Origin of the sequence: Ruegeria jejuensis (genome assembly GCF_041537905.1) — a bacterium.
In the GTDB taxonomy this organism is placed as follows: Bacteria; Pseudomonadota; Alphaproteobacteria; order Rhodobacterales; family Rhodobacteraceae; genus Ruegeria_C.
This window is the reverse complement of sequence record NZ_JBGRUO010000005.1, coordinates 57,672-171,294: the sequence shown is the minus strand read 5'-3', so window position 1 is coordinate 171,294 and position 113,623 is coordinate 57,672. Positions and strand designations below refer to the sequence as shown.

The following is a 113,623-nucleotide window of genomic DNA, read 5'->3' as shown; positions in this document are numbered from 1 at the left end:
GCGAATTTCTGTCAGAGGTGTTCAACGACAATCGGTACCAGCATCGCCAGATGCTGCGCGGGGTCTATTTCACCTCGGGCACGCAGGAAGGCACCCCGATCGACCGGCTGATGCTGGGCATGGCACGCACCTTCGGGATCGGACGGCAAGCCATCGGGTCGGGCACCGGTACGGGGCGGTCCTATTTCCTGACCCGGCTGTTTGATCAGGTGATCTTTCGAGAGGCGGGTCTGGTCAGCGCCGATGACAAGGTCGAAAAGCGCTATAAGATCACCAAATGGGTGTCGATTGCCGCGACGATCATCGCCGCGCTTGGCATTGGAGGGCTGCTGGTGCGGTCCTTCCTGGGCAATTCCGAGCTGATCGCTGATGCGCAGGATCATGTCAGCGCCTATCAGGCCGCCGCCGCGACCCTGCCACCCAGCCCGGTGGGCGACACCGATCTCGTGCCGGTGGTCGATGCGCTCAATAACCTGCGTGACATGCCCGCCAACCCGGTGCTGTCCGACCCCAGCCCGGACCCGAAACTGACCTATGGCCTCTATCAGGGCGAAGTGATCGGCACGCAAGCCTCGCAAACCTATCGCGCTGCATTGAACCAGCGCTTTCTGCCGCGCCTGCTGCTGCGGCTGGAAGAGCAGATGGCCGCCAATATAAACAACGCCGATGTGCTTTATGAAGCGCTCAAGGTCTATCTGATGCTGGGCCTGCAAGGGCCGATGAACCAGGATCTGGTCAAGCAGTGGATGAATCTCGACTGGTCCGTGTCCTTCCCCGATGGCGGCAGGGCAGAGTTCCGGCAGGACCTGAACGACCATCTCGACGCGCTGTTGACCCAGCCAATGCAGGAAATTGCCCTGAACGGCCCGCTGGTCGAGCAGGTACAGGGCATCCTGTCGGAAATGCCGCTGGCCCAGCGGGTCTATAACGGCATCATCGCCAGCCAGGCCGCGCAGGCCTTACCGCAATGGCGTATCACCGATGCCGGAGGCCCAGCGGTCAGCCGGGTTCTGGTCCGCTCTTCTGGGCGGCCGCTGAATGACGGAATCGAGGGCATTTTCACCTATGACGGCTTCAACAACGTCTTCCTTGGCGAGGCATTGGGCGTCGCCCGGCGCGTGCAGGGCGAAAGCTGGGTGCTGGGCCCGCGCGGCGAGGCCGAGCAGACCGAACAGGCGCTAGCGGCGCTCAGCCGCGATGTGCTGGATCTCTACTACAACGACTATATCGCGCGCTACGATCAGGTGCTGGGCGATGTCGATATCATCCCGATGGAAAGCCTCAGCCATGCGGTCGAGGTGACTAACGTTCTCTCGGGGCCGACCTCGCCCATCGTCAACATCCTGAACGCCATCTCTGACGAGACCAAACTGGCCGAGGATCGCTCGGTTCTGGGCAATTCCGAGGTCAGCGAAGGGCTGGGCACGGTCGCAGGGATCGAATTGCAGGCCAACACCTCTGTGCAGACCCGTATCCTGTTGGAAGCGCTGGCAAAATCCGCGTCCGCTCAGGGTGGCCCACCGCCTGCGCCACCGGGCACCTATGTGCAAGACCGGTTCGAATGGCTGCACAACCTGACTGCGAAGCCCGAGGGCCAGCCCTCGCAGCTTGATCAGTTGATGGGCAGCCTGACCGAGGTCTATCAAGAGCTGAACAAGATGTCGTTCAGCGGCGTGTCAGGCGGAGAAACCGGCGCGGCGCTGCAACGGTTCCAGCAAGAAGCCGGCCGTGTCGACGGACCGATGGAACGCTGGGCCACGCAGGTCATCACCGGGTCGAGCGGCATCACCAGCGACAGTACCCGTGCCTCGATCAATGCGCGCTGGCAGGCCGATGTGCTGCCCTTCTGTACTCAGGTGCTGGATAACCGCTATCCGTTCAGCCGCCGGTCACGCGCTGATGTGGCGATGGGCGATTTTGCCAAGCTGTTCGGCCCCAGCGGGTTGATCGACAGCTTCTTTACCCAGACCCTGGCCAAACATGTGGATATGCGCACGCGGCCCTGGTCATGGAAAACTGGCGTGAACCAGACCGATCTGGGTATCAGCCCGGCCGTGCTGCAACAGATGCAATATGCCGCCGAGATCAAGGAGGCGTTCTTTGCCAACGGGCCCGAGCCGCAGATCCAGTTCCAGATCATGCCCGAGGCGCTGGACCCCAAGGCCAAGAGCGTGAAGCTGGAGATCGACGGTCAGACACTGGAGTTCCGCCATCGCGGCGGGTTGCCATCCCCGATGGCGATCAGTTGGCCCGGCCCGGTCGGTCTGGCGCGGGTCAGTTTTGAGCCGACCAAGCGCAATATCGAAAGCGTGCTGGCCCGCGATGGCCCCTGGGCCTGGTTCCGCCTGCTGGACGCGGCAGAAGTGCGCCGCACCAACGTGTCGGACCGCAAGAAAGTGATCTTCAACGTTGGAGGACGCATTGCGATCTTCCAGCTGCAATCCGGCTCGGTCCTCAACCCCTTTGCGCTGCCGGCGCTCAGCAAGTTCAGCTGCCCGAAATCGTTCTGATGGATCACCCTGGTTTCGGCGCGTTTGGCAAAATGCCATCGGTGGGCGATTTCTTTCGTCTGAATGTACGGGCATCGTTTGTGCAGGTCTGGGACGACTGGATTCAGCGTGGAATGCTGGACGCGCAAAGAGCGACTGGCGTTGCGTGGGACGGTCTCTATATGTCCGCGCCGATCTGGCGGTTTTGCCTTTCCCCGGGTCTGGCGGGATCACAAAAGATGTTAGGCGTTCTAATGCCCTCGGTCGATCGGGTCGGACGGCGGTTCCCACTGACGCTGGTCACTCCCGCCTGGGCCGAAGGCTCGGTCATTCTTGACCATTTTCGAGAGACCGAACTTTTCGAGAGACTAGAAGACCTCGCTCTTTCGGCACTTGACGACGACATGACCAAAGACAGGCTGGCAGAGTTGTTGAACGATCTGGCACCACCACAACACCGCTGCGATGCACCTGTCAGAAAAGCAGCCACCACGCTGGTTCTGACCCAGCACGAGGGAGCTGGCGACCTACTGCCCGAACTGGCCGCAGGGCTGGTGACCGGTGAGTACCGCGCTCCCAGCATCTGGAGCACGGAAATTGCCGGTGTCCCACGCCTGATGGTCTGCGAAGGTTTACCGACGGCCGCAAACATGCAAGGTTTGTTCAACCTGACCGCTGCAATCTGGACTGAGGCAAGGCCCATATGAATTCACGACCCCGGGTCCGATACAGCGCCCGAAGCCACGTTGGGATGGTGCGCAAAGTCAACGAAGATGCAGTGCTTGCCATGTTGGACGAGGGGCTCTGGCTTGTCTCTGACGGGATGGGCGGACATGAGGCCGGAGATTACGCCAGCCGCCTGATCGCTGACATGACGGCCTCGATCCCGCCGGGCCTGCCGCCCGCCGAGCGGTTGAACGCGCTGCGCGATACCCTTAGCAAGGCGCATAAGGTGATCCGGGCCGAGGCCGACAAGCGCGGCGGTAAGACCATTGGCGCAACCGTGGTCAGCCTGATGCTGGCCAACGGGCATTTTGTCGGGCTCTGGGCCGGGGACAGCCGTATTTACCTGCTGCGCGACGGCAATATCCAGATGCTGACCAGCGATCATTCCTTCGTTGCCGATCTTGTGCGCGACGGGCAAATGACCTGGGACGAGGCTGAGCATCATCCGCAATCAAACGCCATAACCCGCGCGGTGGGGGTGGGTGACGAGCTGGAACTGGACAAGATCCGGGGCGAGCTGCAGTCGGGCGATCGGTTCCTGCTCTGCTCGGACGGGCTGACCAAATATGCGACCTTCGCCATGCTGGAAAAGGCGCTGAAAGAGCTGCCGCTTGAAACAGTGTCTGATCGACTCGTTCAGATGGCGCTGGATGGCGGCGGGGCCGACAACATCTCGGTCATCGTGATTGAGGTCGTCTGAGACCTAGCTGCTGCTCATCCCGACAAGCATCGCCCCGAGGGCTACAATATGGATCAGCATGATCGCCCGGTCGTTCCACAACACACCAACGGCAAACCAACCCAGCACGCCCACCAGAAACAGATAGAGGTTCATCGGGGTCCAGCCCAGGGCGGTGGCGGTATAACCCATGATCTGGATGATCGAGGCACTCCATTTGAGGATGAATGCAAGACGCTCTTGCGGGGGCAGGGTTTGGGCAGGATTGAAGGACATCGGTTCAGCTTTCATGGTGACAACGGCATCTTGAGCGGGCCGATACAGGCGACCCTTGCAAGACCCCACTTAATGACATCGACCACCGATCGCGCTTGAGAATTGATGTTTCCTGACTGTAGGAATAGTATTGCCATATGGCGCGACTCCCTCCTCTGAACGCATTGCGGGCATTTGATGCCGCAGGCCGGCATCTGAACTTTCGCGCGGCTGCAGATGAGTTGCGTGTGACGCAAGGGGCTGTGGCGCAGCATGTGCGTCAGTTGGAGGCGCAACTGGGCCTGCCGCTGTTTGAACGACTGCCCAAAGGAGTGTCCTTTACCCCTGCCGGGCGCGGATACCATGCGCGTATTGCGTCCGCGTTTCAGGAGTTGCGCCGGGCAACCGAGGCGCTGCGTCCCGCGCCAGGAAAAGTTCTGATCAGCGTGACGCCGAGCTTCGCCGCCAAATGGCTGATCCCGAACCTTCCGGATTTTTCCGCGAGCCATCCCGATATCGACCTGCAAATCCTGGCAACCGAAAATGTATCACGCTTTCATGGTGATGGCATCGATCTGGCGGTCCGGCAGGGCGAGCCGCCCTTTGGCGCCGCGTTGGAAGCGATGCGCCTGTTCCGACAGGACGTCATTGCCGTTGCCGCGCCATCCCTGATCGCTGGCAGAGCGCTGCCGCTTGACCCAACGACTCTGGCTGACCTGCCCAAGCTGCACGACACCCATGATCTTTGGCCGGATTACCTTCAGGCTTTGAGTATCGAAGATCAAAGCGGGCGCGGGTTGCGGTTGAGCCAGACCACCTTGTCAATCGATGCCGCGCGCGCGGGGCAGGGGATCGCATTGGTCAGCCGGTTCCTTGTGACCGGTGAACTTGCAGCGGGGCAGCTTGTTCAGATCAGGCCCGAGGTGCTTTCGGGAAAGCAGAATTTCTATCTTCTGGCCGCACGCAGCAAACGGCGCGACCCCGCGACCCAGGCCGTGCTGGATTGGTTTTCCTCAAAAGCCGAGACATAGCCCCGCGAGAAACCGACCGTGATCCTATTCGGCGACGGTTGTGAGAATCTTGCTGTTGAGTGACAGGATATTGGTATCTTGACTGCGGCTGCGGTCCCGCAACGCTTCGGCATAACCGGTTGCGGATTCCGTGGTTGGTCGCATATCGGCAAAGAGCGGTTTGTCAGAGTGGATCGCGATAACCTTGCTTTTGCCAAGTGCGCTATCATCCACCATGAAAGCGATGCCGCCATTCTTTTCACTTTCCTCAAGCGAATAGGCGACGCGCACGGATTTCACACCGCTGTCGCCCTTGCGCAGATCCACGATGTTGTTGTCGGCGCGGGAAATGTTGGGCAGCAGGTGAAACACGTTGCCGGACACATCGATGACCGAGACCGACAGGTAACCGTCCCTGGTCTCGCGCGGCAGGATCACATCGATAATCGGGTTTTCCCCAACCACAAAGGCTCCGTCCGGGCGCCTCCATTCGTCCTCGCCGCCCTTTCGGAAATCGATCGAGATCGGACCCGGCGGCGCGCTTGGCAGGAAATTCTCGATCAGGCAAAGCGAGGGGTTCAGCACCTCGACATCGGCCTCCACGGGTCGGTCACCTGCCACCGCACCCAATCCGGATTGCAGTGCCGCCAGCGTCGTTTCCGCGGCTACGGTGCCAGAAAACGCGATCGGCGTATCGGGGCCATACCCGGTAGAGGGCGGCCGGATCAGATCAAGCGGGCCGCAATCAGCCATGCTGTCCAGAACCGTCTGTACCGAGGCGGAGGCGAGGAAAAGCGGCTCAAGCTCGATATCGATCTCGCCGATCAGCCCTCCGGGCAACCCGTCCGCAAAGGCCTGCAACACCATGTCGTGGACCTGCCTGTCAGTGGTATTCCCGCTGACCTCGGCGCTGTTGCCGCTGACCGACAGCCGCCAGGTATCCAGATCAGCCATCGTATCAACGATCGAGGTCACGCCTTGCCCCCATTCGGGAGAAATGTCGCCCGAGGCCAGCGTCAGGTCGGCAGTGCCCTGTTGCAGCGTCATCTCGTCCGTCAGCTCGGCGCGGACATCTTCGGAGGGTGCAAAACCGGTGGCGCGCGGCGGCAGCCCCTCGCGTTTTTCGACCACCAGCGTATAGGGCTGAACAACCGGCAGGCTCGGTCCGAGAAAACTGTCGAAGACGCCACCGAAGTATCCGCCTGCCCCAAGCGCCACCATGGCCAGAACAACACCCCCGGCAATCAGCCCGCCACGCACGCCGCTCTCCTGCGTGGCCGTGGGCCGGGCAGGGGGCGGGGTTGATGGCGGTATGCTGGCGGGTGGAATCGACAGTTCGTCGCTCTCCGCCTGAGACGGGCGGGGCACGATGACCGTGGCATCATCCAGAGCAGGTTCTTCGGTGACGGGCACCGGCCCGCCGTTGGACAGGGCCTGCAACACAGCTGTCGCGCTTTGAAATCGTTCTGCGGGGTCAGGTGCAGTCATCTTGTCGATGACGGATTTCAGTGGTTCTGGGACGCCCTCGGTATCCAGCGGCTTTTTCTTGTTCTCGACCACTTCCATCGGGTTGCGGCCTGCCTGCGGCGACTCGCCCCGGAAATTGGCCAGCAGCAGCGCACCCAGCGAATAGATATCGGTGCGGCTATCTGTCTTGCCCGAAAGCTGCTCGGGGGCCGCATAGGCGTATTTGCCGGCAAATTCATTGCCGACGATCGTTTCGGCACCCGGATTGGTATCCTTGGCAATGCCAAAATCGATGATCACCGCCTGTGACGGATCCCCATCGCGCAGGATGATATTGTCAGGGCTCAGATCGCGGTGAACGATATTGCGCGCGTGGGCGGCCTCCAACCCCTCGCAGACCCGCTTGCAGACCGTCAGCAACTGATCAGGGGGCATCGGACCCTGTTTCAGCTTCTGATCCAGACCCGGACCATTGATGAAATCCATCACCAGATAGACGTGGCCTTCGGGGGTGCGGTTGTTTTCCGAATAGCGCACCACCGCATCATGGCGAATCTCGCGAATCTCTTCTTCTCGGGTCAGCAGGACCAGGAAATCGTCATTGCTGGAAAACTCGGCCTTGAGAACCTTGAGCGCGGCAACCCGCCCCGAAATCTCGGAACGGGCGCGATAGACGTCCGAGGTGCCGCCCCGCCCCAGTATGGCCTCAATCCGGTAGGTATTGTTGACCAGGTCTCCGGGTTGGAACAGGTCACCGGCGCGGGATTCGGTCATGCAGGCCTCAGAAATTCAAGCGTTCTGCCGTGACCCTATCAGCCAAGCGCCTGAAATTCGACCCGCCGATTTTCATCCGCACGCGGATTGGCAGAATTAAAGGGCTGGCTCTCGCCCGCGCCCACCGCTTCAAGCCGGAATTCATCGATACCGCAATCGCTTACAAGGTGACGTTTCACCTCTTTGGCGCGCAGCAATGACAGATTCTCGTTATAGGCTGCCGAGCCGGAACTGTCAGTGTGGCCGATGATCTGGAACACGTTGACATCCACGCCCTGCATGGCGCTGCACAGAGCGCTCAGCTTGGGTTTTTGATCCTCACGCAGTGCCGCGCTGTCGAAATCAAAGCTGATCTGGATATTGACCTGCTGATCTTTCGGAACCGCGGTATATTCTGTCGGTGCATTTGCAACCGTGGTTGAGGCATCTTCCGTCGCGGTTTCTTGTTGGCCCGAAGGCACAATGACCAATCCGCGAGTCTTCTGCTTATTGAACGCATCGGTGATCTCTTCGGCCGTCAATTCGGACGCATCCTGTGCAAACGCTGTCTGGACTGAGACCACAGCCAGCAGGGCAGGCACACTTAGTCGGGTTAGTGATTTGATCGCGCACATATTTCTGGCTCCTTCGTCGCCGGTGATCATATCTTAGCTCGTCTTTGGGTGCAAACCTATCTCGCGCCTGTGCTGCCGAACAATGAAGAAGATCACACAAACCCTGTCATTCTGTTTCTCGGGGCCCGTGACATCCGCCGGAGCGGATTCTAGAGTGCGCGCTGGCGATACAGGCAACGAGGACGAAAAGCACCATGCGCATCGTACCAGCGATCATTCTGGCCGTGGCGATCATTCTGGCCCCGATCCTGTGGTATGTCTTTCCGATCCTGGTGCCGATGGATGAAAACTTCGAAGGCCCCGCCATCGATTCCGGCGCCCGAATCGAGATCGAGATGCTGAGCCAGCAGGTCGAAGACCTGCGCGATAAGATTGACCGCATGGCCAACGAGTTGAGCCAGGTCCAGATCGGCGGCGTGACCTTGCTGCAGGACTATGACGACGCTGCCGATTCCTTTGGCTATGACAGTTCGACCCCGAACGAGATTATCGATGCCTATGCACAGGTTGTCCTGATCGCGGACCGGAAAAACGTCAATGATGGGCTCGAACTTGCGCGGCCATCTTTCCTGCGCGAGACCTTCGGCTTGCCGCGCGAAGACCTGAGCAATGATTGTCAGTCGATGACCAACGAGCGGCTGAAATCCAAACTGGCGCTGGAGGAGGTCGGCCCCGTGCGGGTGCAGATGCTGAAACCGGCCATCGAATCCCTGCGCGACGTGTTCGACAATATCCGCCGCACCGATCCGGACCTTTATGCCCGCATCAACACCGCCGGGTCACTGTGCGTCCGGTTCATTCGCGGCTCAACCACGTCGGCCTCGGCGCATGCTTACGGGTTGGCGGTTGACCTGAACATTGACGGGGTTCTGGATACGCTCGGCGATGGCAAGACCCAGCTGGGCCTGACCATCCTGGCCGATTTCTTCCGGCAGGAGGGCTGGGTCTGGGGCGCGGCCTGGGGCCGCGAGGATTCGATGCATTTCGAGGTCAGCCGCAACAAAATCGAAGAATGGGTCGATCAGGGGTTGCTGTAAACCGAGAACATCAGAGATTTGCCCGTTATCGCGTGCGCACCTCGGGGTGCCAAAAGTTGGCAGCGCTGAGACAACGCAAGATCGGGGTGATCTGCGTCGGCAGGAAGGGCACTTTGAGTGAGTGCCAGGCAAGATGACGGCCAAGCCAAGTGCTCAAGCAGCGTCGCGACAAAAGAACTGGCCGTGCCAAAGCAGGGTGATTATGATCGTTACATGCGCCGCCGCCCTAAAAACCCTGAGGATGACGAAGAGGCCACGCCCCGGTCGATCTATGATCCCGATCCGGTCGAGGAGGAGGATTTGTGGTTTCTGCCGCAGCCGCCCGAGGATGTGGCCCCCGGCGAGATGCCCTGGCCGGTGGCCGCGCGCGAGGCGGGGCTGGATGGACGCACGTGGCAGGCAGCAGAAACTGCGCAATACCGGGTGTTGGTGGCTGCGGCCGAAGCAGTGGCACGCTACGGCGAACGGTTGCGACACGCCGCCCCGGGGGTGAGCGAGCGGCTCGCCTTGATGACGGTCTCGGCGCTGTTGAGGGCTGAAGGTATCTGGCTGGGTCCGGATCAGATCGCTCTTTATAGGGCCTTCCGGCTCGGCAGTGACGACATGGCCCGCGATTTGAGCCGCGCGGATTGGGCAGTGCGGCGGCTGCTGACAGGTCCGCTGCCGCAGGACGACATGCGCGCGTTTCTGGGCCGCGTTTCCGTGAGCGAGCCCCATCGCGACGAAGAGCGCCCCACCGGGCCGGAACTGGATCTGGCCGGGCAGGACTGGGCCGGGAGTTTGCTCGAGACCTGCCATCTGCTGACCCGCGCCGCGCAAGGCTTTGCCGCCTGGCGACGACTGGCGTTGACGTCTTACGACCAAATGTTAGAGCCGTCGGTGGCAGCGCTGTTGCTGGGTGCGGGAGACGAGGCACCATACCTGCCCATGGCCGAAGGACACAGGTTCGACCGCCATCAGGTGGCGCAGGGTTCGGACGCGTCAACGGCGCGGCTGGCCACCTTCCTGAATGCAATCGAAGCGGGGGCGTTGCGCGCCGCGATGGAACTGGACCGGCTCTCGGCTTGGCGCAATCGGGCGATCGATTTGACAGCCGGGTTGTCGGGCCGCACGCCACCGCTGCTAATCGCGGCGCTCCTACGTTATCCAGTGCTCTCGGCGGAACTGGCGGCCGAAGCAATAGGTTGCTCGCGCCCCTCTGCCCGGCGCAACCTGACGCTGTTTCATGAGATGGGCCTGATCCGCGAAGTGACAGGGCAGGAACGCTACCGGTTCTGGGCGGCACTGGTTTGAGAGGGCCGTCGCTGCAGGGGACTCGGGTTTGAGACCTTAAAGTATCGGCCTTGCACCCAACCAGATTATAGCAGGGCCTCCTTGTCCAGACCCAGTTTTACAATCTTTTCGTTCAGCGTGCGCCGCCCGATGCCAAGCGCCTCGGCGGCGGCGTCCATGCGGCCCTGATGGGTTCTGATCGCCTTACCGATCAACTCGCGCTCGAAGGCGGCGACCGCCTCGCGCAAGGTGTCGGGCACCTCTTCGCTTTGCGCTGCACTCTGCAGCGCCTGCCCGACCGAGCCACCCCCGCGCCGCGCCGCCAGCACCCGGCGTTCAGCGACGTTGCGCAGCTCGCGCACATTGCCGGGCCAGTCATGCGTCATCAACGCGGCCAGATCATCTGCGCTCAATTCGGGCGCAGCGATTTCGTATATCCGGGCATAGTGGTCCAGGAAATGCGTCACCAGCAAGGTCAGATCCTCGCGCCGATCGCGCAGCGGCGGCAGGGTCAGCACCACTGTGTTCAGGCGGAACAGCAGGTCCTGTCGCAACCGGTTCTCTTCAACGGCCCTTTCCACATCCTCGTTAGTGGCCGAGATCACCCGGAACCGTACCGGCACCGGGGTCGCGGCCCCCACCGGCAGCACCTGCTTGTCTTCGATCACCCGCAGCAGCTTGGCCTGCACCGGCGGCGGGCAGGAGCAGACCTCGTCCAGAAACAGGGTGCCATTTGCTGCCGCCAGCAAGCGGCCACCGGTTTCGCCCGCAACCCCGAACATCTCGGCTTCGAACATATCAGGTGTCAGTGCGGCACAGTTCAGTGCCACAAACGGACTGTCGGGATCGGTGCCCAGATCATGCAGCGCGCGGGCGGCCAGCTCCTTGCCGGTGCCGGTTTCGCCTTCGATCAGGATCGCCGCATCGGTATCGGCCAGATCGAGGATGTCGCGGCGCAGATTTGCCGCCACCGGGCTTTGACCCAGCAGAATGCGATCCAGCCCTGACAGTTTGTAAAGCCGATCGGTCAGCCGTCGGTTACGCTGCTTCATGCGGTTCTGTTCGGCGGCATTGCGCAGGATGGTCAGCAGGCGGCGTGGCTCATAGGGCTTTTCGACGAAGCTGTAAGCCCCGTTCCGGATCGCCTCTACCGCCATCGGGATGTCGCCATGGGCCGAGATCAGCACAACCGGCGGGCCACTCGATGTGTCGAGACTGGCCAGCAGATCCAGACCCGACATGCCCGGCATGCGCACATCAGACAGGATCACATCGGGCGGCGTCTCTGCGAGCCGACCGGCCACCCGCTCGGCGCGGGATACGGCGGAGGCCTGCCAGCCTGCCGCTTCGATCAACTCGATCAGCGACTGGCGCAGGGATCTGTCGTCATCGACAACCAGAATGGTGATCGGGCGCGCGTCCGTCATACCAGCTCGCCTTCCTCTGTTTCGGCTTTGGGGAAGCTCACCCGGAACACCGCGCCTACCGTGCGGGCATTGCGGGCACTCATCACACCGCCATGATCCTTGACGATACTGGCCGAGATTGCCAGACCAAGCCCCATGCCACGGCCGCTTTCGCGTGTTGTCACAAAGGGTTCCTGCAGTTCCGCAAGCGTCGCGGCGCCCAGCCCGTGACCGTTGTCGCGGATCTCGAACCAGCTTTCGCTTTCCGTAGCGCCCAGGCGGACCGAGACAGTCGGCGTCTCAGCCTCTTCCACCGCATCCAAGGCATTGCGCAACAGATTGGTCATGACCTGTTCGATCCGCAGCTTGCTGCCGCGCAACATCACCGGGGCCTTGCATAGGTCAAGCTGAATGGTTGCACCGATCTCGTGTACATTGGGGGCAACCAGCGCCAGCGCCGCCTCCATCGCCGTGCGTAGGTCGAAGGCGGCAAATTCCTCGACATCCGAGCGCGCAAAGAACTTCAGCTGTCGGGTGATACCCTCCATCCGCTCGACCAGAGCGCCGATCTTGCTGGTGAGGCCAGGTGCCTCGCGCGCGGTAATCTCGGCGGCGGCCAGATGATTGCGCATTGCGGCGATCGGCTGGCCCAGTTCATGGGTGACCGAGGCCGCCAATTGCCCCAGGGCGGCCAAGCGGCTGGCGCGTTCCAGCTCGTTGCGGGTGCGCTGCAGCCGCCGCTCCGCACTGCGCCGCTCGGTGATCTCGACCGCCAGCCGCTCATTGGCCTGACGCAGCTGCGCCTCTTCCTCTTCCGATCGCTGCAGCGCTTGCCCCATGCGCCGGGCGCGCTGCACCTGAAACAGGATGAAGCCTAGACCCGCCAGCACCACAACCGAAGCCGACACCAGCCAGCTGCGATCCACGGCGCGCTCATCGCTGGCAAAATAATGCAACTGCCAGCCATGCGGCAGGCCTGCGGTGGTCAAATGCAGCCGGTCGGAGCCGGTGAGGCGGGCGCGCTGATCGGGGAGGTCGGACCAGTCCAGCGCCGCAAGGGGCTGGCCTAGGAACTGCTGTGCCGCCTCGATCCGGGCGCGTTGATCGGTGCTTAGCGCGTGCAGCACATGGTAGCGCCAGTCCGGGTTGGAGGCCAGCAGGATGACCCCGTCCTCATTGGCCAGCAACACCTGCTCTCCGGCCTTGCGCCAACTGTCTTCAAGCTGCGAAAAGTCGATCTTGATGGCAACGACGCCATCCACATGGCCTGCCGCATCGCGCACCGCATCGGCGATGAAATAACCCGGCAGACCGGTGGTGGCGCCGATGGCGTAATACCGTCCCTGCCGCCCCTCCAACGCCTGCCGGAAATAGGGGCGGAACCCGTAGTTCTGGCCAACAAAGCTGGCGCTGTCGCGGAAATTCGACGCGGCGACGGTCAGCCCGTCCTGTTCGATCAGATAGATCGCATCCAGCCCGGCCTGATCGGCAAACCCCTCCAGCCGCCGGTTCAGCGCGCCGGTCGGCGCTCCGGCGGCAGTCTCAACCACATAGGTGTCACGGGCCAGCACATGGGTCAGGTGCGAGAACCGTTCAAGCTCGGCCGTGACCGAACTGCCATAAAGCGACAGCCGCCCTTCTGCGCGCGACAGCTCTTCTGCACGGAAATACCTATAGGACAGCTGAAATACCCCTGCCGCAACAAGCAGGGTAGCGATCACAAACAGAAAGACAGAGAGACGACGCATGGGCGGTTGCTTGGAGGGAAATTAAGCCAAAGGCAAGAAGCGGCTGGCCATTCGGCGACTGGCAGGGCTCGCGTGAGGACCAAGCGGCGGAGCATCGCCGATACGCTGCGCGCAGCTCATGCCACAGGATCAGGAGACCCCATGCCCCAAGGCGTTCACCCGCAGATACAGGCGCTTCTGGACAAGATGCAGGCGCTTGGCATGCCGAAGATCCAGAATCTCAGCACCCAGGCCGCGCGTAATCTGATCGAGCAGCTCTATGCGGCGCGGCCGTAGAAGCCATGACCGATCCGGCCTACGGATCGGTGCCGCTGCGCATCTATCGCACCAATTCGGATCAGAACGCCCCGGTGATTGTTTTCTTTCACGGCGGCGGCCATGTGTTTGGCGACCTGCGCACCTCTGACACGACCGCGCGGTTCCTGGCGCTGAAGACCGGCTGCACACTGATCTCGGTCGGCTATCGCAAAGCACCGGAACATCCGTTTCCCGCAGCGGTCGAGGACAGCTTCAGCGCCCTGCGCTGGGTGATGGAAAATGCTGGGGATTTAAGCATTGATCCCGCCCGGCTCGCGCTCTGCGGCGATAGCGCGGGCGGCAATCTGGCGGCGGTCGCCGCCATGATGGCGCGCGATGCAGGCATCGCAGTTGCGGCGCAGGCGCTGATCTATCCAGTGATCGATTATCGCGGCGGAACAGGATCTTATGACCGCTATGGCGCTGGGTATGGCATTCTAGAAACCGACACGGTGGCTTGGTTCCGCGAGCGGTATCTGCCGGACCCCACGATGTACGAGGATTGGCGCGCCAATCCGGGGCTTGCGCCGTCGCATGTGGGTCTGCCACCTGCGCTGGTGCTGACGGCAGAATGTGATGTGCTGCATGACGAAGGTGCGGCCTATGCGCAGCAATTGCGCCATGCCGGTGTGTCGGTCGAGCAGGTGGATTTTTCCGGCATGATTCACGGCTTCTTCAGCTATCTGGGTCTGGTCGACGACGCCGAACGTGCCCACGAAACCGTGGCGCGTTATCTGAGCGAAGCCTGGGCCGAAACGGGCAAGGGCTCTCTTAAAGGTTGTTTGGGTGCTGCAACCGGCTCATAGTGCGAGCAATACCAATAGCCTTGATCCGGGGGTTAATGTGCCAATCCCAAGACTTGTAACTCCTTGTCTTCTTGCGCTTTGCCTGAGCGGGGCCGTCGCTGCGCAAACCAAGGGCAATGCGGTGCCCGGCGTGGTCGTAGCCAAGGTCTCTTCGGCAGTGGTACAGCCAGCCGATGCCTATGTGGGCCGCGTTATCGCGCAGCAGCGGGTCGATCTGCAGGCGCGGGTCGAAGGGATATTGCAAGAGGTGAACTTCACACCTGGTGCTCTGGTATCCGAAGGAGATGTGCTGTTCCGGATCGAACAGGATGTCTATGCAGCGGATGTCGCCAGCGCCAGGGCCTCGGTCACAGGGGCCGAAGCGACCGCCAAGGGCTCGGACATTGTCCTTGAGCGCAATCAAGACCTGCTGGAAAAGGGTGATGTGCCGCGATCGGTGGTGGATGCCGCGCAGGCGGAATACGGTCAGGATCTGGCGGCAGTGGACGCGGCCAAAGCCGCGCTGAAACTGGCCCAGATCAATCTGGGCTATACCGAGATCACCAGCCCGCTGGATGGCCGCATCAACTGGTCGTCGGTCGATGCCGGCAATGTCATCAGTTCCGACAGCGGGGTGTTGGCCACCGTCACCAGCGTCGATCCGATCTTTGTCAGCTTTTTCGTCAGCGAGGGCGTCCTGATTGAAGAACGCAAAAAAGGCCTAATCGCCGACGATCAGATCAAACTGAAGGTGCGTATTCATCTTTCCGATGGCAGCGACTACGGGACCAGCGGGCAGGTGATTTATGTTGGCACGCAGGTCCGGCAGGACACCGACACGATCGAGCTGCGGGCCAGTTTCGCGAACCCCGATGGCGCGCTGCTGCCCGGTCAGTTTGTCTCGGCCTATCTTGAGGACGCCGATGCCGCGCCCAGTCTGACGGTGCCGCAATCGGCGCTGCAACTGGACAAGAACGGGCATTTCGTCTTTGTGCTCGACGACAAGAATGTGGTTCACCGACAGAATGTTGAAACCGGTCAGCAGATGGACGGGGCATGGCAGATCACCTCGGGCCTGAATGAGGGCGAGCGGGTGGTGGTGCAGGGACTTCAGAAAATCCATGACGGCGCGACGGTCACGCCAGTGGATGCCAGCGGTCAGCCGACGCAATGATCCCGCGCTATTTCATCGAGCGCCCGAATTTCGCAATCGTCATCGCGATCCTGATGGTGCTGGCGGGACTGCTGGGCGTCCGCCTGATCCCGATTGCCCAATACCCCGAGATCACGCCGCCGCAGGTCTATGTGACCACCAGCTATCCCGGTGCCGATGCGGCGCTGATCCAGGAAGCAGTTGCCACACCTATCGAGGAACAGGTCAACGGCGTTGATGGCATGCTTTATATGTCGTCGGGCAGCTCCAATAGCGGAACCTATGAGTTGACCGTGACCTTCGAGATCGGCACCGATCCCGATATCGCAGCAATCGACGTGCAGAACCGGGTTGCGCTGGCCGAACCGGTACTGCCGCCGTCGGTGATTCAGCAGGGGATCAATGTCTCGAAACGCTCGGGCGGGATGATGATGGTGATCAACCTGACCTCACCCGATGGCTCGCGAGACGAGCTCTATCTCAGCAATTATGCCGCCGATTTCGTGCAGGACCCGCTGGCCCGGATCTCCGGGATCAGCGCGGTGACCCAATTCGGGCCGCTGGAATACAGCATGCGGGTCTGGACCCGACCCGACAAGATGGCGGCGCTGAACATCACTGCTTCCGACATTGCGACGGCCATCCAGAACCAGAATGTCGAGGCTGCCGCAGGCGAGCTGGGCGCACCGCCCTTTGGCACCCAGACACCCGATTTCCAGTTCAAGCTTCAGGCCCGCGGGCTGTTGCGCGAAGCCGAGGAATTCGAGCGCATCATCGTCGCGTCGAACACCGACGGCTCGCTGGTGCGGCTGGGGGATGTGGCGCGGGTCGAGCTTGGGGCGGAAAGCTATTCGGGTGCCTCGCGGTTTAACGGCAAGGGCTCGGCCGCCATCGCCATCCATCAGGAGGCCACCGCCAACGCGCTCGACATCGCCGATGCGGTGCTGGCCGAACTGGATCATCTGGCGCAGAAATTCCCCGACGGCGTCAGCTATGAGATCCCGTATGACATCACCACGGCGGTGCGGCTGTCGATCCGTGATATCCTGTTCACGCTGGGTCTGACTGCCGGTCTGGTGGTCCTGGTCACCTTCCTGTTCCTGGCAAGCTGGCGCGCGACCATCGTGCCCGCCATCGCGATCCCGGTCTCGCTTCTGGGGGCGGTGGCGCTGATCTTTCTGATCGGGTTCAGCGCCAACATGATCACCCTGCTGGCGCTGGTTCTGGCGATCACGCTGGTGGTGGATGACGCCATCGTCATCATCGAAAACGCCGAGCGGATCATGGAGGAGGAAGGGCTTGAGGCCCGTGCCGCCACCGAAAAGGCAATGGATCAGGTGACGCGACCCATCATCGCCACCACCTTCGTGCTGGGGGCTGTCTTTGTGCCGGTCTGCTTCTTTCCCGGCATCACCGGTAAGATCTATCTGCAATTTGCGCTGACCATCATCTTTGCGTTTATGCTCTCGGCGGTGAATGCGCTGACCCTTGGTCCAGCGCTATGCGCGCTGCTGCTGCGGCAGGGTGTGCGGCCACGGGGCCCACTGCGGCTGGTGCCTGCGCTGATCGCCTGGATACGCGGGCTCTATATGCGGCTGGTCGGGTTGATGCTGCGCTATCTGGCGCTGAGCCTGCTGGTCTTTGCTGGCTTCGTGGGCGGGACAATTTATCTGTTCAAAACGGTGCCCACCGGCTTCATTCCCGCCGAAGACAGCGGCATCCTGCTGGCGGGGATCGACCTGCCCGATGGCGCCTCGCTGGCGCGGACCGAGGCGGTGATGACTCAGGTCGACACCATGATCCGGGCGATGCCGGGGGTGCACAGCGTCACCACGGTGTCAGGCTTTAGCATGATGAGTGGCACCAAACCCAGCACCGGCATGGTGGTGATCGCGCTGGACCCCTGGGATCAGCGGACAACGCCAGAGCTGCAATGGTATGCGATAATGGCTGCGGCCAATGACGGGCTTGCAACCTTGCCCGAGGCGACCTCGTTCGTGTTCCCGCTGCCTTCGATCCACGGTCTGGGTGTTGGTGGCGGGGTTTCGGCGGAACTGGTCGACCTGGCGGATGGCGATGTCGACAAGCTGGATGCCGCCAAGACCGCCTTCCTTACAGCGCTGAATGCCGCGCCCGAATTCAGTCATGTGCATAGCAGCTTTTCGGCCAACGTGCCGCAATATCTGCTGTCGGTCGACCGCGACCGGGCCGAGACGCTGGGCGTTGAGGTGATCGACATCTTTTCAGCGCTGCAGGCCAGCCTGAGTTCCTACTACGTCGGCAATTTCATCAAGCGCAACAAGGTCCACTGGATCGTCATCTCGGCGGATGCGGACTTCCGGCAGTCGCTGGACGACATTGGTAACATCTATGTCAAGAACTCCGATGGCGACTCGTTCCCGCTGCGTGTGCTGGTCAACCATGAGCCGGTGCTGGGGCCGGACAGCATCCCGCGCCACAACCTCTATACCGCCGCATCGATCAACGCGCAGCTTGCGGATGGCGTAAGCTCGGGTCAGGCCATTGCCGCCATGAAGGCCATCGCCGATACCAGCCTGCCAGAGGATTTCGACATCGAATGGTCCGGCGTCACCCAGCAAGAGGTCGCAGCAGGCGGGCTGGTGACCTATATCCTGATGGGCGCGATGGTGCTGTCCTATCTCTTTCTGGTGGCGCTTTATGAAAGTTGGACGCTGCCGCTTGCAGTGATGACCTCGACAATTTTCGCGATCTTTGGCGCATTGGTACCGCTGGCGCTGATCCCGCATCTGAGCAACAACATCTTCGCGCAGGTGGGAATGGTGCTACTGATCGGTCTGGCTGCCAAGAAGGCTATCATGGTGGTCGAGTTTGCCAATGACGAACGCGCGCGCGGCACATCGATCCGCGCCGCGGCGCTGAAAGCGGCCGAGCTTCGGTTTCGCCCGGTCACCATGACCGGTCTGTGTTTCATCATCGGGGTGCTGCCGCTGGTGCTAGCCACCGGGGCCGGGGCGGCGGGGCGGGTTTCGATCGGCTACCCGGTTCTGTTCGGGATGATCTTCGACAGCACCATAGGGCTGCTGATGATCCCGGTGCTTTACCTGAGTTTCCAGTCGCTGCGCGAACGGACCCTGTCTTGGCTGCGCGGCAGGCAGAGCGTTGACGGAACCTGACGCGCGGTCAAACGTTCAGCGGCAGCCGCTCGACGATTTTCCAGCTCTCCACCGGCCGGGTCTCGGATGAGGCGACAAGATCCAGAAACGCCAGCGGTGCGGGTTGGTCGCAGAACGTAGCGGTGATCCGGCCCAGATGCGATGTCGGGACCTCTCCGTCGAGACTGCCATAGGCCAGGCTGACATGTGGCGGGTATGCCGGATCGAGATCAAGCTCATCCAGCAATTGCTGGCGAACATGTGCGACCTGGGCGGGCAGGGTGACCACGAGGAAAAGTGACTGGAAATAGGTTTCGCCATGGGTCAGCCTTCCGAACCGCCCCTGCAGGCGCGGCGCAATCGGCCCGATCCGTTCCGAGGTGAAAATCTCCCGCGCACGATCATAAGGCAGATCACCCACCAGCGTGACATGGGGCTGAAAGACCGGCCCTTTTGTCATCCGGGCCAGCGTCGCCACATGCTCCCCTAGCTGATCCTCAAGCGCCTGCGGAAATGTGAGCCAGAGGGAGTAAAGGTCAGACACGGTGGACAGGTCCTTGGGTAACGTCAGGGGATTTGACCGGAACGTAGCAGAGTTTCAGCGACACCGGCGTAACATATCTGAGGGCCATCTGCATTGCCGGCAGATAAAGGCCTTTCCGGGCAGTGATCATCTGGAATTTACTCGCCATCCCCTTGAAACTTTACAAGGTTCTGCCCGCCTGACTCTGGGAAAGAAAGGTCAACCATTCGCCTTCAAGACCAACGGAGAAATTCGTAGCTCACGATTTTTGTTTCACAGAATCGTCAAACAAACCCTATAACTGGTCGCGGGTGCACGTTGGTGGGGCCAATCTACGCCAGCTGTTGCGATGCAATTTTCCGCTCGCGGGAGGGAGCCACTTGCGTGCCAATGGGAGCCTGGTAGCGCTGAACAAGCGCTGCGCAAATTTGAATGGCCGCGATCAGCGGCTCAACAATCGGAGTATGGAAATGAAACTCCTCAAAATCGCCGCAACAGGATTGGTTTTTGCCGCCACATCTGCTTCTGCGCAGACGGAAATCACATGGTGGCATGCCATGGGCGGTCAACTGGGCGAGACCGTCAACCAGATCGCCGAAGACTTCAATGCCAGTCAGAGCGACTACAAGATCACGCCGGTTTTCAAGGGCTCCTACGAAGAGACCCTGACCGCTGGGATCGCCGCCTTCCGCGCGGGTGAACAACCCAACATCATGCAGGTTTTTGATGCCGGCGCCGCGACCGTGATCGGTGCCAAGGGCGCGGTCATCCCGGTTCAGGATCTGCTGGCGGCCAATGACGTCGCCTTTGACATCAACGACTATATCCCCGGTGTCCGCTATTTCTACGCCGATGCCGATGGCAAGATGATCGGCATGCCGTTCAACTCGTCTACGCCGATCCTCTACTATAACGAGGACGCGCTGGCCAAGGCGGGCGTTACCCCGCCGAAAACCTGGGAAGAGTTCGCCAGCACCACCGGCCCGGCGTTAAAAGAGGCGGGGTATATCCCGCTCAGCCAGTCGCACCTGCCCTGGATATTCACCGAGAACTTCCATTCACGTCACGACCTGCCCTTTGCGACCAATGACAATGGCTATAACGGCGGCGATACCCAGATCCTGGTGAATAACGACGCTATCAAGGCGCATTTCAGCGCCGTGAAGGACTGGAAAGACCAGGGCCTGTTTGAATGGTACGGCACCGGCTGGGGCGACAACGCCAAGCCGTTCGAAGAAGGCAAGGTTGCCATGTGGCTGGGCTCGTCCGGCTCGTTCGGCGGTCTGGTCCAGAAGGTCGATTTCCCGTTCTCGGCCACCATGCTGCCCTATTGGGAAGGCGTGAACGCCGAGCCGAAACAGACCTTTATCGGTGGCGCGGCGCTGTTTGCGATGTCGGGCAAGTCGGATGAGGAAAACAAGGCAACCGCCGAGTTCTTCAACTTCCTGACCTCGCCCGAGGTGCAGTATGGCTGGCACAAGGAAACCGGCTACGTGCCGATCACCGAAGCCGCTTATGAAGTTGCCAAGAAAGACGGCCACTATGACGAGTTCCCTGCGGCCGAGGTTGGCATCCAGCAGCTCTCACTGCCCGCCGGTGACAATACCAAGGGCTATCGCATGGGCTTCTATGTGCAGATCCGCGATGTGATGAACCGTGAATACGGCCGCATCCTGACCGGTGAAACCGATGTCGAAACCGCGTTTGCGAATATCGAGGCCGAGTCCAACAAGCTGTTGGAACGCTTCGCCAAGACGCAGAACTGACGCGCTTTTGACTCAAATACGACCGGCGGCCGTATCCAAGCGGCCGCTGGCGCAATTCAAAGGAATACGCCTGTGAAGCGAGCCGGTTTCACCAATCCGTGGCTGCCCATCCTGCTATTGGTGCCACAGCTTTCCATTATTGTTGTGTTTTTCTACTGGCCTGCAGCCTGGGCGATACAATCCTCGTTCTATCTGCAGGATCCGTTTGGTTTCGGCTCGACTTTTGTGGGGGCCGAGAACTATACCGACATCGCGCAGTCTGTCGAATACCGCAAGGTGGCTTGGTTTACGGTGTATTTCACAGCCATCGTGACTTTCCTGTCGCTATCGATCGCTCTTCTTCTGGCAGTGAAGGCCGACAACGTTTTGCGCGGGGCCAAGACCTATCGGACGCTGCTGATGTGGGTATACGCCATCGCGCCGCCAGTGGCCGGGTTTCTGGGCATCATGTTCTTCGATCAGAGCCACGGTCCGCTGACCCGTTTCTTTGGGTTTTTCGGCTGGGATTTCAAACTGGGTGTGGATTATTTCGACACCGCAACCGCGATGATCATTGTCGCGGTCTGGAAACAGATTCCGGTCAACTTCATCTTCTTCCTGTCCGGTCTGCAGTCGATCCCGCGTTCGGTGCGCGAGGCGGCGTTGATCGACAACAATTCCGGTGTCCGGCGGTTCTGGGATGTGACCTTTCCGCTGCTGGCGCCGACCGCGTTCTTCCTGCTGATCATCAACATCACCTATGCGATGTTCGATACGTTTGGCATCATCGACACGATGATGAAAGGCGAGCCCGGCGCAAACCCGATGACATTGGTCTACAAGGTCTATCTGGACGGGTTCCGGGGCAATGACCTTGGCGGTTCTTCGGCACAATCCGTGGTCCTGATGGTGCTGGTTCTTGTTCTGACAATATTCCAGTTTCGCCTGATCGAGCGGCGCATTCATTATACGTGAGGCAAGACATGGCTGATCTGACACAGACCCAAATTGCCCAGCCCACCCCGACGCGGTTGCGGTTCAAGTGGAGCGCGGTTTTCGATCATCTGGTGCTAATCGCAGGATCGCTGCTGATGCTGATGCCGCTGGTTTATGCCTTCGTCACGGCCAGCTATGACCCGGTCACAATCCACCGTGAGGGGCTGGCACTGACTTTTGGCGACCAGCTTGGCACCAACTTCGAAAAGGCGCTGCTTGAAAAGGGTGGCTTCACCAAAACCGTCGATGGCATGGTGATGCTGAAAAACTCCTTCATCCTTGGCATCGGCTTTGCGGTCGGCAAGATCATCATCTCGATGATGGCGGCCTATGCGATCGTCTATTTCCGGCTGCGCTTTGCGACCTTCGCCTTCTGGATCATCTTCACGACGCTGCTTTTGCCGCTCGAAGTGCGCATACTACCGTCATATGAGGCGATCCAGCGGCTGGGCATGGCAAACACCTATTCCGGGCTGATCGTACCGCTGATCGCGTCAGCAACCGGCACGTTTTTCTTCCGCCAGTTCTTCCGCGCGGTGCCCGAAGAATTGGTCGAGGCCGCACGCATCGACGGGGCAGGGCCGGTGAAGTTCTTCATCGACATTCTGGTGCCGCTGTCGCGGACGATGATTGCCGCGATCTTCATAATCATGTTCGTCTTTGGCTGGAACCAGTATCTGTGGCCGACCCTGATCACCACCGATGAGTCGCTCTTTACGCTGGTGCGCGGGATCAAGCAGATCGTTCTGACCTATTCCGACGCCGCGATCCCCGAACACGGGCAGGCGCTGGCGCTGGCGATCGTCGCCATGTTGCCACCGGTGCTGATCGTGATCTTCTTCCAGAGCTGGTTCGTCAAGGGCCTCACGGAATCTGACAAATAAGGAATACGCATATGGCCCAGGTTGCACTTGAGGGCATTCACAAAGTTTACCCGAACGGGTTCGAGGCCGTTCAAACCTGCAGCTTCGTCATTCAGGACGGTGAGTTCGTGGTGCTGGTCGGCCCGTCGGGTTGCGGCAAATCCACCCTTCTGCGGATGGTCGCGGGGCTTGAGGAGATCACCGAAGGCACGCTCAGGATCGGCGACCGGGTGGTCAATGATGTCGACCCCGCTGATCGCAACATCGCTATGGTGTTCCAGAATTATGCGCTTTATCCGCATATGACGGTCTCCAAAAACATGGGTTACGGCCTCAAGAACCGCGGGCTCCCAAAGGCCGAAATCGATGCCAAGGTTCAGGAAGCGGCAAAGATGCTGAACCTGACCGACTATCTCGACCGGCGGCCCAGTCAGTTGTCAGGCGGGCAGCGGCAGCGAGTGGCGATGGGCCGCGCCATCGTGCGTCAGCCGGATCTGTTCCTGTTCGACGAACCGCTGTCTAATCTGGACGCCAAGTTACGCAACCAGATGCGGATCGAGGTGCGTGCGCTGCAGCGCCGCCTAGGCACCACGGCAGTTTATGTGACCCATGATCAGGTCGAGGCGATGACCATGGCGGACCGGATCATCGTCCTAAACGGCGGCCGGATCGAACAAATCGGCACCCCAAAGGAGATCTACAACGCACCCGCCTCGACCTTTGTCGCCAGCTTCATGGGCGCGCCGCCGATGAATGTGCTGAACGCCACAGTCGGCAGCGACAAACATGTGACGCTGGATGAGGGGCTGGAGCTGCCGGTGGCCGCGCCTGCATCATCCTCTGGTCCGATTCTGGTCGGCATCCGTCCCGAGGATCTGACGCTGGGCGAAGGATCCACACCCTTCGATGTGCAAATCGTCGAGGAACTTGGCGCGCAACGGCTGTTGCATGGCACGCTGGGCGGGCAGGCGTTCTCAGTCAGCGTCAGCAAGGATCACGAGGCCGCAACCGGCACTATTCCGGTGGGCATCAACCCCGGCGCGGTGCATTTCTTTTCGCGCGACGACGGCTTCCGGATCTGAATCCAGCACCAGTGCTGGGCCTCAGGCCGAAGCCTCGTGCGTCCGGTCTTCCGGGCGCACCACCATGTAGCTGACAAGTGCCGACAGGATGCTGAAGCCAACGATCAGAACCAGCGCCCAGACGGTCTCATGCAGATGCGCGATCCCCGCCAGCGAAGCGGAGACGACAATGGAGGTTAGTCGACTCAGGCTGCGCGATACCGCCACACCCCTGATCCGCTGATCCTTGGGTGCGAGGTCCATATAATACAGCCCGCGCACCGTGCTCAGGCCGTTCACCGCCACCGTAATGACGAACATGGCCGCCGCGTGCAGATTGACGTTATGGTTCATGCCCGTGAAATGTGCGGTGATGAGTACGACACCCGTCGCTGCCACCATAAGCGTGCTTGCAACCATCACTGTCCGATGCGACAGCGTATTGAGCATCCTCCAGAGCGGGCCCGACACGACCGCTCCGGCCGCGGTCGAGATGATCAGCGCGGTCAGCCCCTTGTCCGAGTGCTTGTGCGTCTCCGCCGTGAGCAGCGCGAAGAAGGGCACCGACATGACGGTAACGACATAGAGTATCCGCAGGCTCATGAACTTCACGAACCAGGGTTGTTTCAGCATGTCCAAGGCGTTGAAAACATAGTCTTTGAGCGCGGTGATCGGCGAGCGGATCGGAGCCACATCCCGCTGCACCCCCGCGCCCATGTCACGTACCGCCAGCGTGACCAGCCCAGCGATGATGAAACAGCCGATAGCGATCGAGATGACGGTTGAATGCCGGTGCAACGGTGGCAATTCCTTGGTCAGTTCATGAGCGATCAAAGTCAGCGCGATGGCAATCCCGCCGCCAAGTGCCAACTGCGCATATTTCATCCTCATCCGTGCCTTCGAGCGCAGATTGTCACCAATGAAATCTGTCAGCATCAAGGTTTGGACTTCGTCGACCAGACCCAACACGAAGATCACGATGGCAAAGGTCACCATGATGACCACCTCTGACCCCAGCAGCGCGGCCACAACCGCGACAATGTAACAGGTCCCGAGCGCGATATCGGTCAACGACAGCATCAGCTTGCGGTTCCTGATCCGGGTGATGGGATCATAGAGGAAAATATCCACCAGCGTTCCGGCACATTGCCGAACCGTTACCATCGCACCAACAAAAAGCACGGGTAGATTCAGCGCCACGGCCAGAAAAGTCAGCACAATTGACGGGCTGGCCATGGTCCAGGCCGCCTGCGCTACCGTACTTTGGCCGGTCATGATCGGAAAGTTGCGCTTTTCAACCTGAGCCTGATCGTTTGTCATTCGTGTGCGCCTATGGGTGCTATGTTTCGCAAATCATGACCTATCCGTTTGTCGGGGTCAAAAAAAGGTCCCCCGGTTAAGTCCAAGTGTGGCGCACCTGAAACTGTTTAAACGAAGCGGCGATCCATGTGCAGCAGGGTCCGAAATAACACACCGGTCCGGTATCTGAAGCGGCGGCACAAGCAACATCCTCAAGTTGTGATATGCGAATAGAGACTTGCACCGAAGAACTAGCTGAACGGGAAACATGAATGTCGAGCGATGATCAAGAGTTCCATATCGAACTGGACCCAGAACACGAAGATCCGGTAATCCGCGTCTCAAACGTGGTCATCCGCCAGCTGACACGCGCACTCTCCATTCTCATGGTTCTGGTGATTGCCTGGACGATCCTGGATGCGTTTTATACGTTTGGGGTTCGGGTCATTGAGACGCCGGCATTGCTTGTCGAGGGCGAGGACCTGCTGGTCGTGCTGGGCGCGGTCTTGTCCGTTCTGATCGCTATCGAAGTCTATACCAACGCCGCGCTTTATCTGACGTCCAACGTCATCCATGTAAGGTTGGTTGTCGCTACGGGGCTGATGGCGATTGCGCGTAAGGTCATCACCTTCGACTACAAGCAAATGGACCCAGGCCATATTGCTGCCTATGCCGGATTGGCGCTGGCGCTCGGGATCGCATACTGGCTATCCGGCAAATAGCCAAATCCTTCGACGCGGGCGGCGCGGCGGCGCGTGTGATCTGCCCCGGTCGATGGTCAAAGCAATGGCGCAGGACCCCGTCGCGTGGGAAAATATGCTGCATGTGAATTAAAATTCATTGCGTCGAATCGTCGTGCGCCCTACGAATGCCAGTCATAATGGAGCCCACGGGCCAACAGTGAGGACATTATGACAGTGATTGCAACGCGGCGGGGCTGTATCTGACATGGCAGCCAGCGACACCCAGCCCCCCGCCATCGAACTTCGTGGGATTTCCAAGGCCTTCGGCCCGGTTCAGGCCAATAAGGATATCTCGATCTCGGTCCGCCCCGGGTCGATCCATGGGATCATCGGCGAAAACGGCGCCGGAAAATCCACTCTGATGAGCATCCTTTACGGGTTCTACAAGGCCGACAAAGGCGAGGTCTGGATCAACGGCACCAAGACCGACATCCCCGACAGCCAGGCCGCCATCGCTTCGGGCATCGGCATGGTGTTCCAGCATTTCAAGCTGGTCGAGAACTTCACCGTGTTGGAAAACATCGTTCTGGGGGCAGAGGATGGTGGGTTGCTGCGACCCTCGCTGGCCAAGGCACGGGACGAGTTACAGCATCTGGCCAAGGAATATGAGCTGAATGTCGACCCCGATGCGGTGACCGAAAACCTCAGCGTCGGCCACCAGCAGCGTGTGGAGATCCTCAAGGCGCTCTATCGGCAAGCGCAGATCCTGATCCTTGATGAGCCTACCGGCGTGCTGACCCCGTCCGAGGCCGATCAGTTGTTCCGTATCCTCGACCGGCTGCGCTCGGAGGGCAAAACCATCATCCTGATCACGCATAAACTGCGTGAGATCATGGAATATACCGACACGGTCAGCGTGATGCGGCGCGGCGAGATGACAGCCACCGTCACGACCTCTGAAACCAATCCCGAACATCTGGCCGAGTTGATGGTGGGTCGCAAGGTTCTGCTGCGGGTCGACAAGATGCCGGCCCAGCCGGGCAAACCCATCCTTGAGGTCGAAAAGCTGCGCGTCGTGGATGGCAGTGGCGTCGAGCGCGTCAAGGGCATCGACCTGACCGTGCGCGCCGGTGAAATCGTGGGCATTGCGGGCGTCGCGGGCAACGGTCAATCCGAGCTGCTTGAGGTTCTGGGCGGCATGCGCCCCGGCGAAGGCACCGTACGACTGAACGGCAAGGCGCTGCCGCTGACGGGCTCGGGCTCTGACGGGCGGGCGCGACGCGCCGAACATATCGCCCACGTGCCAGAAGACCGCCACCGCGAGGCACTGATCATGAATTTCAGCGCCTGGGAAAACTCGGTCTTTGGCTACCACCATGATGCGCGCTGGACCTCGGGTCCATTCATGAAAAACGCGGCCATTCTCGAAGAGGCCCATGAAATGATGGGGCGCTTCGACGTGCGCCCGCCCAATCCGCGCCTTGCTGCAAAGAGCTTTTCAGGCGGCAACCAGCAGAAGATCGTGCTGGCCCGCGAGATCGAGCGCAACCCGGATTTGCTGATGATCGGCCAGCCGACACGGGGCGTCGATATCGGTGCCATCGAATTCATTCACCAACAGATCGTAGCGCTGCGCGATCAGGGCAAGGCGATCCTGCTGGTCAGTGTCGAACTGGAAGAGATCCTGTCGCTGGCCGACCGGGTCGCGGTGATGTTTGACGGCCATATAATGGGCGAGCGTGACGCCGCCGCCACCGATGAACGCGAGTTGGGCCTGCTGATGGCGGGCGTCACAGGGGAGGACGCCGCATGAGGACCTTGCCACATTGGGCAGATGTCGTTCTGATCCCGCTGATCAGCCTGCTTCTGGCGGGATTGCTGTCGGCGCTGGTGGTGCTGGCCATCGGAGAAAACCCGATCGCTGCCTTCAAGCTGATGGTCGAGGGCTCGCTGATGCGGTCCTCGGGCTGGGGCTATACGCTTTATTACGCCACCAATTTCATCTTTACCGGGCTTGCAGTTGCCGTCGCCTTTCACGCGCGGCTGTTTAATATCGGCGGTGAGGGGCAGGCGATTGTCGCAGGCCTCGGCGTGGCGCTGGTCTGCCTCTATATCCCATGGCCGCATTGGTCGATCGCCCTGATCGGGGCGACGGTCGCGGCGGGGCTGTTCGGGGCGCTCTGGGCCTTTATCCCGGCCTATCTGCAGGCCGAACGCGGCAGCCATATCGTGATCACCACGATCATGTTCAACTTCATCGCCGCCGCCCTGCTGAACTACGTGCTGGTAAATCTGCTGCGCCCGGCAGGCGCGATGGACCCGGCCTCGGGCCCGTTTCCCGAAGCAACGCATCTTCCGACCTTCCAGGCCCTCTTTTCGACCGCCGACACCCCGCTCTTCCGGGGGGCACCTGCAAATGTGACCTTTTTCCTGGCCCTGATCGCCTGCGTGTTGGTCTGGCTGCTGATCTGGCGCACCAAGCTGGGCTATGAGATCCGCAGCTTTGGCCAGTCCGAAACGGCGGCGAATTATGCCGGCATCCACCCCAAACGCACCATCGTGATCGCCATGCTGATCTCGGGCGCGTTGGCAGGGATGATGTCGATCAACACCACCATGGGCGAGGCGGAGCGGCTGGTCCTGAACTCGGTCGAAGGCGCCGGTTTCATCGGGATCGCAGTAGCGCTGATGGGCCGCAACCACCCGTTTGGAGTGCTGTTGGCGGCGCTGTTGTTCGGCTTCCTTTATCAGGGCGGCGCGGAGCTGGCGCTCTGGACCGATATTCCGCGCGAGTTGATCGTCGTGATCCAAGCGCTGGTGATTATGTTCACCGGAGCGCTCGACAACATGGTCCGAATGCCTCTTGAATCGCTCTTTGCGATGCTGCGCCGGGGGAACTCGTGATGGATTTTCTCGACATTCTTCAGGTGCTCGATTCTTCCGTACGTCTCGCCACGCCGTTGCTGCTGGCCTGTCTGGCGGGGCTGTTTTCCGAACGCGCAGGCGTGATTGATATCGGTCTGGAAGGCAAGATGCTGGTCGCCGCGTTTTTCTCCGCCGCCATCGCCTATATGTCCGGCTCTGTCTGGGTGGGACTGCTGGCGGGCATCGCCGCGTCGGTGGCGCTGTCACTGATCCACGGCTTGGCCTCGATCACCTTCCGCGGCAATCAGCTGATCTCGGGCGTTGCGATCAATTTCCTTGCCGCCGGCATGACCGTGTTGGTGGCCCAGCATTGGTTCGAACAAGGCGGGCGTACCCCATCGCTGACCGGAGCAGGGCGGTTTGAATCGGTGACCTTGCCGCTGTCCGAGACGCTGAGGAATGTACCCATCCTTGGCCCGATCTACCACGAGCTGATCTCGGGTCAGTTCCTGCTGGTCTATGTCGCTGTGCTGATTGTGCCGCTGACCTGGTGGGTGCTCTACCGCACCCGCTTTGGCCTGCGCCTGCGCGCGGTGGGCGAAAACCCCGCCGCGGTGGATACCGCCGGTATCTCGGTCACGCGGCTGCGCTATATGGCCGTGATCATCTGCGGCGTGCTTTGTGGGTTGGCGGGTGCCTATCTGGCCACGGCATTGCAGGCGGGCTTCGTCAAGGACATGACCGCCGGGCGCGGTTTCATCGCGCTGGCCGCGCTGATCTTTGCCAAGTGGAAGCCCTGGCCCGCCATGTGGACCTGCCTGCTGTTTGGCGTGCTGCAAGCGGTCGCGCTGCGCTACCAGAATATCGAGATCGGAAACTTCGTGATCCCGGTCCAGTTCATGGATGCGCTGCCCTATATCCTGACCGTGGTGATCCTGGCGGGCCTCGTGGGCCGCGCCGTACCGCCGCTGGCCGGTGGCGAACCCTACTCCAAAGAGCGCTGATCTTTCGGGATCAGCCTCCGACTGTTGAGTCCTGAGATGAAAAAGAGCACCGACAATCTGCGATACCTGTCGACCAAGACGGCATGGATGTCCTTTGTCGCGGGCCAGACGCAGTCGCAGATCGCCCGCGAGCTTGAGATGTCGCAGTCCAAGGTACACCGGTTGATCAACCATGCGCTGGAACAGGGCTATGTCACCATCCGGATCGAAGGTGGCTCGGACGAGTTGCTGGCACTTGAAAACCGTCTGAAACAGAGTTTCGGCCTGACCCGCTGCACGGTTGCCTCCGCGGGCATGTCGGGGCGCGACGATGCTGAGGCACTGTTGCAAAGCGTCGGCGAAGCTGCCGGGGAATATCTTGTCCAATTGCTGGAGAAAAAGACAGTCACCCAGATCGGTGTCGGTATGGGCGAGACCATGAGTGCTGCCGTGGCTGCGATGCCCGAGCTGGATCGCAGCGACCTGAAAATCGTCTCAATCACTGGCAGCCTGCTGCGCAAGCTCTCTGCCAACCCGCTTGATGTGGTGATGCGGATGCAGCGCAAAACGGCGGGCGAGGCCTATTTCCTGCCGGTGCCCTATCTGGCCTCGTCGGTCGAGGAACGCGAAAGCTTCCAGTCTTACCAGAGCGTACAGGAATTGATGGAATTGGCGCGCAAATCCGACATCTTCGTGGTGGGCATCGGCTCGATCGACGCCGAAAGCAATCTGGCCCGCACGCAAGGCATCAGCGACCGGGAATTGCAGGACCTGCGCGATGCAGACGTGGTCGGCGATATCGCGGGCAGCTTCTATGACATCCATGGCCGCATCGTCGAAACCGAGCTGGGCCGCAAGACCGTGGGTATGCGCGGCGAGGAATTGGCCGGTCGCCGCGTCCTCGGCATGGCCGCCGGTCTGCGCAAGACACAAGCGGTGCTGGGCCTGCTGCGCGCCGGGCTGGTGAGTGAGATCGTGCTGGACGAACACCTCGCCCGCGCGGTGCTGTCCGAGGCCCCCGTCAATTTCGGAGCGACCCAATGACCCGCACTTTACTTGTCGTGATGGATTCCGTCGGCATCGGCGGCGCGCCAGATGCCGAGGCGTTTGGCGATGCAGGTTCCAACACTGTTGGCCATATCCTCGACGCGCGGGGTGCAACCGGGCTGAACGTTCCGAACCTCTCCGGAATGGGGCTTTACAAGGCACTGGCGCACTCCAGCAATAATGCATGGACTGACGCGGTACCCCGCACGGGCGCGATCTGGGCCGTGGGCCGCGAAACGGGCAAAGGCAAGGACACGCCCTCGGGTCATTGGGAGATCACCGGTCTGCCGGTCACGACCCCGCCGCATGTCTTCGAGGCGTTGGATGACTCCTTCCCTCCTGAATTGCTGGATGCGATGATCACAAAAGGCAGCTTGCCCGGCATCCTCGGCAACAAACATGCCTCCGGCGTTCCGATCATGCGCGACTTGGGCGAAGAACATATGCGCAGTGGCAAGCCCATTGTTTACACCTCTGCTGATTCCGTCCTGCAAATCGCCGCGCATGAGGACAGCTTTGGCCTCGACCGCCTCTACGATCTTTGCCGCATTGCGCGCGAGATTTGCGACGCCTACCGCGTGGGCCGGATCATCGCGCGGCCTTTCGTCGGCAATACGGCGGAGGATTTCAAACGCACTGGAAACCGCCGAGATTTCACCATGCCGCCCCATGCGGACACAATCCTCGACACATTGACCGCTGCCGGGCGGCAGGTGCTGGCCATGGGCAAGATCGGTGACATCTATGCCGGGCGCGGCATCAGTGAGATCCGCAAGACCCACGGCAACATGGCCCTGTTCGATCTGACCTTGGAGGCGATGGACGACCTGCAAGAGGGCGGGCTGCTGTTTGCCAATTTCGTCGATTTCGACACCGAGTTCGGCCATGCCCGCGACCCGCTGGGATATGCGCAAGCGCTGGAAGACTTCGACGCCCGCCTGCCCGAGCTGTTCTCCAAAATGGCGCCCGACGATCTGCTCATCATCACCGCTGATCACGGCAACGACCCCACTTGGTCCGGCACCGATCACACCCGCGAACAGGTGCCAATTCTGATCAAATCGAATACGCTGGCCCCCGCCGCCCTGGGCATCCGCCCCTTCGCCGATATCGGTGCCACCATCTCCGATTACCTCGGCGTACCCGGCACCCCGCACGGCACCAGCATCCTGCCCCTGCTAGGAGAGAAACAGTGACTGTTTCCACAAAAGACATCACCCAAACGGCGGATCAATTGCCCGTCGCTGCCCACCCCGCGCGGTTCCCGCGCAATCCCGGCATTCCGCTCGACCTCGACTGGGTGTCCTCGGTTCAGGTCAATACATCGGCGGTGGAACGCCGCGCCGGCAGCCTCGGCGCGCGGCGCAGCGTCAAGAAGGACTATCAGGCCGCCTGGCTCTTGCGCGCAATCACGCTGATGGATCTGACCACGCTCAACGGCGATGATACGCGTGGCAAGGTGCGCCGCCTTTGCGCCAAGGCCAAACGCCCGTTGCGCCGGGATCTGATTGAGGCTTTGGGCGTCGAAGACCTGAACATCACCACCGGCGCGGTCTGCGTCTATCACGAGATGATCGAAACGGCGGTCGAAGCGTTGGAAGGCAGCGGCATTCCCGTCGCCGCCGTGTCCACCGGTTTCCCCGATGCGCTCAGCCCCTTCCACCTGCGGGTCAAGGAGATCGAGGAATCGGTCAAGGCGGGGGCGTCGGAAATCGACATCGTTATCTCGCGCCGCCACGTGCTAACTGGCGATTGGCAGGCGCTTTATGACGAGATGCGCGCCTATCGCGAGGCCTGCGGCGAGGCGCATGTGAAGGCGATCATCTCGACCGGCAACCTGGGCAGCCTGCGCAATGTCGCCCGCGCCAGCCATGTCTGCATGATGGCAGGGGCCGATTTCATCAAGACCTCCACCGGTAAGGAAAGCGTTAACGCAACGCTCCCCGTCAGCCTGACCATGGTCCGTACCACCCGCGAATATGAGGCGCGCACGGGCTTTAAGATTGGCTTCAAGCCCGCGGGCGGGATTTCAAAGGCCAAGGACGCGCTGGTCTATATGTCGCTGATGAAGGAAGAGCGCGGCAATGACTGGCTGGAACCCGATCTGTTCCGCTTCGGTGCCTCCAGTCTCTTGGGCGATATCGAACGCCAACTCGAACATTTCGTAACGGGCCGCTACTCGGCCACGTTCCGTCACGGCATCAGCTAGGATGACTGACATGACAGTTTCAGAGATTTTCAAAACCATGGAATACGGCACCGCCCCCGAAAGCGCCGCTGAGGCGAAGGCGTGGCTTGACCGCCATGACAGCACGTTTGGCCTGTTCATCGGCGGCGGTTTCACCAAGCCCGGCGAGGACAGGTTCGACAGCATGAACCCCGCCAATGGCGAGACGATTGCGTCATTGACCGAAGCCACATCCAAGGACGTGGACGCCGCTGTCAAAGCCGCCGCAAAGGCGCAGAAACACTGGGCCGCGCTTGGCGGGGCAGGGCGCGCGCGGCATCTCTATGCGCTGGCACGGTTGATCCAGAAACACGCGCGTTTGTTTGCCGTGCTGGAAAGCCTCGACAATGGCAAACCAATCCGCGAAAGCCGCGATGCCGATATACCGCTCGCCGCCCGCCATTTCTACCACCATGCGGGCTGGGCACAGCTTATGGAACGCGAGATGGCGGGTTATGAGCCCATCGGTGTCGCCGGACAGGTGATCCCTTGGAACTTTCCCTTCCTGATGCTGGCGTGGAAAATCGCGCCCGCGCTGGCCATGGGCAACACAGTGGTGCTGAAGCCTGCCGAATACACCTCGCTCACTGCCCTCTTGTTTGCCGATATCTGCATCGAGGCGGGGCTGCCCGAGGGCGTCGTCAACATAGTCACCGGCCATGGCCCGGTCGGTGCAATGATCGCCGAACATGCGGACGTGGCCAAAGTGGCCTTCACCGGCTCCACCCGCGTAGGCCGCAACCTACGCGAACAGACCGCGGGCACAGGCAAGAAGCTGACGCTGGAACTGGGCGGCAAATCGCCTTTCATCGTGTTTGACGACGCCGATATCGACAGCGCCATCGAAGGGATCGTTGATGCGATCTGGTTCAATCAGGGACAGGTCTGCTGCGCCGGTTCGCGCCTGCTGGTTCAGGAGAGCATTGCCGAACGGTTCCATGACCGGCTGCGTCAACGCATGCGGACCCTGCGCGTCGGCGACCCGCTGGACAAATCGATCGACCTCGGTTGCATCGTCGACCCGGTGCAGCATCAGCGCATCTCCGAGATGGTGGCGCTTGGGGTCGATGAGGGCGCGGATATGTTTCGCGAAGAAACCTCACTGCCCGAGAACGGCTGCTACTATCCGCCGACTCTGCTGATCGGGGTCGAGGCGGGCGACACGCTGGCGCAGGAGGAAATCTTTGGACCCGTATTGGTCTCGATGAATTTTCGCACGCCCGCGGAGGCGGTGCAGCTGGCCAATAACAGCCGCTATGGGTTGGCAGCGAGTGTCTGGACCGAGAATATCAACCTCGCGCTTGGTGTCGCACCGCAGATCAAGGCGGGGGTCATCTGGATTAACTGCACCAATCAGTTTGACGCCGCCGCAGGCTTTGGCGGCTACCGTGAGAGCGGATTCGGGCGCGAAGGCGGGCGTGAGGGGCTTTATGAATACGTCAAGCCGAGCTACCTCAAGTCACTCAAGGACGCCGCGCCGGTTACGCCCCACTCGCTGACAGAAGGTGGCGGCGAAGGCATCGACCGCACCGCCAAGATGTATATCGGCGGCAAACAGGCCCGGCCCGATAGCGGCTATAGCCAACCCATCGCCACGCCCAAGGGCAAGCTGATCAGCCATGTGGGCATCGGCAACCGCAAGGACATCCGCAACGCGGTTGAGGCCGCCACGGCGGCCTCGGGCGGCTGGGCCAAAGCCTCGGGCCACAACAAGGCGCAGATTCTTTATTATATCGGCGAGAATCTCGCTGCGCGGCGCGGCGAATTCGAGACTCGGCTGCGCGAAATGACCGGTGTCTCTTCAAAGGTGGCCGCAGGCGAGGTCGAAGCCGCGATCAACCGGTTCTTCACTTATGCCGCCTGGGCCGACAAATATGACGGGCAGGTGCATTCGGTGCCCCTGCGTGGCGTGACAGTTGCCATGAAGGAACCGGTTGGAGTGATGGGCATCGCCTGCCCGGATGAAGCGCCACTATTGGGCTTCGTCTCGCTGGTCGCGCCGGCGATTGCCATGGGGAACACCGTGGTCGCGGTGCCATCGCAGGCGCATCCGCTTTCGGCCACCGATCTCTATCAGGTTTTTGACACTTCCGACCTGCCGGGCGGGGTGGTGAACATCGTGACCGGTCCGAGGGACGAGCTGACCAAGACGCTCGCTGATCACTATGGCGTCGACGGAGTCTGGTATCACGGCACGCAGGACGGCTCGGCCATGGTCGAGCGCGCAGCGGCAGCGAACCTGAAACGCACCTGGGTGAATTACGGCAAGGCCATCGACTGGACCGACCCTGCGCAGAGCGAGGGCGAGGAATACCTGCGCCACGCCACCGAAGTGAAAAACGTCTGGATACCATACGGCGAATGAGTTCGGATCCGATTGCCCCTTTCGGAACCTTGCCAGATGGTCGGCAAGTTCAGAACGTAACCATCGCCCGTGACGGGCTACGGGCGCGGGTGCTGACCTATGGGGCGACGCTGCAGGACTTGCGGCTGGACGGGGTGGCGTATCCATTGGTTCTGGGTTGGCCTGGCTTGGACGGCTACCTGCAAAGTCGGGGCTATTTCGGGGCCATTGTCGGTCGCTTTGCCAACCGGATCGCGCAGGGGCGGTTTCGCGCAGGCGGGCGCTGGCATCAGGCGGATCGGAACTTCCTGGAACGTCATACGCTGCATGGCGGCAGCCAGGGCAGCGACAAGATGCTCTGGTCATTGGAAGCACAGGCCGAAGATGCGGTGACTCTGCGTCTTGAGATGCCCAATGGCCATATGGGCTTTCCCGGCGCTTTGTCGGTTGCGGTTACCTATGCGATCCGGCCCGGTCCGATGCTCGAAATTATGATCGAGGCGCAGTCCGATCAGGAAACACCCTGCAGTTTCGCGCCTCATAACTATTTCATTCTTGATGATAGCGGCAGCATCCGGGATCATCATCTGGAGATTTTCGCAGATCACTATCTGCCGGTTGATAACGATCTGATCCCCACGGGCGTCCAGCACCCCGTCACGGGAACCGCATTTGATTTCCGCCAACTCCGCGCGGTTGGAGAACACCCTTTCGATCATAACCTCTGTCTGTCTTCCGAACGGGTGGCTGTGCGTCAGGTTGGGCGGCTAATATCGTCGGATGGATCGCTGGGCATGAGCATCCGCACAACCGAACCGGGTCTGCAAACCTACACGAACAGCCAGTTTAACGAGCCGGATCGCGCCGGTCTGCAGGGCAGGCCGTATCAACGGTATAGCGGTATCGCGCTGGAGCCGCAGGTCTGGCCGGATGCGATGAACCAGGAGGGGTTTCCAGAGGCAATGTTGACCTCGGATATAGTGTATCGCAGCAAAAGCCAGTTCAGTTTTCAGAACCTTATCTGATTTCATGGCCGCAAAAGAAACAATATCATTGACTTTTTGCTACATATTAATTAACATGATAACCACATAAATCGGAGAGCCTGCGATGCCGCACCTGTCGATTGAATATTCCGCAAATCTGGAGGATAGCGTCGATATCTCGGCGCTCTGTGCCTGCCTTCGACAAGCCGCGGCGGGCATAGAGGCGTTTCCTCTGGCAGGGTTGCGAGTGCGCGCGCTGCGTGCCGATCACTATGCCATAGCTGACGGTGATCCCAAGCACAGCTTTGTCGATATCTCAGTCCGGTTGCGGGCAGGTCGCCCGATGGAGATACGCAAGGCGGCGGCAGATGTGCTATTCCGCGCGGCTGAGGAGTTTCTCAGACCCTACATGGCTCAGCATTCGCTGGCCTTGTCGTTGGAGATGCGGGACATTGACCCCGATCTCTCGCCCAAGACGGGCACGATCCGGGACCATCTGGGGGGACCATCATGAATGCGTTGCAACAGAATATCGAAAAGCTGAGCGGTTTTCTGGCGCGGTTTCGCGAAGGTGGCATACGGCACCGCATCGCCGGGCAGGACCGGGGTGGAGCGGCTGGCGTGTTCACAACAATCTCTCCGGTGGACCGGAGCGTAATCTGCGACGTGGCGCGCGGTGATGTGGCCGATATTGATGCAGCGGCTCAGGCGGCGGCAGGGGCATTTGCCGATTGGCGCGATATGCCAGCAGTCGAACGGCGCAAAATCCTGCTAAACGTGGCGGCGGGGATCGAGGCGCGTGCCGAAGAGATCGCGCTGTGTGAGTGTTGGGACACCGGTCAGGCGCTGCGATTCATGTCCAAGGCGGCGCTGAGGGGCGCTGAGAATTTCCGCTATTTCGCTGATCGGGTGGTGCAGGCGCGTGACGGCCAGCACCTGAAATCGCCGACGCTGATGAATATCACCACGCGCGTACCGATCGGCCCGGTCGGGGTAATCACGCCCTGGAACACGCCCTTCATGCTGAGCACGTGGAAGATCGCGCCCGCGCTCGCGGCGGGATGCACGGTGGTGCACAAACCGGCCGAGGCCAGCCCGCTCACTGCGCGGCTGCTCGTCGAGATTGCCGAAGAGGCCGGGCTGCCGCCGGGCGTGTTGAACATGGTGAACGGTTTTGGCGAGGATGCAGGCCGCGCGCTCTGCGAGCATCCGCTGATCCGCGCGATCGCCTTTGTGGGCGAAAGCCGCACCGGCAGCCTGATCACCAAACAGGGGGCGGATACGCTAAAGCGCAACCATCTGGAGCTGGGCGGCAAGAACCCGGTGATCGTCTTTGATGATGCCGATCTGGACCGGGCACTGGATGCGGTGATCTTCATGATCTATTCGATCAATGGCGAACGCTGCACCTCCTCCTCGCGCCTGTTGGTGCAGGACACGATCCGCGAAGAGTTCGAAGCAAAGCTCATCGAGCGGGTGAACCGGATCAGGGTCGGCCATCCGCTGGAGCCCGAGACCGAGATCGGCCCGCTGATCAGCGAAGAGCATTTCAACAAGGTCACGTCTTATTTCGACATTGCGCGGCAGGATGGTGCAACCGTTGCTGCCGGGGGTGAGACGGTCGGGGACGAGGGCTACTTCGTTCGGCCTACGCTCTTTACCGGGGCACGCAATGATATGCGGATCGCGCGTGAAGAAATCTTCGGCCCCGTCCTGACCTCGATCCCATTTGCGACCGAGGATGAGGCGCTCGCCCTTGCCAATGACACGCCCTACGGTTTGACCGGCTATGTCTGGACCAATGACCTGACCCGCGCCCTGCGCTTTACCGACCGGCTGGAGGCGGGGATGATCTGGGTGAACTCGGAGAATGTCCGCCACCTGCCGACGCCCTTCGGCGGTGTGAAATCCAGCGGGATCGGGCGCGATGGCGGCGACTGGTCCTTTGAGTTCTACATGGAACAGAAACATATCGGCTTCGCCACAGGGGCCCATAAAATCCCCCGTCTGGGTGCGTAAAGGAGAGACCTCATGCCCGTTCCCGCCCCCAACCTCTACCCCGCCTTCAACACGATCCGGCTCAGCCATGTGTGCCTGAATGTCAGCGATCTGGCTGCCTCGCGCGCCTTCTACGTGGATATGTTCGGGCTGCAGGTCACGGCTGAAAACGAAAGCCACATCTACCTGCGTGCACTTGAGGAACGCGGGCATCACTCGGTGATCCTGCAGAAATCCGACCAGCCGGGCACGGTTGAGGTGATGGGGTTCAAGACCTTTGACGAAGAAGATCTGGACCACGCCGACGCCTATTTCCGCGCCAAGGGTCGGCCGACGGAATGGGTGCAGCGCCCTTACCAAGGGCGCACGCTGTTGACCTCGGACAATATGGGCATACCGCTGGAGTTCTATCACGAGATGGACCGGCTTAAGCCCATCCATCAGGAATATGGGCGGTATCACGGGGTGCGACCGCTGCGGATCGACCATTTTAACTGTTTTTCCACCAATGTGGATGACAGCGTGGCGTTTTACAGCGATTTCGGGTTCCGGGTGACGGAGTACACCGAGGATGAAGACACCAGCCGCCTATGGGCCGCGTGGTTGCACCGCAAGGGTGGGGTGCATGACATGGCCTTCACAAACGGGCGCGGTCCGCGCATGCATCACGTGGCCTTCTGGGTCGCCAACCCGTTGCATATCATCGACCTGCTCGATGTGATGGCCACCACCGGCTATGTCGGTAATATCGAGCGCGGGCCGGGGCGGCACGGGATTTCGAATGCGTTTTTCCTCTACATCCTCGACCCGGACGGGCATCGGATCGAGATCTATAGCTCCGACTATCAGACCGTTGATCCCGATCATGAGCCGATAAAATGGGACCTCAAGGACCCGCAGCGGCAGACCCTCTGGGGTGCGCCCGCGCCGCGCAGCTGGTTTGAGCATGGGACCTCTTTTGTTGGGGTTCCGGTAAACGACCCGGAACTGGACGCCAGCCCCATCATCGCGCCGTGAGGGCAGATATGGATTGGGATGACTTCGCACATTGGGGCAAGCATATCTCGGACTGGGCCGCCGAGTATCACAAGACACTGCGCAACCGACCCGTGCGCGCGCAGACCGCGCCCGGCGAGATCGCTGCGCAATTGCCCACCGCGCCGCCAGAAGACAGTGAAGCGATGGATGCCATCATGGCGGATTTCGAGCGGATCGTGATGCCCGGCATCACCCATTGGCAACATCCCCGCTTCTTTGCCTATTTCCCCGCCAATGCCGCGCCGCCGTCGATGCTGGCGGATATGCTAGTCTCGACCCTGGCGGTGCAATGTATGCTGTGGCAGACCTCGCCCGCCGCGACCGAGGTCGAGGGCGTCATGGTTGGCTGGCTGCGCCAGGCGCTTGGATTGGATGCGGGTTATAGCGGGGTCATTCAGGACAGCGCGTCGTCTGCGACGCTATCCGCCGTACTGACCATGCGTGAACGCGCCACCGGCTGGCGCGGCAATCGTGCGGGGTTGTCGGGGCAGGGGCAGCTGCGAATCTATTGCTCGGATCAGGTGCATTCCTCGATCGACCGGGCTTGTTGGGTGGCAGGGATCGGGCAGGACAATCTGGTCAAGATCGGCACCACCGGGCCGCGCTATGGCGTTGATGTGGAGGCGCTGAAACAGGCCATCGCCGCTGACCGTGCGGCGGGGCATATCCCGGCGGGGATCATCGCGGTGACTGGCGCGACCGGGATAGGCGCAAGTGACACGCTGGGGCCGGTGCTGCGGGTGGCCCGTGACGAGGACCTCTATACCCATCTCGACGCCGCCTGGGCCGGGGCGGCGATGATCTGCCCGGAGTTCCGCGCAGATTTCTGGGCCGATGTGGATGGGTTCGACAGCATCGTCTTCAACCCACATAAATGGCTGGGCGCGCAGTTCGATTGTTCCGTCCAGTTCCTGCGTGATCCGCAAGCGCAGTTGAACACGCTGAAGATCGAGCCGGAATACCTGAAAACCTCGGGCGCCGAGGTCACCAATTACTCGGAATGGACGATCCCTTTGGGGCGTCGGTTCCGGGCGCTGAAGATCTGGTTCCTGCTGCGCGCTTATGGCGTCGAGGGGCTGCGCGCCCGTATCCGCAATCATGTTGCATGGGCCGGTGAGATTTGTGAGAAAATTCGAGTGCTTGACGGGTTCGAGATCGTGACCGAGCCGATCCTGAGCCTGTTTTCCTTCCGCTGCCCTGGTAACGATGCGACACAGCAAAAGCTGGTGGACGCGCTCAACGATGATGGGCGTATCTACCTCACGCAAGGCATGCATGAGGGACGCAAAATCATCCGGTTTCAGGTTGGCCAGTTCGACTGCACGCGTGAGGATGTGATGATGGCGGCGGATGTCATCGACGAGGTCTGGAAGGAGATCGCATGAGATTTGCCACCTATTCCGCCAAGGGCGAGACCTATTATGGCGCGGTGACAGGTGCGGGCGTGATCGCGCTCAGTCCGCTATTCCCTCAATGGCCAACCCTGCGCGACGTGATCGCGGGGCAGGGTCTGCCCGCGCTGGCCGAGGTAGCGCGCGGTGGGTCGGTCAGCCATAAGAATGTCACCTACCAGATTCCGGTGCCGAACCCCGGCAAGATCATCTGCGTGGGAGTTAATTTTCCCGACCGCAATGCCGAATACAAGGATGGCAGCGCGCAGCCGAAATACATGTCGCTTTTCCCGCGCTTCGCGTCCTCTTTCACCGGGCATGACCAGCCGCTGATCCGTCCGCCCGAGAACCATACCCTGGACTACGAGGGAGAGGTGGCGGTGGTGATCGGCAAAGGGGGCCGCCGGATCGCGGCGCAGGACGCCTATGAACACATCGCGGCGCTGACGCTTTGTAATGAAGGAACCATCCGCGACTGGGTGCGGCATGCCAAATTCAACGTCACGCAAGGCAAGAACTGGGACCGCTCAGGCGCAATCGGGCCGTGGCTGGTGCCCTTCACCGACCCGGCACAGCTTGACGAGGCATGCCTTGTCACGCGGGTGAATGGTGAGGTGCGGCAGGAGGATACGCTTGACCGGATGATGTTCCCGATCCGCGAAGAGATCGCCTATATCTCGACCTTCACCACGCTGGAGCCCGGCGACATCATCATCACCGGCACCCCCACCGGCGCCGGCGCGCGGTTCGACCCGCCGCGCTATCTGGTGCCGGGTGATGTGGTGGAGGTTGAGGTCGAGGGGATCGGCATCCTGCGCAACGGGGTGGAGGACGAGGTATGACGCCCGAAGATCATGCGCAGGCGGCGTCTGACCTGGTGCGCGCCGAAGCGACCGGCCAGCAGATCGGTCTGCTGAGCCTGCGCTATCCGGAGATGGATATGGATGACGCTTATGCGGTGCAGACCGCACTGATGGCGCATAAGCTGGCGCAGGGCCGCCGGGTGATCGGGTGGAAGATCGGGCTGACCTCGAAAGCGATGCAATCGGCGCTGAAGATTGACATCCCAGATAGCGGCATTCTGTTTGACGATATGGCGTTCGAGACCGGGGCAACCCTGCCGCAGGGCCGCTTTATCCAGCCCCGGATCGAGACAGAGATTGCCTTTGTGATGAAATCCCCTCTGGGCGGGGATGTAACGGCGGAGGATGTTCGGGCTGCGACCGACTATGTTTGCCCCGCCATTGAAATCCTCGACACAAGAATTCTGCGCGCTGACCCGAAGAGTGGCCGGGCACGCAATGTGTTTGACACGATCAGCGACAACGCTGCCAATGCCGGTGTGGTGCTGGGCGCCGAACGCCATAGCGTCGATGATTTCGACCTGCGCTGGGTCGGTGCGCTAACCTTCCGCGATGATGAGATCGAAGAGACCGGGCTGGGCGCAGGCGTGCTGAACGATCCGATGGAAAGCGTGGTCTGGCTGGCGCGCCGCATGGCGCAATATGGCCAGAAAATCGAACCGGGGCAGATCATCCTGTCGGGCAGCTTCATCCGACCCATCGAATGCCCGCCCGGCACGCGCATCCATGCCGATTTCGGCCCCTTCGGGTCGGTCTCGGTAAATTTCGCCTGACAACTCAGGGCTGCCAGGGATGCGCGCGGCCTTTCTCGACCAGCCGTACATTCAGGTCTCGCGCTTCGGGCGCACCGACTTCCAGAGCAAAAACAAAAGCATGGGTCAGGTAAAAGCAGGCGGCATCCAGATCGCCGCCTGCTTCGCTCTGATCCGCCGCTTGCGTATAGAGTTGCACCAGCGCCGCCTTGTCTCCCTCGCCGTGGGCTCGCAGCAAGAGTTGATCCAGTGCGGCGTCACTCACGGCGTGGTCCGTCGCTCCGCGACCTGACTTGCCACCCAATGATGGAAATTATGCGTTGGCCCGTCCATCACCGGCGAGAATCGTCCACCATCAAACAACATGCCGTGGCGACCTCGCTGCATGCCCTCGACGACAAAAACATCCTCTTCGAACACGCCGCGCCATTGCTGCGCATTGGCCTCGCGCAGCGCCTCTAGTTCGGGCGTGTCCTTGCTGGACTGGGCATAATAAAGTTCCACATGCTCGACCGTTCGCTCACAGCCGACCGGTTCCAGTACGATTGCGAAGGTATGGTCGCGCTGCACGCCCAGCAGCACATTTGGATAGACCGCGATATATTCCGCGCCCTCGTCCCATTTGTCGCTAAGCCCGGCAAAATCGGGAAAGACCGCCTCATCCTCGCCCTTGAGCTGCCGGTAGACCAGCGTGCCCTGGCCGGAATAGGCACCGCGTTTCTCGATGTTGTAGTGATCCTCCAGCCGGGAATAGCTGTTGAGGCCGGGATGCACCCAGGGCAGGTGGTAGCTTTCGCAGTAATTTTCGACCGCGAGCTTCCAGTTGGTGGCAACCTCAAGCTTGAACGAGGACGTGCCGCCGCCCGCATGCAAGGGTTGATCAAACTCGGACCAGCGGTTCAGCAGATCGGCATGGGCGACCTCGAAATCGGGGGCGCTGCCGTCAATATTGACGAAGATCACATCCTGCCAGACATGGGACCGGATGCGGACCAGTCCCAACTCGTCCAGCTTCACATCCTCATGCCGGTTCTGGCCCGGCCCGCCCACATGCGGCGTGGCGCGCAGACGGCCTTTCAGGTCGTAACACCAGCTATGATAGGGGCAGCGGATCGCGCCGGTGATCTTTTTGGGGGCATCGACCAGGATCATGCCCCGGTGGCGGCAGGTGTTCTGGAACACGCCGACCTCGCCGTCCTTGTCGCGCACCAGCAGCAGCGGCATGCCGAGAAAATCGATAGGTTTCGCATCGCCGGTTTCCGGGATGTCCTTGCCAAATCCCACCCCTGACCAGTTCGCGAACAACACGGCGGTGCGCTCTTCGGCAAAGACCTCGGGATTGGTGTAATGCGCGTTGGGCAGGCCGTTGGCGGTGTTCACCGATGCCATGACCGGGGCGAGCTGTGTCGGTTTGTTCATCTGGCGTCCTCCGCAAGTGGGTGTCGGAGCGGAATTGAACGCGGTTTGGCGAGTTCCCGCAACCTCAGAAAAGTTGCGCTTGAGGTGAATTCAGATCATGCGAGCTTGAGCGGATTTCCCGGATGATCCAGTCGCGCAGCTGTATAGCGCTGGCCGACAGATCGGCATCGGGCTTGCCGTGGATGTAAAACCGGTGCGGCGCGCGCAGCATATGCGGTGTGATCGCCACAAGGGCGCCACTGGCCAGAAGCGGTGCGATCAGGCGCTCCCATCCCAGCGCCAGCCCGGCACCATCCTGCGCGGCCTGCAGCGCGATGGCGTAGTTGTTCACCCGTATGCCGGGAGTGATCGGTCCGTCATGGCCCAATTGCCGAAACCAGTCACCCCATTCGGTCCAGGTGGAATGGTCGGAGGTCATGTGGATCAGCCGCTGACTGGCCAGCGTCGCGAGGTCCGCCCCGTGAAGTGATGCGGCCAATTCCGGCTGCGCCACCGGCACCAGCCGGTCACGATAAAGGACGGTGCGGTCCACCTCGGAATGGCGATAGGGACCATACCAGATGAACAGATCGAGGTCAGCCGGATTGGCAAAGGGTCGATCCCGCACGATCTGGTTCACGTTGATATCCGGGTGCTCGCGCCAGAACCGCAGAACCGCCTGCGACAGCCACAGCGTCGCCACGGCAGACGTCGAGCCGATGGTGACCACCTTGTCCTCGGACTGCTCGCGCAGCGCCTGAAGGCTCTGCGACATGCGGCTGAACCCGGTCGACAGGCCTTGGAACAGATCGCGCCCCGCCTCGGTCAGTTCTACCCCGCGATGGCGCCGCTCAAACAGCGCGAGACCCAGGTCCCGCTCAAGCGCCTTGATCTGATGGCTGACAGCCCCCGGCGTGACCGATAACTCCTGCGCCGCGTCTTTGAAACTCTGATGCCTTGCAGCGGCCTCAAAGGCCGAGAGCGTGGCGAAGGGGGGCAGGTTGTAATGGCGTCGTGACATGTCTGGGCGCACTATGGATGAATTGACATAATGCGACTATGCCGGGCTTTGCAGTGCAAGACCAGCGTGCACTCACTCTGGCGCGATGCAGATCTGCGCCCCTAGATCGTCACACTGCGCCCGCAGGGCGGCGGGCACGGGCGCGTCGGTGAACAGCGTGTGGCTGTCACCAAGCGAGCCGATCTTGCCGGGCGCGCGGCGCTGGAACTTGGTGTGGTCAGCTACTACGAAGGTGGCTTTAGACTGCCTCGTGATTGCTTGGGTGGCGTTGACCTCTTGCAGGTCATAGTCCAGCAGGTCGCCATCCTCGTCGATGGCGGCGCAACTGATCACCGCGAGGTCGAACTTGAACAGATCGACCACCTGTGTGGTCAGGTTGCCCAGCAAACCGCCATCGGTGCGGCGCAGGGCACCACCCGCAACAATGATGTCAATTTCCGGGTTTGCCGCCAGAATATTCGCAATGTTCAGGCTGTTGGTGACCACCAGTAATCCGCGATGGCCGGTCAATTCGCGTGCCACCGCCTCGGTCGTGGTGCCGATATTGATGAAGATCGACGCGTTGTCGGGGATGTTTTGCGCACAGAGCGCCCCGATCCTTGCCTTGCCTTCGGCATTCACATTCTGCCTGCGCACATAGTCAAGGCTTGTCGGCCTCGAGGGCAGCACCGCACCGCCATGGACCCTGTCCAGCTTGCCCGATTGCGCCAACTGCGCCAGATCTCGCCGGATCGTTTGGGCGGCGACGCCGAACTGCGTGGCCAAGTCTTCGACGCTGACCATGCCATCAGATTGCGCCAATTCGAGAATGGCCGACTTTCGGATTTCGCTGTTCATATGGTTCCCTTTTCCATCTTCAGAGTCAGACAGGTAATGTTCATATTCAAGAGGAAACGCGCATATTCGCTCGCAATTTTCCACATGCGAACGAAAATGCCCAGAATTCGCAATCATATTGTGGCGGTTCACTTGACAATTGGTCATGCTCGTGCTTGTTACCGCTAACAAGTTCGGCGGAGTCAAAAGCGAGTGACCACACCAGAAAGCGCCGCCGATCCAACATCAGAATTCGAATGCATTCAGGGTCTGAGGAGAGAACCGTGGCCGTAACAGTAGCAATCAACGGATTTGGCCGGATTGGCCGCAATGTGCTGCGCGGGATCATCGAATCCGGCCGCACCGATATCGAGGTTGTGGCCATCAACGATCTGGGCCCGGTCGAAACCAACGCGCATCTGCTGCGCTACGATTCGGTGCATGGCCGTTTCCCCTCCGAGGTGACAACGACCGAGACCACCATCGACGCGGGCCGCGGCCCGATCGAGGTAACTGCCATACGCAACCCGGCCGATCTGCCCTGGAGTCATGTGGATGTGGTGTTGGAATGCACCGGCATCTTCACCTCGAAAGAGGCCTGCCAGGCGCATCTGGAGAATGGCGCGAAACGGGTGCTGATCTCGGCCCCCGGCAAGGATGCCGACAAGACCATCGTTTATGGGGTGAATGACGGCACGCTGACCGGGGCCGATCTGGTGGTCTCGAACGCCTCCTGCACCACCAACTGCCTGTCGCCGGTGGCCAAGGTTCTCAATGACACGGTCGGCATCAAGCGCGGGTTCATGACCACGATCCACTCCTATACCGGTGACCAGCCGACGCTGGACACGTTGCACAAGGACCTCTACCGCGCCCGTGCAGCGGCCGCGAACATGATCCCGACCTCGACCGGAGCAGCCAAGGCGGTGGGGCTGGTTCTGCCTGAACTGAACGGTAAGCTGGACGGTGTGGCGATCCGGGTGCCGACGCCGAATGTCTCTGTAGTCGATCTGACTTTTGAGGCCGACCGCGACACCAGCCCCGAGGAGATCAACGCCGCGATCACCGCAGCAGCTCAGGGACCGTTGAAGGGTATTCTGGGAGTGACCGACGAAAAACTGGTCTCGATGGATTTCAACCATGACCCGCATTCGTCGATCTTTGCCACCGATCAGACCAAGGTAATGGACGGCAATATGTGCCGCGTCCTGAGCTGGTATGACAATGAATGGGGCTTCTCGATGCGCATGGCGGATACCGCCGTGGCAATGGGCAAGCTGATCTGAGGAATACACAACGCCTGATCGGGCCTGCAGCCCTGCGCGAGAAAGTGGACGCTCTGGCCTCGGCGCGCTAGGTTCAGGCCGCAGGAGTTATGTATGCTGCGGATCGTCTCGCAATTGCTTGTGACCCTCGTCCTCGCGGGCGCGGCGCAGGCTGACAAGGGCACCTATCTGGACCTCGCCCGGCGCGGTTGGAACTATGAGTTGCGGGTCACCATGGTGGGCCGCGACTTGGCGATCCCGGTGCATATCAACGGGCGCGATCTGGCCGGAGCGTCGCTTTGTCTGGTGGGCGAGAGGCCGCATCCGCAGACGCAAGCCGTGCTCGATGCGTTCCGGGCCCTGCTGCATCACAGTTTCGGATATCCCGCCCCTGTGCGCTACGCCGGTCCCACCGCAAGCGCCTGTGGTTCGGGGCGAACGGTGATCCTGCGGCTTTATTCAGGGCATCCACCGAACCGGGCGCTGTCATCGGATCTGCAATGGCTGAACGAGGTGCACCAGCTTGGGCTGCCCATGAGTCGCAGCTATGTCGCATCATCGCCGGCCATGGCGCAGACCTTTTTCGGGCGGCGCGGGCAGGGCACCCATATCATGGTCAAGCAACCGGCGCATGCGCGCCCGGACAGGCTGGAGGTCGCGTTCTACAAGTCGATCCTCATCGAAGAGCTGTTTCAGTCCTTCACCTTCGGCATGGATATCCTGCTCTATGACCGGCGGGCCGGGTTTCTGTCGAAACTGCAGGAGACGCCTGTGAACATGCAGCGACTGCCATGGGAGTCCCACGCTTTCATGCGCGCGCTGCTGCAGTCGAACCCCGGTGGTCTGTGCGCCTTTGACGTCTTCATGATGCATGCGGTGGGGCGGGCGCCAGTGGATCAGACGGTCGATCCGGGGTTCATCGACTACATCGATGCCCATTATGACCGCCTGCGCGCACTGGCGGATGAAACCCTGACCGATCCCCGCTTTGCCCCGCTGTTTGACAGCGGCTGCACCTAAGCGGTGGCTGGGGTAATACCTTAAGCTGTGTTTGACAGGGCTGGGACTCCGGTTAGCCTGATCCCCGAAAAGATGGTCTGACATGGCCGCAGGGAGGCGATATGGATACCAGACCCGACACCCCACCAAGCAATATGGGGGAGTTGTCTACCTATCTTTCAAAAGGTCTGGTGGGGCATGAGCATCTGGTGGAATGCCTGCTGATTGCCTTGCTCGAAGGCGGGCATCTGCTGGTCGAAGGGCCGCCTGGCCTGGCAAAGACGCGGGCGGTCAAATGGCTGTCAAACGCGATCGAGGGCAGCTTCGCACGCATTCAGTGCACGCCTGATCTGATGCCCTCGGACCTCACCGGCACGCCGGTTTACCACCCGCAGGACGGCACGTTCGAGTTTGTGCCCGGCCCGGTTTTTCACAATCTGGTGCTGGTCGACGAGATCAACCGCGCCCCGCCAAAGGTGCAATCCGCCCTGCTGGAGGCGATGGCCGAGCATCAGGTGACCGTCGGCAACGAGACCCATAAGCTGCCCGATCCGTTCCTGGTGGTGGCGACGCAAAACCCGATCGAACATGATGGCACCTTTCCGCTGCCAGAGGCGCAGCTTGACCGGTTCCTGCTGCATGTGGTGTTGCGCCTGCCCACCCCCGAAACCGAACGCCGAATCCTCGATCTGGTGATTTCCGAAACCGAGGATGGCCCGCCTGCCGCACGGCGGATGACACTGGCGGATCTGGAAAACGCAAGGGCGCAGGTGCGGGCGGTGCATCTGGCGCCGGAATTGCGGGATTACATCGTGCGGCTGGTAAACGCCACGCGCGCGGGCGATCTGGCCGCGGATGTGGAACACGCGGTCTCGCCGCGCGGCTCGCTGGCACTGGCTTCGGCGGCGCGTGCGCGGGCGTTTCTGCGCGGTCGCGATTTTGCCCTGCCCGAGGATGTTGCAGCCGTCGCCCCCGACGCATTGGCGCATCGGATGGTGCTGACCTGGCGCGCGGTGGCGGATGGGCGCAAGCCGCGCGAGGTGGTCGCCGATATCCTGAATGCGGTTGAGCCGCTGTGAACGAGGCGCTGTCAGATGCGGGCGTCAGCCTCAATTCGGGCCCGTTGATCGCTTTGCGCCGCGTGGCGCTGTCCTCTTATGCCGCGCCTCCGATGGCCGCCTTGCCGGGTGGTTTCGTCACAAAGCGGCGCGGGCAGGGGATCGAGGTTGTCGATGTGCGCGAATATGTGGCTGGTGACGATATCCGTCATCTCGATCGCGGCACCACCGCTCGAACCGGGCGGCTGCATGTGCGGCAGTTTCAGGAAGAGCGCGACCGGGTCAGCCTGTTGGTCGCGGATTTCCGGGCCTCGATGTTCTGGGGTCTGCGGCGGGCCTTTCTGTCGGTTGCTGCCGCCGAGGCGCTTGTGATGATTGGCTGGCATCTGGTGGAAAGCGGCGGGCGCGTGGCGCTGCTGGCGATCACGCCAGAGGCCCCGGTGATCGTGCCGCCGCGCGGGCGCACGCGCGGTATGCTCGATGTGATCGGCGGGCTGGTTCAGGCCCATCGCAACGGGCTTGAGGCTGTCCTGGCCGGGCGACAGGATGCCCTGACGCTGGATCAGGCGCTGACCCGCGCGGACCGGCTGGCGCCAACCGGTGCCGAGATCATTGTTGCTTCAGGCTTTGACGCCCCCGGTTCAGGCCTGGCCGATCGGTTGGATCTGCTGGCCCATCGCCGCAGCCCGCGACTGGTTCTGATGACCGAGGCAAAGACCCATGAGATGCCGCGCGGCTGGTATCCGATCCGGCTGTCGGATGGGCGTCAAAAACGGGTCTATCTGGCGCAGGACAAGGCGGCAGAGGTTAGGATGTACCAGCAGGTTGCCGGGCGCGCGGCCCTGGTCCTGAATGCCAGTGACAGCGTCGAAGAGATTGCCCGCAGGATCTCGGCTGCCTTTCCCACAAGGGTGGCGGCATGACGGAAACGGCACTTTCCGAAACGGCGATGCTGGCCAGCTTGCGGGACATCCGCCTGCCAGCTGAGGCGCCGGGCGGTGTGGTCGCCGAACTGGCCGCGACCGCAGGTTTGGCGGGGCTTGGCGCGGTGCTGGTTGTTGGTCTGTTGCGGTTGCTCAGCAATCGCCGCCCGGTCGTGCAATCGGCAAGGCCGATTGACCGATTGGCGGCGCTCAACGACAAGCCCGAGGTGGAGCGACGGGTTGCATTGCTGCACCTGCTGCGGGACCATGCCCCCGATCGATATGCCGCGATCCGGGGGGGGCTCTACCGGCGTGAGGGGAGCGTTGACCTGAAGGCGCTGGAGGCGGAGGTCGCGCGCCTTGTTTGAACTGGCTGATCCCTGGGTGTTGCTGGCGCTGCCATTGCCCCTGTTGGTCGCGCGTTTGCTCAACCCACAACCGGTCTCGGGGCGCGCCTTGCTTGTGCCCGATCACATTGGCGGCGCAATGCTGCAGGCGGGCCGCGCACAAGACGGCGCGCGGCGTATCCCGCTGCGGCAGATGCTGCTCTGGTTGATCTGGGCGCTGACGCTTGTGGCGTTGTCAGGCCCGCGTGATCTGGAACCGGTGAGTGCGCTCAAAGTGTCGGGCCGCGATCTGGCCATTGCACTGGACTTGTCGGGCTCAATGGTGCGCGACGATTTCTATCTCGATGATCGCCAGATCACCCGGCTTGAGGCGGTGACCACCGTGGGTGCCGATTTCGCCCGGCGCAGAGGCGGGGACAGGGTTGCGTTGATCGTGTTCGGCTCCGAGGCGTATTTCGCGACACCGTTCACCTTCGATGTCGAAGCGGTCGCGCGGCGCATCGAAGAGGCCAGCATCGGGATCTCCGGCCGCGCCACCAATATCTCGGACGGGTTGGGGCTGGCACTGAAGCGAATGGCTGACAGCGAAGCGGCGTCGCGCGTGGTCATCCTGCTGTCGGACGGGGTCAATAATGCCGGTGCCACCAATCCACGCGGCGTGGCGGAACTGGCCGCCGCAATGGACGTGCGGGTGCATACGATCGCGCTGGGCCCTAAGGATCTGGACAGCGCCCAAGCGGGTGAACGCGGGGTGGTGGATGCCACCACGCTGCGCGCGATTGCGCAGGTCTCGGGCGGTGAGAGCTTTCGCGTGAAAACCACCGATGATCTGGTTGCCGTGGCCGAGGCGCTGGACCGGCTGGAGGCCACCGATAGCGACGGGCTGGCCGCCGAGATCTACCGCGACTACTGGCCCTGGCCCGCCGCGCTGGCCGTGGTGTTGGGATGCCTCGCGCTGTGGAGGGAAGCGGCGTGAGTATCGACGATATCACCCTGTTGCGACCGCTCTGGCTGCTGTGCCTACCGGTTCTGTGCGGGTTCGGCTGGTGGCTCTGGTCCCGTAGCGGCGGGTTCGGAGAATGGGACCGGGCCGCAAATCCCGTGTTGATGCGGGCCATGGCGGCCCTTGGCCGGATCGATGCCCGCGCCAACCGCAGACCGCTGATCGCGCTGCTTTTGGCGGTCGGCATCTGCATACTGGCCCTGGCCGGTCCGGCGATCGAGCGGCGCGATGCGCTGTCCTTTCGCAATCTCGACGGGGTTCTGTTTGTCGTGGATGCCTCAACCAGCGTTACCGATGATCCGCGCTGGCCGCAGATGCTGACCATGGGTCGCTTCGGTGTCAGCGCGCTTGGCACGCGGCCCGGTGGCATCATCGTCTATGCGGGCGATGCCTATGTCGCCACCGACATGACCGCCGATCACCGGCAGGTGGGTCAGACATTTTCCCTGATCGATGCGCAGACGGTGCCGGACCGGGGCTCGCGCCCGGAACGCGCCCTGGCGCTGGCCGGTCAGTTGATGCACGAGGCCGATGTGCTGGCGGGCGATGTCGTGCTCTTTACCGACGGGGCGGGTCTTGGGCCGGACTCTTTGCAGGAGGCGGCGGCATTGGTGGAGGCTGGCACGCGGCTGTCGCTGGTGTCGCTGGGCGATGCCACAGCCGGGATGGAGACACATGCCAGCCTCGGCGGTGGTGCGGTGTTCACGCTTGAGCAGACCGACGGCTTGCAAGAGTGGCTGGCCAGTGACGCCCGGATGCGGCTGGAACAGGCCGATTATCCAGTGCTGTTCTGGCGTGACATGGGGCGCTATCTTCTGGTGCTGGCGCTTGTTCCTCTGCTCCTGCTGTTTCGGAGGGATGCGGCATGAGGTGGCTTGCAGTCCTGTCGATCACTCTGCTGATATTGGCTTCACTGATGGGCAGCACAGCACCTTTTGGCCGTGTTTTCATGGCGTTGGGGATGAACGGGTTGGCGGCGCAGGTTTTTGACAACCCCGGCTGGCGGGGGGCGGCGCTTTATCGAGCAGGAGAGTATCAGGGCGCGGCAGAGGCGTTTGAGGCGGCGGGAGCGCTTTACAATCTTGGCAATGCCGAAGCGCAGAGCGGTCGCTATGCAGCGGCGCTTGAGGTCTATGATCTTGCTATCACGCGTGGGGACCCGGATGCGCAGGCCAATTTCGATGTGGTGGCCGCCTACTATGCCGGGCTGCAGATTGATCCCGAGGCTTTGGGCCTGTTCCCGGAACGCAAGGACGGCCCGCAGGCAGACAGTTTCATCGCACGCGGGGATGCGCGCGCGGCGGGCACGGGCAGCGAGGTTACCAATGCCAACACCATGCTGGGTCTGGCCGAGCTGGACAGCCGCGGGCGCCTTGGCGTGCGGCGGATTTTTGACGACAAGTTCATGGTGGCCGATGAGCGTTGGCTGAACCAACTGTCGGATGTTCCGGGTGAGTTCATGGCCGCGCGCATCGCGCAGGAACACAAGCGCCGCGTTAGGCTGGGCCTGTCGCCACCCGAACCGGAGGATGCGGAATGAAGTGGATGCTGCTGCTTTGCCTGTTCTGGCCTATTTGTGGCTTGGCACAATCGCGCACCGTGTTGCCGTCCGAAGTATACCTGAGCGTGTCGGTGGATGAGGATATCGGCACGCCGTTCACCCGAGAGATGATCCTGCTGACGATCCGGGGCGTCTATCGGCGTCACATCACCCGTGAAGACCTGATCCAACCCGACTTCGACGGGTTCAGCTGGGCCCAGCTGGGGCCTGACAGCTGGAGCGAAGAGCGCATCGATGGCCGCAATTTCAAGGTCTTCACCCGGCGCATGGCGATCTATCCGGTGCGCTCGGGGACACTGACCATTGCTCCCTTCACCCATAAGCTGACATTGACCGATGAAGGCGATGACTGGTTTGAACATGAGATCCAGTCCGAGCCGCTCAGCATCGAAGTGGCCCCCGCACCGCAATCGCAAGGCTGGTGGTTCCCGGTGCGCGATCTGAAAGTGTCGGATCAATGGTCAAACGCGCCCGACCAGTTGGTGCCCGGCGAAGGGGTGCTGCGAGTGGTTCGGATCGAAGCCCTGGGCGTGACGCCCGAGATGATCCCGCCGATGCCCGATCTGACCTCGCCCTCGGCCATGATCTTTCCGCATCCCGAAAAGCGTCTGGTCGAATTGACTCCCGAAGGGCCGGTGACCTACGCGTTCTGGCGCTGGACTATCCGGCCCTCGAACGATACCTCCACCATAGTTGAACCGCTGAATTTCAGCTATTTCGATACGGTGGCGCGTGAAGCGCGGGATGTGACGATTTCGGCGCAGCGTGTCGCCTATGGCTCGGTGACTGGAGATCGCGGCACAGTACCAGCGGCCCAAACGGTGATGTCCGCGCGCTTGCCGGGCTGGCCGGTTGCGGGTCTGGCCGTGTTGGTCTTTGCCTGCGGTATTGCTCTGGGTATGTCTGGCCGTCGCGTGGTCGGGCTGCGCGCGCTGCAACGGTTCCCGATCTTCGATCCGCTCGCGCGGCGACTGCGCAAAAGGGCACGCTCCGGCGAGGCAGCCGAGATGCGCCGTGTGGCCGTCGCGCTGCTTCGGCGCGACGGGGCCTCGCCACCCCGTATGCAGATGATCCGGGAGTTTGACCGCGCGGTCTTTGATCCGACCGCGCCTTCCCCTGATCTGAAATCCTTCGCGACCCGATTTCTGCGTCCTGCCACGCCCGAAGGCAATCGCTAAGGCAGACAGGTCCGGTTTGCAGAGCAAGATGGAGCGAAATTACTCCCAAAGTCTGTATTGCGAAAGCGCACACTGGGATTTGCGGGTGAGTCGCAGATCGAAACAGTTGAAATGATTTGCACTTTGGCTACTTTCACCTTGGGAGGACTACGAATGCAGACGATGGGCTACCCCATGGCAGCGGGCCCCGTGTCCAATGTGTTGATCGTTGACGACCATCCGCTCTACAGCGACGCGCTTGCGGCCGCACTTGAGCTCAGCTTCGATGGCTGCGGTATTCAGCGCGCGCGGACGCTGCAGGAAACCTTTGAGGTGCTTGAAAGCGGGTTCGATCCGGACCTGATCATGTTCGATCTGAAACTGCCCGACGTGACGGGTATTTCAGGCTTTCAGGAGCTGCGGAAACGCCGGCCGTCGGCGCGTGTGCTTGTGATTTCGTCGCTGGCCTCGGGCGAACTGGTGCAGTCGCTGATCGAAAACGGCGCTATGGGCTTTCTGCCCAAAGACGCCTCGGCCAACACGCTGAAACACGCGATCAGCGAGATTGCAGCAGGGCGGGGCTATGTGCCGCAGGAATACCGTCAGCTTGATGACGCGCCGGCGCAGGACAGTTGCGCCTTCCAGTCCAGCCCGGAATTGTCAAACCTGACGCCGCAGCAGACCCGCATCCTCAAGCTGATCTGCGTGGGCAAGCCGAACAAGCAGATCGCCTATGAGCTGTCGCTGGCCGAAGCCACGGTCAAGGCACATATCACCGCGCTGCTGCGCCGATTGGGCGTGCGCAACCGCACCCAGGCGGCGGTTCTGGTGGATTCCGTGATGGCGCGCCAGACCGGCAACGAACCGGAGGCGCGCGCGTTTCTACAACACTGAGGGTGGATGATGCGAGACCTGGACCACGGACCCTTTTTCATTCGCGTCGGGCGGTCTTCGGCGCCGGAGTCCAAGGCTGCCATCCGCGAGGCCTGCGTCGATCTGGAACCGGATGCGGCGTGTTTTGTGCTGGCCTTCATTCCGCACACGCTCGATCTGAGCGACGTGATGCAGGAGTTGAGCAACACGCTGGCAGGCGTGCCCGTTTTCGGCTGCACGACCGCCGGGCAGATCACCGCAAACGGCTATGAGGCCGATGCGCTGCTGCTGATGGGGTTTCCAAAAGCGAACTTCCGCTGCGCCTCGATCCTGTTCGAGCAGCTCAACCCCCTGGACACGACCCAGATCGCAACACAGGCGCAGCGACAAACCGAGAAATTCCGCCACACGGCGGGCTGGAACCGGCTGGCGCTGATGTTCTCGGACGGGTTGTCGAAACAGGAGGATGTGCTGGTCTCGACGCTGGAAACGGTGCTGGACGATCTGCCGATCTTTGGCGGATCAGCGGGCGATGGTCTGGAGTTCCAGGAAACCTTCGTGCTGCACAAGGGGCAGGCGCATACCAACGCGGCGGTCCTGTTGCTGATCGAAACGAATCTGCAATTCCAGGGCGTGGGCTTTGACCATTTCCTGCCTGTTGGCTCGCCGCTCATCATCACCGATGCCGATCCTGACGAGCGGCTGGTCTATGAGATCAACGGCGCGCCCGCTGCGCTGGAATATGCCCGTCTGGTGGGTTGCCCGGTGGATGCGCTGTCACCGCAGGTATTTGCCGAAAACCCGATGCTGCTACGCCACAACCTCAACTACTATGTGCGCGCGATCCGGGATGCGACGGATGGCCATGCGCTGTCCTTTCTGGCGGCAATCGACGATGGGCTCATCATGACGCTCGGGCGCGGAAAGGAGATTCTCGAAACGCTGGATACCGGTCTGGATGTGCGCGACAGGGTTGGCAGGGCGCCGGATTTCATTCTTGGCTTTGACTGCGTTCTGCGCAAGCTCGAGATCGAGCAGAACCAGTTGAGCAGCAAGGTTTCCGACATATTGCAGGCCCGGCGCGTTCTGGGGTTCAACACTTATGGTGAACAGCAATCCGGCGTGCATATGAACCAGACCTTCGTGGGTGTCGCTTTTTTTGAGCCTGAAACCAGGGTTCTGACCTGATGATGCTGAATCCCGACGACCCGCTCGACCTGCAAGTTGCCAAACAGGCCAAGATCATCGACGCGCTGATGCGCCGGGCCAACCGACAAAAGGATGTGGGTCCCTCGGCCTTTAGGGCGTTTCAATCCGCGATCGAGCTACAGCAGCAGGTCATGGCGCAAAGCCGTGATCTGGAACGAGCCACAACCGAGTTGGAAAGCGCCCGCTATGAGCGCGAGCGCACCCGCAAGAGCCTGGTCGAGGCGCTGTCATCGATGGAAGAGGGGTTCGCCCTGTTCACCGATGGCCAGTTGAACCTATGCAACGATCTGTTTCAGGCGCTGCTGCCCGACATATCCGACAAGGTCGTGCCCGGCCTTGGCCTGGTTCGGTTTTTCACGCTGGTTTATGGCAGCACGCATTTCGCCTCATCCGATCTCAGCATGTCGCAGGTGGCTCAGGCCTTGGATCGCAGTCGCGACAACGGGATGATTACAACTGTGGTCATCGAGCTGCGCAATGACCGCTGGTACCAGATGAGCGCGCAGTCCACCTCGCACGAGAATGTGGTCATTCTGCTCACCGAGATCACCTCGGTCGTGCGGCGCAACCGTGACGAGAAGGAAACCCTGATCGACCGTCAGGAGGACTATCTGCAGGCGGTGTTTCAGAACATGAGCTCGGGCATCTGCACCTTTTCCGCCGAGGCCGAAGTGATGATGCACAACGCCCGGTTCCGAGAGGTGTTGGGCCTGCCCAATGCGATGTTGCAATCGGGGATGCCGGTCCAGAAACTGCTCGATCTCATGCGCGCGCGGGGGTTGATCAAGGCCGATGATGAACTGAAGGTGGGTACCTGGCAGCGCGAGCTCAAAAGCCGTGGGTGGTTGCGCAAGCGGGTGCGCGACGCGGCAGACCGGGTTCTTGACGTCCATGCCAACCAATTGCCGGATGGCGGTTTTCTGGTCGAACTCAAGGATGTCACGCTGGAGGCGCGCACGACCGAGATGCTGGAAAACCGGGTCATGGAACGCACAGCCGAGTTGACCCGGGCCAATGAGCAGCTGATCCGCGAGTATGAGGAAAAGGCCCAGGTCGAGGAAGCGCTGCGCGTCGCCAAGGAACGGGCCGAGGCGGCGGTGTCGTCAAAAACGCGCTTTCTTGCGGCAGCCAGCCACGACCTGTTGCAACCGATCAATGCCGCCAAGCTGCTGATTTCCACGCTGAAAGAGACCACGCGAGAGACCGACCTCTATTTGATGATGGAACGTCTGGACGGCGCCTTCGGCTCCGCCGAGCAATTGCTGCACTCGCTGCTCGACATCTCACGACTGGAAAGCGCCGAGCCCGACACCGTCTCGCCGCGAAGCGTCCGTCTGGCGTCGGTGATGGCGGGGATTCACGGCGATCAGGCGCTGGTTGCGGAACAAAAGAACGTGCGGCTCGACATGGTGCTCTGCGAGGCGTTTGTGCATTCCGATCCGGTCTACCTGCTGCGCTCGATCCAGAATCTGGTAGTAAATGCGATCCAATACACCGATCCGGGCGGGCGTGTCCTGGTGGGTTGCCGCAAGCGTGGCGACAAGATCTTGCTGCAGGTCTGGGACACCGGGATCGGGATCGCGCGCAAGGATCAGACCCGCGTGTTCGATGAATTTACCCGCGCGGATAACGTGCCCTTTGGCTCGGGCATGGGGCTGGGTCTGTCGGTTGTCGACCGGGCCTGCCGCCTGCTGGGGCATAAATTATCAGTGCGTTCGAAACCCGATGTGGGATCGGTTTTCAGCATCGAGATGGACCGGGTCGCGGCGGATCGCAGCACGCCTGAACCGGTCGAGTTGTTGCCGCAATCCGAGGACTTGTCGCTGGATCATATCGTGCTGGTGATCGAAAATGACGAGGATGTGCTGTTTGGCACCACGCGCTGGCTGGAACAATGCGGCGCCAGCGTCCTGGCTGCGCAATCTACCGAAGAGGCCGTGCAATTTGTCACCGATATGGGGATGCCGCCGGACATCATTCTGGCGGATTACCAACTCGACAACGCTGACACGGGGATTGCGGCAATCGCGCGGATCAGGGCCCTGACACAAACCCATGTGCCAGCCATCCTTATCACGGCCAACCGCAGCGAAAGCCTGCATGCAACGGCGGTGCGGCAGGATATCTCGGTGATGACCAAGCCGGTGAAACTGTCGCGGTTGCGGCCTCTGATCGACTGGAAAATCCGCTGGCGCCCTCCTACACGCCGCGCAGAACCGTCGATACCGACAAAGGTCGGCGGTGACAGGGCCGTCTGACGCCATAAGCTTCTGCAACGGAGGACCAAAAATGATCAAAGCGCTGCTGGCCGGGCTGGTATCTGTTCTGTTGAGCGCCGGACTGGCGTTTTCGGCGTCGCTGGATGGCGAGGAAACCTATGATTTGCTGTTTCGCGATGGAACGCTCGACAGCGTGGATCGCGACGCGGCTCTGATCTACCGGCGGACTGTGTCAAACCAGCTCAAGCCCGAAACGGCAGAGCGCGACACAGGCCAGATCGCGCTGACCTTCAGAGATGACGCCTCCGAGATGGCGCATCTGGAATTTCGCCAGGACGAGAAACACCGCGCCATGGGCGTGTTTCCGGCCAGCGTCGGCAATCCGATGATCATGGTCTTTTACGAAAGCGCCGTGCGCGACATGGCGGAATCGGCGGGTGGCAGTCCGTTCTACATCCGCAATCGCGTGAAGGATGCGCTGATCCAACCCACTGAGGTGGAAACCGGCGAGGCGATTCTTGATGGCGAGGCCGTAACCACGCAAACCGTCCGGCTGCGCCCGTTTGAAGAAGACCCCAACCGCGACCGCATGCAGGGCTTCGGCGATCTGGTGCTCAGCGTGACCGTCTCGGAAGACGTGCCGGGCTGGTATCTGAAACTGGTGGCCGAGGCCCTGCCCGAGGCGGGCGGCGAGGCGGTCTACCGCTCGGAGATGGTGTTCGACCGGCTGGAGGGCACGCAATGATGCGGAGGGTTGCTGCCGCGCTTCTGACCCTGTGCCTGCCGGTTGCGGGCATGGCGCAGAGCGTTGCCGACCGGCTGAACGATTACCCGACCGCCGCGCGGGCCGACTACGTCTTTGCTTGCATGGTGACCAACGGTCAGACCCGTGAAATGCTGGACAGGTGTTCCTGCTCAGTCGACCTGATCGCGACCATTCTACCTTATGAAACCTATTTGCAGGCTGAAACGGTGCTGTCGATGCGGCGCGTGGGTGGCGAGCGCATGTCGTTCTTCAAAAGCGCGGCGATGGCCGAAAACCTGGTCGCAGAACTGCGCCGCGCACAAGCCGAGGCCGAGGTGGTCTGTTTCTAAACCACAATCTACGCCAGCAGTGACTTGCGGTCACAGCAGGGCTGACCTTTTTGCAGGTTTCAGCCTGAGGCGGCTTTGGGCAGCTCTGTCTCAAAACTGTTGCCTTCGGTATCGGTGGCCTTGACCGTCAGCGTTGTCGCGCCGTTGTCGTTATAGGCGAACCGGAAGGCCGGGTTTTCCGAGATCGAGATGCCGCCATCCATTGTAAAGAGCAACTCTTCGCCCTGCCAGACTTCAAGGTGGTCGATGAAATGCGCCGGGATGAACAGCTGCGTGATCTGGTCACGTTGAAGGCCGGAATAGTTCGGGTGGCGGATCATGATCTGTGCCTCGCGGCGGGGCGTCGAGATCTGTGCGCCCTCGCCGAACATGCGCAGCTTCATCTTGCCCATCGAGGCAAGCGCCGCTTCGGGATCTTTGGTGGCCGGGGCCGAGCAGCCGCCGGATGCTTTCACAAACCGCCCGGTCATGTGCAGGCCGTCCGGCGTTTCAGCGATGACCCGCACGTTGGAATACTGGTTCACTCGCACGCGCATCTCGAAATCCAGCTGGCCCATGGCCGGCGAAAAGGTAAAGACACCGGCGATCGGGGCCGGGTTTTCGTCGATGACCACGGTGGCGGCGGTGATCTGTGCGTTGGGATCAAGCTGCTTCAGCACGACCGGGACGGTGGCGGCATCATGGGCGCGATAGGGCGCATCTACTAATAAAAGCGTATCGGCGGTCCCGATCTGCGCCTCGCCCACGACATCATATTGCAAATCCTGCCAGGTTTCGCTTGCGGTCAACGGGTTCTTGACGGTCCCACCCGCGAAAACGGGCAGCGACAGCATCGAAACGATCGCTGTTGCACATATGAAATGTCGGGCCATGTTGTCTCCTCCGGCAACTGGTGCCGCGTCTTATGGCACAAAAGCTCATAAAAATATACTCCGACTAAAGGCTGCGTGATCTACACAAAACCGTGTGGCACAGTTCGGGGTGGAGGTGCTGCATGTTTGAAGCTCTGCTAACCGTCTGTCTGACCCTGTCTGACGGGCCCTGCCGCGACCAGCTCTTGCCGGGTTATGAGGCTGCGACCGAGGCCCTGTGTCAGGAGATGCTGGCGGTCGATCCGCCAGATGTGGCGGAGGGTCTGGTGGTCGGGGAGGGGCCGGTTTGCAAGCCGGTTGGCGACAGCTTGTCCTTTCAGGAGGTCGCGCCGGGCGTTTTTGCCCATCTTGGCCAGATCGCAGAGCCGGACCGGACCAATCGCGGTGATATCTCGAATATCGGGTTTGTCATCGGACAGGACAGTGTTGCAGTGATCGACACCGGCGGCGCGCCGTGGATGGGCGAGGGCATATGGCGGGCGATCCGGGCGCAAACCGACAAACCGGTCAGCCATGTGATCCTCACGCATATGCATCCCGATCATGTGTTTGGCACGGCACCTCTGGCGGCGTCGGGGGCGCAGGTAGTGGGTCATGCGGGCCTGACGCGCGCGCTTGTGGACCGGATGGGCAACTATGTCGAAAGCCTCGGCATATTGATCGGGCCGGAGGAGTTGGTGGGCGTCGGGCCGGTGCCGGTGGAACTGGCGGTCGAAAGCACGCATCAGATCGACCTTGGTGGGCGCGTGCTGGAGCTGCGGGCCTGGCCAACGGCGCATACGGGCAATGACCTGACCGTGCTGGACCATGGCTCGGGCACGCTTTTTGCCGGGGATCTGGTGTTCCATCGGCACACGCCCGCGCTGGATGGGCAATTGCTGGGCTGGCAGGCGGTTCTGACCGATATGGCGGAGATAGATGCGGTGCGGGCCGTGCCGGGCCATGGCGGGCCCGTGCTGGACTGGCCCGGAGGCGCGACGGATCAGCGGCGCTATCTCGAAGTGCTTGAACGGGATACGCGGGCAGCCATCGACGGCGGCGCAAGGCTGGGTGACGCGGTTGAGGTGATCGCAGAAAGCGAGGCCGAGCATTGGGAGCTGTTTGACGCCTACAACCCGCGTAACGCCACGGTGTCCTTCACCGAGCTGGAATGGGAATAGCCTGTGTCTCGAAGGCACTCCCGTTCTAAGGGTTCGCCGAAACGTTTTGGTGTTATTTCCCGATATTCGGCGATGAGCAAATTGACGAGACCGGGATTACCTGATCCAACGGCGCCAAACTGGCACATTGCCTTGGAAACAGGACAAGCTTTACATGATCGACAACAAACGCATCGTACTCTCAAGTGATCACGCGGCCATTCCGCTCCGGCGGGCCATCGCCGATCATATCGCGGCGCAAGGTTGGGAGGTGGTCGATATCGGACCAACAACAACCGAGAGCACACATTATCCCAAGCATGGCGAAGCGGCGGCGCGGCAGGTTGCTGCGGGTGACTGCCGGTTCGGGATCATCCTTTGTGGCACCGGTCAGGGCATCATGATGGCGGCGAACAAGGTAAAGGGCATCCGTTGCGGCGTCTGCGTCGACACATTTTCAGCCCGCATGATTCGCGAGCACAACGACGCGAACATGATGTCACTGGGCGCGCGCGTGGTGGGCGAGGGGCTGGCGCTTGATATCGTCGATGCGTTTCTGGCCACCCGTTTCGGGGGCGGCCGCCATGCGACCCGGGTGGACATGATCAACGCGCTGGAGGGGTAACGTCTTACCGAAAGGCACGGTTGAGGTTCTTGGCGGCGTCCAGATTGGCCTGATCGGTTCCCCGTGCGCCGGTCAGACGTGTCGATGTCAGATCGGCATCCATGAAGTTTGCGCCCGCAAGCTCTGCATCAGACAGGTCCGCGCCGCCCAGCGTCGCCATCGACAGATCGGCATCGGTGAAATTCGCACCGGGCAGCTTGGCAAATTCCAGATCGGCCCGCGACATCTGGGCGCCGGTGAAATCCACACCCGTCCCGCGTGCCGAGGTCAGCACACCGCGCATCAGCCCCATCGACTGGTTGCGCATATCGGCTGAAAAATCCGCCCCGCGAAAGATCGCCCCGGTCAGGTCGGCCTTGGTGAAATCGGCAGCGGTTCTGGCATCGCTGAAATCGGCGCCGTTCAGGGTGGCACGGCCCAGCTGGGTCTGAAACAGCTCTGCCCCGACCAGTGACGCTCCGCTCAGATCTGCGCCGATCATCCAGGCCTGGCTGAGCGTCGCGCCATCAAAATTCGACCCCGACAAATTGGCGCCATTCAGCGAGGCCGCGCGCAATATTGCACCGGAAAAATCAAGCTCAGACAGGTCGAGACCGTTCAGCCAAATCCGGGTGAAATCGGCGGGGGTGTCCGCTGTCGCGGCTTCAAGCCGGGCGACCACCTCGGCGCGGGACATCTGCGTTTCGGTCATTTTGGGCAGGGACATATCGACGCCGTCCAACACCGATTGCGCCTGAACCGAGACCGTCACAAAGGATAAGGCCAGCGCCAGAAGCGCCTTGCATATCGGTCTCATCATTCCCCTCCCACAGGTCTTGAAACCAAAAGGATAGGGGCCAAAAGCAAGTGGCGCAATTCAGACCTTGGGCGCGGGCGGGGTGGTCAGCCCTGATCTTGAACCGCCGCTTGCAGCATCTGGGCGATGGCAAACAGGCGACGTTCGATGATCTGGGGCGTTTCGCACAGATAGGTGATAGAGCGCTGGCGGTCGGAATAGATCAATTGATCCCAGTCCAGCTGCTCCTCCAACTTGTCGACCTTGTCATAATCGGGCGGGTCCGCGGCCATCGCCGTATCCATTTCGGCGCGCACCTCATCTATCTGTTCGGCAAGGTCGATCTGGCTGAAGGAAAACTTGCCAATCCCGGAAATGATTCGCGTGCGGCGCTTGGACAGCCCGTTAAAGACGCGATCAAAGACCAGACCAAGCACGGCCGGGTCTCCATTGTGCCGGTCGGCGAAGGCGGCGACCTGCGGGCGCAGATCCTCCAGCTCGACCCGCCGCAATGCCAGCGCATCGGCAAGCTCGGCCACCTCAAGACCCAAGGCGTCATCCCCCTCGATCCGGGTGGTGTCCACCGGATGCGGCCACATCAGACCCAGGGAAAGCTGCTCCACCTTGCGTTGTACGCAGGGCCAGGTCGGGTCCGAGAAATCCGCCGCATGAGCAGAGGCTGCCATGGACGTCAGCGCCAGGGCGAAGACAAACGGCTTGGTAATCAACATTGGCAACTCCTCCTCGCGTTACATTATGCGAAGCACAGCGACCGAGTCTATTCGCTCCAATACACACCATTGTCTCAATTGTTCCCGACAGAGTCTCACAGCCATACTCCGGTACAAGCCCGGCTTTTGCCTGGGGTCGGCGCAAGGGAGGAATGTCGAATATGAGAACACGCGCGGCGGTTGCTGTGGCAGCGGGTCAACCTCTGGAAATCATGGAGGTTGAGCTTGAAGGTCCCAAGGCAGGAGAAGTTCTGGTCGAGATCAAGGCGACAGGGCTGTGCCATACTGACGAATTCACACGGTCAGGCGCGGATCCCGAGGGCATTTTCCCGGCCATTCTGGGGCATGAAGGCGCCGGTGTTGTTCTGGAAGTGGGCGAGGGCGTGACCAGCCTTGTGGTTGGGGACCATGTCATCCCGCTTTACACCCCGGAATGTCGCGAATGCGAGTATTGCCTGAACCCCAAGACCAATCTGTGCCAGAAAGTGCGGGCGACGCAGGGTGCAGGGCTGCTGCCGGATGGAACGACCCGGTTCTCGATGCTGGATGGTACGCCGATCCACCACTATATGGGCTGTTCGACCTTCGCCAACCACACGGTTGTGCCCGAGATCGCGCTGGCCAAGATCCGCAAGGACGCGCCCTTCGACAAGGTCTGCTATATCGGTTGCGGCGTCACCACCGGCATCGGCGCGGTGATCAACACCGCCAAGGTCGAAATCGGCTCGCGCGGCGTGGTGTTCGGGCTTGGCGGCATCGGCCTGAATGTGATTCAGGGGCTGCGGCTGGCCGGGGCTGACCAGATCGTCGGTGTCGATCTGAACGACAGCAAGGCCGAGATGGCCACGCAGTTCGGTATGACCGATTTCGTGAACCCGTCGAAGGTCGAGGGCGACATGATCGCGCGTCTGGTTGAACTGACCGGCGGCGGGGCGGATTACACCTTTGATGCGACCGGCAATGTAAGCGTGATGCGTACCGCGCTGGAATGCGCCCATAAGGGCTGGGGCGAAAGCATCATCATCGGCGTGGCGCCCGCCGGGGCCGAAATCTCGACACGGCCCTTCCAACTGGTCACCGGGCGTTCCTGGCGCGGCACTGCCTTCGGCGGCGCACGTGGGCGGACCGACGTGCCGATGATCGTGGACTGGTACATGGACGGCAAGATCGAGATCGACCCGATGATCACCCACAAGCTGACTTTGGACGAGATCAATCACGGGTTCGACCTGATGCATGAGGGCAAATCTATCCGTGCGGTTGTGGAGTACTGAGCATGGATCTCAAGGTCATCGCGGAAAATCGGTGTTTTGGGGGAACCCAGACCGTTTATACGCACCAATCGCAAATCTGCGATTGCCAGATGACCTTTGCCATCTATCTGCCGCCGCAGGCCGCCAACGGGCCGGTCCCGGTTCTCTGGTATCTGTCCGGGCTGACCTGCACCCATGAAAACGCGATGACCAAGGGCGGGTTCCAGGAACATGCCGCCGAGCATGGTCTGGCACTCGTGTTTCCCGACACCTCGCCGCGCGGCGAGGGTGTGGCCGATGACGAAGCCTATGATCTGGGGCAAGGGGCGGGTTTCTATGTGAATGCCACCCGCGATCCCTGGCGGTCAAACTTCCGCATGTATGATTATGTGGTGAACGAGCTGCGCTCGATCGTGGTGGACAATCTGCCGGTTCAGGACCGTCACGGCATCACCGGTCATTCCATGGGCGGGCATGGGGCGATCACCATCGCCATCCGCAATGCCGATCTGTTCGACTCGCTGTCGGCCTTCGCGCCCATCGCCCATCCCACCCAATCCGATTGGGGCCGTAAGCAGCTCAGCTCTTATCTGGGTGACGATGAAAGCGCCTGGGTCGAGCATGACGCGACCCTGTTGCTGGAGGAACTTGGCTGGAAAGGCGAGCTGCTGGTGGATCAGGGAGCCAGCGACCAGTTCTTGGATCTTCTCAAACCAGAGGCTCTGGCCGACATGATGGCTAAACGCCGGCAGCCCGGGCAAGTGCGCATCCAGCGGGGATATGACCATTCATATTTCTTCGTGAACACCTTCGCGCGGGACCATGTGGCCTGGCACGCCGCGCGACTCAGCTAATCAAGACAGCAAGGAAAAATTGATCGTGTTCAGAACTGTTCTTTCGACGATGATATGCCTGATGGCCCTGCCGGTGGTTGCCGCTGCCGAAGGAGATGCGGACAAGGGTGAGAAAGTGTTCCGCAAATGCAAAGCCTGCCATGCGGTGGGCGACGGCGCCGAGAACAAGGTCGGGCCGGTCCTGAATGGTATCGTGGGCCGGCAGGTCGGCACGATCGACGGCTTCAAATATTCCGACACGCTGGTTGCCCTGTCCGAGGAGGGTGTCGTCTGGAGCCCCGAGGAACTGGACGCTTTCCTGACCAAGCCGCGCGACTATGCCAAGGGCACCAAGATGTCCTTTGCAGGTCTGCGCAAGGAAGACGAACGTGTGAACGTCATTGCCTATCTTGCGACCTTCCAGGGTGAGGGATCGTAAGACACCGAATTGTTCGTCCGGTCTGAGGAGAGACATGGCGGGCGGACATCAAACACACCCGATCCGATCCCGGGTCAGGTGTATCACAGCGGCATCAATGCCGCACTCAAGGGAGGAGAACGAATGAGAAAGCTATCGCTTTTGACTTCCGGGATCGCCGTTTGTGTCGCCGGTATGGCCTTCGCGAATGACGACCTTGTTTCCCAGATGGACAATCCCAAGCAATGGGCGATCCAGACGGGTGACTACAAGAACCAGCGCTATTCCCAGCTGGATCAGATCAACGCGGATAACGTTGGCGATCTGCAGGTGGCATGGACCTTCTCGACCGGCGTTCTGCGCGGCCACGAGGGCTCGCCGCTGGTGATTGGCGACATGATGTATGTGCATACGCCATTCCCCAACATCGTCTATGCGCTGGATCTGGCGAATGAGGGGAAGATCGTCTGGAAATACGAGCCCAAGCAGGACCCGGACGTGATCCCGGTTATGTGCTGTGACACCGTCAACCGCGGTGTGGCTTACGCGGAAGGCAAGATCTTCCTGCATCAGGCGGACACAAAGGTTGTGGCGCTGGACGCCAAGACCGGCGATGTCGTCTGGGAAGTGCAGAATGGCGACCCGGCAATCGGTGAAACCAACACTGCCACCGTGCTGCCGATCAAGGACAAGGTCATCGTTGGCATCTCGGGCGGTGAGTTCGGTGTGCGCGGGTCGGTGACGGCCTATGACATGAACTCGGGCGAGCAGGTCTGGCGTGCCTATTCCATGGGCCCGGATTCCGACATCCTGGTTGATCCGGAAAAGACCACGCATCTGGGCAAGCCCGTTGGCGCGGACTCAGGCACCAACACCTGGGAAGGCGACCAGTGGAAGATCGGTGGCGGCACCACATGGGGCTGGTATTCCGCTGATCTGGACGAGAACCTGATGTATTATGGCACCGGGAACCCCTCGACCTGGAACCCCGCACAGCGGCCCGGCGACAATCGCTGGTCCATGACTGTGATGGCGCGTGACATCGATACCGGTATGGCCAAGTGGTTCTACCAGATGACCCCGCATGACGAATGGGACTATGACGGCATCAATGAAATGATCCTGACGGAGCAGGAAATTGATGGCACAGAGCGCAAGCTGCTGACCCATTTCGACCGCAACGGTCTGGGCTATACCATGGACCGTGTCACGGGCGAGTTGCTGGTGGCCGAAAAGTTCGATCCGGTGGTCAACTGGACCACGGGCGTCGACATGGACCCCAACAGCGAAACCTATGGTCGTCCGGCGGTTGTTGCGCAGTACTCGACCGAGCAGAATGGCGAGGACGTGAACTCGACCGGTATCTGCCCGGCGGCTCTGGGCACCAAAGACCAGCAGCCTGCGGCCTATTCGCCGAAGACCGAAGTGTTCTATGTGCCGACAAACCATGTCTGCATGGACTATGAACCCTTCCGCGTGTCCTACACTGCAGGTCAGCCCTATGTGGGTGCGACGCTGGCGATGTATCCGGCCCCCGACAGCCATGGTGGCATGGGCAACTTCATCGCTTGGGACAACATCAAGGGTGAGATCAAGTGGTCGCTGCCCGAGCAGTTCTCGGTCTGGTCTGGTGCGCTGGCAACCGCGGGCGACGTGGTGTTTTACGGCACGCTCGAAGGCTACCTGAAGGCTGTTCATGCGGAAACCGGTGAAGAACTCTATAAGTTCAAGACACCGTCTGGCATCATCGGTAACGTGATGACTTATGAACAGGGCGGCAAGCAGTATATCGGTATCCTGTCGGGTGTCGGTGGCTGGGCCGGAATCGGTCTGGCGGCTGGTCTGACCAACCCCAATGACGGTTTGGGCGCCGTGGGCGGCTATGCCGCGCTCAGCGACTATACCGCGCTGGGTGGCCAGCTGACCGTGTTCGCGCTGCCGAACTGATGACACAGTCTGGCGCGGCCTTCGGGTCGCGCCAGACGAACCGCAACCAGGTGAGACATTCATGAACTACCCAGTACGCGTTTTCGCAATTGGCCTTTTGGCTGGCCTTCCTTTCGCCGCGTCGGCAGACAATCTGACCGCGGCCTATTCCGAAGATGGCCGCTATTTCACCGATGATGACATCCCGACCTACAACATCACAGATGATGGGACCGTCGATTGGCTGACATTTTCGGGGTTCCGGCGCTACCATGCGGAATGTCATGTCTGCCATGGACCCGATGGCGAGGGCTCGACCTATGCGCCGGCGCTGAAGAACTCTGCGGTCGATATGGATTATTACGACTTTGTTGATGCCGTCACCAACGGTATCAAGAATGTCAGCGCGTCGGAGCAGTCGGTCATGCCGAGCTTTGGTGAGAACCCGAACGTGATGTGCTATCTCGACGACATCTATGTTTATCTCAAGGCCCATGGCTCGGGCGCGATCCCGCGCGGGCGGCCGCCGAAGAAAGAAGCCAAGTCGGATGTGATCCGCGAGGATGAAGATGCCTGCATGGGCTAAAGCCTTTCTTGCGCTGATTGGGGTTCTGGTCGGTCTGGCCCAGCCGGACCTGAGCGGTGCTCAAACCTCTGATCTTGTGTCGCAGAACGCCCTGAGGGTCTGCGCAGATCCTGCCAATTATCCGGTCTCGACCGAGGATGAGACCGGATATGAGAACAAGCTGGCCGAACTGATTGCGGGGCAATTGGAGCTGCCGGTGCAATATGTCTGGTTCCCGCAGGCCACGGGGTTCATCCGCAACACGCTGATGGCAAAACGCTGTGACATCGTGATGGGATATGCCCAGGGCCATGAACTGGTGCAGAACACCAACCATTACTACACCTCGGCCTATGCACTGATCGTGAAGGAAGATGGCGATCTGACGGGCGTGGAGTCTCTGTCTGACCCTGCGCTAAAGGATCGGCGCATCGGCATCGTGGCAGGTACGCCGCCGGCGGCGCATATGGCCCGCAACGGACTGATTGGAAAAGCAAAACCCTATAATCTTGTCGTGGACCGGCGCGTTGAAAGCCCGGCAGTAGACATGCTGAACGATCTGCAATCGGGCGAGATCGACGCGGCGATCCTTTGGGGGCCGCTGGGTGGGCCGCTGGTGAAGGCTGATTATCCGGGGATGAAAGTGATCCCTCTGGTCAACGAAGAACTGCCGCCGCGGCTGTTTTTCCGTATCACGATGGGCGTGCGGCAGGGCGAAAAGGTCTGGCAGCGCAAGCTGAACTCGCTGATCCGGCGCAATCAGTATGATATCAACCTGATGCTGACCGAGGCGGGCGTGCCACTGGTCAACGATCTGGGCACCGAGGTGCTGGAGCCGACGCAATGATCCGGGCCCTTGTGGCCTTTTTGCTGATCACATCTCCCGCGCTGGCCCAGACCGTGCCCGAACCCCCCGATTACCGCATGGATCATTACCGCGCGCCGGTGCCCGACGGGCTGACCGGCGGCACCACGGTCGGCCCCGAAGAGGCGCATGTGCTGTGGCAAGAGGGCGGCGCGGGTTTCATCGACGTGCTGCCGCAGGCCCCCAAACCGGCCAATCTGCCGGAAGGCACGATCTGGCGTGACAAGCCGCGCTACAGCATTCCCGGCGCGATCTGGCTGCCCAATGTGGGCTATGGCGCGATTGCCGACGTCACGGCGGCGTATTTCCGGCGCGGGCTTGAGACGGCAACGCAGGGCGACACCGCCCGAGCGGTAGTGTTTTTCTGCCTCGAGGATTGCTGGATGAGCTGGAACGCTGCAAGGCGTGCGATCGAGTGGGGCTATACCAATGTCTATTGGTTCCCGGAGGGCACGGATGGCTGGGCGCTCTGGGACTACCCGCTTGAGCGCGTCACACCGCAAGAGCCGCAGCCGGGGCAGGGCGGCTAGGCCGCCCGCGTTCAGAACCCGGCGAGTTTCTTGTGCAGATGGCTGACCGTGCCATCGGTGTCTGTCATGGTCACGTCCACCGATTGCGACCGGCTAGGTACCGAGATGCCGACGCGCGGGTTCTCTGACAGCGAAATCGAGCCTGTCATCTCAATGTAGCCTGCGCCGTCCAGATCGATATCCACCGACTCGACATAACGCATCGGGATGAACAGCAGCGAGATCTGGTCCATCTGCATGCCCGAATGCGAGGGGTGCGAGATGTCCAGGTCCATCTTGTTCGCCCGTGCCGACAGGTTCGACAATTTACCCATCGTACTGAGCGCTGGCGCGCGGCCAACCATTTCGACGTCCATCTGCCCCAATGAGGCCATCGCCAGTTCCGGATCAGTGCCCGGCGGCGCCGCGCAGGCGCCAAGGCCCGAGGTCTTGACAAAGGTCTCGGACACCCAGAGCCGTCCATCGGTGGTTTCAGCAACCACATGCATCGGGGTCGGGCCGTTCACCCGCATCGTCACGTCAAAATAGAAACTGGCCTGCGGCTCATCCAACTCGAACACCGCCGAGACGGGCATCGGGTTTTCGTCCAGCACCAGCGTGATCTTGCCCACTTTCAGGCCGGCAGGCGCAACGATCTGTGCGGCGAGTTCCGCGCGGGCATCGTCCGGCGTCCGGTAGGGCGCGTCGATGGCGATCACATCCTCGCCATTCAGCATGACCCGATCCCCATAGAGCTGGGTTCGGATATTGTCCCAGGCTTCGTTCGAGGCAAAGACAGGCAGTGCCGTGGCGCATAAAAGCGCGGCAATAAGGCCCGTTTTTCTCATTGATGTCCTCCTCCCAGAAGAAACCTGCCAAAAGCCCGGGGCCCATCGCAGGTTTCTATCGTGTTTAGCACAGTGAGACCGTTTGGGTCTATCACGCTGACACTGTTGTCGAACCAGTTGGCCACAACGACCGATTGCCCGTCGGGCGTTACATCTATGCCTTCGGGGTATTCACCCACATCGATGGTTGTCTCGCGGGTCAGCGTCGCCAGATCAATGACGCTGACAGTGTTGGCATATTGATCGGTCACAAAAGCGCGCCCCGCTGCAAATGCCACCCCATAGGGGCGTTCGCCGACCGGGATCGTGGCGCGGGTTTTGCCGCTTGCCACATCCAGGACGCTCACATCATTGCTGCCCACATTGCCGACAAAAAGCAGCCCATCCGGCGCAAAGCGCAGGCCAAAGGGGCGGGTGCCGACTGTGATCTGGCGCAATGGCTCAAGGGTTGCGGCGTCAAAGACCGAGACCTGATCGGCATCCTTGTCAGCAGAGGCCAGGAACCGCCCATCGTCCGACAGCGCAATCCCGGCAGGTGACAGACCGGTGGGCAGCTCCGCAACGCGCGCAAGCGTGGCGCTGTCCAACACCCAGAGCCGGGCATTGTACCAGTCCGACACAAAGAGCCGCCCGCGCGCCGCATCCAGCGCCACGCCAGTCGGGCCGCCCTCCAGCGTGACCTCGGCGATAACCTCTCCGCTGCGAGAGAGACGGCGAACCGTCTTGCTGCCGGGCGAGACGGCAAAGACATCCGCAGCGCCTACTGCCACACCGGCAGGTTGGCCGGGCAGGGCGATGCGATCTAGCTCGGCTGCGCGGTCCAGATCGATCACGCCCAGTTCGTCGCCGTTCTGGCAGGTCACAAAAGCGATGTCCCCCGCTGCCGGGGCAGCAAGGAGTATCGCCAGTGCGACCGCGGCTTTAGGAGCCCGCTGCACCAAAGCGCTCCGCGAGCGCGTCAAGCCCGGCCTGATAGACGGCGGTCACGGCTGCGATGGCGGCCTCGTCATTCAGTTCCGCTGGCGGGTCATTATTGGGATATCCGCGATAGAAGGCCCCGCGCCATTCAATGATCGAGCCGCCGCCATCGCGGGGTTTCACGGTCAGATGTGAGGAGTAATTCGTGACCGGCAGCACCTCGACCGCGACCTTGGTGATGCGGTAGGAATAGCTCATCTTTTCGGCGCTGTATTTGTAGAGGATTTCGGCAATCGTCGGCCCGCCCTCCTGCCCGAGTGTCAGAACCCGCGTTGCGTCGATCTCGTTGTCGCCCTCGCCACTGGTTGCAAACACCGCCGGATGCCAGGACATGTCCTGAAAGTTGCCGATGACCTCCCAGACCTCTTCCGGGCTGGCCGCGACCTCGGTGGTCAGGGTGACCTTTTGCCGAGTGGGTCCGTGCGCCCAGCTTGTCGCAGGGATCAGGGCAAGCCCGGTTGCTGCAAGAAATGTCCGTCGTTTCATCCTGTCTCCTCCTTAAGGTGGTGCCGTCCGGCCCGTACCCAGCAGCTGATACGGGCCAGTGACCGAGTGGCGGCGGGGGTGTATTCGCCTGCGCGCACGCTTGTCGGGCTGCAGGGCCGCAATGGTCCGCGAAGCCCCGAGAAACAGAAGCAAGATCAGTCGCATAAGCCCATTCTTAAAAAATAAGAATCGAGCTTAATGATGAAGCTGCTACGCTTCCATTTACAACACGGCCAAAAGTATAGGTTCCGTTTCTGAGCGTGTTTCGCTCATGAATTGAGGGCCCGCACACGTCAAGGCGGGCCACGGGAGGATATAGTGCACAACCGCCTGATGCCGCTTTTTGCGGTTTTGTTCTGGTGTGCGTCTGTTGCAGCTGCCGCCGCAATCGACGTCAAAGCCGCTGTGCTGCGGATCGACTACCCGACGCTGCTGCCGATCTCGCGCTATGACCTGCGGCCCGAGGATCTGGGCTTTGCCGGGGCGATGCTGGCCGATGAAGACAATGGCACCACCGGCAGCTTTCTGGGCCATACCTATGAGACCGCCCATGTCGCCGTGCCGCCGGAAGAGGCCGATGCGGCGATGGAGCAGATACTGGCGGACGGCACCCGGCTGATCGTTATTCTGTCCAATGCCGAGGACCTGCTGCGGCTCTCGGACAAGGCAGCTGAGGCCGGTGCGTTGGTCTTCAACGCGCAAGCCCCCGACATCGCGCTGCGCGACGATCAGTGCCGGGGCAATCTGCTGCATGTCACGCCGTCACGCGCGATGAATGCGGATGCAGTGGCGCAGTTTGCGGTCTGGAAGAAATGGGGCGACTGGTTTCTGGTGGCCGGGTCGAACCCCGAGGATGTGGCGCTGGCCGAGGCGTTCCGGCGCGCGGCCACAAAGTTTGGCGCAAAGATCACCGAAGACCGCACATTCGAGGATACCGGCGGTTCGCGGCGTACCGATTCAGGCCATGTGCTGGTGCAGCGGCAATTGCCGCTGGATACCCAGGATGCTGACGACCATGACGTGGTGATCGCCGCTGATGAAAGCGACTATTTTGCCCGTTACCTGTCTTATCACCTGTGGGACCCGCGCCCGGTAATGGGGGCGGGCGGGCTGCGACCCGTCTCGTTTCACGGCGCACATGAAGCCTGGGGCGCAACCCAGTACCAGACCCGGTTCGAAGAGTTGACCGGGCGCTATGTGCAGCCCGAAGACTATGACGTCTGGCTTGCCCTGCGCGTTGTCGGCGAGGCGGTCACCCGCGCCAACACCGCCGAGCCCGACGGTGTGCGCGATTATGCCTTATCGGATGCGTTCGAACTGGCGGCCTTCAAGGGCCAGAAGGTGACCTTCCGCGACTGGAACGGGCAGTTGCGCCAGCCGATCCTGCTCTATGACGGGATGATCACCGTCAGTGTCAGCCCGCAGGAAGGCTTCCTGCACCAGGTCTCGCCGCTGGATACGATGGGGCTCGACCGCCCGGAATCCCGTTGCACGGCTTTTGAATAAGTGGAGATGCGTATGAAATCCCTGTTCCTGTCCACCGCTCTGGCTGCGCTGATCGCCGGTCCGGCCCTCGCGGGCAAAGCCTTTGTCTCGAACGAGCGGGGCAACACGATCACCGTTCTCGATACTGAGACTTGGGAGGTGATCACCGAGTTTCCCGGCGGCAACCGACCGCGCGGCATCACTGTCAGCCCGGATGGCACCAAGCTCTATGTCTGTGCCTCCGACGACAATATCGTGAAGGTCTTTGACACCTCAACCTATGAGGAATTGCCCAGTCTGCCCTCGGGCCCCGACCCGGAACTGTTCGTGATCGAGCCCTCCGGCAAGCGGCTTTATATCGCGAACGAAGATGACAATCTGGTCACCGTGACCGATACCGAAACCCGCACCATCCTGGCCGAAGTGCCCGTGGGTGTGGAGCCAGAGGGCATGGGCATCAGCCCCGACGCGAAGTTTGTGGTCAACACGTCCGAGACCACCAATATGGCGCATTTCATCTCGACCGAGGATTACGAAATCAAGCATAACATCCTCGTCGATCAGCGCCCGCGTTATGCGCAGTACACGGCGGACGGCTCGCGGCTGTTCGTGACCTCCGAGATCGGCGGCACCGTCACGGTTATGGATATCGATGATGCAGGTGCTCCCACGGTCGTCGGCAAGATCAGCTTTGAGGTGCCCGGCGTGCAGCCCGAATGGCTGCAGCCTGTGGGGGCCAAGGTAACGTCGGACGGCACGCGGCTCTTCGTGGCGCTGGGACCGGCCAACCGGGTCGCGGTAGTGGATGCGCAAAGCCTTGAGGTGCTGGACTATATCCTTGTCGGGCAGCGGGTCTGGCAACTCGATTTCACGCCGGACGAGAAATACCTGCTCACAACCAACGGCAATTCCAACGACATCACCGTGATCGATGTGGCCGCCGAAAAGGCGATCAAATCGGTGCAGGTGGGCCAGCAGCCCTGGGGCGTGGTGACCATTGACTGATTTTCCGGGAGGGAATGCGATGAAAAAACTGATGATCGCGGCACTGGCCGCAACGCTGGGCGGACCGGTGGCCGCAGCACCGCTCTGTGACGATCTGGGCTTTGCGGGGCTTCTGGCCAAATGCAATCGCGGTGAGACGATCAAACTGACGCTCGCCTCGGGCCAGCCGCTCGGCGAGGACGTCGTGCTGCAATCGGGCGCCTATTACAAGTTGGAGGTCACGGCGGACGGCTCGGCCGAGCTGGCAATCGAAGGCCCGTCCTTCTTTCGTGCGATCTGGATGAACGAGATTGTCATCAACAAGATCGAAATCCGACCCATGGCGGTGGACAGTATCGAGTTTGACAAGGCCGGTGTCGCGGAACTGTCCTTCATCGCGATCAAGCCCGGTCGCCATGAGATTCGCATTCCCGGTTCGACCGGCGACTCGCAAAGCGTGACCATCAGCATTCAATGACGAAAGGAAAGACCATGAAACAGATCATTATTCTGGCACTCGCCGCCCTTGTGGGCTCTCCGGCTCTGGCAAGCGACGGCCCGGATGCGGAAACCGTCGGCAAGATCGAAGCCTATCTCGCTTCGATCGAGTGTCAGATGGACCCTGATGACATCGAGGTCGAAGAGGATGGCTATGATCTGGATGATGTCATTTGCAAGGGCGGTGACCAGTTCGATATCAAACTGGACAAGGACCTCAACGAGGTGAGCCGCCGTGCGGAATAGGCACGACCTGAAATAGGGACGACATCATGAAAATCCTCATCGCCATTTGCTCCGCCCTGGTCTTTTGGACTGGGGCGGCGGTTGCGCAGAGCGACCCGGTGATCCGCGCCGCCGTCCTGAAGATCGGGACTGTGAATTGGGAACTGGCGACGATCATCGAGAACGGGCTGGACAAAAAACACGGCTTCACGCTGGAGGTTCAGCCCTTCGCCGACAACGGCGCGACCCGTATCGCGGTCGAAGGTGATGAGGCCGACATGGCCGTGGCCGACTGGATCTGGGTCGCGCGGCAGCGGGCGGCGGGTAAGGATTATGTGTTCATCCCCTATTCCAAGGCGGTTGGCGGCGTGGTGGTGCCCGGCGACAGCACCGCGACCACCCTAAAGGATCTTGCCGGTGGCAAGATTGGCATCGCGGGCGGGCCGCTGGACAAATCCTGGCTGATCCTGCGGGCCTATGCGGCGCAGCAATACGGCATGGATCTGAAGGCTGAAACCGAACAGGTCTTTGGCGCGCCGCCTCTGATCTTCAAATCAGCGCTGGGTGGAGACTATGCCGGGGCGATCAATTTCTGGCACTTTCTGGCCAAGATGAAAGCCTCGGGCATGAAAGAGCTGATCTCGGTCGAACAGGCGGGTGCCGCACTTGGGCTTGACGCGGAAACCCCGCTCTTGGGCTATTACTTCAAGGACAGTTTTCTGAACGAACATCCCGACCTCGCGCAGAACTTCTTTGACGCCAGCCGCGAGGCCAAGGGGTTGCTGGCCAGCTCACCCGAGGCCTGGGAAGCGATCCGCCCCCGGATGAACGCCAAGACGGATGCGCAGTTTGAACAATTGCGCTCTGACTGGATCGCGGGCATCCCGGCGCGCGGGCCGGTGGATCAGGCCGCCGCAGACAAGATGCTGGCGCTGATGGCCGAATTGGGCGGTCCCGAGTTGGTGGGGGACGCGACCTCGGTACCAACGGGCCTGTTTGCGACCGTGGAATAGGGGCGCATGCAGGACGCGCGCCTCACGCCTGTCTTGTCGATTGCGGGTTTGCTGTCGCTCTGGGTTGTTGCCGCGCTGCTGACCGATGATGCGCAGGTGCTGCCACCCCCCTGGGAACTTGTACCACGATTTGCGCGGGAACTGGCCTCGGGCGAGTTGCAGCGCAGTCTGGGCGCGACGCTGATCCGCGTGGCCTGGGCCTTTGTGCTTGCCATGACGCTTGGCACCCTGATCGGTCTGGCCATGGGCCGGTCCGAGCGGGTGAACCAATGGCTTGATCCCTGGCTGGTGGTCTTTCTGAACCTGCCCGCGCTGGTGCTGATCGTGCTCTGTTATCTGTGGATCGGGTTGACCGAGGCCGCAGCTATCACCGCCGTCACGCTCAACAAAGTGCCCAATGTCGCCACCATCCTGCGCGAGGGCGGGCGGGCACTGGACCCGAATCTGGACGCGATGGCAAAGGTATATCGGCTGTCTTGGTGGGTGCGGATGCGCCATGTGATCGCGCCGCAACTGGCCCCGTTCATCGCAGCGGCGGCGCGGTCCGGTCTGTCGCTGATCTGGAAGATTGTGCTGGTGGTCGAATTCCTCGGACGTTCCTCGGGCGTTGGGTTTCAGATACATCTCTATTTTCAGCTCTTTGATGTGGCGATGGTTTTGGTCTACGCCCTGTCTTTCATCTGCGTGATGTTGCTGATCGAATGGCTGATCCTGCAGCCCTTGGAACGGCATGCCCGCCGATGGAGGCGCGCGTGATCCGCGTGGACATAAAGACCAAGCGCTTCGGCCCAACGCCGGTGCTGAGCCGCATCGCGTTCGAGATTGCGGCGGGTGAGACCGTGGCGCTGATCGGCCCATCGGGGATTGGCAAAACAACGCTGCTGCATCTGATAGCGGGGATCGACCGTGACTATGAGGGGCAGATCACGCGGCCCGAAAGGCAAGCCATCGTGTTTCAGGAACCTACGCTGCTGCCCTGGCGGTCCGCGCTCGACAATCTGTTGCTGGTTCACCCGGACCTCAGCCGCAGCGATGCGCTTGCCGCGCTGGACAGCGTCGGGCTGACGGGGAAAGAGGCGCTTTTTCCCGGTCAGCTTTCGCTCGGCCAACAACGCCGCTTGTCGCTGGCCCGCGCTTTTGCGGGGCAGCCGGAATTGCTGATCATGGATGAGCCCTTTGTCTCGCTCGACAAGGATACGGCTGAGTCAATGCTGTCCCTGACCGAAGAACTGATCGCGCAGCACCGCCCCGCGACACTGTTTGTAACCCATGCACAAGCCGAAGCTGAGCGGTTGGCGACCCGGATTCTCAGCCTGACTGCGGGACCGGAGGGTGCGGTTCTGGGATAGGTTATTCTGCCGGTTCGCGCGCGGCGCCTGGTGCGGTTCGGTGAACAAAAGGAGCGTCGCCCTGAGCCGCGTGATCCTCGGCCTGTGCCTGTAGCGCCTTGTGGTGCGGGGATTTGATGCAGACCGGATCGGTGGCGCTGGCATCGCCCACGATGGCCATCGCCTGACATCGGCAGCCGCCAAAATCCACCGTCTTGCGCTCACAACTGCGGCAGGGCTCGGCCATCCAGTCGGTCCCGCGATAGGCGTTGAAGGCGGAGCTGTTATGCCAGATCTCGGCCAGAGATTTGTCCTGCACCCGATCAAAGCGCAGATGCGGGATGGACTGCGCCGCATGACAGGGCAGAACCTGCCCATCCGGGGCCACGTTCAGCCCGGTCGAGCCCCAGCCGCCCATGCAACGTTTGGGATAGTCGTCATGATAATCCGCCGGGACATAGTCGATGACCAGCGTGCCCTTATGGGCCTTGCGGGCGGCCTCGACCTGCCTTGTGACCTCTTGCGCCTGCGCGCGGGTTGGCATCAGCGCATCACGGTTTTTGAGCGCCCAACCGTGGAACTGAACGGTCGCTACCTCGATCCGTCGCGCGTCCATCTCCAGCGCCATCTCCAGCGCGCGCTCCAATTGATGGGCATTATGTCGGTGCAGGACGAAATTCAGGGTCAGTGGAAAGCCGATCCGGTTGATCCATTCCACAGTCTGCATCTTGCGCTTGAAGCCGCCGCGATAGCCGCCGACGCGGTCGGCCATCTCGGCATCTGTTCCCTGCAAGGACAATTGCACGTGATCGAGCCCCGCCGCGTCCAATTCGGTCAGCCGCCGTTCGGTCAGGCCAATGGCAGAGGTGATCAGGTTGGTATAAAGCCCCGCATCGCGCGCCGCCTGCACCAGCGCCACGAGATCGCGGCGCGAGGCGGGCTCGCCGCCCGACAGGTGCAGCTGCAAGACGCCGAGCGCGGCAGCCTCCTGGAACACCCGGACCCAGGTGTCAGTGTCCAACTCGCTTTCCTGCAAAGCCATCTCGATCGGGTTCGAACAATAGGGGCAGGAGAGCGGGCAGCGATGGGTCAGTTCGGCCAGCATCGCAATCGGTGAGGCAATTTCACTCATTCGGTCACATCCAGAAACCGCCGGTTGCGCAGGGCATCGAGAAAGCCGGAACTGTCCTCGGCGATCTGATCGGCGGGGGCGTCGTATTTCTCAGACAGCGCGCGAGTGATCTGCCCGAAGCTGCGCGCGCCGTCGACCTCGCTTAGGATCGCGTGGCCGATCTGGTCCAGCGTCACGGCGCGTTCCGGCGCCAGCAGAACCCATTTCTCGCGCACCTTGTCATAGTGCAGACGCACGCCACGGGGCAGGGCGGGAACCTCTTGCGCCAGCATCACGATGCCTGCCGCATCAGCAGACCGGTCCCCGGCTGCCATGCGCCCGGCGGGATGCGCGCGGGTTCCACATAGGCCCCCCAAAGCGCATCGAGCTGTGACCACAGGATATCGGTCTTAAAGATCAGCGCCTTTGCGGCGGCATCCTGTTTTTCGGCGGTGTCGGCATGATCCAGCACCCAGGCCAGCCCAAAGGCCACGTCCTTGGGCGCTTCTTTCAGGCGGGTTCTGAAATAGGAAAGCGAGCTGTCATCGGCAAAATCGTAGTGCTGCAGCAAACCTTCGATGCGGTTGGCGTGGATCTTGGGGGCGAAAAGCTCGGTTAGTGAGGCGGCCACGGCCTCCAGCAGGGTCTTTTCCCGTACAAAACGAACATAGGCGTCGACGGCAAATCTGGTCGCGGGCAGCACCCCTTCGCAGGAGGCGACATAGTCGGGGTCAAGCCCCACCGCCTCGGCCAGGCGCAGCCAGCGGCGGATGCCACCTTCGTTTTCGGTGGTGCCATCATGGTCTTCGATGCGCGAGCGCCATTGACGGCGCAGCGCCGGATCCTCGACCCGCGACATGAAGGCGGCGTCCTTCATCGGGATCGAGTGCTGGTAGTAGTAGCGGTTGATGACCCAGGCGCGGACCTCATCCGGAGAGCAGTCGCCACCATGCAGCCGGTGATGGAACGGGTGCAGGTCGTGATAGCGTTCCGCGCCGATCTGGCGCAGTCTTGCTTCGAATGCATCGCGGCTCGGAGTCGAGGCTTGGGTCATAGCGTGATCTCCATTCCGTCCTGCCCGATGGTCCACCCTGCGGCGCGGGCCTGTGCGCCCTCGTCGCTATCGGGTCGCAGAACGGGGTTGGTGTTGTTCATGTGCACAAAAACCTTCCGCGCGATGTCAATATCTGCAAACGCCGCGATCGATCCATCGGGGCCGTCCATCGACATATGCCCCATGCGCTTGCCGGTCTTCTGGCTCAACCCGGCGCGCGCCATCTCATCATCTGTCCAAAGGGTGCCATCGAAGAACAGAAGGTCTGCCCCCTCAAGGCGGTCCCGCAACTCCGGTGTCAGGGTGGCACATCCGGGAATGTAGTAGGCCGTGCTGTCCTGCGATTGCAGCGCGACACCAACCGTCTGTTCGCCGATCATATCGGTCTGCACGGTCTCGCCCTCCAGATAAAGCGGCACCTTGCCGGGAACCGGGAACAGGGTCGCTGTCAGACCGGGCACCAACTCGAACGGCTGGTCCAGGGCGATCGACACCCGATCCACAACCGCGCTGTTCAAGGCCTCAAATATCGGGTTCTGGGCCAGCACCTCATGGATGCCCGCCGTCGCAAACAGCTTGAAAGCCTGCATTTCCCGAAGCGTTAACAACCCCGCCACATGGTCGATATCACCATTGGTGACCAGCACGGACCACAGGGGAAGCTGCCGCAAGCCAGATGGAAAGAGAGAGGGGGCCTGCGACAACTGGATACGGATATCCGGAGACGCGTTCATGATGGCCCAGTGAAGGCCGTCCACAGTAACTGCGAGTGACGATTGGGTCTGGGCCGGAATTTGCCCGGCCCGCGCCAAGTTGCAATTGTCGCAACCGCAATTCCATTGGGGCAATCCACCACCGGCAGCGGCCCCAAGTATGCGTGCGCGCAAGGTCATGTCAGACTTGGCGCTGCAACTGCGATCAGATCAGGCCTTCGCGCTCTTCATCGCTGTCGGGGCCATACATGTTGATTTCCATACCGCACTCGATTTCGCGGATGATGGGCTTGGTCCATGCCATTTTCGTTTCCTCCTCAGTGACATAAATCTCCGGATCAGACTGGCAGCTATCGGGTTTTCACGCGAATCTTAATTTATAAGAGCGGCCTAGACTTTGGTCTGCATTCAACCGGCATCGTGAACCGGCGCGCGGCCCTCAAGACAGAAGCCTTTGTTGCGCAGCGTTTTGATTTCAAAGCCAAAATCATCTACTGAGAGTTTCTTGCGCAGATAGCCGATATAGACATCGACCACATTTTCGTTACTGGAGCCCTCGCCCAGCCAGAGCGTGTCGAAGATGTCGCCGCGCGAGATCGGCTGACCGGCCTTGCTGGTCAAAAGCGCCAGCAACGCAAACTCACGTTCGGTGAGCGTGACGCTTGCCTCGCCCGTGCTGACGGTTCTGGAACCGGGAACAAGACGCGCTGGGTCGGGGCGTTGCGACTGGGCGCGCTGTTCCTGCACTCGCAGCCGCGCGACCAGCTCGTCGAAACTGAAGGGTTTGACCACATAATCATCCGCGCCCGCCTCCAGACCCGCAGCGCGGTCTTCGACATCCGAGAGCGCCGAGAGCATCAGGATGGGCAGCGCAACGCCGCTGGCACGGGCCGCCCTGACCAGGTCGATACCGCTATCGGCCCCCAGCATCACATCCACGATAGCCCCGGCAAACTCCTCGCGTTTCAGCCGTTCCAGCGCCCTGTCGGCGCGGTTCTCCGCCTCTGCCTCATAGCCATGCAGGGTCAGCCCCCGCACCAGCGCCGAGGTGATCTTTGGGTCGTCATCGATAATCAGCAACCGGGTTGTCATATCCTCAGTCTAGGCCTCTGCAAGGGGTAAGCGAAGGGCGACATTTGTCCCGGCTGCGCTGCCCAGAGCCCTGTCACGCGGCACCGGACTGGTGAGCGCGATGCTGCCTTTATGCGCTTCGACCACCCAGCGGGCCAGTGCAAGCCCGACGCCAAAGCCTTGCGTATTGCCAGCACCGCCCTGAACAAAACGCTCAAAGATCGTGTCCTGATCGATTGCCGGTATGCCCGGGCCATTATCTGTCAGGGATATTTCGATCATGCTTTCGTTTCGCCGCGCATTGAGCGCGACCTCGACGCCATCGCGCGCATGGCGAATGGTGTTGCGGATCAAGCTGGCCAGAACCTGCCGAATCCAGTTCGGATCGCAGAGCACTGTGATCTCGGGAATACCCTCAACGGTCAGGTGCATCCCCGCATTGTCGATCTCGGCCTGCACCTCCTCGGTCACCGCGCCGATCAGATCGCGCAGCGCCAAGGTCTCGGGTTCCAGCGCCAGTTGCCCGCTATCAGAGCGCGCCACCCGGAGCAGATCGTCGATCCGTCGGTTCAGCTTGGCGGCGCTGGTTTCGATGGTGGAAAACGCGTCCGAGGCGTTTCGGGCGTCCTGTCGCCCAATCTGCGCCTCCATCATGATCACGGTGAGGGGGGTGCGCAGCTCGTGGCTGACATCGGCAAAGAAGCGGCGGCGGTTTTCGTCAATCTTGGCAAGCGTCGTGTTTGCTGTGCGTAACTCCTCGGTGCGTTGGGCGATGGTTTCGTTCAACCGCGCCCATTCGGCCTCGACCTCCGCTTGCCGGTCCAGCAGCGCGCCGGCCATGCGGTTTGTCTCATGATAAAGGCGCCCGATCTCATCATTGCGCGTTGCCGGCAGCGCGACGGTGAAATCGGCCTGCCCGATCTGAAGGGCCGCGTCATGCAGCCGGTCCAGCCGCCTGAATTGTGGGCGGATCAAACCGAAATAGAACCAGCCGGTGGACAGAATCGCCAGACCCGCAAATCCCAGAGCGGCCCAGGTCAATGTGCGGCGCAGCTCTTCTATCCCTGACAGGATCGTGTTGCGAAACAGCATTTCGGTATTCACCGCCTGGCTGAGCAGCGGGTCAAAGCCCGAGGCAAAGGCATCGATATGGGCCCGCAGGCGCGCACGGTCGCTCTCGTCGCTGGCAAGCCCACGCAGGGTGTTGTCCAGCAGTGCCTCCATCCGGGCAAGGCCCAGCGATTGCGTGCCATAACGGGACTGCTCGTCGATGCCGAGCGTGCTGACGGCGGCCACGGCCTGTTCCACATCCTGGCGCAATTGCCCGAAGGTGGCGCGTATTCGATCACTGACGGGGGCCAACCGGTCGACACGAATGTCCGGCGGTTGGTCGGTTTGTATCGACTCGGTGGCGATCACCAGAAAGGTCGCCGCCTGCGTGGACAGGGCCGCGTAGCGTGCCATCCGGGTTTCAGAGGCCAGCGCTGTTTCCAACCGGCTGGCGACGGTCTGCATGCCAAGATAGAGAATGGCGGCGATCAGCAATGTCCCGAGGCCCAGCACCAGCGCGCCGAGGCCCAGCCGCGCCTTGAGCGACACGGCGCGTTTGGGTGTTTCTGAGCTATCGCCCTGCATCGCGCTCAGGTCTTCCGCTTCATCAACCCGCGCGCGGGATCATAGCCCCAGACGGCAGCGGCGCAGAGGATGATCGTGCAGGTCACGACCCACAAGAGCGCCATCCAGTTGATCTGCAGATAAAGCAGAAAGCGGATCAGCTCGACCACATGGGTAAACGGGTTTAGCGCGCAGATATCACGCAGGAGCGGCGAGCTTTCAGCCATTTTCCACAGCGGATACAGCGCCGAGGATAGAAAGAACATCGGGAAGATGACAAAATTCATCACACCCGCGAAGTTTTCTAACTGCTTGATTAAGCTTGACAAAACAAACCCAAGCGCGCCCAGCATCAGCCCGCCCAGAACCAGCCCGGGCAGCACCGTCACATAGCCAAGTGGCGGCATGGTGATGCCGAAAAGCCCGGCCAGCGCCAGAAAGGTATAGACCTGCAGGATCGAGATCGCGGTCGAGCCCAGCAGGCGGCAGAACAAGAGCCACCAGCGTGGAAACGGGCTGGTCAGCAACAGCCGCATCGAGCCCATCTCGCGGTCATAAACAAGGCTAAGAGAGCTTTGCATGCCGTTGAACAGCAGAACCATCGCGCAGAGGCCCGGCACGATATAGGTCTCGTAAGTGATATAGGTCTGGTAGGGCGGGATGATCGACAGGCCAAGCGCGGCGCGAAAGCCAGCGGCAAAGATCAAAAGCCACACCATGGGCCGCACAAGGGCCGCGATGAACCGCTCGCGCTGATGGATGAAGCGCAGAAACTCACGCCCCATGATCGCGCGGGCGACGCCCCAGAAACCACTCATGCGGGCACCTCGGTTTGCGACAGGAACCAGTCCGACAGCGTTCGGCCTCCTCGCAGATCGCCGGTTTGGCCCGCCGCGAGGATTTGACCACGATGCAGGACAAGCAGCTGATCGGCGTCGCGCACCTCGTCCGTCAGATGGGTGGCCCAGAGCACGCAAAGCCCCTGATTGGCCAGATCATGCACATGATCGGTGATCGACTGGCGGGTTGCGGCATCAAGCCCAACGGTGGGTTCGTCCAGCAACAACACCTTTGGCTCATGCAACAGCGCGCGGGCCAGTTCCATCCGGCGCCGGTGACCGCCATTGAGTGCCCGGACCTTCTCGCCCGCCCGTTCCCGCATCCCCAGCCGGTCGAGTGCGGCATCAATGCGCGCCTGTGTCTGCTGTCGGGGCAGACCATGCAAAGCCGCGAAATAGGCCATGTTCTGGCGCACCGTCAGGCTCAGATCGAGCGTAGGTTGCTGAAACACCACGCCAAGATCACCCAGCGCGCGTCTTGGATGTTGCCGCAGATCATGCCCGGCGATGCGAATATCCCCCTGCGGTGCAACAAGCAGATGGGTCAGCAGCGACACCAGCGTGGATTTGCCCGCCCCGTTTGGCCCGAGCAACGCGCAGAATCGGCCCGGTGCCACCTCGAAAGAGATCGCGTCCAGCGCCACTTTCGACCCGTAGCGAAAGCTCAGGTCGTGCACGCTAAGGCCCTGTTTTGTCTCATCCGCAGTTTGCGCGTCAGGCACGTTTTGCTCCGCCGGATTATCCAGTTTTGGCCAGCTTGCCCGCTCGGCCCCGGTTTCTCAACCGCGCAGCGTGTGGCGAGGCCGCGACTTAAGTATACGAACCCTCACCGATTTGTTATGCCTTTCCATGGCACCGGGCCGGTTAGACTGCTGCCAGGTGAGAGGATCGGAGGAACGGCCATGCCATTGCGGCGGCGCGATGTGATGCGGGTGAGTGTCGGGGCATTGGTTGCTCTGACCGTACCGGCGCGCGCGCAGCAGCTGCTTGTGATGCAGCAGGACGCAACGCTGGACGAGGTCATCGCCGCCTTTACCCAAGGCACCCCGATTGCAGAGGGCGGCGTGTCGCTGAGCTTGCCGGATCTGGCGGAGGACGGCTACCGGGTGCCGGTCGCATTCGAGGCCACCGGGGCCGAAGAGGCCATGTTGATCGCGCCGGGCAACCCGGTTGTCCCGGTTCTGAAAATACGCTTCGGGCCATTGGCGGGGTCGCAAAAACTGGCCACCCGAATGCGGCTGGCGCAAACGCAGGATGTTCTGGCACTGGCGCGGATGCCGGACGGGACCGTTGCGCAGGACACGCGGTCGGTCTCTGTTGTTGTCGGCGGCTGCGCCTGATCGGAGGAGGTGAACATGGCGGCAGGCGTGAAAACGCGGGTCAAACTGCCCAAACAGGTCGGGGCAGGCGAGGTTGTAACAATCAAGACGCTGATCACGCATCGGATGGAATCCGGGCAGCGGCTGGATGCGCAGGGCGCGCCGATCCCGCGCTCCATCATCCATCGGTTTCACTGCACCTTCGAGGGTGAAACGGTTGTCGATCTTGAGATCGGGCCCGGTATCTCGACCAATCCGTTTTTCGAGTTTCAGGCCCGTGTGCCGGGACCCGGCGTGTTCACCTTTGCGTGGCACGACGATGATGGGGCGATTTATTCCGACAGCCGGGCGATCTCGGTGATCTGAGGCGCGACCAAGGTGTCGGTTCAGGAAGCGCTGTGAATTGGGGACAGTGGGTGCAGGTTTGCTGTGGAACGGGGATGTTCAGACGCGGGTTGGTCATCATAGCTGTTGCGGTTGCGCTGCCACTGCCCATGGCGTTTGCAGAGGAACTGCCGCCCGAAATCCTCGCGATCAAGGGTGATGTCGCGTGGGGAGAATACCTGTCGGGGGAATGCGTGACCTGTCACAGCGCGCAAGGTGCAGAGGGCGGCATTCCAAGGATCGCGGGCCGCGATACCGAGGATATCGTGGTGGCCATGCATGCCTATAAACAGAACCGGCGGGTGCATCCCATCATGCAGATGCTGGCGGGCCGCCTGAGCGCCGAAGAGATCGCGGCACTGGCCGCCTATTTCAATACCCTCGACTGAGGGGACCATACGGGAGGATACGGCATGGCATTGAATCGCAGGAGTTTTCTGGGCGCAAGTGCGGCTGCGACAGGTGCGCTGTCTGCGCCCTATGTACTGGCCGAAGGCAGCGGAAAACCTCGGGTGTTGGTGATCGGCGGCGGGGCAGGAGGCGCCACCGCAGCGCGCTATATCGCCAAGGATAGTGATGGCGCGATTGACGTGACATTGGTCGAACCCTCGCGCACCTATTTCAGCTGCTTCTTTTCCAACCTCTATCTGGGCGGGTTGAAGACGATCGACGATATCGGCCACACCTATGGCACGCTGGCCGCCAATCATGGGATCAACGTGGTGCATGACTGGGCCGTGGGCGTCGATGGCGCCGCCAAGACCGTCACCCTCGCGGGCGGGGCGGTTTTGCCCTATGACAAGCTGATCCTGGCGCCCGGCATTGACTTCGTCGAGGGCTCGGTGCCCGGCTGGGATGTCTCGGCCCAGAACAAGATGCCCCATGCCTACAAGGCCGGATCGCAATCGGAGCTGCTCAAGGCGCAGATCGCGGCGATGCCCGAGGGCGGGACCTATGCCATGGTCGCACCGCCCAACCCCTATCGCTGCCCGCCGGGGCCGTATGAGAGGGTCTCGATGGTGGCCCATGTGCTGAAGGCATCCAACCCCACGGCCAAGATCCTCATCGCCGATCCCAAACCGAAATTCTCGAAAATGGCGCTGTTCGAGGAAGGCTGGACCAATCATTACCCCGGTATGATCGACTGGATCGGTGAGGATTTCGGCGGTGGTGTGGTCTCGGTCGATCCCGACCGCATGGTGCTGACGATTGACGGCGAAGAGACCAAGGTTGACGCCTGCAACGTGATCCCAGCGATGAAGGCGGGGCGGATCGCGGAGCTGGCCGGGGTGAGCGAGGGCAACTGGGCGCCTGTGAACGCGGCAGACATGTCTTCGAAAGCCGACCCCGATATCTATGTGCTGGGCGATGCGAGCCAGCAAGGCGATATGCCCAAATCGGGCTTTTCGGCCAATTCGCAAGCCAAGGTTTGCGCCAACGCGGTACGTGGTGCACTGACCGGATCACGGGTCTTTCCGGCCAAATTCGCCAATACCTGCTGGTCCCTGATTGCCGAAAACGACGGAGTGAAGGTGGGCGCAACCTATGAGCCGACCGAGGAAAAAATCGCCCGTGTGGACGGCTTCATCAGCCAGACCGGCGAGACCATCGACATCCGCAAGGCAACATTCGAGGAATCCGAAAGCTGGTATGACGCGATCACCGCAGACATGTTCAGCTAGCGGCAGCGGTGCTGGGGGCTGGTGCTTCAGCCTTCGCTCAGCAGGCTTGACAGTTTCAGTGCCGCCGATTTCAGCTGTTCGACATGCGCGACGGCGTCAGTCAGGCTAAGGCGCTGCTCGGGCGCATGCACCGACAGCGTCGAGACCAACCTTCCATTACCTTCGTGGATGGGCACGGCAACGGCAATCATGCCGTCCATGAACTCGCTATTGTCGGTGGAATAGCCACGTTCGCGGATTTCGAGGACCTCAGCTATCAGCTGCTCAGGGTCTGTGACAGTCAGTGCTGTTCTGGCTTCCAGATCGGCGGACATGGCGTAGCTGCGCAAATGCCGACGGTCGAGGCTGCTGAGATACATCTTGCCACTGGCGGTGCAGTAGAACGGCACGCGCGTGCCCACGGGAAGCTGGATGCGCAGTGGCCATTTGGTTTCGACCCGGTCGAGATAGACCATCGCATCACGATCCGGGATCGCGATGTTGCAGGTCTCGCCGATCTTGTCGGCCAATTGGTTGAGAATGGCCAGCCGCGCGGTCCTAATCCGTAGTGAAGACAGGATGCCGGTGGACATCCGGCGCAAACGAAGGCCGGGGGAATACCCCCGACCGTCAATCTCGCGTTGGATGAAACCCTCTTGTTCCAGCGTTGTGAACAACCGGTGGATCGTGGGCTTTGGCAGTCCGAGGCGCTGATTCACCTCCGTTGGTGTAACAGGAACTCCGGCCTCGGCCATCGCCTCAAGCACCAAGAGCAGCCGCAGATTCGTGGGAATTGCCCCGTCTTTACCGCCAGTATCCAATACGCCGTCCACTTGTTTGGCTCACATACCTCGTCTTAGCCCGATGGGATCAGGATCGTCGACAGGATAGGTGTCAGCGCGACGATGATCCAGACCGACAGCAGGGCAAACAGATAGGGCACCGTGTAGCGCAACAAGCGGAAATAGGGAACGCCCGTCACCCCGGATGCGACATAAAGGTTAAGTCCATAGGGTGGCGTAATGAAACCAATCGACGCGCCAACCAGGAAGATCACCCCGAATTGCACCGGCTCGACCCCCACCGAATGGGCGATCGGCGCCAGAATGGGGGCGAGGATGATCGTCACCGGCAGGCTTTCCAGCACCATGCCCGCGACAAACACGATCGCCATCGAGGTGAACAGCACCGCGTAGTAGCCGCCCATGCCGCGCACGAAGTCGCCGATGAACTGCTGAGCGCCCAGCACCGAAAGAATCTGCTGCATCACCACCGACACCGCGATGAGTGGCGCAAGAATGCCCGCGATCTGCGCCGAACGCATGGTGATCGAAGGCAACTCCAGCGGGCCGAAACCTTTAACTACCAGATATTCCGAGATGCCCCGCTCGCTGAAATCGCGATCCTCCGAGGGCGAACCCATCAGCTTGTAGATCGGAAGGCTGAGGAACCCCACAATAATACAGAAGCCCACGGTAACGCCCGCGGCTTCGGTGGGCGAGAACTTACCGGTATAGATACCCCACAGCACCAGTCCGATGGCAAAAAATCCAAGCCATGCACCGACCGCGGTCTTAAAAACGCGACCGAATTGCAGCTTGATCAGATAACCCCAGCCGTTCTTGGTGCAGATAACAAACGCGACGAGCATCATGGCTCCAACCATCATTGCACCGGGGATGATGCCTGCCACGAAAAGCTCGGAAATCGGCAGGTTCAAAAGGAAACCGTAGACGATGAAGATGATCGAGGGCGGGATGATGATCCCGACGGTGCCGCCCGCAGCAGCGGTGGCCGCTGAGAAGCGTTCGTCATAACCGCCCTTCACCATCTCGGGATGCAGCATCGACCCGATGGTGGCCGTTGTGGCCGAGTTCGAGCCCGAAATGGCTGCAAACAGACCGCAGGCCCCCAGGCTTGCCATGGCCAGACCACCGCGAAGCCAGCCCAAGCAGGAATAAGCGAAATCGCTGAGCCTGCGGGCAATGCCGGAGCGGTTGATCAGGTCACCGGTCAGAATGAAAAGCGGCATCGCCAAAAGGGCAAACCCGTCAGTGAACACATCCGCCAGCGCGGCCCCGGTATTGATGAGGGGCAGCCCAAGCACGAAGCTCATCCCGATCACCCAATATCCGATCACCAGAAACACCGGGACGCCCAGCATGAACAGGAAGGTGACCCCAACCGAAATCAATGTAATCCAGTTTCCGTCAGTCATGGTCTTCTCCTCAATCCGCGCCGATGGCGACAGGGGCAATCAACGGCTGGCCGGAGCGCAAGTTTTGCAGGTCGGTCAGCCAGTTCTCCATGGCGCGCGCGGCAATCAGGATGAAACTGAGCGGGACCGAGACCAGGAACCACCATTGCAGCACGTTGTCAGTGCCCAGCAGGATCTGGAAATTCGCCGCCGAGTTGGCCGCAACCTGCGTTGAGGTGACGACAACGATCCAGGAAAACCCGAGCCACAGCACCGCATCCACAGACAAGCACAGAAACTGAAGCGGCCTGGGCATGTTGCTGCGGAATTCGGCAAAGGCGAGATGGGTCCGGAGCTTGACGTTGTAAGCACAGCCCGCCCAGGTCATGATCAGGAACAGGAAGGGGGGCAGCGTGGTCGACCAGGGCGCCTGGACGTTCAGAATGAACCGCCGGAACACCTCGACAAAGATGATGGCGCCGATCAGCAGATAGGTCGACACCATGACTGTGGCTTCCAGATTGCGTTCGACCCATGGGATATATTTATAGAGCAGCAGAAAGAGTGCACCGCCCAAGAACGTAGCGAAGGCACCAACCACCCAAGCCGCGTTGGTCTTGAGCGATTCACTTATCATCCAGGCGTCGTTGGATAGAACCGCGCTGAAGATCTCCGAGATTTCGCCGACAATAGTCGTCATGATCTGTCTCCTCCCCGAGACCGACAATAGCGTATTTAGGAATATGCGGGACGTGAACGGCGGCGGGACAAACCCGCCGCCCGATCCGTGCTTTTAGGCTTTCCACCAGCGGCGGGGCTCGACGTTTTCCGGCTTCATATCGGCAGGCACCTCGCGGGCGATGCGATGCAGCTCGGTATAGGTGTCGATACCACCGGCCCACTTGTTGATCCGCTCGCGCCACTGTGCCCATGGCTCGGGCTGGTATTCGGGCGAGCACATTTCTTCGGCCAGCTTGATCTGTTCGTCCGAAAGGAACGCGTTGCGTACATCATTTTCGGCAAAGATCGTGTCGGGCAGTTGCGGATCAGAGAATCCGACGGTCTTGACCAGTGCTGCCTCGTTCGCCGCCTGCACATGAACCTGCGCAAGATAGGACGATTCCAGAACCGCATCCTGCAGATCGCCACCCAGGCTGTCGAACACCTTGGCCGACATTGAGGTATGCTCGGTCCCGCAGAAGAACCGCAGGTCGACTGACTGCGTCACAACCGGTGCCATGTTGGCATAAGCCACCGCCGACGCCCATGTTTCGGCGCCATCGATGAGACCGGTCTTGAGGCCGTCGAGCGTTTCTTCCCAGGCCACCGGTACCGGGTTCAGCTGCAAGAGCTGCATCGCGATGCGGCCCAGCTGGGTGCCCGTGACACGGTTCTTGGTACCGAAGAGTTCCTCCAGCTTGGTGACGGTGGGCTTGTCGGCAAAAGACTGACCCATCTGCAGCCCGCGCAATTCGCAGTGGCTGAACAGGAATTTCAGACCGTGGCGTTTCTCCAGAGGCTCACGCAGGATCGCGTTCGATTCCGGGCTGTAGAGGAAGTGATACTGCGACGCGCGGCCCGGGAACACGTAGGCATAATCGAGCACGTTCAGATAAGGCGCGCCACCGGCCGAGTTCTGGGTCGATGCGGCATAGATGTCGACGATGCCGTTCTGGGTCTTCTCGACGCAGGACAGCTGGCCGCAAATCTGGTTGTCGCCGATGAATTCGACCCGGATCTCTCCGTCGGTGCGCGATTCCAGGTCGCGGGCAAATTCCAATGCGCCGGCGCGTTCGATCAGCAGGTTGCGGGCGTTGAAGCCCGACGCGCCGAATTTCAGCGTGTGTTTGGGCTCTTTCGCGAATCGCTTTTCATAGGTCGATTCGGCAGCGGCCGCGAGCGATGGCAGCGATGCGAGACCGCCCATGGACCCCGCAGCCAGCAGCGTCGAGGACAGGCCGTACTGCCCCGACAGCTTGAAAAGGTCACGCCGCGATATTCTGCTGAGCTTGTCAGCTACTTTCATGGTTTCTTCCTCCCGTGGTACACAATTCCCATTAATGAGACTTGTGGTATCATTTTTAGTTAAATAAAGATAATGACGCAAGGGAAAACCTGCACGAGACCAGTTCCGATCTGGCGGAGGGCCAAAAAATGCAGACACAACAAGCTGATTACATCGTGGTTGGAGGGGGCTCCGCTGGCTGCGTCCTGGCGAATCGCCTGAGCAAGGACCCGGCAAATCGCGTGATTCTGCTTGAGGCCGGGCCACGTGACTGGAATCCGTGGATTCACGTTCCGGTCGGGTATTTCAAAACCATGCATAACCCGTCGGTGGACTGGTGTTACCGGACCGAAAAGGACAAAGGCCTGAACGGGCGCGCCCTCGACTGGCCGCGTGGCAAGGTGCTGGGCGGATCATCCTCGCTGAACGGGTTGCTCTACGTGCGCGGCCAGAAAGAGGATTACGATCGCTGGCGGCAGATGGGCAATGAGGGCTGGGGCTGGGACGATGTGCTGCCGCTTTTCAAACGGTCGGAGAACCAGGAACGCGGCGCCGATGACTTCCACGGCACCGATGGCGAGTTATCCGTGTCGAACATGCGCCTGCAGCGCCCGATCTGCGATGCCTGGGTCGCGGCGGCGCAGAAGGCGGGCTATCCGTTCAACTCGGACTATAACGGCGCAACGCAAGAGGGCGTGGGCTATTTCCAGTTGACCACCCGCAACGGTCGCCGCTGCAGTTCAGCGGTGGCGTTTCTGAATCCGGCGCGCAAACGCCCCAATCTGCAGATCATCACAAACGCATTGGTTCAGCGCGTGATCATCGAGGCTGGGTGCGCCACCGCTATCCGCTATCTCGACAAGTCGGGACAGGAATGTGAGGTGACGGCGACGCGCGAGATCGTGTTGTCCTCGGGCGCGATCAACTCGCCGCAGATCCTGATGCTGTCGGGCATCGGGGAGGCTGAGCAACTAAAAGAGAACGGCATCGAGGTGGTGGCTGATCTGCCAGCCGTGGGCAAGAACATGCAGGACCACCTGCAGGCGCGTCTGGTGTTCAAATGCAATGAACCCACCTTGAATGACGAGGTGCGCAGCCTGATTAATCAGGCCAAGATCGCAGTGAAATACGCGCTGTTCCGGGCCGGCCCGATGACCATGGCCGCCAGCCTTGCGGTGGGTTTCATGAAAACCGGCCCACATGTGAATACGCCCGACATCCAGTTCCACGTACAGCCCTGGTCCGCCGACAGCCCTGGCGAAGGAGTGCATCCTTTCTCGGCATTCACCATGTCAGTTTGCCAGTTGCGGCCCGAAAGCCGGGGCGAGATCATACTGGATGGCCCCGATCCGCGCAGTTATCCGAAAATCCACCCCAACTATCTGGCGACGGATCTAGATTGCAGGACCATCGTCGAAGGGGTCAAGATCGCACGCTTGATCGCGCGCGAAGCGCCGTTGAAGTCCAAGATCTCGGAAGAGTTCCGCCCGACCAAAGACCTGGCGCTGGATGATTACGAGGGCACGCTGGACTGGGCGCGCAGCCATTCCTCGTCCATCTATCATCCCACCGGCACTTGTAAGATGGGGCAGGGGCCGAACACGGTGGTGGACTCGCGGCTGCGGGTTCACGGCATTCGTGGATTGCGGGTCGCGGATTGCTCGATCATGCCCGAGATCGTCAGCGGCAACACCAACGCCCCGGCGATCATGATCGGTGAAAAGGCCAGCGATCTGATCCTTGAGGATCGCGCCTGATCTGTCTTATAGGCAACCCGTAGCAGACCTGTTTGACTCGGCTTTGGGATGTGCAGACAAGGTACATTCGCGCTTTCCGCGCAGAAACGCGGTTGTTTATTGATCCGTTGCGCGCCACAGTGCCTTGAAATGTGCACCGTGGGCGCAGCTTTGCACCGCGCGGGCACTAATCCCAGCCGGAGGCGTTTGCAGTGCGCAGGAACAGACGGTGACGAGCGATACGCAAACGGGGCAGGGCGCAACCGCACCGCTTAACCGGCCCTTGTTGGGGATCAACTTCTTTGCGGGCGACGTCACAGCAGGGTTCGGGCCTTATCTGGCGATTTATCTGTTGGCGCAGCTGCACTGGTCGCCGCAAAGCATCGGCTTTGCTCTGGCGCTCGGGTCCATCGTGACGGTGATCGCGCAGACGCCCGCCGGGGCGTTGATCGACTGGACCAGTGCCAAGCGCGGGCTGATGGTGGCCTGTATCACTGCAGTTGGGATTGCCGCACTGACGTTGGTAGTGACGGATTCGCAATACGCCATCTACGGGGCGCAGGCGACGATGGGGGTCGCGCTGGCCTTTCTGGGTCCGTTGATTGCCGCGATCACCCTTGGGGTTGTCGGGCGCCAAGCCTTCACGCGGCAGACCAGCGCCAACCAGGCCTGGAACCATGCGGGTAATGTGGTGGCTGCCGCCATCGCGGCGGGGCTGGCTCTGGCGGGGTTTGTGGACGGTGTGTTCATCCTGATCTCGGTCATGTGCGTCGGCATGATCTTTTGCACCACGATGATCAAACCCACTCAGATCGACCATGAGGCGGCGCGCGGCGGGGTTGCCGAAGACAGCGCGGGCCAGGAGCAGCCCAGCGGCTTTGCCACCATCCTGAGCGAGAAGCGCCTGATCATCTTTGGCGCCTCGATCATCCTGTTTCACTTCGCCAATGCCAGCATGTTGCCGCTGGTCAGCCAGAAAGTGGCAAGCGGAGGCGATACCAAATCTGGCATCGCCTTTACCTCGGCCTGCATCATCTCGGCCCAGTTCATCATGATCGCCATGGCCATCCTCTGCGGCAAGACCGCCGATAGCTGGGGCCGTAAGCCGCTGTTCCTGATGGCGTTTTCAATCCTGCCGATCCGGGCGCTGCTGTATACGCTGACCGACAATTCAGTGGCGCTGGTCGCGATCCAGTCGCTGGACGGGGTGGCCAACGGGATCTTTGCGGTGCTGTTCCTGTTGATCGTCTCGGATGTCACCAAGGGCACCGGACGGTTCAACGTCGCACAGGGCGCCCTGGCCACGCTGGTGGGCGTCGGCGCCTCGGCCAGCAATCTGATCGCCGAAGAGATCGTGCAGGTCGCCAGCTATGACATGGCGTTTTATTTCCTTGCAGGCGTGGCGATTCTGGGCGCGCTCATCTTTGCATTCCTGATGCCCGAAACCGCCGAACATGCCCGCCGTGATCTGGTCGACGCCGACAGCACGGAGAGCCCGTAAACCGCACCACCCTTAGATCACTCAGTCAATACCGGAGAATGCCTGTGTCATTTAGCCTTGGGGTTTCAATCGCCGTCTTCACCCTGATCGCCATTCGCGAATGGCTGCCGTCGTTTCTCAAAATCTGGCATGTGATGACGGCCGGGGCGGTGGTGTTGCTGGCAACCATGACGATCACCCCGCAGGCCGCGCTCAAGGCGATTGACTGGAATGTCATGCTGTACCTGTTCTCGGTGTTTTCCATCGGGCGGGCGCTTTATGAAAACGGCATCTCGCACCGGATCGCCGGATGGATGGTGGGTTGGCGAACGCCCGGCGTGTCGCTGGTGGCCTTCATGCTGCTTTTTGCGCTGGTGGCCGCCGTGCTGACCAATGACGCAGCCGCCATCATCGGCACCCCGATTGCACTGATGTTGGCGCATCAGACCGGAGCGGATCAGCGCACCTTTCTAGTGGCGCTTTGTGTGGCGGTCACCGTTGGCAGCATGGCCACCCCGATCGGTAATCCACAGAACCTGCTGATTGCGGCCAGTGGCCACGTGCCGGCCCCCATGGTCACTTTCCTGATATGGCTGATCGTGCCTACGCTGATCTGCCTGGGCGGTAGTGCGCTGTGGCTGTCCTGGCGCATGGTGGTGACCACGCCTGAGGCCGGAACCGAGGAACTAGAAGGGCAGGAGGGCACGCAATGGCCGGTCCTGCTGGCGATTGCGGTTCTGGTGGTGCTGGTCACGGTGGAAAGCGTGCTGGCGGCGACCGGTTCGAAGCTCGGCTATCCGCTGGGTGTGGCGGCGGCCATTGCCTGCCTGCCGGTCTATCTGTTTGACGGGGCGCGGATGCGGACATTCCTGCGGCTTGACTGGCCGACGCTGGTGTTTTTCGTCTCGATGTTCATCGTGACGGGCGCGCTGCTGGATTCAGGCTCGCTGCAGGCGATGCTGGGCGAGGAGCGTCAGCATATGAACGAGCCGATGGTCACCGCCGGGATCAGTTTCTTCGGCAGTCAGGTCTTTTCGAACGTGCCGCTGGTGGACATGTATCTGAAGCTGCTGCCCTCCTTCGAGGTGCCCAACCTGATGATGCTTGCGGGTGTGTCGACCCTGGCGGGCAATGTCTTCATCATCAGCGCGGCGAGCAACGTGATCGTGCTGCAAATGGCTGACCGGATGGGCGCCGAGGAAGTCACATTTACCCAGTTCATGAAGGATGTGCTGCCCATCGGGCTGGTCTCGACCGGGATCACGATCGCCTGGATTCTGATGTTGGAAACCCATCTGGGGGGGTGACTGGGGTCAGCGGCAAAGCTCGACCGTCACATGGCCGATCCCGTGCTGCTCGTTCAGCCAGGCCTTGACCCGGGTCTTGACGTCTTGGGCATCGGCGGTTGCGTCGACTGTCAGCTCCAGCGTTGCCATGCTGCGTTCCTGGGTGATCGACCAGGCGTGGAAATGCCCCACTTTGGCGACGCCGGGCACCTCGTCCTGCATCTGTCGGGTCACCGAGTCCCGGTCAAAGCCCGCTGGTGCGCCTTCGAGAAGGATATGGGCGCTGTCGCGGACCACCGACCAGGCGGCGCGCAGAATGATCAGCGCCACAAAGACTGACAGGATCGGATCGATTGGAGTCCAGCCGGTAAAGATGATCACGATCGAGGCGATCAGGGCGGCCAACGAGCCCAACAGATCGCCGATCACATGCAGAACGGCGGCGCGGATATTGAGGTTTTCGCCACTGCCGCGCGTCAGGATGATGAACACCCCGATATTCACCACCAGCCCTGCCAGCGCCACCCACATCATCACGTTGCCCATGACCGGGCTTGGGTCTGACAGGCGGCCCCAAGCCTCCCAACTGATCCAGATCGCGATGAGGAACAGTGCGAGCCCGTTTACAAAAGCTGCCAGAACCGAGAACCGGTCGAACCCGTAGGTTCGTTTCCAATCGGCGGGGCGGCGGGCCAGCCGGAAGGCCGTCCAAGCCAGGATCATCGCACCGAAATCGGTCAGCATATGCCCGGCATCCGCGATCAGCGCCAACGAACCCGAGATCAGCCCGCCCACCAGTTCCACAACCATGAAAAGGCCGGTCAGAACCGCCGCCAGTGCAACTTTTTTCTCGTTGGCGGCGTGGTGATGATGGTGGTGCCCTGCGGCGGAATGATCTTGATGGGCCATGAGCGAGCTTCCTTTCGCGGTTCACCAGCCTTCCGGTATCCTGGCTAGCCTGATCCGATTGGTCCGATCTGATTGTTAGTGCATGACTGGCCTCTGGTCCATCTGGGCGATGGTTTCTGGTGCGGGCGGGCGGTAGCCCAGAGCACTGTGGGGCCGTTTCGTGTTGTAGTGTTTCCTCCATCCTTCGATGATGATCTGGGCTTCTCTGAGCGAGTAGAAGATTTCACGGTTCAGCAACTCGTCTCGGAACAGACCAGTTGCACCCCTTCGATCCGTGTTTCGATCGAGAAGTCGCGCAGCACCTCGAACCATTGCATGGTCATGGCGTGGCAATGGTTGCGGTTGGCCACAAACTTCGTCGATGCGGTGCGCCGGTCGGTGGCGGTAGCGGTACGCACGCTGGTCCGGCTGGACCGCCGCTTGACCGAAGCCGAGCGTTCCAGCGAGGACGAGAACGCCTCATGTGTGTCCGACAGGAAGGACCGCGAGGTGTTCTGCGAAGCCGAGGACGAGCCGCTGGAGCTGGAACTGGTCGACCCCTTGGTCCAGCCCGCCCCGCCCGCGATGCCGCCGAACAGCCCGCCAATGCCTCCCCCTACGCCCCCTGAAAACCCTTTGGAACTTGAGCTGTTGTTGGTGTTGAAACGTGATGATCCCTGGATCAACTCGCTCAACGCGGTGTCGAAGATGGAATCGAGTGAGGTGTCACGGCTTTCCTCAAATTCCTGCTCCTCGCTGAAGCTCAGGCTTTCGCGTTCGCGCACGGTGAGGGTCTCGCGCTGTTTTGATACCTCGATGCGCGGTTCCTCACCCGGTGCCAGCGATAGCGAATAGATCAGCCGCCCCAGCGACAGCCCGGCATGCACCGCCGTGGTGCGCATCTTGGCGACATAGCCCAGCGACAGGCTGGAGGCTTTGGGCACTTGCGTCGGGCGCGCTTCGAGATCTTCGAAGAAATCCTCGATATCAATGGGGTCCTCGATTGAAACCCGATCACGGAAATTCCAGTCCCCATCGCTGTTCTGAAAAGCGCTGCCCGGCACGGTGCTGGGGAAGGTGACGCCGTTCACCACCCGGTCACGGGTCAGATTTGCAGGCCCCACCAGCGGATCGGTCAGCCGGTAGAGCACCGAGAAGCGGCGGCGCGAGACGGTGCCGCCTTCGGTGCAGTATTCCGAGGCGCAATCGCCTTCGCCCAGCACCAGCGGCGGTTAGTTGGGCCGGAAATCTTCGATATTCTCCTCTGCATCTTCGGAAACGACCTGGAAGAGGTCCGTCAGCTCACCAACGGCCGTGCGTGCCAAAGGGGTCAGCGTGCGCTCCAGCACGACCGTCTCGGCGACCACATCGGGCGAAAGTTCGACCCCTTCGCCGCGTCTCCGAGATGTCCGCGGTCACGGCATCGCCCGAGGCCGAGAGTTTGAGCGCCTCTTCCGCCTTTGGTTGCGGGTTAGGAACAGAAACAGAAATGGACCGGGAAAGTTGGTCTGCATCGGCCTTTGAGAAACCCTTTAACCAATTGTAAAAATATAACAATACTGCACCAACCCGGCAAAAAGAGCGTCGGGGCTGGCACAATTCCAACACGATTCGCGTCAATTCCCGCTTGCTGGCCGATACATGAACGGCAAGCGGCGAGTTTGCGCCGATGGGTTTGAGCATCTTAGTTGATGTCGCAGGCGGTAATAGTGCTGCAGCATTTGCGGTTTTTTGGCTTGCCTGCCCAGTTGCCGCTTACCCGCGCAGAGGTCGAGCGCGCGCCGTCCCGCGAAGCGCTTGATATACGCGTTAAGCGAGCGGTAGCATTCCTCATTGACCCCCTTTGGTTGCGGGAGAACCGCAATGAAACCAACAGCTATTGGGAGCATCAAGATGACCGACCCGCAACAGAGCCTCACCGCCATGGACACACAAGAGTCGCTGGCAGCCCTGCATCTGACCATCCCTGAAATCCAGGGGGCTGGCCATGTCTCGGCGTTTGACGGGCAGGAGGTCCGCACCTCGGGTATCGTCACCGCCGTGGATCGTGCCGGTTTCTATCTGCAAGACCCCGAGGGCGACGGGGATGCTGCGACCTCGGATGCGATCTTTGTTTTCACCGGGAACGGCGCGAGCGATCTTGTCTCCGTCGGGGACGCGGTCGAGCTGAACGGCACGGTCAGCGAGTTCATTCCAGGCGGAGCGGGCAGTGCCAACCTGTCGACCACGCAGCTCTCGAATGTCGAGATCGAGGTGACCAGCAGCGGCAACGCCCTGCCCGCGGCGACGATTCTTGGCGCCGCTGGCCGAACCCCACCGACCGAGGTGGTGATCTCGGAGGGGGAACTGCCGGTGAACCTGCAGGACGATCCCGGCACGTTCAACCCTGAAACCGATGGCATCGATTTCTACGAAAGCCTTGAGGGAATGCTGGTTACGGTGGACAATCCGACCGCTATTTCCGCGACCAACCGGTTCGGAGAGACCTGGGTCGCCGCCGATGACGGCGCAGGCGTGACCTCGCCCAGTGGCGGCCTGAATGATCGCGGCGGTCTGAACATCAATGCTGATGCGGACGGGACCGGCGATCTGAACCCCGAGCGCATTCAGATTCAATATGACGGTGATCTGCTGCCGGACGGCTTCGATGGACCAGCCATCAATCTGGGTGATGACCTGTCGAACATTACCGGGGTCGTGGACTATGGCTTCGGCAACTTCGAGATCAGGGTGACCGAGGCGTTCGAGGTGGAAACACCGACGGGGAACACCGCCGAAGTGACCGATATCGCGGGCGGTGACGACCGGTTGACGGTGGCCACCTACAACATCCTCAACGTCACGGCCGCCGAGGCGGATGGCGATGCGGATCAGATCGCGCAGCTGGCGGGACAGATCGTCACCAATCTTGGCGCGCCCGACATCCTTGCCCTGCAAGAGGTGCAGGATGACAGCGGCGTCGCCGATGACGGCACGCTGAGCGCCGAGGAAACGCTGCTGGCCATCGTTGACGCGATCGAGGCTGCGGGTGGTCCGCGCTATGAATTCGTCAGCGCGCTGGTGGACGAAGATGGCGAAAATGGCGGTGTGCCGGGCGGCAATATCCGCAATGCTTTCCTCTACAATCCTGACCGGGTTGAGGCGAAGGAGTTCGTCACGCTGGAATCGGATGTGTTGGCCGGGCTGGGTGTGAGCAATCCGGACGCGTTTGACGGCAGCCGCGATCCGCTGCTTGGCGTGTTCCAGTTCAACGGGCAGGAGGTGACGCTGATCAACAACCACTTCTCATCCCGCTTCGGCTCGACCCCGGTCTTTGGCGGACCGCAACCCTTCGTGCAGGCGGGCGAAGACGAACGCGAGGCGCAGGCACTGGCGCTGAACGAAGTGGTGGACGGTCTGCTGGCCTCGGACCCGGATGCGCGGGTGACGGTTCTGGGCGATCTCAACACGTTCGAGTTCACAGATGAACTGGCCGAGGACCTGCCCGGCGTCGGCGATGAGAAGGTGCTGACCAATCTGATCACCCAGCTTGAGGGAGATGAGGCCTATACCTTCAACTTCCAGGGCAACAGCCAGGCGCTAGACCATATCTTCGTCACCGACCGTCTGCTGGATGAGGTCGAGGTGGATGTGGTCCACGTGAACACGGATTTCACCAATTTCGCCTCTGATCACGAACCGGTTGTCGCCAGTTTCCTGATCGAAGACCCCAACGATCCCGGCGAGCTTCTGCTGGGCGGCAGAGGCAAGGATGTGATCGAAGGGACCGGGCGCAGCGATATCATCATCGGGTTCAAGGGCCGGGATCAGCTGTTTGGCCAAGATGGCAACGACGTGATCTTTGGTGGTCGCGGGCGTGACCTGATCGAGGGCGGCAACGGGGATGACACGCTCAGCGGGGGCCGGGGCAGGGACACGATCCTGGGTGGCGAAGGCGACGATATCATCTTTGCCGGACTCGGTTGCGACGTTATCGAAGGTGGCGCTGGCGACGATCTGCTATCGGGCGGCGGCAGCCGCGACAGCTTTGTCTTTGCGGGCGCGTTTGGCGATGACACGGTGTTGCAATTCAAGGCGGGCATGGATGAGTTGGAGTTCGTGGGCACAAACGAGATCGTGGTTGCCGAGACCGACAGGGGTACGTTGCTGACCTCGTCCGGCGACGCGCAAGGAAGCGTTGAATTGTTGGGATTGTATAACTTTGACGATGATGTTTTGATATTCTGACTCCAATATATATCTAAATAAAAAGTCCTGCGTGATGCACCACGCAGGACTTTTCCCGTTTTTCGAGAGCTCTCACTCCGGTTTTCGGATGTTGAACACCATTTCATGTTCCTGTCGGCTGGCACCTTCACCTACGGCCACCTTATAGCCAGCATTTTCGATGTTATAACCCTTCTGCATAGCGACGATCAGCACAGCGCCGAAGGTGGCGAAACCCAGTACAATGCAGATTGCGGCAAGCACTCCGAGCACGATGAGAACGATGGACCCCGCCGTAAGACCTTCGAACGGACGGGCCAGATGGCTTTGGGATTCGGCCCCGATGAACTGGCCTCCGCGCTCGATGATCTGTGTACGAAAGGCCTCTGCGACGGGGCCATCAATGGCCAGATCAACCGGGGCGTCCTGTTCGATCAGCGTTCGCATTCGGGTGTGCGAGTTGGGCTCGGTCAACGGCGTGATCACCGGCGGCGGGGTGCCGTCGGGTGAAGCATGGACCCGCAGCCGGAAGCTGACATTTCCCGCAGGCACCGGGTGTGCCCAGCGCACCACCAGCCGCAGCCGCCCGGTTGTCCCGCGTTCCGGTCGCGCCTCCAGTTCGGCCCCTGCGGCGAGCGAGGCCTCGGGCGTTGCCAGATCGATCAGGCTCAGCTGTAGGCCCTCGGGGATGTCGACCTCGAACACCTCTTCGCCGTTTGCGACGCGGGGCAACTGAAAAAGCCCCTTATCAGCGGCAAAGCTGCGGATCTCGTCCAGCACCACGATATTGCCAGCGGGACCGGCTTCGGCACCGTCACCCGCGACGGTCAGGGTGCGGCCCTGACCGGATACAGGCGCGGGCGAAGCCGCTAGGTAAAAAGCTGATCGACAAAGCGCGCCGCCGCTTCGGGCGAGGCCCCTTTGCGGATCGCTTCGGCAATCGCCGCCGCCTTCATGTTCCCTTTAGGATCAGTGGCGCCGGTGGAGTAGGGCCGCACCAAACCCTGCTGGGTAGCAATTGTGGTGCGGGTGTGCACCATCTGGGCAGTCGCCTCGATCAGAGATAGCGTTGGCACCCCTGCACTGAGGCCGATTTCTAAGGTCACGCCGATGGGCTGATCCTGCGTGTTGGTGATCACATGCGCGCCAACTGGCATCCCCACCAGCCCGTCGTCGAACCAGCCGATGGTTTCCACGGTGACCCCATAGGTATAGCTGGTGCCGCCGAAGTTTTCCGGCCCGCCGCCCACCACGGTGAACTGGCCGTTCACCCCGGCAGAGGCAACCCAGCCGGTGACCTCGGACAGCGCCCCGTAGAACCCGATGCGACGGCCCGGCGCAAACACGATGCCCGCCCCGGCAGTTGAGCCATCCCCAAGACCCGCGCCAACCCCGCCGCCAAAGCCGATCGTGACATCCAGCCGGTCGCAGATTGTCAGAATCATATCGAAATCGACGAAAGCCGCCGCCAGATAGGTGGCCGGGTTGATCGCGCCCGCCGCCGCGCGGATGGCGTTATCGATGGCAAAGATCAGCACCTCGGCCTGCCATCCCTCCAAAACCGTCGCACCGGGTAGATGCACGGTGTTGTCCGAGAAGGCGCGGCCCATGCTGAAGCTGCCGACACGTCCACGCGACCGTTCCCCGGCGATATCAAGCGGCGGGTCGATCGGAAGCACATTCTCGATGGCGCGGCGATTGGCGTCGCTGAGACGGTTGATGTTGGTGCGGCCATTATCGGTCAGGATCGCACTGCCCGAGCCCGGCGCCATGCCGGTGCGTTCGGCAAAGCTCCGGTCGCTGCCGCTCTGCATCAGCGAACCGCCATGAACAATGAAGCTGCCATGCGGGAAATGCCCGACTTCATGCGAGGTGGTTTCGCCCAGTAGGCGGCCATACATTTGCGCCGCCAGATCCAGATTGGCAGAGCTTTGGCTGCCACCGGCAAGCGTATCCTCTACCGTTTCGACCTCGTCGATCACCCGCATATGGCCCAGCAGAACCGACGCCACATTGTGCAGGTTCAGCGGCGCAGGCAGATCGCCCGGCTGATGATTACGGCCCAGTGTGCTGGTGCCAAAGGCGGTCTGCGTGCCGGTGTCGTGGCTCTCTTCAGGGTCGTTGGCGCCCACCTGCGCGTCGACATTGGCAATCGAGACCGAGGCCGCGACCGCCTCTCCGCCCGGGAACCCGGCATTTGCACCCACCACCAGATGCGCGGGCAGGCTTTCCCCCGGAAAGATCAGGCGGATATTGGTATCCTCATAGAGCAGCTGCATCACTTCGCGCATCTCGTCGATCAGCGCGGCGCGGCGGCTGCGTAATCCGAGACCGTCGAGGAAGGTATCGACATTGGCGTCAAAGACGATCTTCACGAAATGCGGTGAACTGACCAAGTATTTGTTGGATTCGATAGTGGTGCCCGAGGAATCCTTGACCATGCAATCCACATGCGCCACGCCCGGCGCCAGCGAACGCAGCGTGACGCGGGTACCGCTGGCGCTTTGCGCGGTGCCGGAACCTACCTCGAACAAGACACGGGTGCGGTCATCGGCGTCGGGGATGTTCCAGCGGACCGAGCCGCCATCGGGCATGTTGGGCACCGAAACCTCCAGCACCGTAGTGCCCGAGATGTCGTGGGTGTCATGCCCGAAGGTGCGGCGGGACACGCTCATGCCCCGGCTGGTGTTGGCGACGATGAAGCTGCGCGCCAAGGGGCGGGCATAATAGCTTTGGGTGCTGACTGGGATGTCGGTGCGGGTCGGACCTGCGCCGCCTGCGGGGTCCTGCGGCAGCGCGGGCGCCGGGGTGGGCATGGCCACTGGCATCGGCTGGGCAGGCATCAAAGGGAGGCCGCCCACCGAGGCGCGCGAGCGCGTCATCAGCGGCAAGCCTCCAACGGCGGCGGGGCGCGACAGGCTTTGCGCCACCGACATGATGCCGCCACCGCGCGCCCAGTCGATCTTGTCCGGCGTCAGCAGCACACCGCGATTGTGGTGGCTGTCCCCGCTCAGGCCCCGTGCCACGTGCACGCCCATTACCGGGATCGCCTCGGGCAGATCGCCGCCAGAGCTGTCATCGTTGAAATGGGCAAAGACCGGTGAGCCGGAATTGCCCTTACGGGTCTGCAAGTTGTACTCGACGATCTCACCCCCGCCCGTCAGGCGGCGCACCCGGTCGATATCCAGATGCTGGCGGTCGCTGGCCACATCCTGCCCGCCATAGCCGCAGACTGCGATCGGTGCCTCTGGCGAGGGGGAATAGTTGATCAGGCGAAAATGCTCACCATTGGGTGGGCCCTGGGTGACCCGGATCACCGCCATGTCATGGGTCCGATCGCTGGCGCCCGAGCTACGCCAAGTGGGGTGGATCGTCCAGTCCTGCGCCTGCACGCTGAACCGGTGCGGGATGTTGGAATTGCTTTGCTGACCGGGGCGGATCGACACCGATGTGGCCTCTTCCAGCGTCGAGGTGCCGGGAGCGTTGCCAAAGAGGTTATGCCCGGCGGTCAGGATCAGGTCGGGAGCGATGTAGAATCCGGTTCCGCCATAGGTACCCGAGGGCCGGGTCATCACCAGCTTGCAGATGGCCGAGAACGGGAAATAGCCGGTGTTCTGCACGCCGACACGGAAATTCTGATGCCGCGCGGCAAAGCTGGCGATCTGCCGGATCGCGTCCCAGGGATTGGTGGCGTCAATGATCGGATTGACGGCGGCAAAGGGGCGGGCACGGGCGTAATCAAGCGGCATGGCCATGGCATGTCCTTTCTGGGATCGAGAATGAAGGGTTATGTCCGGCGCAAAGGGTCATTGCTGTTGCTGCCCTCCGGGTGCGCCGGTGATGGGCTTGTTTGCGCCCGGGTTCGGGGTGTTCTGCTGGATCTGCGCGATCACGGCGGTGTCGGCGAACCGTTCCAGCGGGAAGTAGTCGGACTTGAACCGCAGATCGACTTCGCCGGTCAGATCGGCCGAGACGTCGATCTCGGATTCAGATGATTTCTTGGAACTTGAGACATAGCTGACGGTGGTTTTCATTGAGGCTTTGACTGGCGACAGGAACCAGCCATAGCGGGCGGATGCTTCGGTCTTGGAGTCGAATTTCTGCGCCGATTCCGCGCGCGAGGTGTCGGTGGTGTCGATGCGGAACCCCATGGCAGCCTTGATCCGGCCGCGCGTGATGACAATGCGGTTCATGCCCATCAACACCATGGTGGCCAGGGTCTGCTGGCGCGATTGCGCGATCTTGCGGCGGGCAGCGGGAACAAGGAGGGTCTCAATGCTTTCCTCGTCTACGCTGGTGACCGCTTCGCCCAGGTTCAGGTCGCCCTGGAAATTGGGCTGCTGCGCGTCATCCGCGCCCTGCTGCGGGACAAGGCGCGGCTGACCCGAGGAGGTATCCAGCCGGATCACCTGCGGATAGGCCCCCGCCAGCCAGTCGCGGGCGTTGTTGTCGGTGATGTTGTCAGCCTCGAATTGCTGCACGGTCTTGGCGACGTTGGACAGCAGCTCGGCATAGGCCTCCATCTGCTGGATCGAACTGTCGACAATGGCTTGAAAGGTGCCCTTGATCAGGTCCGCGACAAAGGTTGGGAAGGCGATGGCATTCAAGGTGTCCTCGGTGATGCGGGCCACATTTGAGGCTGCCACCGGGGTAAAGCCGCCCTCCTGATTAGGCTGAAACCCTTCGGCTTGCGCGCGGGCTGGGGCCGTCATGGTGCCGTCAACCACGCGTTGTTCGCGCACCACCGGGGTCTGGTCGAGCTTCCTGGACTGGGTCCAGTCATCCTCAATCAGTGTGGCGGTATAAGTGGTGATCCGTTCCAGATCATCGCGCATCTTCGACTGCGCTTCGGCGGGCAGCTGGTAGAAGGCGGGCGCGGATTCCAGCAGCGCCTTGACCTGGCCTGCGGCCAGCGCCTGCACCGCGGGCGAGGTCGTCATCTCGGGGCCGGTGTTTGCGCCAAACGGGCCGGGTAGCGGGTTGGTGTCATCAAGTCGAGCCATCATCTCACTCATCCGCCACCTCCATCCGTGACTGTGGCGCCTGCACCCTCGACCGCGCCACCGACGGCGCTGCCCACCGCCCCGGTTGCCGCGCGCCCGGCCTGCCCCGCAGCGTCGATCAGGCCATCGGCGATGGTCGGGGCGGGTTCCTGTGCATGGGCCTGCATCCGGTCCGAGACCACTTGCGCCGCGGAGGGCCCACTGGCGCTGCGCTGGGTCATGCCTGCGGCGGCGTTGACCGGGTGGTTGGCCTCGGGGTTGGGGGTATTGCCGCGAATGCGTTCGATGCTTTCGGCGCGGGCCAGACGGTTCAGCGGCAGGTAATCGGTCTCAAACGTCAGATCGACCTCGCCAGTTAGATCGGCCTGCACATTGATGGCGCTGTCGCTGTCGGATTGCCGCGAACTGACATAAGCCACCGAGGTGCGCGCCGAAAACGCCACATAGAACATGCCCTGGACCGAGTTCTGGTGGCTGAAGTCGAAGGTCGAGGCCTCTTCTGCATGGGCGCGGTCGCTGGCGTCGATATGGAACCCCATGGTCGCGCGCAGCCGACCGTGGCGAATGACGATGCGTTGCAGGCCGAGCATCACCATCGAACTGAGCATCTGCAACCGCGATTCCGCCAGCCTCCGCCGCGCGGCGGGCACCAATTGTTCCTCGATGGTCTCCTCGTCCAGCGAGGCCACCGGGTCGGGCAGGCCAAGGCGGCCCTGCATGCTTTCGAGCGTACTGCCTTCGGCCTCTTCGCCTGCTTCGGTCAGCCCGACACGGGGGGTTTCCTCGGAGGTGTCGATCTGCATCAGGTCCGGGTAGGACTGCACCAGAAAATCCCGCGCCTGATTGTCGGTGATGTTGTCGCGGGTAAACTCGGCCACGGATTTCGAGACATTCTCGACCAGTTCCATGAAGGCCTGCATCTGCTTGATCGTGGCCCCGATGATGGCGTCGAACGTGCCGTTGATCAGGTCCGCCACGAAGGTCGGAAAGGCGATGGCCCGCAAGGTGGACTGGGTGATGTCGGCGACGCGGCCGGTGGCCGATGTCTGCAGGTTGGCACGGGCGGCCTGCGTGCGGGCAACAGGTTGCGCCTGCGGGGCTGGCTGATCCTGCGCAACCGGGCGAAAGGTCCGCTCATGCCGCACCAGTGGCGTCTGGCCGAGCTTCTGGGTCTGCGCCCAGGCATCGCGCGCCAGTTCGGCGGCATAGGCGCTGATTTTAGTCAACTGCCCGCGCATCCGGTCACGGTCCTTGGCGCTGAGCGCATAAAAGCTGGGCGTGCGGTTCAAGAGCGCGTCGATCTGGGTCTGCACCAGTGAAACGGTTTCAGCTCCGGGCCGGATACCCTCGGGCGAGGGCGCGCGATCATAGGGGGCGGGCAGGCTGTTGAAGCGGGTCATTGCAACCACCCCGGCGCGCTCTGATGGGTCGGCTGCGGGGCAGGATCGATCCCGGCGGCGTTGAGCCAGAGTTCAGCCCAGCCAGCGGCCTGTGGTTCGCTGACAATGGTTGCGGCGATCGCGCGGCTGTCGGCGCTGCGCAGGGCGGGCAGGTGATCGGCCATCCAGCCGATCAGGCGCAGCCCGGTCTGGGCGCGGTTGATGTGACCGGCCAGATCGGGTGTGTCCGGCCCCAGCACATTGCGCACCACATCCCAGGCATTTGCGCCCCGGAATAGCGTCGCCAGCGCCCGGTGGTTGAGCGCATCCAGCGCCACCCGCAATTGCTGCGACAACCGCTCGGCCACGATCAGCGTATTGCCCTGCATGCGGCCACTGAGCGCACCCAGCAGCGACTGCGCCGCCACGCCTGCGCGCATTGCCGCTCCGGTCGAAGGGCTATAGCCCCCCAACGATTGCGCCGCCCGCAAGAGCGCGATGCAGAACCGGGCCAGTTGCGGCTCGAACTCGCGATTGACGGCAGTGTCTCCAAGATTGGGGTCAGCATAACCCACGCCGAACACTCGCGCGAAGATCTGGTTGCGTAGATCACGCCCCACCCAGCCTTGCTGCATCGCATCAGCCAGATGCTCTAGCCGCTCAGCCGCCTCGCGGTCAGTCAGGTTCAGGGTAAAGCGGTTTGCGGCCAGCTCCTCTGCCACGCTCATCAGATAGGTGCCCTCGATCTCAGCCGAGAAGTAGAGCGCGGCCACCACCTGCAGCGCCTCGGCGCTGATCTGGCCGCCAAGACCGCCGCGATATTCCGGCAGATCGATGAATAGCGGATCACCGCCCAGCCCCATCGCCACCGTCGCCGGAAACCCCGGACGCGCGCGGTCGAGCAGGCTGGCCACATGGTCCAGCGAGCGCGAGAGCGTGGCGGCGGGGTCGGGCATGGCTCAGCCTCCGAGACCGGCGGGGGGCGGGGGCAGCGGCGGGGCGGGCGGCAGCGGCAGGGCCGCTCCTGACTGCTGTTGCTGCGGTGTGGGCTGCTGCGCGATCTGGGTGATCACCGTTTCGTTGGTGCCCAGCATGTCCATCATGTTTTCCAGCGGGAAATAATCGGACTTGAAGCGCAGATCGACATTGCCGGTCAGCTTGGCCTTAAGCGTCGACTTGCTTTCGCTTTCATCGGTCTGGTTGGTGTCGATATCGGTCTTGACGTTCAGCCGCGTGCGTTCGGATTCCCGGTTCTTGGCGAAGATCCACCAACCATCGCGCTTCTTCTTGTTGTGGCGCTTGTTATAGGTCTGCTCAAAGCTCGTATCGATCTCCTGGTTGCGGCGCAGCACGTCCCTTGCATCAATCGAGAACATGCAGCTGGCCTGAATCTTGCCATCGGTGACCACGATCCTGTTGATGCCCATCAGCACCATCGTGGCCAGCAGCTTCTGGCGGTCCATCGCCATGTTTTTGCGCACGGCGGGCACGATCTGTTGCTGCATCACCTCTTCATCGCCGGGGTCCAGATCAAAGGGCAGCCCGAGGCTTTGCAGAAAGCCGCCCATCTGGTCCTCATTGGCATCCGAGCGCGGTGCGATGCTGGGGGCGTCACCGCTCCAGTCCTGTTCGAACAGGTCGGAATTGCCCGAGACCATCTGGTCCATCGCCTGTTCCTGCGAGACATTGTCCTGCATGTACTGGTCGACCGATTTCGAGACATTGGCGACCATGGTGGCATAGGCCTCCATCTGCTGGATCGAGGTCTGCACGATCGCGTTGAAGACACCTTCGATCAGCGAGGCGCAGAATTGTGGAAAATCAACGGCATCAATGACGCTGGCCAGATCGGTTCCGGCATTCTTGGTGGCGGCATTCTGGAAATCGACGCCGGCACCGGTGAAGCCGCGCTGGCCCTGGTTGGGCGCGCCGGGGCGCGGGGGTTCGGCGAGCGCTTGCGCGGGCGCGGTGCCTGCGGGGTTGTCGATGAAGACCGACATCGGCAGGCCTGCGGTCTCACCACCCGCATCGGTGATGAAGCGGGCCACCTTGACCGTATCGCGCGCCACCTCGCGCTGCTTCTCGGGCGGCAGGGCGCGGAAGGCGGCCGAGCGGGTCAGCACGTTGCGGACGTTCTGGCGCACATGGTTCAGCGTGTCGTCCATCGGGCCTGCCGGGGTCTGTGCTGGATTCTGTGGCGGCGGGTTGGGGGCGGGGTGCATCATGGCGGGCCTCCGTCAGTTGAGCCGGGGTTGCGGCCAGCCGGCTTGCGCGGCAACCGGCGCGCCATTGCCCGGCGGGGGCGGGGCGGGAACCGGGGCCGGTACCTCGGGGGCTGTCGCCGGGGCGGTCTCCATAGCGATGGGGCGCAGGAACAGTGCCAGCCGCGCGGGCATTTCGGCGCGCACGCGCACCGACAGCACGGTGACCGAACCCGGCCCGTAATAACCATCCGGCGTCATCGCGGTCATCCAGCTATCCAGCGCCGACAGGTTCTGCGGGCGTTCGGTCAGCGGCAGACGCAAGAGCGGCAGGAGCTGCTCAGGTGTGTCGGGCAGGGCGTCGATATTCACATCGACCCGCATTTCCGGTCCCTTGGGTGTGTTGAGCAGGGTCAACGTCGCTGCACGTTCAGGCAGGCTGAACCGCGCCCCCAGCACAAAGGCCAGCAGGGTCTGGAAGCCGCCATGGCGGGGGCCCATGCCAAGCGCCTCCATCAGCGGTTTGAACGCCTCCAGCGAGGTCTCGCCGGGAATTTCGAAAGAGGCTTGTTGCCCGCCGCTCATTGCAGAAGTGCGGATCACGGTGGCGAAGGGGCGTAGACCGGGCAGGGCGGTCAATGCCGTCTGCGCCAGTGCCATCACCGGCGCAGGCAGCAGATCAAGCGTTTGCGGTCCCCACTCAAAGGCCGCCTGTACCTCACGCAGGCCCGATCCATCGACGCCCAGCGCGTAATGCGCCCCGCCCGAGGCCGAGACTCCATAGCGGGCGCGTGCCGGTTCCGAACGCTGGTCATACCAGCGCAGCGGGTCATGCCCGAAATGGCTGTAGATCATCGAGCGCACGGTGTCGTTGGTCATCTCGCGCTGATCTCCGGCGCCGATCCCGCGTCCGGTCGGCGTGACCTGAAAGGCCAGTGCGCGAGACTGGTTCTCGAAAAAGCTGGGCTCAAAACTGCGCGAGGCCTGAGCGCCCAGCGACGGATCGCCCAGCGACCAGTCCAGCGAGCGGTCAAGTGCGCGCGCCACCTGCCGGTCCGAGGTCGGATCGGCGGTCATCAGGCGTTGCGCGGCGGTGTGCAGCACGTTCTTGGCGGCATCGGCGGCGCGGGTGTGATAGGTCATCGGACCCTCCCTTCAGGCTGGTGCCCCGGATCAGAGCCGCGGCAACATGGACAGGATCTGGTCAGGGCTGGGCGTCTGCCCGCTATTGACCAGATCGCGCAAGGCGTTGACGCCGGTCATATCAACCGGGGGCATCGCACCGCCTCCCATGCCGCTCATGCCGCCCAGATCAGGCAGGCTGGGGGCTGCGTGGGTTTCGACCGGTTCGGAATATTCGTCGATCAGACCATCGCCGATGCCGGTCACTGCGCGGAAATGCTGCGCCGCGTTGACCAGACGGACAGAGTCGGCATAGCTCAGATCACCATCATTGGCCTGGGTGTCCGAGAAGAGCGGCGTTGCCGCGCCCTGCGACCAGACGGTGTGGTTCTCGGCGATCACCGACATGATACTCTGGGTTTCCACCGCCAGCGTGCGGTGCAGCACGGTGTTCACGGTGATGCCGAACTCGCGCTGGCTGACCCGCTCGATCACCTGCCAAGGTGTGGTGACGCCAAAGGCGGTGCGCACCGCAGGCAGGCCGAGCACTTTCATCACCTGCTTGATCTGATGCGCCATGCGTTCGGCGGTAAAGGCTGTGCCCGCCCAGCCGCGCAGCGAAACATTTGCGGCGAAATCGCGAACCGCCTTGCGCACGAACTCGCCCGAGGTCAGTTGGAACCGGCGTCCGCGTGCGGCATTGTCGAACTGGGTGACAAGGCTGCGCTGACGCTCATATTCGGCGATCGCGGAAACCGAACGCATCAATAGCGTGTTGAACTCGGTATTGGGCTGTATGTCGAAGGCCAGCTCGCCCCCCGGCGCGCCCAACACGCGCGCGTAGATCGAGCGCCGTGCGGCTTCGTCCAGCAGATCGTCCTGATCCCAGTAGAGGTTGTCCAGCACCCGCGCGGACCCATCAGAGGCCGGTATCGGCAGCAGACCGGCCACAAACAGCTCCAGTATGCGCGCGCAGGCCTTGATGGCGAACTCAAGCTGGTAGCCGACATAGATAGTCGAGACCGCGCGGATATTCTCGCGCTCGATCTCATCATTATAGCCTGCCGGATCATTGAGCGGTGGCAGATCGACATTGGCAACGCCGCCGCCGCCTGAGCCGCCCGAGGCGACATCGCCATTATAGGCGGCATCCACGGTGGGGGTCAGCAGGGTGATGTCGCCCTGATGTTCGGGATAGGTGTCGACCGCCTTGCGGGTGGCCACGGCAAGCGATTGGAAAAACGCCTTGTCGCCCTTGGCCAGTTTACGGCGGATAATCTGCCAAGTACGGACAAAATACCCAATGCGCTGGGTCTGTTCAGGATCGGGCGCGGTCATCTGCAGGAACAGCTCGTTGCCGTCATTGTCGACCTCGCCGCTCTTGTGGCTGTCGATCGCAACGGTGCCGGATTCCTCGGCACTGCCTGACAACTCGGCCACCGCCTTTTGCGCATGGGCGAAAAAGCGGGAATCCTGCGGGTTGTAATGCCCGTCGAGCAACATCAGCGCTGTTGTGGCCGCAGACCAGACCGCCGCGTCATCGCCGTCATTGGGGCCATGCCCCAGCAGCGCGACCGAGGTGACCACGGCGTCCACGTAAATCCGCTGATTGGTGCTGTCGCGCAGGGCGGGTGGCAAGCCCGCCGGGTTGAAGGCCAGTTTTTCGAGAATCTCGTCCCGAATGGGTGTTGGGTCGAACATTTTATCCTCCGTTCCCGTGTCGCCGGGGGTTTGGGTGTCTGCCCGCGGCGCAGGCTGGATGGTTTTGCCCATTCGGGCGGATTCGAGCGCATGCTCGAAGAAGTCCTTGTCGAGATCGCCGCCCAGACCGGCAGCGGCGCGCCAGATGCCGCGCACCCGGTCCTGATGCACGCTAGCGGCAGTGACATTGCGCGACAGCCAATTGGCGCTGTCCTTTTCAACTGCGCCGTTTGCATTGGCGAGCTTGGCCATGCAGATGGCCCGCGCGACCAGGGCCGAGGCGGCCTCGGCAGCTTGCAGGCTGGTATGATCTTCGCGAGCGCTGCGCAGCTGGAGCGTTACCGTCTCCAGCATGTCGATATCCATATGGTCTGACGCGGCCTCGGCGACCTCGGCGAGCGCCTTGGTCTCGGCCTCAGTGGCCGCGCCTTGCATCACATAGCGCGACAGAATGGCGAGCCCGTCCTCGCCGACGGTGTCGATAAAGCTCATGGGCTTACCTCCTCATATGCCGGTAGTATTGCGTCGAGCCGCGCCAGCGCGGCGGGAATGTTCAGCATGCCCCAGCCGGTATCCTCATCCGGCTGACGGCCATGGTTTTCGGCGGAATAACACAGCGCCTGGCGCGCCTCTTCGGTGGTCAGGTCATGACCGCGCCTGCGCGCCCGGGCCGCCAACAGAGCGGCAGCGCCCGAAACGAAAGGTGCCGCGTGGCTGGTGCCGGTCGAGCGGCCATAGCCATGCAGCTTGGTGGAATGCACCGCCTCGCCCGGCGCGCAGAGTGCGATATGCGGGCCTTTTGTGGAAAAGCCCGAAACCCGGCCATCCAGCGCCATCGACCCC

At 61.6% G+C, this 113,623-nt stretch carries 109 protein-coding genes and 1 pseudogene (2 of these 110 only partly in view); 67 read left to right on the top strand and 43 right to left on the bottom strand.

Annotated features, from left to right (window positions below; genetic code table 11):
- The 3 genes in view from tssM to AB1E34_RS08270 are tightly spaced (each overlapping or abutting the next) and all read left to right on the top strand, a layout consistent with a single transcriptional unit that may run on beyond the window.
- Positions 1-2,510 carry the 3' portion of a type VI secretion system membrane subunit TssM gene (tssM, locus tag AB1E34_RS08280; RefSeq protein WP_372571864.1) on the top strand. Its footprint begins 1,060 nt before the window's first position, so the window shows 2,510 of its 3,570 coding nt (coding positions 1,061-3,570); its start codon lies beyond the left edge, outside the window; it ends in the stop codon at positions 2,508-2,510.
- The gene (gene tagF, locus AB1E34_RS08275) at positions 2,510-3,196 is read left to right on the top strand and encodes a type VI secretion system-associated protein TagF (protein ID WP_372571863.1); all 687 of its coding nucleotides are present in this window, start codon (positions 2,510-2,512) and stop codon (positions 3,194-3,196) included. Before tssM ends, tagF begins: the two co-directional genes overlap by 1 nt.
- Positions 3,193-3,915 carry a PP2C family protein-serine/threonine phosphatase gene (locus tag AB1E34_RS08270; RefSeq protein WP_372571862.1) on the top strand — a complete coding sequence of 241 codons (723 nt, stop codon included), beginning with the start codon at positions 3,193-3,195 and terminating at the stop codon, positions 3,913-3,915. Before tagF ends, AB1E34_RS08270 begins: the two co-directional genes overlap by 4 nt.
- A 3-nt stretch (positions 3,916-3,918) precedes the next feature.
- Here AB1E34_RS08270 and AB1E34_RS08265 read toward each other — a convergent pair whose 3' ends face one another.
- The gene (locus tag AB1E34_RS08265) at positions 3,919-4,185 is read right to left on the bottom strand and encodes a DUF6552 family protein (protein ID WP_372571861.1); all 267 of its coding nucleotides are present in this window, start codon (positions 4,183-4,185) and stop codon (positions 3,919-3,921) included.
- Positions 4,186-4,307: 122 nt separating this feature from the next.
- Between AB1E34_RS08265 and AB1E34_RS08260 the strand changes: the two genes are divergently transcribed.
- Complete coding sequence (locus AB1E34_RS08260) at positions 4,308-5,180, top strand: LysR substrate-binding domain-containing protein (protein ID WP_372571860.1); 873 nt, start codon at positions 4,308-4,310, stop codon at positions 5,178-5,180.
- 24 nt (positions 5,181-5,204) lie between these two features.
- Here the strand turns inward: AB1E34_RS08260 and AB1E34_RS08255 are convergent, their stop codons facing one another.
- Both AB1E34_RS08255 and AB1E34_RS08250 read right to left on the bottom strand, forming a co-directional pair.
- Positions 5,205-7,400: a serine/threonine protein kinase gene (locus tag AB1E34_RS08255; protein WP_372571859.1), complete on the bottom strand. Its 2,196-nt coding sequence runs from the start codon at positions 7,398-7,400 to the stop codon at positions 5,205-5,207.
- Between the two features lie 38 nt (positions 7,401-7,438).
- Positions 7,439-8,014: an OmpA family protein gene (locus AB1E34_RS08250; protein ID WP_372571858.1), complete on the bottom strand. Its 576-nt coding sequence runs from the start codon at positions 8,012-8,014 to the stop codon at positions 7,439-7,441.
- Positions 8,015-8,208: 194 nt separating this feature from the next.
- Here AB1E34_RS08250 and AB1E34_RS08245 point away from each other — a divergent pair, with 194 nt between their 5' ends.
- Positions 8,209-9,051, top strand: a complete 843-nt coding sequence (locus AB1E34_RS08245) for a M15 family metallopeptidase (RefSeq protein WP_372571857.1) — start codon at positions 8,209-8,211, stop codon at positions 9,049-9,051.
- A 117-nt stretch (positions 9,052-9,168) separates the two neighbouring features.
- Positions 9,169-10,344, top strand: coding sequence for a helix-turn-helix domain-containing protein (locus AB1E34_RS08240; protein ID WP_372571856.1), 1,176 nt, complete (start codon positions 9,169-9,171; stop codon positions 10,342-10,344).
- 65 nt (positions 10,345-10,409) lie between these two features.
- Here AB1E34_RS08240 and AB1E34_RS08235 read toward each other — a convergent pair whose 3' ends face one another.
- Together AB1E34_RS08235 and AB1E34_RS08230 are read right to left on the bottom strand one after the other, a co-directional pair.
- Entirely contained in the window at positions 10,410-11,750 is a 1,341-nt protein-coding gene (locus tag AB1E34_RS08235) for a sigma-54-dependent transcriptional regulator (protein ID WP_372571855.1), read from the bottom strand.
- The gene (locus tag AB1E34_RS08230) at positions 11,747-13,477 is read right to left on the bottom strand and encodes a sensor histidine kinase (protein ID WP_372571854.1); all 1,731 of its coding nucleotides are present in this window, start codon (positions 13,475-13,477) and stop codon (positions 11,747-11,749) included. The genes AB1E34_RS08235 and AB1E34_RS08230 overlap by 4 nt, the downstream gene beginning before the upstream one ends.
- Positions 13,478-13,618: 141 nt before the next feature.
- Between AB1E34_RS08230 and AB1E34_RS08225 the strand changes: the two genes are divergently transcribed.
- The 4 genes from AB1E34_RS08225 (at position 13,619) to AB1E34_RS08210 (ending at position 18,867) form a co-directional block, all read left to right on the top strand.
- Positions 13,619-13,753, top strand: coding sequence for a hypothetical protein (locus AB1E34_RS08225; RefSeq protein ID WP_372571853.1), 135 nt, complete (start codon positions 13,619-13,621; stop codon positions 13,751-13,753).
- Positions 13,754-13,758: 5 nt separating this feature from the next.
- Positions 13,759-14,580, top strand: coding sequence for an alpha/beta hydrolase (locus AB1E34_RS08220; RefSeq protein WP_372571852.1), 822 nt, complete (start codon positions 13,759-13,761; stop codon positions 14,578-14,580).
- A gap of 130 nt (positions 14,581-14,710) precedes the next feature.
- Complete coding sequence (locus AB1E34_RS08215; RefSeq protein WP_372571851.1) at positions 14,711-15,733, top strand: efflux RND transporter periplasmic adaptor subunit; 1,023 nt, start codon at positions 14,711-14,713, stop codon at positions 15,731-15,733.
- Complete coding sequence (locus AB1E34_RS08210) at positions 15,730-18,867, top strand: efflux RND transporter permease subunit (RefSeq protein ID WP_372571850.1); 3,138 nt, start codon at positions 15,730-15,732, stop codon at positions 18,865-18,867. Before AB1E34_RS08215 ends, AB1E34_RS08210 begins: the two co-directional genes overlap by 4 nt.
- 7 nt (positions 18,868-18,874) lie before the next feature.
- On the opposite strand, the gene AB1E34_RS08205 is transcribed toward AB1E34_RS08210, so the two are convergent.
- Positions 18,875-19,390 carry a hypothetical protein gene (locus AB1E34_RS08205; RefSeq protein ID WP_372571849.1) on the bottom strand — a complete coding sequence of 172 codons (516 nt, stop codon included), beginning with the start codon at positions 19,388-19,390 and terminating at the stop codon, positions 18,875-18,877.
- 449 nt (positions 19,391-19,839) lie between these two features.
- On the opposite strand from AB1E34_RS08205, the gene AB1E34_RS08200 reads away from it, so the two are divergent.
- The 4 genes from AB1E34_RS08200 (at position 19,840) to ugpC (ending at position 24,055) form a co-directional block, all read left to right on the top strand.
- On the top strand, positions 19,840-21,135 hold the full coding sequence (locus AB1E34_RS08200) for an extracellular solute-binding protein (RefSeq protein WP_372571848.1): 1,296 nt from the start codon (positions 19,840-19,842) through the stop codon (positions 21,133-21,135).
- Between the two features lie 72 nt (positions 21,136-21,207).
- A complete protein-coding gene (locus AB1E34_RS08195; protein ID WP_372571847.1) occupies positions 21,208-22,089 on the top strand; it encodes an ABC transporter permease subunit in 882 nt (293 codons plus the stop codon).
- Between the two features lie 8 nt (positions 22,090-22,097).
- Positions 22,098-22,994 carry a sn-glycerol-3-phosphate ABC transporter permease UgpE gene (gene ugpE / locus AB1E34_RS08190; protein WP_372571846.1) on the top strand — a complete coding sequence of 299 codons (897 nt, stop codon included), beginning with the start codon at positions 22,098-22,100 and terminating at the stop codon, positions 22,992-22,994.
- Between the two features lie 11 nt (positions 22,995-23,005).
- Positions 23,006-24,055 carry a sn-glycerol-3-phosphate ABC transporter ATP-binding protein UgpC gene (gene ugpC / locus AB1E34_RS08185; protein WP_372571845.1) on the top strand — a complete coding sequence of 350 codons (1,050 nt, stop codon included), beginning with the start codon at positions 23,006-23,008 and terminating at the stop codon, positions 24,053-24,055.
- Between the two features lie 21 nt (positions 24,056-24,076).
- Here the strand turns inward: ugpC and AB1E34_RS08180 are convergent, their stop codons facing one another.
- Positions 24,077-25,354, bottom strand: a complete 1,278-nt coding sequence (locus AB1E34_RS08180; RefSeq protein WP_372571844.1) for an MFS transporter — start codon at positions 25,352-25,354, stop codon at positions 24,077-24,079.
- 251 nt (positions 25,355-25,605) lie between these two features.
- On the opposite strand from AB1E34_RS08180, the gene AB1E34_RS08175 reads away from it, so the two are divergent.
- From AB1E34_RS08175 to hpaH, 15 genes are all read left to right on the top strand, one after another.
- Positions 25,606-26,055 (top strand): phosphate-starvation-inducible PsiE family protein, encoded by a 450-nt coding sequence (locus AB1E34_RS08175; RefSeq protein ID WP_372571843.1) that lies wholly within the window; start codon positions 25,606-25,608, stop codon positions 26,053-26,055.
- Between the two features lie 226 nt (positions 26,056-26,281).
- Positions 26,282-27,829 (top strand): ABC transporter ATP-binding protein, encoded by a 1,548-nt coding sequence (locus AB1E34_RS08170; protein WP_372571842.1) that lies wholly within the window; start codon positions 26,282-26,284, stop codon positions 27,827-27,829.
- Positions 27,826-28,920: an ABC transporter permease gene (locus AB1E34_RS08165; RefSeq protein WP_372571841.1), complete on the top strand. Its 1,095-nt coding sequence runs from the start codon at positions 27,826-27,828 to the stop codon at positions 28,918-28,920. Before AB1E34_RS08170 ends, AB1E34_RS08165 begins: the two co-directional genes overlap by 4 nt.
- A complete protein-coding gene (locus AB1E34_RS08160) occupies positions 28,920-29,885 on the top strand; it encodes an ABC transporter permease (protein WP_372571840.1) in 966 nt (321 codons plus the stop codon). The genes AB1E34_RS08165 and AB1E34_RS08160 overlap by 1 nt, the downstream gene beginning before the upstream one ends.
- Positions 29,886-29,921: 36 nt before the next feature.
- Positions 29,922-30,908, top strand: a complete 987-nt coding sequence (locus AB1E34_RS08155; protein WP_372571839.1) for a sugar-binding transcriptional regulator — start codon at positions 29,922-29,924, stop codon at positions 30,906-30,908.
- Positions 30,905-32,107 (top strand): phosphopentomutase, encoded by a 1,203-nt coding sequence (locus AB1E34_RS08150; protein WP_372571838.1) that lies wholly within the window; start codon positions 30,905-30,907, stop codon positions 32,105-32,107. Before AB1E34_RS08155 ends, AB1E34_RS08150 begins: the two co-directional genes overlap by 4 nt.
- A gap of 17 nt (positions 32,108-32,124) precedes the next feature.
- Positions 32,125-33,120, top strand: coding sequence for a deoxyribose-phosphate aldolase (gene deoC / locus AB1E34_RS08145; protein ID WP_372571964.1), 996 nt, complete (start codon positions 32,125-32,127; stop codon positions 33,118-33,120).
- Positions 33,121-33,130: 10 nt separating this feature from the next.
- Positions 33,131-35,503 (top strand): aldehyde dehydrogenase family protein, encoded by a 2,373-nt coding sequence (locus tag AB1E34_RS08140; protein WP_372571837.1) that lies wholly within the window; start codon positions 33,131-33,133, stop codon positions 35,501-35,503.
- Complete coding sequence (locus AB1E34_RS08135) at positions 35,500-36,507, top strand: aldose epimerase family protein (RefSeq protein ID WP_372571836.1); 1,008 nt, start codon at positions 35,500-35,502, stop codon at positions 36,505-36,507. Before AB1E34_RS08140 ends, AB1E34_RS08135 begins: the two co-directional genes overlap by 4 nt.
- Positions 36,508-36,592: 85 nt before the next feature.
- A complete protein-coding gene (locus AB1E34_RS08130; protein ID WP_372571835.1) occupies positions 36,593-36,982 on the top strand; it encodes a 5-carboxymethyl-2-hydroxymuconate Delta-isomerase in 390 nt (129 codons plus the stop codon).
- Positions 36,979-38,487, top strand: a complete 1,509-nt coding sequence (gene hpaE / locus AB1E34_RS08125; protein WP_372571834.1) for a 5-carboxymethyl-2-hydroxymuconate semialdehyde dehydrogenase — start codon at positions 36,979-36,981, stop codon at positions 38,485-38,487. The genes AB1E34_RS08130 and hpaE overlap by 4 nt, the downstream gene beginning before the upstream one ends.
- Before the next feature lie 12 nt (positions 38,488-38,499).
- Positions 38,500-39,483, top strand: coding sequence for a 3,4-dihydroxyphenylacetate 2,3-dioxygenase (gene hpaD / locus AB1E34_RS08120; RefSeq protein WP_372571833.1), 984 nt, complete (start codon positions 38,500-38,502; stop codon positions 39,481-39,483).
- A gap of 8 nt (positions 39,484-39,491) precedes the next feature.
- The gene (locus tag AB1E34_RS08115; RefSeq protein ID WP_372571832.1) at positions 39,492-40,889 is read left to right on the top strand and encodes a pyridoxal phosphate-dependent decarboxylase family protein; all 1,398 of its coding nucleotides are present in this window, start codon (positions 39,492-39,494) and stop codon (positions 40,887-40,889) included.
- Positions 40,886-41,737, top strand: coding sequence for a fumarylacetoacetate hydrolase family protein (locus tag AB1E34_RS08110; protein ID WP_372571831.1), 852 nt, complete (start codon positions 40,886-40,888; stop codon positions 41,735-41,737). The genes AB1E34_RS08115 and AB1E34_RS08110 overlap by 4 nt, the downstream gene beginning before the upstream one ends.
- A complete protein-coding gene (gene hpaH / locus AB1E34_RS08105; RefSeq protein WP_372571830.1) occupies positions 41,734-42,531 on the top strand; it encodes a 2-oxo-hept-4-ene-1,7-dioate hydratase in 798 nt (265 codons plus the stop codon). The genes AB1E34_RS08110 and hpaH overlap by 4 nt, the downstream gene beginning before the upstream one ends.
- A gap of 4 nt (positions 42,532-42,535) precedes the next feature.
- Here hpaH and AB1E34_RS08100 read toward each other — a convergent pair whose 3' ends face one another.
- From AB1E34_RS08100 to AB1E34_RS08085, 4 genes are all read right to left on the bottom strand, one after another.
- Positions 42,536-42,775, bottom strand: a complete 240-nt coding sequence (locus AB1E34_RS08100) for a hypothetical protein (RefSeq protein ID WP_372571829.1) — start codon at positions 42,773-42,775, stop codon at positions 42,536-42,538.
- A complete protein-coding gene (locus AB1E34_RS08095) occupies positions 42,772-43,929 on the bottom strand; it encodes an aromatic ring-hydroxylating oxygenase subunit alpha (protein ID WP_372571828.1) in 1,158 nt (385 codons plus the stop codon). The genes AB1E34_RS08100 and AB1E34_RS08095 overlap by 4 nt, the downstream gene beginning before the upstream one ends.
- A gap of 64 nt (positions 43,930-43,993) precedes the next feature.
- A complete protein-coding gene (locus tag AB1E34_RS08090) occupies positions 43,994-44,929 on the bottom strand; it encodes a LysR substrate-binding domain-containing protein (RefSeq protein ID WP_372571827.1) in 936 nt (311 codons plus the stop codon).
- Between the two features lie 72 nt (positions 44,930-45,001).
- Positions 45,002-45,766: a DeoR/GlpR family DNA-binding transcription regulator gene (locus tag AB1E34_RS08085; protein ID WP_372571826.1), complete on the bottom strand. Its 765-nt coding sequence runs from the start codon at positions 45,764-45,766 to the stop codon at positions 45,002-45,004.
- 263 nt (positions 45,767-46,029) lie between these two features.
- Between AB1E34_RS08085 and gap the strand changes: the two genes are divergently transcribed.
- The 14 genes from gap (at position 46,030) to AB1E34_RS08015 (ending at position 59,454) form a co-directional block, all read left to right on the top strand.
- On the top strand, positions 46,030-47,031 hold the full coding sequence (gap, locus tag AB1E34_RS08080) for a type I glyceraldehyde-3-phosphate dehydrogenase (RefSeq protein ID WP_372571825.1): 1,002 nt from the start codon (positions 46,030-46,032) through the stop codon (positions 47,029-47,031).
- 93 nt (positions 47,032-47,124) lie between these two features.
- A complete protein-coding gene (locus tag AB1E34_RS08075; protein ID WP_372571824.1) occupies positions 47,125-48,030 on the top strand; it encodes a hypothetical protein in 906 nt (301 codons plus the stop codon).
- A 101-nt stretch (positions 48,031-48,131) separates the two neighbouring features.
- Positions 48,132-49,088, top strand: coding sequence for an AAA family ATPase (locus AB1E34_RS08070; protein WP_372571823.1), 957 nt, complete (start codon positions 48,132-48,134; stop codon positions 49,086-49,088).
- Positions 49,085-49,990 (top strand): DUF58 domain-containing protein, encoded by a 906-nt coding sequence (locus AB1E34_RS08065; RefSeq protein ID WP_372571822.1) that lies wholly within the window; start codon positions 49,085-49,087, stop codon positions 49,988-49,990. The genes AB1E34_RS08070 and AB1E34_RS08065 overlap by 4 nt, the downstream gene beginning before the upstream one ends.
- Positions 49,987-50,358 carry a hypothetical protein gene (locus tag AB1E34_RS08060; RefSeq protein WP_372571821.1) on the top strand — a complete coding sequence of 124 codons (372 nt, stop codon included), beginning with the start codon at positions 49,987-49,989 and terminating at the stop codon, positions 50,356-50,358. The genes AB1E34_RS08065 and AB1E34_RS08060 overlap by 4 nt, the downstream gene beginning before the upstream one ends.
- Positions 50,351-51,313 carry a VWA domain-containing protein gene (locus AB1E34_RS08055; RefSeq protein ID WP_372571820.1) on the top strand — a complete coding sequence of 321 codons (963 nt, stop codon included), beginning with the start codon at positions 50,351-50,353 and terminating at the stop codon, positions 51,311-51,313. The genes AB1E34_RS08060 and AB1E34_RS08055 overlap by 8 nt, the downstream gene beginning before the upstream one ends.
- A complete protein-coding gene (locus AB1E34_RS08050; RefSeq protein ID WP_372571819.1) occupies positions 51,310-52,209 on the top strand; it encodes a VWA domain-containing protein in 900 nt (299 codons plus the stop codon). Before AB1E34_RS08055 ends, AB1E34_RS08050 begins: the two co-directional genes overlap by 4 nt.
- Positions 52,206-52,880, top strand: coding sequence for a hypothetical protein (locus AB1E34_RS08045; protein ID WP_372571818.1), 675 nt, complete (start codon positions 52,206-52,208; stop codon positions 52,878-52,880). The genes AB1E34_RS08050 and AB1E34_RS08045 overlap by 4 nt, the downstream gene beginning before the upstream one ends.
- Positions 52,877-54,079 carry a hypothetical protein gene (locus AB1E34_RS08040; protein ID WP_372571817.1) on the top strand — a complete coding sequence of 401 codons (1,203 nt, stop codon included), beginning with the start codon at positions 52,877-52,879 and terminating at the stop codon, positions 54,077-54,079. The genes AB1E34_RS08045 and AB1E34_RS08040 overlap by 4 nt, the downstream gene beginning before the upstream one ends.
- Positions 54,080-54,253: 174 nt before the next feature.
- On the top strand, positions 54,254-54,952 hold the full coding sequence (locus tag AB1E34_RS08035; protein ID WP_372571816.1) for a response regulator: 699 nt from the start codon (positions 54,254-54,256) through the stop codon (positions 54,950-54,952).
- 9 nt (positions 54,953-54,961) lie between these two features.
- Complete coding sequence (locus AB1E34_RS08030; RefSeq protein WP_372571815.1) at positions 54,962-56,119, top strand: FIST N-terminal domain-containing protein; 1,158 nt, start codon at positions 54,962-54,964, stop codon at positions 56,117-56,119.
- A complete protein-coding gene (locus AB1E34_RS08025; RefSeq protein WP_372571814.1) occupies positions 56,119-58,398 on the top strand; it encodes a hybrid sensor histidine kinase/response regulator in 2,280 nt (759 codons plus the stop codon). Before AB1E34_RS08030 ends, AB1E34_RS08025 begins: the two co-directional genes overlap by 1 nt.
- A 31-nt stretch (positions 58,399-58,429) precedes the next feature.
- The gene (locus AB1E34_RS08020; RefSeq protein WP_372571813.1) at positions 58,430-59,104 is read left to right on the top strand and encodes a hypothetical protein; all 675 of its coding nucleotides are present in this window, start codon (positions 58,430-58,432) and stop codon (positions 59,102-59,104) included.
- Positions 59,104-59,454 (top strand): hypothetical protein, encoded by a 351-nt coding sequence (locus tag AB1E34_RS08015; RefSeq protein WP_372571963.1) that lies wholly within the window; start codon positions 59,104-59,106, stop codon positions 59,452-59,454. The genes AB1E34_RS08020 and AB1E34_RS08015 overlap by 1 nt, the downstream gene beginning before the upstream one ends.
- Positions 59,455-59,513: 59 nt before the next feature.
- On the opposite strand, the gene AB1E34_RS08010 is transcribed toward AB1E34_RS08015, so the two are convergent.
- On the bottom strand, positions 59,514-60,326 hold the full coding sequence (locus AB1E34_RS08010) for a quinoprotein dehydrogenase-associated SoxYZ-like carrier (protein ID WP_372571812.1): 813 nt from the start codon (positions 60,324-60,326) through the stop codon (positions 59,514-59,516).
- A gap of 122 nt (positions 60,327-60,448) precedes the next feature.
- Between AB1E34_RS08010 and AB1E34_RS08005 the strand changes: the two genes are divergently transcribed.
- Together AB1E34_RS08005 and rpiB are read left to right on the top strand one after the other, a co-directional pair.
- Positions 60,449-61,486: a quinoprotein relay system zinc metallohydrolase 2 gene (locus AB1E34_RS08005; RefSeq protein WP_372571811.1), complete on the top strand. Its 1,038-nt coding sequence runs from the start codon at positions 60,449-60,451 to the stop codon at positions 61,484-61,486.
- Between the two features lie 154 nt (positions 61,487-61,640).
- Positions 61,641-62,090, top strand: a complete 450-nt coding sequence (gene rpiB, locus AB1E34_RS08000; RefSeq protein ID WP_372571810.1) for a ribose 5-phosphate isomerase B — start codon at positions 61,641-61,643, stop codon at positions 62,088-62,090.
- Positions 62,091-62,094: 4 nt separating this feature from the next.
- Here the strand turns inward: rpiB and AB1E34_RS07995 are convergent, their stop codons facing one another.
- Positions 62,095-62,886: a pentapeptide repeat-containing protein gene (locus AB1E34_RS07995; RefSeq protein ID WP_372571809.1), complete on the bottom strand. Its 792-nt coding sequence runs from the start codon at positions 62,884-62,886 to the stop codon at positions 62,095-62,097.
- 86 nt (positions 62,887-62,972) lie between these two features.
- Complete coding sequence (locus tag AB1E34_RS07990; RefSeq protein ID WP_372571808.1) at positions 62,973-63,596, bottom strand: hypothetical protein; 624 nt, start codon at positions 63,594-63,596, stop codon at positions 62,973-62,975.
- A gap of 161 nt (positions 63,597-63,757) precedes the next feature.
- Here AB1E34_RS07990 and AB1E34_RS07985 point away from each other — a divergent pair, with 161 nt between their 5' ends.
- From AB1E34_RS07985 to AB1E34_RS07955, 7 genes are all read left to right on the top strand, one after another.
- On the top strand, positions 63,758-64,870 hold the full coding sequence (locus AB1E34_RS07985; RefSeq protein ID WP_372571807.1) for an S-(hydroxymethyl)glutathione dehydrogenase/class III alcohol dehydrogenase: 1,113 nt from the start codon (positions 63,758-63,760) through the stop codon (positions 64,868-64,870).
- A complete protein-coding gene (gene fghA, locus AB1E34_RS07980) occupies positions 64,867-65,703 on the top strand; it encodes an S-formylglutathione hydrolase (protein ID WP_372571962.1) in 837 nt (278 codons plus the stop codon). The genes AB1E34_RS07985 and fghA overlap by 4 nt, the downstream gene beginning before the upstream one ends.
- Positions 65,704-65,752: 49 nt before the next feature.
- Positions 65,753-66,121: a c-type cytochrome gene (locus tag AB1E34_RS07975; protein ID WP_372571961.1), complete on the top strand. Its 369-nt coding sequence runs from the start codon at positions 65,753-65,755 to the stop codon at positions 66,119-66,121.
- A gap of 123 nt (positions 66,122-66,244) precedes the next feature.
- Positions 66,245-68,047: a lanthanide-dependent methanol dehydrogenase XoxF5 gene (gene xoxF5, locus AB1E34_RS07970; protein WP_372571806.1), complete on the top strand. Its 1,803-nt coding sequence runs from the start codon at positions 66,245-66,247 to the stop codon at positions 68,045-68,047.
- 61 nt (positions 68,048-68,108) lie between these two features.
- Positions 68,109-68,612 (top strand): c-type cytochrome, methanol metabolism-related, encoded by a 504-nt coding sequence (locus tag AB1E34_RS07965; RefSeq protein WP_372571805.1) that lies wholly within the window; start codon positions 68,109-68,111, stop codon positions 68,610-68,612.
- Complete coding sequence (locus tag AB1E34_RS07960) at positions 68,596-69,438, top strand: substrate-binding domain-containing protein (RefSeq protein ID WP_372571804.1); 843 nt, start codon at positions 68,596-68,598, stop codon at positions 69,436-69,438. The genes AB1E34_RS07965 and AB1E34_RS07960 overlap by 17 nt, the downstream gene beginning before the upstream one ends.
- Positions 69,435-69,986: a PQQ-dependent catabolism-associated CXXCW motif protein gene (locus AB1E34_RS07955; protein ID WP_372571803.1), complete on the top strand. Its 552-nt coding sequence runs from the start codon at positions 69,435-69,437 to the stop codon at positions 69,984-69,986. The genes AB1E34_RS07960 and AB1E34_RS07955 overlap by 4 nt, the downstream gene beginning before the upstream one ends.
- Before the next feature lie 11 nt (positions 69,987-69,997).
- Here the strand turns inward: AB1E34_RS07955 and AB1E34_RS07950 are convergent, their stop codons facing one another.
- From AB1E34_RS07950 to AB1E34_RS07940, 3 genes are read right to left on the bottom strand one after another with little or no spacing between them, the layout of a single operon-like run.
- Entirely contained in the window at positions 69,998-70,813 is an 816-nt protein-coding gene (locus AB1E34_RS07950) for a quinoprotein dehydrogenase-associated SoxYZ-like carrier (RefSeq protein WP_372571802.1), read from the bottom strand.
- Positions 70,810-71,751 carry a YncE family protein gene (locus AB1E34_RS07945; protein ID WP_372571801.1) on the bottom strand — a complete coding sequence of 314 codons (942 nt, stop codon included), beginning with the start codon at positions 71,749-71,751 and terminating at the stop codon, positions 70,810-70,812. Before AB1E34_RS07945 ends, AB1E34_RS07950 begins: the two co-directional genes overlap by 4 nt.
- On the bottom strand, positions 71,735-72,277 hold the full coding sequence (locus AB1E34_RS07940; protein WP_372571800.1) for an SRPBCC family protein: 543 nt from the start codon (positions 72,275-72,277) through the stop codon (positions 71,735-71,737). The genes AB1E34_RS07945 and AB1E34_RS07940 overlap by 17 nt, the downstream gene beginning before the upstream one ends.
- Positions 72,278-72,610: 333 nt before the next feature.
- Between AB1E34_RS07940 and pedA1 the strand changes: the two genes are divergently transcribed.
- From pedA1 to AB1E34_RS07905, 7 genes are read left to right on the top strand one after another with little or no spacing between them, the layout of a single operon-like run.
- On the top strand, positions 72,611-73,783 hold the full coding sequence (gene pedA1, locus AB1E34_RS07935; protein WP_372571960.1) for a lanthanide ABC transporter ABC transporter substrate-binding protein PedA1: 1,173 nt from the start codon (positions 72,611-72,613) through the stop codon (positions 73,781-73,783).
- 12 nt (positions 73,784-73,795) lie between these two features.
- On the top strand, positions 73,796-74,767 hold the full coding sequence (locus AB1E34_RS07930; protein ID WP_372571799.1) for a YVTN family beta-propeller repeat protein: 972 nt from the start codon (positions 73,796-73,798) through the stop codon (positions 74,765-74,767).
- A 19-nt stretch (positions 74,768-74,786) separates the two neighbouring features.
- Positions 74,787-75,224: a cupredoxin domain-containing protein gene (locus AB1E34_RS07925; protein WP_372571798.1), complete on the top strand. Its 438-nt coding sequence runs from the start codon at positions 74,787-74,789 to the stop codon at positions 75,222-75,224.
- A gap of 14 nt (positions 75,225-75,238) precedes the next feature.
- Positions 75,239-75,490, top strand: a complete 252-nt coding sequence (locus AB1E34_RS07920) for a PepSY domain-containing protein (RefSeq protein ID WP_372571797.1) — start codon at positions 75,239-75,241, stop codon at positions 75,488-75,490.
- Positions 75,491-75,516: 26 nt separating this feature from the next.
- Entirely contained in the window at positions 75,517-76,482 is a 966-nt protein-coding gene (locus tag AB1E34_RS07915; RefSeq protein WP_372571796.1) for an ABC transporter substrate-binding protein, read from the top strand.
- 6 nt (positions 76,483-76,488) lie between these two features.
- Positions 76,489-77,238 carry an ABC transporter permease gene (locus AB1E34_RS07910; RefSeq protein WP_372571795.1) on the top strand — a complete coding sequence of 250 codons (750 nt, stop codon included), beginning with the start codon at positions 76,489-76,491 and terminating at the stop codon, positions 77,236-77,238.
- Positions 77,235-77,831 (top strand): ABC transporter ATP-binding protein, encoded by a 597-nt coding sequence (locus tag AB1E34_RS07905; RefSeq protein ID WP_372571794.1) that lies wholly within the window; start codon positions 77,235-77,237, stop codon positions 77,829-77,831. The genes AB1E34_RS07910 and AB1E34_RS07905 overlap by 4 nt, the downstream gene beginning before the upstream one ends.
- A 1-nt stretch (position 77,832) precedes the next feature.
- Here AB1E34_RS07905 and pqqE read toward each other — a convergent pair whose 3' ends face one another.
- The 9 genes from pqqE to pedB all read right to left on the bottom strand — a co-directional run bounded on the left by pqqE (position 77,833) and on the right by pedB (position 84,934).
- Complete coding sequence (gene pqqE / locus AB1E34_RS07900; protein WP_372571793.1) at positions 77,833-78,942, bottom strand: pyrroloquinoline quinone biosynthesis protein PqqE; 1,110 nt, start codon at positions 78,940-78,942, stop codon at positions 77,833-77,835.
- Positions 78,939-79,256 (bottom strand): pyrroloquinoline quinone biosynthesis peptide chaperone PqqD, encoded by a 318-nt coding sequence (gene pqqD / locus AB1E34_RS07895; protein WP_372571792.1) that lies wholly within the window; start codon positions 79,254-79,256, stop codon positions 78,939-78,941. The genes pqqE and pqqD overlap by 4 nt, the downstream gene beginning before the upstream one ends.
- A complete protein-coding gene (pqqC, locus tag AB1E34_RS07890) occupies positions 79,214-79,975 on the bottom strand; it encodes a pyrroloquinoline-quinone synthase PqqC (RefSeq protein ID WP_372571791.1) in 762 nt (253 codons plus the stop codon). The genes pqqD and pqqC overlap by 43 nt, the downstream gene beginning before the upstream one ends.
- Positions 79,972-80,868: a pyrroloquinoline quinone biosynthesis protein PqqB gene (gene pqqB / locus AB1E34_RS07885; RefSeq protein WP_372571790.1), complete on the bottom strand. Its 897-nt coding sequence runs from the start codon at positions 80,866-80,868 to the stop codon at positions 79,972-79,974. The genes pqqC and pqqB overlap by 4 nt, the downstream gene beginning before the upstream one ends.
- Positions 80,869-80,893: 25 nt before the next feature.
- Positions 80,894-80,992: a pyrroloquinoline quinone precursor peptide PqqA gene (pqqA, locus tag AB1E34_RS07880; protein WP_306195828.1), complete on the bottom strand. Its 99-nt coding sequence runs from the start codon at positions 80,990-80,992 to the stop codon at positions 80,894-80,896.
- Positions 80,993-81,096: 104 nt separating this feature from the next.
- Positions 81,097-81,780, bottom strand: coding sequence for a response regulator transcription factor (locus AB1E34_RS07875; RefSeq protein ID WP_372571789.1), 684 nt, complete (start codon positions 81,778-81,780; stop codon positions 81,097-81,099).
- A gap of 9 nt (positions 81,781-81,789) precedes the next feature.
- Positions 81,790-83,394: a sensor histidine kinase gene (locus AB1E34_RS07870; RefSeq protein ID WP_372571788.1), complete on the bottom strand. Its 1,605-nt coding sequence runs from the start codon at positions 83,392-83,394 to the stop codon at positions 81,790-81,792.
- Positions 83,395-83,399: 5 nt separating this feature from the next.
- A complete protein-coding gene (gene pedC, locus AB1E34_RS07865) occupies positions 83,400-84,191 on the bottom strand; it encodes a lanthanide ABC transporter permease protein PedC (protein ID WP_372571787.1) in 792 nt (263 codons plus the stop codon).
- Positions 84,188-84,934 (bottom strand): lanthanide ABC transporter ATP-binding protein PedB/LutE, encoded by a 747-nt coding sequence (pedB, locus tag AB1E34_RS07860; RefSeq protein WP_372571786.1) that lies wholly within the window; start codon positions 84,932-84,934, stop codon positions 84,188-84,190. The genes pedC and pedB overlap by 4 nt, the downstream gene beginning before the upstream one ends.
- A 180-nt stretch (positions 84,935-85,114) precedes the next feature.
- On the opposite strand from pedB, the gene AB1E34_RS07855 reads away from it, so the two are divergent.
- The 4 genes from AB1E34_RS07855 to AB1E34_RS07840 all read left to right on the top strand — a co-directional run bounded on the left by AB1E34_RS07855 (position 85,115) and on the right by AB1E34_RS07840 (position 87,597).
- Complete coding sequence (locus AB1E34_RS07855) at positions 85,115-85,552, top strand: thiosulfate oxidation carrier protein SoxY (protein ID WP_372571785.1); 438 nt, start codon at positions 85,115-85,117, stop codon at positions 85,550-85,552.
- Positions 85,553-85,567: 15 nt separating this feature from the next.
- Entirely contained in the window at positions 85,568-85,897 is a 330-nt protein-coding gene (soxZ, locus tag AB1E34_RS07850; RefSeq protein WP_372571784.1) for a thiosulfate oxidation carrier complex protein SoxZ, read from the top strand.
- Between the two features lie 128 nt (positions 85,898-86,025).
- The gene (locus AB1E34_RS07845) at positions 86,026-86,304 is read left to right on the top strand and encodes a c-type cytochrome (protein ID WP_372571783.1); all 279 of its coding nucleotides are present in this window, start codon (positions 86,026-86,028) and stop codon (positions 86,302-86,304) included.
- Positions 86,305-86,328: 24 nt separating this feature from the next.
- Complete coding sequence (locus AB1E34_RS07840; RefSeq protein WP_372571782.1) at positions 86,329-87,597, top strand: FCSD flavin-binding domain-containing protein; 1,269 nt, start codon at positions 86,329-86,331, stop codon at positions 87,595-87,597.
- A gap of 26 nt (positions 87,598-87,623) precedes the next feature.
- On the opposite strand, the gene AB1E34_RS07835 is transcribed toward AB1E34_RS07840, so the two are convergent.
- The 4 genes from AB1E34_RS07835 to AB1E34_RS07820 all read right to left on the bottom strand — a co-directional run bounded on the left by AB1E34_RS07835 (position 87,624) and on the right by AB1E34_RS07820 (position 91,799).
- Positions 87,624-88,409, bottom strand: a complete 786-nt coding sequence (locus tag AB1E34_RS07835; RefSeq protein WP_372571781.1) for an IclR family transcriptional regulator — start codon at positions 88,407-88,409, stop codon at positions 87,624-87,626.
- Positions 88,410-88,432: 23 nt separating this feature from the next.
- Positions 88,433-89,794, bottom strand: a complete 1,362-nt coding sequence (locus tag AB1E34_RS07830) for a TRAP transporter large permease (RefSeq protein WP_372571780.1) — start codon at positions 89,792-89,794, stop codon at positions 88,433-88,435.
- A 10-nt stretch (positions 89,795-89,804) separates the two neighbouring features.
- Positions 89,805-90,473: a TRAP transporter small permease gene (locus AB1E34_RS07825; protein ID WP_372571779.1), complete on the bottom strand. Its 669-nt coding sequence runs from the start codon at positions 90,471-90,473 to the stop codon at positions 89,805-89,807.
- 93 nt (positions 90,474-90,566) lie between these two features.
- Positions 90,567-91,799, bottom strand: a complete 1,233-nt coding sequence (locus AB1E34_RS07820; protein WP_372571778.1) for a TRAP transporter substrate-binding protein — start codon at positions 91,797-91,799, stop codon at positions 90,567-90,569.
- A gap of 128 nt (positions 91,800-91,927) precedes the next feature.
- On the opposite strand from AB1E34_RS07820, the gene AB1E34_RS07815 reads away from it, so the two are divergent.
- The 3 genes from AB1E34_RS07815 to AB1E34_RS07805 all read left to right on the top strand — a co-directional run bounded on the left by AB1E34_RS07815 (position 91,928) and on the right by AB1E34_RS07805 (position 96,301).
- Complete coding sequence (locus AB1E34_RS07815; protein WP_372571777.1) at positions 91,928-93,535, top strand: GMC family oxidoreductase; 1,608 nt, start codon at positions 91,928-91,930, stop codon at positions 93,533-93,535.
- Positions 93,536-93,743: 208 nt separating this feature from the next.
- Complete coding sequence (locus AB1E34_RS07810; protein ID WP_372571776.1) at positions 93,744-95,015, top strand: MFS transporter; 1,272 nt, start codon at positions 93,744-93,746, stop codon at positions 95,013-95,015.
- A 44-nt stretch (positions 95,016-95,059) separates the two neighbouring features.
- Complete coding sequence (locus AB1E34_RS07805) at positions 95,060-96,301, top strand: ArsB/NhaD family transporter (protein ID WP_372571775.1); 1,242 nt, start codon at positions 95,060-95,062, stop codon at positions 96,299-96,301.
- Positions 96,302-96,307: 6 nt separating this feature from the next.
- Here the strand turns inward: AB1E34_RS07805 and AB1E34_RS07800 are convergent, their stop codons facing one another.
- From AB1E34_RS07800 to AB1E34_RS07785, 4 genes and pseudogenes are all read right to left on the bottom strand, one after another.
- Positions 96,308-97,189 (bottom strand): cation diffusion facilitator family transporter, encoded by an 882-nt coding sequence (locus AB1E34_RS07800; RefSeq protein WP_372571774.1) that lies wholly within the window; start codon positions 97,187-97,189, stop codon positions 96,308-96,310.
- A 75-nt stretch (positions 97,190-97,264) separates the two neighbouring features.
- Positions 97,265-97,435: pseudogene (locus tag AB1E34_RS07795) on the bottom strand (integrase core domain-containing protein); the annotation flags it as partial.
- Positions 97,420-98,391, bottom strand: coding sequence for a hypothetical protein (locus AB1E34_RS07790; protein WP_372571773.1), 972 nt, complete (start codon positions 98,389-98,391; stop codon positions 97,420-97,422). The gene AB1E34_RS07790 and the pseudogene AB1E34_RS07795, both read right to left, overlap by 16 nt.
- Positions 98,392-98,400: 9 nt before the next feature.
- Positions 98,401-98,535, bottom strand: a complete 135-nt coding sequence (locus AB1E34_RS07785; protein ID WP_372571772.1) for a hypothetical protein — start codon at positions 98,533-98,535, stop codon at positions 98,401-98,403.
- A gap of 526 nt (positions 98,536-99,061) precedes the next feature.
- On the opposite strand from AB1E34_RS07785, the gene AB1E34_RS07780 reads away from it, so the two are divergent.
- Positions 99,062-101,395 (top strand): DUF8508 domain-containing protein, encoded by a 2,334-nt coding sequence (locus AB1E34_RS07780; protein ID WP_372571771.1) that lies wholly within the window; start codon positions 99,062-99,064, stop codon positions 101,393-101,395.
- A 72-nt stretch (positions 101,396-101,467) separates the two neighbouring features.
- Here AB1E34_RS07780 and AB1E34_RS07775 read toward each other — a convergent pair whose 3' ends face one another.
- The 9 genes from AB1E34_RS07775 to AB1E34_RS07735 form a co-directional block, all read right to left on the bottom strand.
- Positions 101,468-102,154 carry a hypothetical protein gene (locus tag AB1E34_RS07775; RefSeq protein ID WP_372571770.1) on the bottom strand — a complete coding sequence of 229 codons (687 nt, stop codon included), beginning with the start codon at positions 102,152-102,154 and terminating at the stop codon, positions 101,468-101,470.
- Between the two features lie 89 nt (positions 102,155-102,243).
- Positions 102,244-105,129, bottom strand: coding sequence for a trypsin-like peptidase domain-containing protein (locus AB1E34_RS07770; protein ID WP_372571769.1), 2,886 nt, complete (start codon positions 105,127-105,129; stop codon positions 102,244-102,246).
- A 51-nt stretch (positions 105,130-105,180) separates the two neighbouring features.
- Positions 105,181-106,389 carry a hypothetical protein gene (locus tag AB1E34_RS07765; protein ID WP_372571768.1) on the bottom strand — a complete coding sequence of 403 codons (1,209 nt, stop codon included), beginning with the start codon at positions 106,387-106,389 and terminating at the stop codon, positions 105,181-105,183.
- Complete coding sequence (locus tag AB1E34_RS07760) at positions 106,386-107,777, bottom strand: hypothetical protein (protein ID WP_372571767.1); 1,392 nt, start codon at positions 107,775-107,777, stop codon at positions 106,386-106,388. Before AB1E34_RS07760 ends, AB1E34_RS07765 begins: the two co-directional genes overlap by 4 nt.
- Complete coding sequence (locus tag AB1E34_RS07755) at positions 107,774-108,712, bottom strand: hypothetical protein (RefSeq protein WP_372571766.1); 939 nt, start codon at positions 108,710-108,712, stop codon at positions 107,774-107,776. Before AB1E34_RS07755 ends, AB1E34_RS07760 begins: the two co-directional genes overlap by 4 nt.
- Positions 108,713-108,715: 3 nt before the next feature.
- The gene (locus AB1E34_RS07750) at positions 108,716-109,981 is read right to left on the bottom strand and encodes a hypothetical protein (protein ID WP_372571765.1); all 1,266 of its coding nucleotides are present in this window, start codon (positions 109,979-109,981) and stop codon (positions 108,716-108,718) included.
- Between the two features lie 12 nt (positions 109,982-109,993).
- The gene (locus AB1E34_RS07745; RefSeq protein WP_372571764.1) at positions 109,994-111,100 is read right to left on the bottom strand and encodes a hypothetical protein; all 1,107 of its coding nucleotides are present in this window, start codon (positions 111,098-111,100) and stop codon (positions 109,994-109,996) included.
- Between the two features lie 30 nt (positions 111,101-111,130).
- A complete protein-coding gene (locus tag AB1E34_RS07740) occupies positions 111,131-113,272 on the bottom strand; it encodes a hypothetical protein (RefSeq protein ID WP_372571763.1) in 2,142 nt (713 codons plus the stop codon).
- Positions 113,269-113,623, bottom strand: partial view of a S8 family peptidase gene (locus AB1E34_RS07735; protein WP_372571762.1) — the 3' portion only. 1,007 nt of this gene lie beyond the right edge of the window; only the last 355 of its 1,362 coding nucleotides appear in the window; its start codon lies off the right edge, out of view; the stop codon is at positions 113,269-113,271. Before AB1E34_RS07735 ends, AB1E34_RS07740 begins: the two co-directional genes overlap by 4 nt.

Excerpts from the sequence above, each read along its gene's own strand:
- tagF (WP_372571863.1), top strand. The coding sequence starts at position 2,510 with ATGGATCACCCTGGTTTCGGCGCGTTTGGCAAAATGCCATCGGTGGGC.
- AB1E34_RS08270 (WP_372571862.1), top strand. The coding sequence starts at position 3,193 with ATGAATTCACGACCCCGGGTCCGATACAGCGCCCGAAGCCACGTTGGG.
- AB1E34_RS08265 (WP_372571861.1), bottom strand. The coding sequence starts at position 4,185 with ATGAAAGCTGAACCGATGTCCTTCAATCCTGCCCAAACCCTGCCCCCG.
- AB1E34_RS08260 (WP_372571860.1), top strand. The coding sequence starts at position 4,308 with ATGGCGCGACTCCCTCCTCTGAACGCATTGCGGGCATTTGATGCCGCA.
- AB1E34_RS08255 (WP_372571859.1), bottom strand. The coding sequence starts at position 7,400 with ATGACCGAATCCCGCGCCGGTGACCTGTTCCAACCCGGAGACCTGGTC.
- AB1E34_RS08250 (WP_372571858.1), bottom strand. The coding sequence starts at position 8,014 with ATGTGCGCGATCAAATCACTAACCCGACTAAGTGTGCCTGCCCTGCTG.
- AB1E34_RS08245 (WP_372571857.1), top strand. The coding sequence starts at position 8,209 with ATGCGCATCGTACCAGCGATCATTCTGGCCGTGGCGATCATTCTGGCC.
- AB1E34_RS08235 (WP_372571855.1), bottom strand. The coding sequence starts at position 11,750 with ATGACGGACGCGCGCCCGATCACCATTCTGGTTGTCGATGACGACAGA.
- AB1E34_RS08230 (WP_372571854.1), bottom strand. The coding sequence starts at position 13,477 with ATGCGTCGTCTCTCTGTCTTTCTGTTTGTGATCGCTACCCTGCTTGTT.
- AB1E34_RS08225 (WP_372571853.1), top strand. The coding sequence starts at position 13,619 with ATGCCCCAAGGCGTTCACCCGCAGATACAGGCGCTTCTGGACAAGATG.
- AB1E34_RS08220 (WP_372571852.1), top strand. The coding sequence starts at position 13,759 with ATGACCGATCCGGCCTACGGATCGGTGCCGCTGCGCATCTATCGCACC.
- AB1E34_RS08210 (WP_372571850.1), top strand. The coding sequence starts at position 15,730 with ATGATCCCGCGCTATTTCATCGAGCGCCCGAATTTCGCAATCGTCATC.
- AB1E34_RS08200 (WP_372571848.1), top strand. The coding sequence starts at position 19,840 with ATGAAACTCCTCAAAATCGCCGCAACAGGATTGGTTTTTGCCGCCACA.
- ugpE (WP_372571846.1), top strand. The coding sequence starts at position 22,098 with ATGGCTGATCTGACACAGACCCAAATTGCCCAGCCCACCCCGACGCGG.
- ugpC (WP_372571845.1), top strand. The coding sequence starts at position 23,006 with ATGGCCCAGGTTGCACTTGAGGGCATTCACAAAGTTTACCCGAACGGG.
- AB1E34_RS08180 (WP_372571844.1), bottom strand. The coding sequence starts at position 25,354 with ATGACAAACGATCAGGCTCAGGTTGAAAAGCGCAACTTTCCGATCATG.
- AB1E34_RS08175 (WP_372571843.1), top strand. The coding sequence starts at position 25,606 with ATGTCGAGCGATGATCAAGAGTTCCATATCGAACTGGACCCAGAACAC.
- AB1E34_RS08170 (WP_372571842.1), top strand. The coding sequence starts at position 26,282 with ATGGCAGCCAGCGACACCCAGCCCCCCGCCATCGAACTTCGTGGGATT.
- AB1E34_RS08165 (WP_372571841.1), top strand. The coding sequence starts at position 27,826 with ATGAGGACCTTGCCACATTGGGCAGATGTCGTTCTGATCCCGCTGATC.
- AB1E34_RS08160 (WP_372571840.1), top strand. The coding sequence starts at position 28,920 with ATGGATTTTCTCGACATTCTTCAGGTGCTCGATTCTTCCGTACGTCTC.
- AB1E34_RS08155 (WP_372571839.1), top strand. The coding sequence starts at position 29,922 with ATGAAAAAGAGCACCGACAATCTGCGATACCTGTCGACCAAGACGGCA.
- AB1E34_RS08150 (WP_372571838.1), top strand. The coding sequence starts at position 30,905 with ATGACCCGCACTTTACTTGTCGTGATGGATTCCGTCGGCATCGGCGGC.
- AB1E34_RS08140 (WP_372571837.1), top strand. The coding sequence starts at position 33,131 with ATGACAGTTTCAGAGATTTTCAAAACCATGGAATACGGCACCGCCCCC.
- AB1E34_RS08135 (WP_372571836.1), top strand. The coding sequence starts at position 35,500 with ATGAGTTCGGATCCGATTGCCCCTTTCGGAACCTTGCCAGATGGTCGG.
- AB1E34_RS08130 (WP_372571835.1), top strand. The coding sequence starts at position 36,593 with ATGCCGCACCTGTCGATTGAATATTCCGCAAATCTGGAGGATAGCGTC.
- hpaE (WP_372571834.1), top strand. The coding sequence starts at position 36,979 with ATGAATGCGTTGCAACAGAATATCGAAAAGCTGAGCGGTTTTCTGGCG.
- hpaD (WP_372571833.1), top strand. The coding sequence starts at position 38,500 with ATGCCCGTTCCCGCCCCCAACCTCTACCCCGCCTTCAACACGATCCGG.
- AB1E34_RS08115 (WP_372571832.1), top strand. The coding sequence starts at position 39,492 with ATGGATTGGGATGACTTCGCACATTGGGGCAAGCATATCTCGGACTGG.
- AB1E34_RS08110 (WP_372571831.1), top strand. The coding sequence starts at position 40,886 with ATGAGATTTGCCACCTATTCCGCCAAGGGCGAGACCTATTATGGCGCG.
- hpaH (WP_372571830.1), top strand. The coding sequence starts at position 41,734 with ATGACGCCCGAAGATCATGCGCAGGCGGCGTCTGACCTGGTGCGCGCC.
- AB1E34_RS08095 (WP_372571828.1), bottom strand. The coding sequence starts at position 43,929 with ATGAACAAACCGACACAGCTCGCCCCGGTCATGGCATCGGTGAACACC.
- AB1E34_RS08090 (WP_372571827.1), bottom strand. The coding sequence starts at position 44,929 with ATGTCACGACGCCATTACAACCTGCCCCCCTTCGCCACGCTCTCGGCC.
- AB1E34_RS08085 (WP_372571826.1), bottom strand. The coding sequence starts at position 45,766 with ATGAACAGCGAAATCCGAAAGTCGGCCATTCTCGAATTGGCGCAATCT.
- AB1E34_RS08075 (WP_372571824.1), top strand. The coding sequence starts at position 47,125 with ATGCTGCGGATCGTCTCGCAATTGCTTGTGACCCTCGTCCTCGCGGGC.
- AB1E34_RS08070 (WP_372571823.1), top strand. The coding sequence starts at position 48,132 with ATGGATACCAGACCCGACACCCCACCAAGCAATATGGGGGAGTTGTCT.
- AB1E34_RS08060 (WP_372571821.1), top strand. The coding sequence starts at position 49,987 with ATGACGGAAACGGCACTTTCCGAAACGGCGATGCTGGCCAGCTTGCGG.
- AB1E34_RS08045 (WP_372571818.1), top strand. The coding sequence starts at position 52,206 with ATGAGGTGGCTTGCAGTCCTGTCGATCACTCTGCTGATATTGGCTTCA.
- AB1E34_RS08040 (WP_372571817.1), top strand. The coding sequence starts at position 52,877 with ATGAAGTGGATGCTGCTGCTTTGCCTGTTCTGGCCTATTTGTGGCTTG.
- AB1E34_RS08035 (WP_372571816.1), top strand. The coding sequence starts at position 54,254 with ATGGCAGCGGGCCCCGTGTCCAATGTGTTGATCGTTGACGACCATCCG.
- AB1E34_RS08030 (WP_372571815.1), top strand. The coding sequence starts at position 54,962 with ATGCGAGACCTGGACCACGGACCCTTTTTCATTCGCGTCGGGCGGTCT.
- AB1E34_RS08025 (WP_372571814.1), top strand. The coding sequence starts at position 56,119 with ATGATGCTGAATCCCGACGACCCGCTCGACCTGCAAGTTGCCAAACAG.
- AB1E34_RS08020 (WP_372571813.1), top strand. The coding sequence starts at position 58,430 with ATGATCAAAGCGCTGCTGGCCGGGCTGGTATCTGTTCTGTTGAGCGCC.
- AB1E34_RS08015 (WP_372571963.1), top strand. The coding sequence starts at position 59,104 with ATGCGGAGGGTTGCTGCCGCGCTTCTGACCCTGTGCCTGCCGGTTGCG.
- AB1E34_RS08010 (WP_372571812.1), bottom strand. The coding sequence starts at position 60,326 with ATGGCCCGACATTTCATATGTGCAACAGCGATCGTTTCGATGCTGTCG.
- AB1E34_RS08005 (WP_372571811.1), top strand. The coding sequence starts at position 60,449 with ATGTTTGAAGCTCTGCTAACCGTCTGTCTGACCCTGTCTGACGGGCCC.
- rpiB (WP_372571810.1), top strand. The coding sequence starts at position 61,641 with ATGATCGACAACAAACGCATCGTACTCTCAAGTGATCACGCGGCCATT.
- AB1E34_RS07995 (WP_372571809.1), bottom strand. The coding sequence starts at position 62,886 with ATGAGACCGATATGCAAGGCGCTTCTGGCGCTGGCCTTATCCTTTGTG.
- AB1E34_RS07990 (WP_372571808.1), bottom strand. The coding sequence starts at position 63,596 with ATGTTGATTACCAAGCCGTTTGTCTTCGCCCTGGCGCTGACGTCCATG.
- AB1E34_RS07985 (WP_372571807.1), top strand. The coding sequence starts at position 63,758 with ATGAGAACACGCGCGGCGGTTGCTGTGGCAGCGGGTCAACCTCTGGAA.
- AB1E34_RS07975 (WP_372571961.1), top strand. The coding sequence starts at position 65,753 with ATGATATGCCTGATGGCCCTGCCGGTGGTTGCCGCTGCCGAAGGAGAT.
- xoxF5 (WP_372571806.1), top strand. The coding sequence starts at position 66,245 with ATGAGAAAGCTATCGCTTTTGACTTCCGGGATCGCCGTTTGTGTCGCC.
- AB1E34_RS07965 (WP_372571805.1), top strand. The coding sequence starts at position 68,109 with ATGAACTACCCAGTACGCGTTTTCGCAATTGGCCTTTTGGCTGGCCTT.
- AB1E34_RS07960 (WP_372571804.1), top strand. The coding sequence starts at position 68,596 with ATGCCTGCATGGGCTAAAGCCTTTCTTGCGCTGATTGGGGTTCTGGTC.
- AB1E34_RS07955 (WP_372571803.1), top strand. The coding sequence starts at position 69,435 with ATGATCCGGGCCCTTGTGGCCTTTTTGCTGATCACATCTCCCGCGCTG.
- AB1E34_RS07950 (WP_372571802.1), bottom strand. The coding sequence starts at position 70,813 with ATGAGAAAAACGGGCCTTATTGCCGCGCTTTTATGCGCCACGGCACTG.
- AB1E34_RS07940 (WP_372571800.1), bottom strand. The coding sequence starts at position 72,277 with ATGAAACGACGGACATTTCTTGCAGCAACCGGGCTTGCCCTGATCCCT.
- pedA1 (WP_372571960.1), top strand. The coding sequence starts at position 72,611 with ATGCCGCTTTTTGCGGTTTTGTTCTGGTGTGCGTCTGTTGCAGCTGCC.
- AB1E34_RS07930 (WP_372571799.1), top strand. The coding sequence starts at position 73,796 with ATGAAATCCCTGTTCCTGTCCACCGCTCTGGCTGCGCTGATCGCCGGT.
- AB1E34_RS07925 (WP_372571798.1), top strand. The coding sequence starts at position 74,787 with ATGAAAAAACTGATGATCGCGGCACTGGCCGCAACGCTGGGCGGACCG.
- AB1E34_RS07920 (WP_372571797.1), top strand. The coding sequence starts at position 75,239 with ATGAAACAGATCATTATTCTGGCACTCGCCGCCCTTGTGGGCTCTCCG.
- AB1E34_RS07915 (WP_372571796.1), top strand. The coding sequence starts at position 75,517 with ATGAAAATCCTCATCGCCATTTGCTCCGCCCTGGTCTTTTGGACTGGG.
- AB1E34_RS07910 (WP_372571795.1), top strand. The coding sequence starts at position 76,489 with ATGCAGGACGCGCGCCTCACGCCTGTCTTGTCGATTGCGGGTTTGCTG.
- pqqE (WP_372571793.1), bottom strand. The coding sequence starts at position 78,942 with ATGAGTGAAATTGCCTCACCGATTGCGATGCTGGCCGAACTGACCCAT.
- pqqD (WP_372571792.1), bottom strand. The coding sequence starts at position 79,256 with ATGGCAGCCGGGGACCGGTCTGCTGATGCGGCAGGCATCGTGATGCTG.
- pqqC (WP_372571791.1), bottom strand. The coding sequence starts at position 79,975 with ATGACCCAAGCCTCGACTCCGAGCCGCGATGCATTCGAAGCAAGACTG.
- pqqB (WP_372571790.1), bottom strand. The coding sequence starts at position 80,868 with ATGACCTTGCGCGCACGCATACTTGGGGCCGCTGCCGGTGGTGGATTG.
- pqqA (WP_306195828.1), bottom strand. The coding sequence starts at position 80,992 with ATGGCATGGACCAAGCCCATCATCCGCGAAATCGAGTGCGGTATGGAA.
- AB1E34_RS07875 (WP_372571789.1), bottom strand. The coding sequence starts at position 81,780 with ATGACAACCCGGTTGCTGATTATCGATGACGACCCAAAGATCACCTCG.
- AB1E34_RS07870 (WP_372571788.1), bottom strand. The coding sequence starts at position 83,394 with ATGCAGGGCGATAGCTCAGAAACACCCAAACGCGCCGTGTCGCTCAAG.
- pedC (WP_372571787.1), bottom strand. The coding sequence starts at position 84,191 with ATGAGTGGTTTCTGGGGCGTCGCCCGCGCGATCATGGGGCGTGAGTTT.
- AB1E34_RS07855 (WP_372571785.1), top strand. The coding sequence starts at position 85,115 with ATGCCATTGCGGCGGCGCGATGTGATGCGGGTGAGTGTCGGGGCATTG.
- soxZ (WP_372571784.1), top strand. The coding sequence starts at position 85,568 with ATGGCGGCAGGCGTGAAAACGCGGGTCAAACTGCCCAAACAGGTCGGG.
- AB1E34_RS07845 (WP_372571783.1), top strand. The coding sequence starts at position 86,026 with ATGGCGTTTGCAGAGGAACTGCCGCCCGAAATCCTCGCGATCAAGGGT.
- AB1E34_RS07840 (WP_372571782.1), top strand. The coding sequence starts at position 86,329 with ATGGCATTGAATCGCAGGAGTTTTCTGGGCGCAAGTGCGGCTGCGACA.
- AB1E34_RS07830 (WP_372571780.1), bottom strand. The coding sequence starts at position 89,794 with ATGACTGACGGAAACTGGATTACATTGATTTCGGTTGGGGTCACCTTC.
- AB1E34_RS07825 (WP_372571779.1), bottom strand. The coding sequence starts at position 90,473 with ATGACGACTATTGTCGGCGAAATCTCGGAGATCTTCAGCGCGGTTCTA.
- AB1E34_RS07820 (WP_372571778.1), bottom strand. The coding sequence starts at position 91,799 with ATGAAAGTAGCTGACAAGCTCAGCAGAATATCGCGGCGTGACCTTTTC.
- AB1E34_RS07815 (WP_372571777.1), top strand. The coding sequence starts at position 91,928 with ATGCAGACACAACAAGCTGATTACATCGTGGTTGGAGGGGGCTCCGCT.
- AB1E34_RS07800 (WP_372571774.1), bottom strand. The coding sequence starts at position 97,189 with ATGGCCCATCAAGATCATTCCGCCGCAGGGCACCACCATCATCACCAC.
- AB1E34_RS07780 (WP_372571771.1), top strand. The coding sequence starts at position 99,062 with ATGACCGACCCGCAACAGAGCCTCACCGCCATGGACACACAAGAGTCG.
- AB1E34_RS07770 (WP_372571769.1), bottom strand. The coding sequence starts at position 105,129 with ATGGCCATGCCGCTTGATTACGCCCGTGCCCGCCCCTTTGCCGCCGTC.
- AB1E34_RS07765 (WP_372571768.1), bottom strand. The coding sequence starts at position 106,389 with ATGAGTGAGATGATGGCTCGACTTGATGACACCAACCCGCTACCCGGC.
- AB1E34_RS07760 (WP_372571767.1), bottom strand. The coding sequence starts at position 107,777 with ATGACCCGCTTCAACAGCCTGCCCGCCCCCTATGATCGCGCGCCCTCG.
- AB1E34_RS07755 (WP_372571766.1), bottom strand. The coding sequence starts at position 108,712 with ATGCCCGACCCCGCCGCCACGCTCTCGCGCTCGCTGGACCATGTGGCC.
- AB1E34_RS07750 (WP_372571765.1), bottom strand. The coding sequence starts at position 109,981 with ATGATGCACCCCGCCCCCAACCCGCCGCCACAGAATCCAGCACAGACC.
- AB1E34_RS07745 (WP_372571764.1), bottom strand. The coding sequence starts at position 111,100 with ATGACCTATCACACCCGCGCCGCCGATGCCGCCAAGAACGTGCTGCAC.
- AB1E34_RS07740 (WP_372571763.1), bottom strand. The coding sequence starts at position 113,272 with ATGAGCTTTATCGACACCGTCGGCGAGGACGGGCTCGCCATTCTGTCG.